Genomic DNA, 86,649 nt, shown 5'->3' with positions numbered 1-86,649 from the left:
GCGGCGGACGCCTGCGCGGAGAGAGTGACCGAATCCTTACGGCCGCGCGCGGGAGCCACCAAGCCGGCCGAGGCGTCCCTACGCTGCGCCCATGCGAGTACTCGTCACCGGAGGCGCGGGCTTCATCGGCGCCCACATCGTCACGGCGCTCACGGCGCGTGGCCACGAACCAGTGGTCCTGGACGCGCTGCTGCCCGCCGCCCACCCGGGGCCGCCGCCCGACCTGCCGGACGCGGAGTTCGTCCGGGCCGACGTGCGCGACGCCGAAGCCGTACGGCAGGCGCTGCGCGGCGTGGACGCCGTGTGCCATCAGGCCGCGATGGTCGGCCTCGGCAAGGACTTCGCCGACGCGCCCGCGTACGTCGACTGCAACGACCACGGCACCGCCGTGCTGCTCGCGGCCGCCGCCGAGGCGGGGGTGCGCAAGCTGGTGCTCGCCGGATCGATGGTGGTGTACGGCGAAGGGCGCTACACCTGCCCGGTCCACGGGCTCGTACGGCCGGGTCCGCGCCGCGCCGAGGACCTCGCGGCAGGGATGTTCGAGCCGCGCTGCCCGCGCTGCGGGGCGGCGCTGGAACCCGGTCTCGTCACCGAGGACGCGCCCGCCGACCCGCGGAACGTGTACGCCACGACGAAGCTGGCGCAGGAGCACCTCACCGCCGCCTGGGCGAGGGCGGTCGGCGGCACGGCGGTGTCGCTGCGCTACCACAACGTGTACGGCCCGGGTATGCCGCGGGACACCCCGTACGCCGGCGTCGCGTCCTTCTTCCGCTCGGCCCTGGCGCGCGGGGAGGCGCCGCGGGTCTTCGAGGACGGCGGCCAGCGGCGGGACTTCGTCCACGTACGGGACGTGGCCACGGCGAACGTCACCGCCCTGGAGGCCGTGGTGACCGCCTCGCCCGGCGCGCCCGGAACGCTCACCGCGTACAACACCGGCAGCGGCGAGCCGCACACCGTCGCCGAGATGGCCTCGGCCCTCTCGACGGCCCACGGCGGGCCCGAGCCCCTGGTGACGGGCGAGTTCCGGCTCGGCGACGTCCGCCACATCACGGCCGACTCGGCCCGTCTGCGCCACGACCTCGGCTGGCGCCCCAGCGTGCCGTTCACGGCCGGCATGACGGAATTCGCCCACGCGGCGCAACGGGCGTCGGCGGTGGGGGTGTGACGGCGGGCGGGACCGTCCGGAGCGGTGTCCGCGATTCGTAAGGAGTCGATGTCCGCAATGTCCGGCTGGGATTCCTACGGTGGGAACGTGACCGTAGATGTCGTACTCCCCTGTCTTGACGAGGCCGAGGCCCTGCCGTGGGTACTGGCCCGAATCCCGGCCGACTGGCGCGCCCTGGTCGTCGACAACGGCTCCACCGACGGATCCGCCGACGTCGCCCGCGCGTGCGGCGCCACGGTGGTGCACGAACCCCGCCGGGGCTTCGGCGCCGCCTGCCACGCCGGACTCCTCGCCGCCGAGGCTGACATCGTCTGCTTCTGCGACTGCGACGCCTCCCTCGATCCGGGGCTGCTGACCGGCTTCGTGACGGCGGTGTCGGAGGGCCGGGCGGACCTGGTCCTCGGGCGCCGCCGCCCCCAGGGCCGCGGCGCCTGGCCGGCCCACGCCCGTGCCGGAAACCTGGCACTCGCCCAGATGCTGCGCCGCCGCACCGGCCTGCGACTGCACGACCTCGGCCCACTACGGGCCGCGCGCCGCGCGGACTTGCTCAGCCTCGGCCTGACGGACCGCCGCAGCGGCTACCCCCTGCAGATGGTGGTGCGCGCGGCCGACGCGGGATGGCGGGTGAGCGAGGTGGACGTGCCGTACCTGCCCCGTACGGGCCGCTCGAAGGTGACGGGGACGTGGCGCGGAACGTGGCAGGCAGTCCGCGACATGAGCCGCGTCCTGGCCGAACCGGCGGCATCCGCCCCCTCGGAGCCCGCGGTGCCTGCCGAGGCCACGGGGCCGGCCTCACCCGTCGAGGGCGCCGGCCGCTCGGAGTCGGCCGGGCCGGCGGAGACGGCCGTGCCGGCCACGACCGGCGGGACCACCGCGCCAGCCGGGCCCGCCGAGCCTGCGGCATCCGCCGCGCTTTCGGAGCCATCCCCACCCGGCGAGGCCACGGGGCCGGCCTCACCCGTCGAGGGCGCCGGCCGCTCGGAGTCGGCCGGGCCGGCGGCATCCGCCGTGCTTTCGGAGCCTGACGCGCCGTCCAAGGCAGCCGTGCCGGCCAAGACCAGCGAGACCACCGCGTCCACCGGACCCGCCGAGCCTGCGGCATCCGCCGCCCCCTCGGAGCCCGCGGTGCCTGGCGAGGGCGCCGGACGCTCCGAGCCGGCCGCCGCGCCAGGGACGGCCGTGCCCGCCAAGACCAGCGAGACCACCGCGTCCACCGGACCCGCCGTACCGGCGGCATCCGCCGCATCCGATGAGCCGACCGTGCATACCGCTCCGCCGGAGACCGCCGAGGGCGCCGAGGGCGCCGGACGCTCCGAGCCGGCCGCCCCGCCGGGGACGGCCGCACCCGGCCGGGCGGCGACATCCGCCGCGGCCTCGCAGGCCGGCGGGTCCGCGGCGCCCGCCGCTTCGGAGGTCGGCCCGTGACGACCCTCCTCGTCATCGCCAAGGAGCCGTTGCCGGGGCGGGTCAAGACTCGGCTGACACCGCCCTTCAGCGCGGCGCAGGCCGCCGGGCTGGCGCGGGCCGCGCTCGGGGACACGCTGGATGCCGTCGGCGCCTGCCCCGCCCGGCGGCGGGTACTCGTCCTGGACGGCCGGCCGGGCCCGTGGCTGCCCGCCGGCTTCACGGTGGTGCCGCAGTGCGCCGGAACCCTCGACGAACGCCTCGCCGCCGCCTTCGCCGCCGTCGCCGGGCCGGCCCTCCTGATCGGCATGGACACGCCGCAGGTGACACCGGAGCTGCTCGCCCCGGCCCTCGCCCCGGGGGCGTGGGAAGCGTACGACGCCTGGTTCGGCCCGGCGACGGACGGCGGCTTCTGGGCGCTCGGGCTGGCCGCCCCGGACCCCGCGCTGCTGCGGGGCGTACCCATGTCCGTGCCGGAGACCGGCGCGGTCCAGTACGAGCGGCTACGGGCGGCCGGGCTGCGGGTGGGCCTGCTGCCCGAGCTGCGGGACGTGGACACCGCCGAGGACGCCCGGCTGGTCGCCGCCGAGGCCCCGACGGGGCGGTTCGCCGCGCTGCACGGGGAGCTGACCGCTCGGCCCGGAGCGGCGGTGGGCGGGTGAGCGCGGCGGCCGGGTGGACGGCCGATCCGTACACGGACGCGCTGCGGGCGGGCCGCGGCCCGCTCTATCTGCGGCGCGGGGACGGCTGGGCGCTGCCGCTGGAGGTCGAGCGCTGGTGCGAGGAGCCAGACGCGGCCGACCGGACCGTCCTCGCCCGGTGCCGTGGCGCGGTCCTCGACATCGGCTGCGGCCCCGGACGGCTGGTCGCCGAGCTGGCGGCCCGGGGCCACCGCGTCCTCGGCATCGATGTGAGCCCGGCGGCGGTGGCCCGTACACGGAGCACCGGGGGTGCGGCACTGTGCCGGTCGGTGTTCGAGCCGCTGCCGGGCCTGGGCCGCTGGGAGACGGCGCTGCTGGTCGACGGCAACATCGGCATCGGGGGCGACCCGGCCGGTCTGCTGCGGCGGCTGACGGAGGTGCTCGCCCCGGCCGGCCGGGCCGTCGTCGAGTGCGCGGCCGTGGAGGTCGACGAGCGCTGCGAGGTCAGGGTGGACAACGGCCGGGGCGGCCTCGGGGCGCCGTTCCCCTGGGCCCGGCTCGGCACGTCGGCGCTCGGCGCGTACGCCACCGCGGCCGGTTGGGCCGTGACGTACCGATGGACGGCGGCGGGGCGGACCTTCGCGGAGCTGGCGCGCCCCGCGCCCGGCCCGCTCCCGTCGCCGCGCTCCTGAGCGGACGGCGGCGGGGGCGGCGGCGCCGCGGCTTCACCCCCCGTCGTCCTCGCCGCGCTCGCCGCCCTCGTCCCCCTCGTCCCCCTCATCGCGCTTGTCGCGCTCGCCGCCCCCGTCGTCGCCCTTGCCGCGCTCCTGCCGCTCCTCGCCGCGCTCCCGGGCCCTTCGCCGCCACGCCCCCACGGCGGTCAGGAGCAGAGCTGCAAGGGCCACCGCCGCGAGGACCAGCAGCAGGTTGCGGACGTACGGCAGGGGCAGCGCGGACGGGTTGGGCGGGGCGCCGGGGCGTACCAGCAGCGGCAGCGTGATCAGTACGAGCGCACCGCCGGTCACCAGCGCCCCGCGCAGCACCCCTCGCGCCGGGGCCGCCGCGACGAGCAGCCCGGCGGCGAGGACGAGCGGCGCGATCACCGCGTCGTGCAGGACGAGCGCGCCGGCGAGCCACAGGGCCACGGCCCCCGCTTCGGGTACGAGGGCCAGCTGCCCGGCGCCGACGCCGATGAGCACCAGACCGAGCGCACCGAGCGCGTACCGCAGGACCGTCGTGCCGTTCACAGCACCTCCAGCCGCGCGACCCACTTCGTCTGCAGGACTCCGGGCCGGTTGGGCGCGATGATGCGCGCCGGAAAGCCGTGGTCGAGGGAGAGCGTCTGCCCGTTGAGAGCGAGCGCGAGCAGCGTGAGCGGATCCTTCGCGTACTCCTGTCCCATGTCCATCACCCGGTACGCGCCGCTCACTTCGAGCGAGACCACCCGCGCACCCGCCTCCGGTGCCGCCCCCGCCCGGTCCAGCAGGTCCCGTACCCGTACGCCCCGCCACTCGGCGTCCATGCTCCACCCCTCCACGCAGGCGATGGGCAGCCGTGCGGTCGTCTGCGGCAGCGCGCGGAGCTGATCGAGGGTCAGCGCGTACGGGCGGGGGCCCAGGACCTCCAGCCGCCACTCGCGCAGGGCGGCCCTGGTCACCCCCGCGGCGGCCGCGGTGCGGTTGACCGGGAGGCCTTGGGGGCCGTGGTCGGGGTGGCGGGGTGCCAGCAGGTCGAGCGGTGCGAGCGGGGTGAGGGCCTGACCGACCGTGGTCACCGTGACCGCTCCGACGGCGGCGCCCACACCGAGCAGCAGCGAACGGCGGTCGGGGCCGTCCTCGGCGGGCAGTTGAAGGGTGCCGGGCGACCGAAGGCTCCAGTGGCCCCTGATCTCGGGCGCCTTGACCGCCACATGGAGGAGGATGGACCCGGCGACGATCCAGGCGACGGCGTAGTGGGTGGGTACGAACGCGAACGGCCAGGGGTACCACTCGACGATGTTCAGCAGCCCGGTGAAGACCTGGAAGACGGCCGTGGCCACCAGCACGGCCACGGACAGCCGCTCCAGGGCGTGCCGTACGCCGCGTACCGCCGGCCACACGAACAGCCGCGGGTAGACGGCCCAGAGTTTGACGAGCAGCAGCACGATCGCCGCGAGTCCGGTGGCGACGTGCAGTCCCTGGGTGAGGCGGTAGCCCCAGACGGGCCGGCTGGGCAGGTAGCCGGCCAGCCAGTCGGGCGGACGCTGGAGGTAATGGCTGATCAGACCGGTGACGAAGCACACCGCGAACGCGAGACCGAGCCAGCGGCCGACGGCGGTGGCGGTGCGGGCGTCGTGCAACGGTCGGGTGAAGGAGGGCGGCCGGAGGGGCGGAAGGGAGGGGCGCCATCGGGTGTGCGGGGTCATGGCTCCATCACACCGCCGCGGCGGGCCGGGTGGCGGGTCCGACACCTTACGAAACGCGGACGCCGTGGGGCGGGCGCGGCCCGTCCGGGCCGGGCGGGCACCGTGGCGCGGGCGGGCGCCGCATGCCCGGGGCCGGGCGGGGCCGGTGGCGCGGGCGCGGCACGCCCCGAGGACGGGCGAGGACCGGCGAGGCCTCTGCCACGTGACGGGCGCCGGGGCGCATGCACGGCGCGCCTGGGGGCCGGGCGAGGCCGCCGTGCGCGGGCGCGGTCCACGCGAGGGCGAGGCCTCCGGCACCTAACGGGCGCCGTGGCGTAGGCGCGGCACGCCCGAGGGGCCAGGCGGGGCCGCCGTAGCGCAGGCGCGGCACGCCCCAGGACGGGCGAAGCCGCCGGCACGTGACGGACACCGGGGGCGCCGCGGCCGGGACGGGCGCGGCGTTCGACTCGCGGTGATCTTACGAAACGCGGACGCCGTGGCGCGGACGCCGCCACGCGGCGCCTCGCGCTGCCACTCTGGCCGCATGAACCGCCCCCGTACCGCCGTCGCCACCTGGGCAGTCGTGGCCGTCGCCTTCCTCGTCACCGCGCTGGTCGCCGCGCTCGCGCTCGCGACGCGCGAGGACGGCCCCGCCGACGGCCCGGCGGCGCTGACCGGGTGGTACGCGCTCTGCTGGGTGCTCTTCGCGGGCTGTGTCCTCGCACTCCGGTACGTGCCGGCGCGCCGGGTCGTACCGCTCGTACTGGCCGGCTCGCTGGCCGTCGCCGCCACCGGACTGGTCGCGCCGCCGCGCACGAGCACCGACTCCTTCCGCTACGCCTGGGACGGGCGGGTGCAGGCGGCGGGCGTCTCGCCGTACGACCACGCCCCGGCGGACGAGGCGCTCGCCGCGCTGCGCGACGGATGGCTCTTCCCGCGCGGCGCCGACTGCGCCGGGCCCGATCTCGCCCCGGTCGGCGACGGGGAGTGCACCCGGATCAACCGCCCGCAGGTGCACACGATCTACCCGCCCGCCGCCGAGGGCTACTTCCTCGCCGTCCACGCGCTGTCGCCGCCCGGCGTCCGGCACAAGGCCCTCCAGGTCGGCGGGGCGCTGCTGTCCGTGGCGGTGACCGCGGCGCTGCTGGCCGTCCTGCGGCGGCGGGGGGACCCGCGAACGGCCGCGTACTGGGCCTTCTGCCCGGCCGTTCCGGTCGAGGCGGTGAACAACGCCCACGCCGATGTCCTCGGCGTCCTGCTCGCCGTCACCGCACTCGCCGCGGTGGGCCGGCGCCGGGCGCTCGGCGGCGCGCTCTTCGGGCTGGCCATCGCGGTGAAGCTGCTGCCGGCGGTCCTCCTGCCGGGCGCGCTGGCCGGGGTACGTCGGGTGCGCGACGCGGCCGCCGTCCTGCTGCCGACCGCCGCGGTCGTCGCCCTGCTCTACCTGCCGTACGTCCTCACCTCCAGCACCTCGGTCCTCGGCTACCTCGGCGGGTACGCGCGGGAGGAGGGGTACGAGGACCCGTCGGCGGGCGGCCGCTACGCCCTGCTGAGGCTCGCGCTCCCGGATGCCTGGGCGCTGCCCGCCGTCGTCCTCGCCATGACGGCGGTCGCCGTCCATGTCCTGCGCCACGGCAACCCCGAACGCCCGTGGAGCGGTGCTCTGTTGGTGACCGGGGCGGCGTTCCTCCTGATGACCCCCGGCTATTCCTGGTACGCGTTGCTTCTGGTGTCGCTGGTCGCCCTCGACGGCCGCTGGGAATGGCTTGCGGTGGCCGCAGCGGGCGCGGTGACGTACGCCGGGGCGGGCACGTTCGGCGCCGCGACGGGCACGGTGGCCTACGGCCTGGCGGCCGCGGCGGTGACGGCGGGCGCGCTGCTACGGCGCCGTACCGTCCGGCCGAGCGAGCGTGTGCCCGTCTCGGCCGGCGGCGGATCGCGCTGAACGGCCTGAGCATCCTGAACGTACGGTCGTCATCCGTTCAGCCGGGCCCTGGCGGCGTTGCGGACGCGGCGGGTCCGCCCGTGCTCGGCGAGGGTCCGCAAGGCCTGCGGGGAGGCCGAGTGCTCACTGACCTTCCGCTGAAGCCAGTCGGTCGCGGCGATCAGCGCGCCAGGCTCCCAGTGCCCGCCCGTCGCCGAGACGGCTCTGAACAGCGACCACTCGGCCAGGCGGCGGGTCAGGAAGGGAAAACGGGCGACGGTGTCCCCCATGCTCGCCGTCCAGACCGGGAATTCCGGATCGGCGAGCAGCTCGGTGGCCCGCCGGTCCAGGTGGCGGGTCACCGCCGATTCCGCCATGGCGCGGTCGGGATCGGCGAGTACGTCGGCGATCAGAGCGGTTTCGCGCGCGGGCGGGACCTGCGCGAGGGCGTCGATGTACCGCGCGAAGCGCATGTGTTCGGCGGGTTCCACGGTCTCGTTGTTCTCGTCACTGTGCATGAGGCTCACGTCAGGGGACGGTCGGCGACCGAGTCGCGGGTGAGGGCCAAGGTATTCTCCAGCGCCACCAGGTAACCGGCGCGCATGCGCTCGGCCTGCTCCTCGCCCTCCTCACTCTCGTCGAGGTCCGGCTCGGAGAGCAGACGGATTTCGTACGGCGCCGCCGCAGCGACACCGACGGCCGCGCGGTCGTCGTCGAACCCACCCCCGCCGCCCAGGCGCTACGGGAGCAGGTCGTCGAGGCGTGGCAGCAGCTGGAGGATCTCACCTCGCGCGGTCTCAGCGCGTCGGAACGGGGCGCGGTCGCCGGCTTCTGGCGAGGATCGAGGACAACCTCGGCCGCCCTGGGCCTGGGGCCTAGGCTCCACCCCCGCGTCGCAGTTGGGCGAAGAGGTGGTGCTGCAGTGACTGACCGACCGCCGCGAGGTCGTGGATGAATTCGAGCCCGCCGTCGCCGCTCCAGGTGTACCGGCGGCGGGTGGCGTTGACCTCCTTGGCGGTGGGGGTGAGAGCCACCTGATGGGTCGTGAGGTCGACCCTGCCGTCAGCGGCGTGGCCGACCAGGATCTCCGCGATGCCGGTGGGCTGGGTGATCAAGGCCTCGACCCTCCCCTCGGGCTGCAGCCGCCACCAGCCGCTCTCCCGAGCCGACGGCCGCAGCGGGTCGCCCTCGGCGTCGATGAGCCAGGCGCGCGCCTCGTAGTGGAGAAAGGGCCGCCCGTCATGGCTGAAGGTGACCTCCTGCGCGTACGCGAACGCCTCGTCGAGGGTCGGGTACTCCCCCCGGCCCCGCCCGACCCAGGCGCCCAGAAGCCCGGTCACCGGCGCGAGCAGTGGGTGCGGCACCGGTGCTTGATCCGGCCCGAGGGCGTCGGGGTACGGGGGCTGCTGAGTGGGGTCGAACATGCTGCGCACTCCTGGGTCGAGACCGATGCCGGCCGGGCGAGCCTAGAACGCTACGGCCTGCGGAAGGCGACTTCCGGGTACCGCGCCGCCAGTCCGTTGTCTCCCAAGGCTCGTGCCATGCCTGCGCCCTCGGTGCTCGGGCCACCTCCGTCGGCCACGTCACCATGCCGGGACGGTCATCGGGATGCCGCCGGAAAAGCCTGAAAGCGCCTTGAATCGCCGGTCGGTGACGCTCAGGGTGTGGCGTGCGGACGGGCGCGGGGAGGGTGGGGGGCGTGATGGGCACGTGCTTCGGGATCCTGGGGAGCATCGAGGTTCGGCGCGACGGGACCCCGGTCGACATCGGGCATGCGATGCAGCAGCGCGTGCTGGCGGCGCTGCTCGTCGACGCGGACCGCGCCGTGTCGCTCGACGCGCTGGTCGACAGGGTGTGGGGGGACGTCGAGCCGGCGCACGGCCGCCGGAATCTGTACGGCTACGTCTCCCGGCTGCGCACCGTGCTGGCCGAGGACGGCACGACCATCGCACGCGAGCGGGGCGGTGGGTACCGGCTCACGGTCGATCTCTCGCTGGTGGACGCGCACCGCTTCCGGGAGCTGGCGGACCGCGCCCGACGGGCGGCTGCGGACGAGCAGGCGGAGGCGCTGGGGCGGGAGGCGCTGGGGCGGGAGGCGCTGGGGCTGTGGCGGGGCAGCGCGTTCGCCGGAGTGGACACCCCGTGGTTCAACGCGCAGCGCCAGCTCCTCGACAGCGAGCGGCTGGCCGCCCAGCTCGAGCTGGTCGACGTCCGATTACGCCTGGCCCACCACGATCGGATGGTCAGCGAACTGACAGCCCGGGCCGAGGCGCATCCGCTCGATGAGCGGGTGATCGGGCAACTCGTCCTCGCGCTGTGCCGGTGCGGGCGGCAGGCGGAGGCGCTGGAGGAGTACGAGCGCGCCCGGCGGCGACTCGCCGACGAGCTGGGGGTCGACCCCGGCGTGGCCCTGCAGCGTCTGTACGCACGGATCCTGGCCGGGGATCCGGACCTGTTCGGGGCTCGCGATCCCGGCGCCACCGGCGCCGCTGCCCACGGCCCCGCCCAGCTCGCCCGCCTCGACGCGCCCTACGCCGACGAGGGAGCGGAAGACGACAGTGGCGCCGCCGTGAACCCCATGACGGGTCGCCAGCTCGTCCCCCGGCTCCTGCCGGCGGACCTCACGCTGTTCGTCGGCCGCGACGCGGAACTGGACGAGGCCTGCCGGCTCCTCGCCGCAGACGGCCGGGGGTCGCCGACCCTGCTGGTCACCGGTCCCGCCGGGGTGGGAAAGACGGCCTTCGCCGTACATGTGGGCCACCGGCTCGCCGCCCGCTTCCCGGACGGTCAGCTGCACGCGGACCTGCGCGGCTTCGGCGACGAGCCGGCCGATCCGTACACGGTCCTGGGCGCTTTCCTCCGCGCGCTCGGCGTCCGTGGCGGGACCGTACCCGCGGAGCTGACCGGACGCGTCCATCTCTACCGCTCCCTGCTGGCCCAGCGGCAGGTTCTCGTCGTCCTGGACAACGCGGCCGGGGCCGAGCAGGTGCGCGACCTGCTGCCGAGCGGCGTGCGGTGCGCCGCTGTCGTCACCAGCCGTACGACGATGGCGGAGCTGGGCTGCCGCCGGCTCCCCCTGGACGTGCTGGACCCGGCGACCGGGCTCGCCCTGCTGCGCGAGATGCTGGGCCCGGACCGGACCGACGCGGAGCCCGACTCGGCCCGCTCCATCGTGGAGACCTGCGGCGGCCTGCCGCTCGCGGTGTGGGTGGCCGGCGCGCGACTGGCCGCCCGACCGCACTGGCCCCTGGCCCACGTGGCCCGCGCCCTCGCCGACGAGGAGCGCAAGCTCGACGAGCTGGCCGTCGGCAACATCGCCGTACGGGCCAGCCTCGAACTCACGTACCAGGGGATGGCCGCGCCGGCCCGGCACGCGCTGCGGATGCTCGCCCTGCTGCCCGGCCCCGACTTCGCCGCCTGGACGCCGGCCGCGCTGCTGGACGTCGACGTGCCTGCGGCGGAGGCCGTCCTCGACGATCTGGTCGAGGTGCACCTGGTGCAGATCGGATCGGTGACAGCCACCGGCATTCGCTACCAACTGCACGACCTGGTACGGCTCTTCGGCCGCGAACGCGTGGACCGTGCGGTCCACCGCCACGACCGTACGGCCGCCCTCAGCCGGCTCCTCGGAGCCAGCCTCCACCTCGCCGACCTCGCCGCGCACACGCTCAGCGTCGACTTCCAGGGCATCTCGCAGTCGGAACTGGCCTCCTGGCGGGTCTCCTCCGCGGACGCCGGCCATCTGCTCGCCGACCCGCTGGCCTGGTTCACCGACGAGCGTCAGTTCCTCATCGACGTGGCGGAGCAGGCGCTGGAGTGGACGCAAGCCGCACCCGCCGCGGCGCTGGCGACCGCCCTGACGACGCTGTTCCAGGTCGGCGGCCACTTCGACGACTGGGAGCGGCTGCAGAACCGGGCGCTCAAGGCGGCGTTGAGCAGCGGCGACCGGCACAGCGCCGCGAAACTCCACCGCTGCCTCGGCGAACTCACCACCATCCTCGACCGGTATCCGGAGGCGCTGAACCATTTCGACCAGGCACTGCTGCTCGCCGACGGGCAGGGGCCCGCGTACTTGGCGGGGGCGACGGCCGGGTTGGCGTACGTGCACCGGCTCCTCGGCCAGTACTCCTCGGCCGTGGTCCACTTCGAGGAGGCCGCGGAGCTGGCTCGGCAGGCGGGCAACGTCAACTGTCTCGTCTACGCCACCAACGGTCTCGGCGTCATCGACCTCGAGCAAGGTCACGTCGAGGCCGCCGTGGAGCGGTTCACGGAGTGCCTGCGGGTCAGCCGGGTCGCGGGCTACCGGCCGGGTGAGGCTCAGGCCCTGCGCTGTCTCGGTCAGAGCCACCGCGCGCTCGGCGCCCACCCGGCCGCCGCCGACGCCTACCGGCAGGCACTCGCCATCAGTGCGGACCTCGGCGATCGCCTCACCGCCACGCACGCCGCCTGCTGGCTCGGGGACGTCCTGGTCCGTCAGGGCGAGCACCGGGAAGGGCGCCGTCTGCTCGCGCAGAGCCTGTGGACGTACCGGGAGTTCGGCAACCTCTGGGGCGAGGCGGCCACGCTGTACGCCCTCGCGGAGGCACGACTCGCGGCCGGCCGCCCCGCGCTGGCCCTCCGGCGCGCCGAAGCCGCGGTCCGGCTCTGGCGTCAGGTCGGGTCCCACACCTGGCTCGCCGTCGCCCTCGACACACTGGCCGCCGCGCACACCCGGGCCGGGGACGACGCGGCCGCGACCCGGGCCCGCGACGAGGCCGAGAAGCTGCGGAAGGCCTGAGCGAGCCGCGCGGCGAATCCCTACGGGGCGGTGGTCTGCTGGTAGCCGCTGGCCTGGAGGGTGAAGAGGCGGGCGTACGCGCCGTTTCGGGCGAGGAGTTCGCTGTGGTCGCCTTCCTCCGTGATGCGGCCGTCGGTGAGCACGACAATTCTGTCGGCGTCGCGGACGGCGCCCAGGCGGTGGGAGATCAGCAGACTGGTACGGCCCTGACGATGCTTCAGGAGACGCAGATGGACGTCGTGTTCGGCCTCGGCGTCGAGACCGGAGTTCGGCTCGTCCAGGATCAGCAGCTGAGGATCGTCGCGGAGGAAGGCGCGGGCCAGGGCCAGGCGCTGCCATTGACCGCCGGACAGCAGCGCGCCCGGTTCGGCGTCCTCGTGGGTGGTGTAGATCCTGCTCAGCATGGTGTCGTAGCCCTGCGGCAGGCGCGAGAGCTCCCGGTCGATGCCCGCCGCGCGCGCGGCGGCGACCAGCCTCGGCCGGTCGTCGAGCGCGCGGACGTCGCCGAGGGCGATGTTCTCCGCGGCGGTCAGGTCGTAGTGCATGTAGTCCTGGAACACCGCGCCGAGCCGGCTGCGCAACTCGGCGGCGGGGACCTGCCGGATGTCGACGCCGTCCCAGAGCACGGCGCCACGGGTCGGCTCGTAGAACCGGCACAGCAGTTTGACCAAGGTGCTCTTGCCCGCCCCGTTGGCTCCCACCAGAGCCACGGCTCGGCCGTGCGGCAGGAACAGGTTCACGCCGCGCAGTACCCAGGGGTGCTCCTCGTCGTAGCGGAACCATACGTCCCGGAACTCGACGCCGCGGCGCAAGGGCGGGAGCGGAAGCGTGCCTGCCGAGGAGTCGGCCGAGCCGTCGCCGGCCCCGACGACGGCGAGGAAGTGCCGCATCATCAGCAGCAGGTGGTGCATGTCGGCGAGGGACTTCACCAGCCCGGACAGCGCGGTCTGCACCCCGGCGACGGCGGCGACGAACATCGACACGTCCCCGACGGTCAGCTCCCCGCGCCTGGCCCCGAGCGCCGCCCAGACCAGCCCTGCCCCGCCGACCAGCGCGGCGAGGAGCGCCAGTCCGCCTTGGGTGGCCAGCTGGCGCCGGTCCATCGTGGCCTGCTCGGTGTCGGCGGCGCGCCGTTCGGTGAGCATACGGTCGCGCAGATGGTCCCCGGCGGCGAACAGCCGGACCTCCTTGGCGGCGTCGAGGCTGGAGAGCAGCGTCTGGTAGAACATCTCCCTCCGCCGCGCCAAGCCGATCCGCCAGTCGCTCAGCGCCCGGTGCCGCGAGAGGCGGAGTTGCGCCGTGAGGACCGGCGCCGTGCAGGCGACGACGAGAGCGGTCATCGCAGGGCTCACCGTGTAGAGCGCGCCGACGAACCCGACGGCGGTCAGCGCTCCGCCGCCGATGCGCAGCGCGCTGAGCACGATCCCACCGATGGCCTGGCTGCCCGCCGACTGGGCCATGCGCAGCCGGTCCTGGAAGCGCGGATTCTCGAGCGTGGCCAGACCGGTGAAGGAATGGACGACCGTGTAGAGGCGGCCGACGGCGCGGTAGCTGGTGCGGCGCCCGAGGCGGTTGCCCGTGTACGTGGTGAGGGGCGGTAGCGACGCGGCCGTCAGACCGACGGCCGCGAGACCGAGGGCGATCCCGAGCAGTGCGACATCGCCGGCACCGGTCAGTCCGTCGAGAACCAGCCGGGTCAGCCACGCCGCGGCGACCGGCGCCCCGGCCGCCGCGACGGTGAGCAGCAGCAGGGTGACCGTACTGCCGGGCGCCGCGCGCCAGGCGAGCTCGACGGCCGCGCGGGTGGAGGTCAGCGCCTCCTTCGGCGTGAGCCTCTCCTTGGCGGCGGGCTCGCCCTGCTGGGCTCGAGGTCCGTTCATCCGGCGGCACCGGCCCGGTCCGTACGACGGGGAAGGGTCCGGCCGCTGTCCGCGACCCGGCCGTCGGCTCCCACCTCCACGTACGCCGGCATGCCCTTGACGGCGAACGCCCGGGTCACCTCGTCGCCGAACTCCGTCACGACCACCCGGGCCACGGGCGACAGCCGCTTCAGGTAGTCCCCGAGCAGGGCCTCCTTCTCCTCGTCGCGCGTGACGACCGCCAGCACGCGGTCCCGGCCGTACTCCCCGGCCCGTTCCGCCACCAGCGGCAGGAGGTCTTCGCAGGCCGGGCAGCCCGGAGACATGAAGAGGACCAACGAGCCGTCGTCCAGAACGTCCTGGTCGACGACGGAGCCCTCCGTGTCGACCGCCGAGAACGTTCCGATGAGGGCCCCGGGGCCCGCGACGAGCGCCGGGACGGTCATCTCACCGCCCGTCGCGTCCGCCGGCCGCTCCCGCAGCCGGCGGACGACGCCGAAGGTCAGGGTCAGATTGAGCAGGCCGAGCACTCCGAGGAGTACGACGGACGCGGTCAGGTACGCCATGACGTTCTCTCTGGTTCGTGACGGCGTCGTGCGCTGTCGCATCACCCGCACGTGGGGTGCTGTGTACGACGCTTCACGTCGCCGTGTCGTACACGTCGCAGTTGTCGTTGAAGGCGCGTGATTCATGAGTTCTCCGGAAGCCTCCGGCCCTTTCGTGTGGTCATGCCGTCGGGGCAGCGGTACTGGACCGTGTTGGACGAGGACCGCCTGGAGCCCGTACCGGCGGCGGATGAGTTCTTGCGGCACGTACGGTTCGGTCGTGATCAGGCGGAGTCGACGACGCGGACGTACGCCGGGGCGGTCGCGCTCTACCTGACCTGGTGCCGGCTCACCGGACGGGACTGGACGACGGCTGCGGGCCGTCTGGGCAGCTTCATGTTCTGGCTGCGGCACTCGCTGGGTGACGGCGGCGAGGTGGTGGCCGGGCCGGGCAGCGAGCCGGTACGCGGGCCGCGCCGGATCAACACGGTGCTCGCCGGGGTTCGCGAATTCCTCGCGCACGGCACGACGTTGGGCACGGTGCCGATGTTCGTGCTGTCCCAGCTCTACGAGATCGCCGACACCCGGGACCTGCCGCCCGAGGCCCGCGGCGAGGGCAGCGGCCTGCGCTACTTCGCCAAGGCACGGCACCGGGCCGCCGAGCCGGACGAGCCGGTCGGCCGCGCCACGGACGAGGAGGTCCTGGCCCTGCTGCGGGCCTGCCGCAACGCCCGGGACCGGTTCATCGTGCTGCTGCTGGCCAGGGCCGGGCTGCGCCGCAGCGAGGCCGTGGGCCTGCGCCGGGAGGACATCCACTTCGTCCTGGACGCCAGCGGGCTGGGCTGCCGGATTCCCGGCTCCCACCTGCACGTGGTGCGCCGCGACAACGACAACGGCGCCTGGGCGAAGTCGAAGCGTTCGCGCGCGATCCCCGTCGACTTCCTGCTCGTGCAGGCTTACGACCAGTACGCCGTCGAACGGGACGCCTGCCGCGAGGCCCGCGACAGCGACTTCGTCCTGGTGAACCTGTTCCGGCAGCCGCTCGGGGCGCCGATGCCGCCCGCTGCCTTGAATGACCTGTTCGACCGGCTGTCGCGCCGGGCGGGGCTGCCCGAAGGCGTCCATCCCCACGCTCTGCGGCACGGGTTCGCCAGCAACGCCGCAGACGCCGGCGCCGTCCTGGACGAGATCGCCGACCTGCTCGGCCATGCCAGCCCAGCCAGTTCGCAGGTCTACCTGCATCCCGACCCGCAGCGGCTGCGGGCCGCCGTCGAGCGGGTGGGTGCACTCGCCCCGAGGAGGAACGGATGACCTCGCCCCTGCAACTGGTGCCCGCCCCGGGATCGGATCTGCTGCCCGCCCGCGCCCAGCGGCTGCGCGAGCTGATCCGCCCCGAGACGCTGGAGATGCTGAACTGGGACGAGACGTCCCAGGTCCTGCGGCCATCACCGGACCACCCCTTCCTCGGCATGAACATCTGCGCCCGCCAAGGCTGTTGGGCCGCCGCCCGCAAGACGGAACTGGGTCTGTGCTCGGGCTGCCGCAGCAGCTGGAAGCGGAGCGGCAAGACGCCGGAGGAGTACCTGGCCACCGAGCCGAAGCAGGTCAGCAACACCTCGGGCGGCTGCGGCGTCCCCAAGTGCCAGCGCCCTTGGACGTCGTCGAGGACGCAGATGTGCATGCGGCACCGCGAGCTGTTCGTGAAGCTGGGGCGCCCGCCGCTGGCGGAGTTCCTCGCGCATCCGCGTGTCCGGCCGCTCCCGGGGCACGGCCTGTGCTCGGTGGATGCCTGCCACCGGCACCGGGCGAACGGCTCGAACCTGTGCTGCCCACCGCACTGGGTGCGGTGGAAGGAGGCACAGCCCCGCGGCGCCGACTTCGAGCAGTGGTGCCGCACCGAGCCAGGCTCTTCCGAGACCACCGCGGTGAGCCTTCGCGGACTGCCGGCCCTGGTGACCGCCGAGGTCCTCTACGGGCTCCAGGCCCGCACGGACGCCGAGATCAAGAGCCCGCCCATCCTTCTGCGGGCCCTGGTCCAGCGCCTGCGCGAACAGCAGGTGCCGCAGTTCGACGACGTCGAGATCACTCCGAACACCCACATCGCCGGCATGGCCAACGGCATGCGCCGCATGCTCGCCGCGGCCGTCTCCACCCCGGAGCTGGAGCAGATCAAGGACGTCTGGAACATGGGCGTCTTCGGCTTGGGCCAGTGGCGGAAGCTGGACTTCACGCCGCTGCACCAGGAGTGGATGCGCCGGGCCTGCAAGACCTGGGTGCTGGACGAGATCCCCCGCCGCTACGGCAAGAACATCCCCAACAGCCTCTCCGAGATGATCCTCTGCGTTCGCTTCCTCTCGAAGAGCCTGGTCCGCTCCCGCGAGGACCGCGGGGAGAACATGGCCGCGCTCGGCCGCCGCGACATCGAGGCGTTCACCCAGTACGTCGCGCAGCTGAAGCACACCGGCGAGATCAGCACCTTCCGGCACACGACGGTCTGCCGCTTCACCGGCCGGTTCTTGCGCGAGATCCGCGACATGGGCCTGACCCGCCCCGGCGAGATCCTCGCCGAACTGCCCGACGACTTCGCCCTGCGCAGGCACGACATGCCGCCGGTCATCACACAGGAGGGACCAGGCCGGGCCCTGCCGCGGGAGATCCTCACCCAGCTCTGCGAACGCCTGCCCGCCCTCGACCAGGTCCGCGACGACACCGCGGACATGCGCCATGCCATCGAGGTCCTCATCGACACCGGGCGACGCCCGGACGAGATCGGGTGCCTGCCCTGGGACTGCCTGGAGACCGACGAGCACGGCAAGTCCGTACTCGTCTACACCGACTTCAAGAACAACCGCACCGGCTGTCGCCTGCCGATCCCGGACTCCACCGCCCAGATCATCGTCGAGCAGAAGAAGGCCATGCGAGCCCGCTTCCCCGACACCGAGCTGACCGAGCTCGTCCTCTTCCCTCGGCCCCGACAGAACTCCGGCGGCACCCAGTCCTACCGGATCAGCCACATCGGCAACGTCCACCGCCGATGGGTCAACGCCATGCCGCCGCTGCTGCTGGCCGACGGCACCGAATTCCCCAAGCTCGACGTCGCCCCATACTCCTACCGGCACTCCTACGCCCAGCGTCACGCGGACGCCGGCACCTTGCCCGACGTGCTCCGCGAGCTGATGGGGCACAGATCGTTGCAAACTACACAAACCTACTATCGGGTGACGGAGAAGCGGACCCGGGCCGCGGTCGACAAGCTCGTCTCGCACCAGTTCGACCGGCACGGAAACCGAATCTGGACCGAGGCCCGCCAGCTCCTGGAGCACGAACACGCCCGCGTGCGGATCGGCCAGGTATCCGTCCCCTATGGCATCTGCGTCGAGCCGACGAACGTCAAGGCCGGCGGCCACGGCTGCCCGTTCCGGTTCCGCTGCGTCGGCTGCGATCACTTCCGCACCGACCCGTCGTACTTGCCTGAGCTTCGGGCCTACCTCGACACGCTGCTGAGAGACCGTGAACGACTCACAGCCGCGACCGAGTTGGACGACTGGGCCCGCACCGAATCGACCCCGTCCGAAGAGGAGATCAAGCGCATCCGCACCCTGATCCGCCGCGTCGAGACCGACCTCGAAAGGCTCACCGACGACGAACGCGAACAGATCAAGGAGGCCACCCGGACCCTGCGCAAGACCCGCACGGTATCCCTCGGCATGCCCGGCATCCGGGCCCCGGAGCCGAACCTGCGACTGGAGCGCGACGCATGACGACATCACCGGACCACCTGGCCAAGGCACGGGCCGCGGACTCCGAACGCCGCAAGTCCCGCGTCCTGAAAGCCCTGGACCAGCTCGCCGCCGACGGCGAGGAGATCAGCGTCTCCGCGGTCGCCCGCGCGGCCGGCGTTCACCGCAGCCTGATCCACCGCCACAACGACCTGCACACGGCCGTTCTCGCCCGCGCGGCCGAGCCCCCGCCCGGCACAACGGCCGGCACGCAGGTCAGCCGCCAGTCACTGCTGGCCGACGTCGCGAACCTCACGGCCCGCAACAGCCGCCTGTCCGCACACATCACCCGGCTCGAACGACGCCTCTCCGAGGCCCTGGGGCAGGCGGCCTGGGAAGCCTCCGGCCTCGGCGCCCCGGCAGACGTCGAAACGCTCACCCGCCGGGTCACCGAGTTGGAACAGCAGAGCCTCGACCTCCGCACGGAACTTGCCGAACGCGACGAGGACCTCACCGCGGCACGGGCGGCCAACCGCGAACTAATGAACCAGATCAACCGCTGATTCCCTAAACTGACGAAGCGTGTGCACGTGATTTCGGTCAGAGCCGCCGTTCGCTCTGCCTCTGTAGGCACCACACGTAGTACCACTTGTTGTCTTTCACCGGGCCCTTTGACTTGTCAGCAAGCATTGCCTGCGCCCAGCCCACGGCACCTCCACCAGCCCCACCCACAAGCCCAGTCACATACTCTTTGAAGACGGCCCCGTACACCGCGGCCAGGACCACCGTCACACCTGCCACCACGGCCCCCGTTGTAGCAAAGGCGCGTTGTCGACTCAACACGCGCATGGTGGATTCCAGCTCGCGGACCCCCTCCTCAATCTCAAAACCCACATCCCGCATAGCACGGTCCATCTGCTCCGCATCCACAGCCTCATCCAGCGCATTGAACTCGCGACGCAGAAACGTACGAAACCCGCGAAATGAGTTGAACTCACCCTCCGTAATCTTGCTAAATTCCCCCAGAGAAACCCCTTCAATGAAGGGGATGTCCATGGCGACAATTGGGCGGACCATCCGGTTCATCTCTGGCCGTGTCTGTGAAACCTCGACCAGTCTGCCATCCCGCAAAAGGTAATCGGCAGCCGACGACTGCGCGTGTGGAGGCTCTATCCGCTCACCGTTGACGATCGAAAGAGTGGAAATTGTAGGTAGGTACGCCGTAAGGCCCATGCGAAGCAGCCCCTCCGCGTCAAGAATCCACCTTCCCAGGGACGCGAGATCCGGGCAGTGCATCCCGTACGTAATGGAGCGATAGTTCTCATCGCTGTCAACATCACTCATAGCCACTAAGTTCCTTGTTCCGATCTCATGAAGACCAGCACCGGGGCTATGAGACATGAGCAACGTGTCGGATATCAGCGTCACTCGCTTAGTAACGGCAGCAAGGTCTTCTCCTTGCCGGGAGGAGACGTGTACGGAATACCGCTCCCCTCCGCCTGGTGGCTGCCATGGCCCCCATAGACCGTCTCCCCGCGTAAAGAACATCCCGTACTTGCGGGCTACGCTCTCAGGATCAAGGCGAGTGATACCGCGTTTCCTGAAGAACTTCCTCATCCGCTTCGCGACTTCAGGGTTCTGAACCCTTACATCCCTCTGACGTCTCCACATTCACGCAGGATCCATCACTGCACACAGGCCGTCTAGCCTCGATCCGGGCTATCCGAGAAACGAGAATCGAACCTGGCGCTCCGGGTTGTCCTTGTTCGTGTCCGCCGACCTCCGCCAGGACAACCCTCAGCGTACGCCGTACCGTCCGGCGGGCAGGCGAGACTGTGCCTGGCGGCGTCACTCTGTGCGGGGTCAGGTGTCGTGGTGCAGCGCCCCGAAGTGCTGTGCGCGGAGGATCAGGACGACATCGTCGCGATAGTCCTCCTGATACCAGACCATCACGGCCCCCTCGGCGAACGTCCTGACGCCGGATGCTGACTCGGTGATGTCGAAGGGTTTGCCGATGCGGCGGACTCCCACGGCATCGGCGATCCGCTGCGCGATCGCCTCGACCGCCAGCCGCTGAGCCATGTCCAGGCCGCCGACAACGTTCTCGGCGTCCGGTTCGTACTCCCAGGTCCAGTCGCTCACGCGGCGACAGCCTCGGCGAGAATAGACGCCAGCTCGGTCGCGGCGGCGCGGCGCTCGGCGCGGTCGTCCGACTCGCTGACGATGCGCTCGCACTCACGGAATCGGGCCAGGCGCTGCGGGTAGCGTGCGACCCCGACCCATGACCACCAGTGCTCGACAAATGCACGGGGCGGCGTGAGGGTGTACTCATCGCGGGCCTGGCGCATCGCCGTATCCCACTGCTGGTCGAACACGGCGAGGGCACCCGGGTCCAGGCGTCCGACGGCGACGCGGAGCGCGGCCGGGGTCTTCTCGGGCATGGGGATGAGGGGGCCGGTGGGCTCTGCGGCACGCTCGGTCATGGCGGACTCCGTACGGTCTCAGGCGGCAGAGTGGAACAGGGACGCAGTGTCGACGCCCGCGGCTTCCTCACGAGCTTCGGTCTGCTGCCGAGCGCGTGGCGCGGCGTCGAGTCCGGCCGAAACGCGTCCGGCCACGGTCTCACGCAGCAGCAGCTCGCACAGGACGCTCATGGACTGGATTCCCTCCCGTTCCCGGCGCTCGTCGGCGCGGGCCCATGCGACGTCTCCGATGGCGGCGAGGTGACCGCTGCGCCCGCCCGCGCGAACCTCCTCCTTCGGAAGGGGAACATCGACGACGCCGGCGGCATACCGGTCCAGGAGGACGGTGAGCAGGTGGCCGACGGTCAGGGCATCGCTTGCGGCGATGTCGTCGGCGCTGTCCCACGTGACGTCATCCACGTAGGGGCGGCGAGTAGACCGGGCGATCGTGGCCCGCTTCCTGCGAGGTGGCATAGCCCCGACCTCCGTACGTGTCGTTCATCGGGTCGTGGATCACTCTAGCGCGACCATGGCTGTTTCTCCGACCCGATCAACAATTGAGACAATGTCTGAACATGAGACCTAAGCGTGCAGAGACGGTCCCCTCAGGTCGGACAACAAGAGGTCCAGCTCTCGCTCCTCCTCGACCCGTATGCCTGCTTCCGCGAGGGCCTCGGCGAGGTCCGGGTCCCACGGCGTCCGGGTCGGCACGCCTGTGAGAGGTCGCGGCGGGAACTCCGGGTCACTCACAGCCAGGGCCCTGCGATAGTCGGTAGCGGTGTACCGCCAGGGACGCCACGGGACGCGGCGCAGCAGGGCGCCGGCGATCCGGAGCCCGCCCCAGTCGAAGTCGCCGTGATACCGGAAGGCCGAGCCGTTGCCGTGCAGGTGGCGCAGAAGAGCGAGTGCGGCGGCCGAGGGCTGGCCCTGGAGACAGATCAGGGGCGGGCAAGCGGGGCCGAGGGCGTCCGCCGCCGCGGCGAGGACGGTCGGATTCTCACAGATCCATACCACGGGAGCGGCGACGGAGGGTGGCCGACGGATGAGCTGGCGAAGCGTCAGGACGGTCGGTTCGCCCTCGTCGGCCAACCAGTCGAGGGCGGGGGTCCCTCGCAGGTTCAGGGAGAGCACCGTCGAGGACAGTTCGTCCCTCAGCAGACCTCCCGATGCCCAGGCGTCCCGCCGCCACTCGGCGCCGCTTCCGTCGGCGAACCCGGTCAGCGCGCGGATCCCGGAGAGTGTGAGGGTGGCCTCGGGGGTGCCGTCGTCCAGAGCGTGGGCCGAGCCGAGGACGCGGGCGGCGAACGCGGACAGCGAGACGGCGGGGTCGGCCGGAAGTTCACGAAGCGCGGCGGAGACTGCCGTGAGCAGGGTGTGTACGGAGTGGGGGGTACGGCCCAGGCGCCGGGCGAGGCCGTCGGCCCGCACCCTGGCGGCCCAGGCGGCCAACTCGGGCCGTTCCCGTACGAGTGAGTCGAGGGGTGTGTACGCCCGATCCCAGGCAGCTTCCTCCTCTGCTTTAGCCTGGGCGAGCGGGGTGACGGGGCCGATGAGCGCCGTGACAGCGGCGGCGAGGCCGTCGGGGCTGATGCCCGACCGGCGCAGTACGGCGTCGACCGCTTCCAGCCGTACGGTGAGGGAACGGCCACCACCGGGGGCTCTGGCCAGCAGCCGTTCGACCGCGGATCGCTGGCCCGGGGTGGGCGTGGCCAGGGAGACGGCACCCGTCAGGGGCTGCCCGGCCACGAGTCGGCCGCGTACCCGCTCGACGAGCCACTCGAGTTCCGGCACACCCAGCAGGCGGCGCAGTCGGGGGAGGTCGACCTTCGCGCGTGCGCCCCGCTCCGGTGCGGCGCCAGGCGCCGCGTGCCCGTGCGTCAGGTCCACTGCGGTTCCCGTTCCGACCCGCCCGCCGCGTCCGGTACCGGATGCCGCACGGGGTCGTCGCGGCGCTGCCGTCTCGTACCGTCCCACTCCCAGCGGGTGACGAGGACCGCTGCCACGTCGTCGATCCGGGACAGCTGGGCGATGGCGACGCCGGGGACCTGCGGGTAGCAGGCCCATTCCCGTTCACTGGTCATCACCACGTCGAGGTCGAAGGCGCTCAGCAGGCCGAGGCACTTGGCGCGCGAGTCGTCGTCCACACCCGCGAACGCCTCGTCCAGTGTGACCAGGCGGGGGGCGTGCGGGCTGCCCGCGCTGGCGTAGTGCGAGGAGGCGGCGGCGAACAGGGGCACGGAGACGGCGAGGACGCGTTCGCCGCCGGAGGCGGGGCCGGTGGCCGAGACCCACCGCCCGTGCTGGTGCCGTTCGACGCCGAACTCGTGCCAGGAGCGGTAGTCGAGGGCGGCCGTGAGGTGTTCGAGCCAGCTGCCCGTGCCGTCGCCGGAATGCTGGCGGGCGATCTGGACCTGGAGGAACTCGCCGACCGCCGTGCGGTCCTCGGCGCTCCACGCGTCGGCGGACTGCCGCAACCGCTCGCGGGCCTGGGCGAGCCCGGGCGGGGCCTTGCGCGAGGGCCGCCACACCAGCCGGAGTCTCATACCGGTGGAGGTGGGGCGGTCCTCCAGCTCGGTGTTCATGTCCCGCACCTGACGTTCGGCGGCGGCGATCAGTTCCTGGAGGGTGCCCGCGACCTCGGTGATCAGGTGGGTTTCGAGGATCTCCCGTTCGTGCGCGGACAGGATGCGGGTCAGCTCACCGACCTCCTCGGCGAGCGCTGCGGCGAGTTCGGGTACGGCACGGTCGCGGCCCTGGTAGACGATGTCGACGACCATGCCGTCTTCGACCATGCGGGCGGAGGCGCTGTGCCCGTGCCGGGACAGGGTGTCCTGCAGGGTCTTGAGCTCTTCGCTGAGCCGGCGTTGGACGCGTTCCCAGGCCGCGTCGGTGTCGTCGACCGACGAGAGACCGGTCTCGATGGCACGGGCGAGCGCGATGGCCGGGGTGGCGGCCCAAGGGCCGGCGTCCACGGCGGGGATCGCGAGTTCGGGCAGCGCGACCGCGGCCAGGCCGGTGGCGGTGAAGCGCTGGAGTGCGGTGACGGCATCCGCCCGGGCGGCCACGGCCTCCGTGAGGTCCTGCTCCAACTGCTCGATCCGCCCCTCGGCCCGGCCGGCCTCCCGGTCCGCCTCCGCGTGACGCCGTCGGGCGGTCTTCTGGTCCGCCTCGCAGATCCGCTGTGCCTCGACGGTCTCGGCGAGTCGCCGTTCGAGTTCGGCGACGGCCGCCCCGACGGTGGAGCGCAGGGTCAGGTGGCGCTCGTCCGCCGCCGCCGCTTCACGCTCCGCGTCTTCGGCGCGCTGGGCGAGCTCGCCGGCCCGCCGCTGCGCGTCCGCCGCCTCGGCGTGCTCGTCGTCCACCTGGCGCGCGGCCTCGCCCTGTTCGCGTACCGCGGGCCACAGTGCTGCCAGCGTTGCGGCGAGGGAGCCGAGGGCGTGGTGTACGCCGGTGAGTCCGGCCCGGTCGGCGGGCAGCCCCAGATCGGTGGCGGTCTCGGTGAGGTCGGTGGCGGCGTGCTCGGCTCGCCCGGCCGCCTCGGTCACGTCGGCGGCTCGCTTCTCGCACCGCAGGCGGGCCTTCCGTACGGTGTCAGCGGCGGCGCTCACGAGCGCGTGTGCCCGAGTGAGCGGCGACTCGTCGGGTACGGAGGCGAGTTCGGCGTCGACCGTGCGACGGCGGGCCGCGATCGCTTCGGATCGGGCCGCAGCGGCTTCCGACTCCTCGCGCAGAGAACCGAGTTCGATGCCGAGCGCGGCGATCCTGGCCCTCCGCGCCGCCTCGCGCGCGCCTTCGCCGATGTACGCGGCGGCGGGCTTGGCCCAGGTGCCGGCGAGCGCGCCGACACGGAAGCGGCCGTCCGCCGCCACCCAGGTCCCGGCTCCTCCCCCGCTGCCCAGGCCGATGGCGGCGAGCATACGGGTCACCGTCGCTTCGTCCGGCGAGGCGGCTCGTCCGTCGCCGTGGTCCACGTCCGGGCGCATCACGTCGGCCAGCGAGGGGCCGCTCACCGGTCCGTGCGACGGGGAGAGCAGGACGTCGTGCCCGTCGACGGCGAGGGCGGAGCCGTCGGGTAGCACCCAGGCGTCGAGGAGGCCGGATGCCTCCAGCGCCGCTTCGAGCCCCGCACGCTCGGGTTCGGGCAGGTCGTCACGGAAGTCGACCAGGCGCCACAGCGGGGCGCCCGGAAGCTGTTCGCGAAGGCCTGGGGTGCGGGTGGCGGGGGGCTGCGGTTCCCGTCCGCCACCGGCCTCCAACGCGGCGAGTTCCCGCCGCGCCTCGTCGGTGCGCTCCGCCAGCGCCGAGGCCCGGCGAGCGGTTTCGGCCGCCCGGTCGGCGAGGTCCGCAGAGCGGACGGTGTGCGCCCTGGCCGCGTGGACGCGTGCCGGGTAGGGGCCGTCGAGGTGGCGGGTCCATTCCTGAAGTTCGTCAAGGAGGCCGGTCTCGTCGGGGAAGGCCAGTTCCGTCCAGTCCCGGGAGCATTCGCGTACGTCGTCCAGGAGGACCTGTCCGGCCCGCGCGACGCCCTCCTCCGCCGCACCGTACGATGCGGTGGCCGAGGCAAGGTCGGTCTCCGCCTCGTCGAGACGGCCCGACGCCCGGCGGTGCGCGGCGGTGGCCATCTCAGCTGCTTCGAGGAGGCCGTCGACGTGGGCGAGGGAGCGCTTGGCGCGGTCCGCGGCGTCCTCGGCGGCGCGCCGCAGTTCTGGCTCGGGCAGCCGGTCGTTCCTGGGCAGCGCCACGTGCGCGGCGGTGGCATGCTCCCATGCCTGAGCGAAGGTCTCCTGGACCCTGAGCCGCGCGGCACGGAGCCGGTTCTCGGCGGCGCCGAGCCGCCCGAGCGCCTTGGTGTGGAGGGCGGTGGCCTGCTCCCGGTCCTCCCGGGCCCGGTCCGCGGCCTGCGCCGTTCGTGTCACGGCCAGCGCGGCGTGTTCCAGTTCGCGCGCATCGCGCATCTCGGGCGCCTCGCGCAGGGCCTTCTCCTGGGCCCGCAGGCGTTCCGCGGTCTCCGCCAGGGAGCCGATCTCCTCCCCGGCCGCCTCCCGCTTCTCCTCGGCGCGCCTGCGCCGCTCCTGTGCCTCGGCCAGATCCCGTTGCACGCGCTCGTAACGGGAGTGCTCCGCACGCGGAAGCCGTGCCCGGCGGCGGGTGGCGATGCGGGCATAGCGCCGGTAGTGCTCCAGGAAGGCGGAGGCGGCCCGCTCGGCGGCGGAGGCGGCGGCCAGCTCATCCTTCTCCTCGTCGAGAGAGCGGAACGCCTCGGCCATGTCGGCGATGACGGCCTGGTCCATGGGCGGCAGGGCCTCGGTGAGAGCGCGGGAGAGGGCCGCTTCGTTGGGCCGCTTGGAGAGCTGGGGCTGACGCAGCTGGATGAGCAGGTCGACCAAGGCGGCGTACCGCTGGTCTCCGAGGCCGAAGAGTGCTTCGTCGACGGCTCGGCGGTACGCCTTGGCCTGGTCGTACACCATGCCGTGGGCGGCTACCGCTTCGGCGAGCCGGTCTCGGGACAGGGCCGTGCCGGTGCCGTCCAGCAGCCGGAAGGTGTCGTCCTTGCGCTCGGTGGAGCCGTGGTCGACGCGTTGGCTGGTGACGGCGTACCAGTGGCGGGCGATACCCCTCCCGCTGACGGCCTTGAGCCCGCACAGCAGGGTACGGAAGTGCTGCTCGCCGGTCGTGTCGTCGAGCCTGCCGAACTCGATCCACGTATAGCCGAGCCGTTCGGAGTGCGGGTGCTCGCCGCCGAGGAGCAGGTTCCACTCCATCCGCTTGCCGGGGTCGCCGTCGGGTTCGACGCGGCGCGGGCTGAGGTCGCCGTCGAGCAGGAACGGCAGCGTCAGGGCAAGCACCTTGGACTTGCCGGTGCCGTTGTTGCCGCGCAGCAGCAGGCGCCCGTCCCGGAAGTGGAACTCCTCCACATCGTAGTGGAACAGGTCGACGAGCCCGACGCGCAGGGGCTGCCAGCGGGAACGCCGCGGGGTGGGGAGGCGGGTCACTGGGTGGCCTTTCGCTGCGGGGGCACGGAGGCGGAACCGGGCTCGCGGATGACGGTCTTGCCGACCGCGTACCGGGCGAGGGCGGGGCGGGCCAGAACCGCGTCCGGGGTACGGGAGACCAGGCCGAGCGCGGTGAGCCGGGCGACGGCCTGTTCGACGAGCTCCGTCTCCATGCCCGGCTCCCGGGCGGACTTCGACCAGAAGCCCCCGTGCTCGGCCGCGAGTTCGCGGACGCGGAGGGCCAGTGCGCCGAGGGCGACCGGCCCGTCGGCACCGGCGAGATGCTCGGCCAGGAGCAGGGTGATGTGGCCGTGGGTGCCCTGTTCGGGCATGCGGAGGTCGGTCAGGTCGTCGTCGGGGTCGACCATGGCGATCCCCTCGGCCCGCACCTCGGCGACGAGTCCCGTCAGCTCGGTGATCCGGGCGGTGAGAAAGCCGCGCTGCCGGGTGAGGTAGCCGAGCTCGGCGTCGGTCAGGTCGTCGTAGTAGAGCACCGGATCGTCGAGCAGCCTGCGGGTGAGCGAGCGGCGCATGGCGCGGAAGCGCAGCTCGTCGCTGTCCAGGGCCGTTTCCGCGACGAGCTCGTCGAGCCGGTCCTCAAGGTCGTCCGCCCGCACGGTGGAGGGGCCACGCCGAGTGGCGAGAAGGCCGGCCAGGACCCGCCTTTCCACGTCATACAGGACGTCGCCCACCCCGCTGACGTACGCCTCCTCCTCGCCCGCGACGCGCCGCAGCACTCCGAGGTCGAGCAGAAGCCGTACGACGGCGGCGAGGTCGAGACGCTCGTCCCGGCGCTCCAGGGCGAACTCGAGACCCGCTGCGGCGAGTCGGGGATCAGCGGCGTCGAGGACGATCTGGTTGGCGAGCCGCCCGAGTGCGATCTGGGCCTCGCCGCGTTCGAGAGCGGCGAGTGCGAGGCAGAACAGGACGTAACGGCGGCGGGTGAACGGGGCGGCGCCCCGGCTCGCGTCCCTGGCCGGGTGCGTGGGGTCGGTGAGGACGCCGGGGATCTTGCGCAGCCGCGCCGTCTCGGCGTCCGCCTGGAGGGACCAGCCCGTGTTGCGGTCGAACCACTCCCTGAGCTCGGTCGCGTGCCGGCGGACGAGACGGAACTCGTCCGCGTGCTGGCCGCGTGCGAGGAGGAGGGGGTGCTTCAGCAGGGCGCGCGCTGCCTTGCGCAGGTCGGCGGCGTGCTGACCGTCCAGCACCTCAGCGAGCGGTCCGGTCATCGGTGGGGGTCTCCGTCCATCGGCTCGTCTCCGTCCGTCAGGTCCACGATCTCGACGAGGTGGTCCGGACCGCTGAAGACCCCGCCGGGCGTGCGGATCTCGGCGGTGGTGCCGTCGGTGAGCGCGGTGAGCCTGATCTCCATGGAGCCGTCGTTGCTGGTGGCCACGGTGTGCCTCATCCCGGGTCGCCAAGTGGCCAGCGCGTCCCCGAGTAGCTGGAGGAACAGACCGAAGGAGGCCGAGTCGAGCTCGCCGAGTTCGGACAGGCGTGTGACGCCGTCGGTGACGAGCCGGGCGCGGGCGGCCGCAGTCTCCGCGGCCTGCTTGGCGGCCGTCTCGGCGAGAGCACGCCGCCGCTCCTCCCGGTCCTCGACCTTACGGGGCTTCCCGCGCCGCTCGTAACTCCCGGTGCGGCGCAGCTGGGGGCTGATGCGTAGCGGCTCCGCCTCGGCCCACGGAGTGGCAGCCGGGACGGACCGCGCCGCGCGGGCGGTGAGTGTGTCGGCGTCGACGGTGAGATGCCGGGCCGAATAGAGGCCGAAGGCCGCCCGCCACAGTCGGTGCCGGGCGTCGTCGTCGGCCGCCTCGGCGAACCAGAGGGCCAGCGTCCGGAAGTCGGCGGACCGGTCCGAGCGCCCCGACCGGCGCTCGTTCAGCGCCCGTACGACGGCCAGGAGCTGCGGGATCGCACCGAGCGCCCGGCCACGCAGAAGCCGGGCCTGCGACTCGCGCCCGTCCCTGCTGATGAACCACGCGCCGAGCCCCGCCCAGCGTGCGGCCCACCGCTCGTACACCGCACGCTCCGCACTCTCGGCCTCCTCCGGCGAAGCGTCGGCGGCCTCCCGCCCGGCGGCCGCCCGCAGCAGGGACTCCGCCCTTCCATCCTCCTCCAGCTCCAGGATCAACCGGGCGATCCGCCCGCCCAACGTGATCAGGTCCTGGATGAACCGCTCCAGGTACTGGATGAGCCGGTCCTTGTACGCGAGGAAGACCTCTTCCTCGACGTCGTGCAGGTCCATGGTCCGCTGGAGCGATCCCATGAAGGCCCGGGCGTTGTCGGCGAGCGCGGCGAAGCGGTTGGCCAGGGTGTCGAGCGCCAGGTGTGTCTTGGCCGGGTCGGGCTCGTCCTCGGCGGCCAGCACGAGGAGTGCGCGCAGCTGGGTGACGATGTCGTGCAGCGCGACGGCCTGCAGAGCGCCACGACGGCCGAGCGCCTCGTGGTAGGCGGACAGCGCCGCCTCGGCCGCCTCCCCCTCGCGTGTGAGCTGGTAGATGAACCGCTTCCGGTAGAAGTCCTCGACGGCGGTGACCCGCGCGGTGTCCGGATCGGCCCGCAGGTTGCCCCAGCCGACGAGCTTGTCGAGCGCGGCGACGACCGCCTCCAGCTCAGCGGGGCGAATGGCCGCCGGCAGCGTGGCGTGCACTTCCTCAGGACGCAGATGGACCGCGAACCGCTCTTTCGCCACCAGGAACACCCGCATCACCCCGCGATAGAGCGGGGTGTTCGGCACGGTGAGGTGAGCGAAGGGGCCGAATCCGTCCGACTCGGGATCCGGAAGGGCGGCCGAACCGGTGGAAATGGTGACGGTCATCGCCGACCATTCTCCCCCATGGGCCGCCCCCACCGGCAGGGACCGAATCACCTGGCTGATTCACTCCGCCCCGCGATCCGCGCGCGAGGCCGGCACAGGACCGTCACATGGTACGGCCGGACGTCGCGCCTACAGTCCGAGTCCGCAGTAACCGCTACCCGAGGAACGACAAGCGAACCTGACGCTCCGGGTTGTCCTTGTTCGTGTCCGCCAACCTCCGTTAGGACAACCCCAGCGTAGCTGCGCGTGATCTCGGCTCATTCTCCACCGGGGTCACCACCATCCCCTGACTCCCGGGACTCGACGGTGCGAGGGGAACCTCCGGTTCGCAAGGAGCGCCCCGATCAGGATCAGCTTTCTCGTACCGGCCAGTTGGGGCCTAAGCGCGGTCCCGGCCGGCTGACGCGTCGTGCTCCTCCTCGGCGGCCGGTTCCTCATCGGTGTCCGGCACTCCGGAGGAAGGGAGCAGTTGCGGAATGCCGTCGACGATCGGATAGCGGCGGCGCAGGCGCGGGTTGTAGAGGGCGCCCCCGATCTCGTCGAGGATCAGCGGCCCCTTGTCGAGCGGGCAGGCGAGGATCTTCAGCAGCGGGTTGTCAGGCTTCATGGCCGGGTTCCTTCGGAAGTGGGGGTGTCCGCGTCGTGTCGTGGCAGGGTGAGCAGGACCGTCAGTGCGAGCACGGTGCCGCCGAGACGCAGTAACAGCCGCAACGAGTCCTCGGGCAGCGGCTCGGCGAACGCGATCGTGCCGCTCACGATGGTGAACACGCAGGCCACCGTCGAGCACACTGGGACGATCAGTGAGGCCCGGCAACGCTGGAGCGCGGTCTGCGACAGCACCAGTCCGCTGACCCCGGTCAGCAGGAGGAGGTACGGGTACGGGGAGGCGAGCAGGGCGGGCACGGAGCCCAGGAGGTCCGAGGTGTCCAGATGGCCGGAGACGCCCTTGATGGCGAGCGAGCTGACGCCGTAGATCAGACCGACCGCGACCGCGTAGGCCACTCCTGTGGTCGGCTGCCGATGGCGCCGGCGGGCGCGCCGCTCCGCGGCCGAGTAGAGCAGCAGCCCGGCCGCGAGGGTCGGCACGCACAGTGCCAGCAGGATGCCCGTGGGCGCGCTGCGGCTGATCTCCTCGCTGGTCCCGTACAGCGAAGCCACCACCATCACCAGCGCCAGGCCGATGACGGCCACCGCGCGTCGCTCACGGCCGGAGGGGCGCTCACCGAGCACCACCGACGAGAGCACCAGCAGGAGGACAAGCCCGGACAGGAACAGGCCTTGGGCGGCGGCGATCGGCAGGGTGCGGTAGACGGCCAGCTGCGCGGCGAACCCCAGGGCCAGCGCCATGGCCCCACAGATCCACAAGGGCCTGCGGGCCAGCAGGATCAGGGCCCGGCCCGGCTGTGCGGCGCTCAGCGGCGGCATGCTGGCCAGCGCCCGCTTCTCCAGGACGAAGCCGGTGCTGTACAGGACGTTCGCCACCAGCGCGGCGGTCACACCCCACACCACGGGCTACACCTTTCTCGCATGCACGAGGAGGATGGAGGCGAGGGACGGCACCCCGCAGGCCAGGCGGTCCAGCGGGCGGAGCGGACGCGGCACTCCGTGGTACGGCGCACCGGCGACCGCCACCACCTCGAACCCGGACGCCGCCACGAACTCGCGCAGCGCGCGGGCCGTGTACAGCCTCAGATGGCCCACCACCTCCCTGCCCGGTCTGCCGTGGATGCGGCGCAGACTCACCTCGGAGAACACCGGCTGGACTCCGGCGAGCAGCAGAGCGCGGTTGTACCAGGCGGCGAGGTTCGGCGTCGAGAGCATCAGATGCCCACCGCGGCGCAGCACCCTGCGCAGTTCGTCGAGGGCACTGTCGGGGTCGACGAGGTGCTCGACGACCTCGCTGAACAGCACGGCGTCGGCACTGCCGGAGGCGAACGGCAGCCCACTGCCGGTCAGTTCGCCGCGGACGACCTGGTTCAGGCGCGGCGCCGCCCGGCGCAGCGCGTCCTGCGACCAGTCGATCCCCACGACGTGGTGCCCGGCCAGGACGCGGGCGGCGGTCGCGCCCGCCGAGCCGTCCCCGCAGCCGACGTCGAGCACGGTCGCGGCCGGGCGGCCGGGCCCGACGGGGCCGAGCGCATCGGCCAGCATCCGGGCCTGGCGCAGCGTACGGGCTTCCCCGGAGGCGACGGGAACGGTGGGGTTCTCGTAGAAGTCCCGCAGCCCGGGAACCGGCCGGCTCGGCGAAGTCACCGCCGCCTCGGGCGACTTCCCGGTTCCTGTGGAGCCGCTGGCGGAGAGGGTCATGACGGCCTCTTGTGGTTGTCCTGGGTGGAACGGGCTCCACCCGGTGTCGGGTCCGGACGCGGTGTGTCGCGGTGGTACGGCCCGCCCGGGCCCCGTGCGTGATCCCGGGCCGAAGACGCCTCGGCGTCCGTGGCGGTGGCGTCCACCTTCCGGATTCCGGCTCCCGGCCCCGCCCCTGGAGCATGCGCCCCGGTCGAGGTGAGAGACGTAGTCGAGAGCGACTCCTCGAACAAACCCACCAGGTCCGCACCGGCCGCCTCACCGAGCAGCGCCCGCGACCAGCGCAGCGTCACATGCAGTCGCCCGCCGGTGGAAGCCGCCGCCAGGCTCAGCCCGCGCGGCATCCGCGCCGGTGCGGAGAACCACACGGCCGTCGCCCGGCCGGCGTCGCCGAAGTCCAGCGCGTACGGCACGCGTCCGATGTTGGTGACCAGTGCCGTCGACGTCCAGGGCCCCGCCGCCCGCCGTGCGCCACGGGTGAGCACGCCCCGGATGCCGACCGGGAGCAGCGGTGCAGTCAGCAGACTCGCCCCGGCTCCCATGGGGGCGCCCTGGGCCGACTTCAGCGCGCGGGTGCGCCGAGCAGTGGTGCGCAGCAACCGGGCCACGGCCGCCGGGTCCGGCCGCTCACCGAGCAGGAGGTCCTTGTCGCGCGGGTCCTCGGAGGTCATGGCCACCTCGACGAGCCGGGTTCCGTTGCCCATCGGCATCTCCGTGCCGCGCGGCCGGTCGTCGACGGGCATCGTGATCCGTACCGGACCGGCCGGCCGGCCCTGCGAGACGTTCCAGCGGCCCACCATCAGTGACGCGGCGACCAGGAGTTGGTCGTTGACGGTCCAGGGCGGGAGGCCTCCGGTCCGCGCCACACGCCGCGGAACGGGCAGGTCCGCCTGCAGCATGCCGTTGCCCACGGCGCGGGCACGTACCGCCTCGGGGCGGGAGTCCGGTGCGACGCGTACGGGGCGCGCACGTACGGCGCGGCCGGTCCCGCTCGGAGCCGGACCCGAGCTCCCCGGCCGGACCCGCCCGGTGACCGGGAGGGCGTCCACGCCACCGTACTGTTCGGCGGTCGTGGCGAGCACTCGCAGCCCCGACGGCGCGTCGAGAGCCGTGTGATGCATCGTCAGCAGCAGCACGGTCCCGGTCTCGGTCGCGGTCCCGGAAGCCACGCTCGAAGACTCCGGGGCGACCTTCCCGCCGTCCACCTCGACGACTTCCAGGCGCATCGGCGGCGACAGGGTGAGCGGCGGGCAAGCGCTCAGCGCGCGGGCCCGGACCCTGGCCAACGCGTCGGCTCCCCGGCCCGCGAAGCTCACCGGGTCACTGTCCGGTTCGCCGGTCACCTCCCACGCGAAGGACCGCCGGTGCCGACGGCCGGGCACCTCCCGCATCAACACCCTGGGGTGCGTCAGCAGAGCCCGCCGGAACGCGGCCCGCAGCCGTGCGGGGTCCACCCGTCCGGGCAGGTGGACCTCGATGTGCACGCTCTCCGGTTCGTCGTCGCTGAGGCAGTGCCGCGACACCTCGTCGACGGTCGGAAAGGGGATCAGGACCCTGCCGACGGCGGTCCCCGGCGCGATCACGCGGGTCCACCGCCTTCCGGCCGACGGGGCCGCTCGGGCCAGTCGCCGGCGCTGGTGCCGCGCGGCTTGGCCGTGACCACCCGTCCGGCTTCCGCCCCGTCCGCGTCGCCGCCTTCGTCCGGGTCGACACGCCCACGCCCGGCGGCCACAGCCGCCGGCCTGGCCGCCGTCACCAGCGCGGCGGACAGGGCCACCAGCGCGAGCACCTGCGCCAAGCCGCTGAACGCGCCCGCCCCAGTGGCGACCGGCTCTCCGGCGCCGAAGGCCGCGACAAGGCCCGCTCCGGCCATCCCCGCCGCCGCGGTCGGCACCAGCACGGCCGGCCGGAACCGTGCCGCCACGGCGAGTGCGGGCACGATCAGGGCCAGTGGCCCCGCCGCCACCGCGACGACCGCGGTCAGCGCCAGCGTTCCGAGCAGCATCCCCGGGGGCGACGGTTCGGACAGCTCCTCGTCGGTCCCACCGTCGTGGCGTCGACGGCCCACGAAGGCCAGGGCGAGCAGGGCGACGAGCGCGAACGCACCGCCGATCAGGGCTGTCCGGTACGGCCCGGAGGGCTCGAACTCCATGGTCACCGTGCCGGACGCCCCGTCCGGGATCACCCACGCCTGCTGCCAGCCGTCGAGGCGTACCGGCTCCAGCTCCGTGCCGTTCAGGGTGGCCTTCCAGCCGTCGTTGGCGTTCTCGTACGTCCGCAGGTACGTGGCCTCCCCGGAGCCGGCCGTCACCGAGACGGTCCGGCTGTCGTCGGTCCACCGGGTGACGGTGGCCTCGCGACCCGCCGCTCCGGCCAGTTCCCGCGGAGTGCCCCGGGTCAGCGTGACGTCGGTGACCGCCAGCGGGCCCGCGTCACCCGCCTCCACCTCGTGGTCGCCGGACGGAAGTTCCAGGGTGCCGTCCTTCTCCTCCCCCGCGCAGAGGGCGACGGTGACGGGGCGCCGCTCGGTGAGGTCCCGGACGAGTCCGGAGGCCTTCGTCTTGTGCAGGACACCGCCCACTGCGAGGTCCGGGCCCTGACCGCACGGCAGCGAGAAGCGCGCGGACGGCTTCGGGCGCGGCACCCGCAGGTCGGCGAGTGCCGGAACGTGCACCTCGCTCAGCCCGACCGGCAGCTGCAACTGCGCGTTCGCCACCGGGTTGTGGACGGTGAGCGGGGCGACCCTGCTGATGGTGATGTCCAGCCGGTTCGTCTCGATCGCCGGGAAGCGGACCCGTCCGTTCTCGTCGACGTCGGCCACCGCGGCGCCGTGCGGCGAGCTGATCATCACCTGCTCGGGCCGGGTGGACACACCGCCCGCCGGCGCGAGGATGACCTCGTCGATCTTCCTCTTCTTGGGCCAGCTCAAGTGGACGACGGGCCGGTCGCCCGCGATCCACGCGGTCGTCAGATCACCGTCGACCAGGTTGCGGGCGCTGAGTTGTGTGCCGTTGGGGCTGATGGAGTCCACCTTGGCCGTCACCCGGTTCTTCGATCCGGGGGCGGAGCGGTCGAGCAGTTCGTCCAGCGCCGCTCCGGGCACGGCGACGGCTCGCGCCGACACCTCGTACTCGCCCGGTTCCCCGGTGCTGAACCGCCGGTGCAGTCCCACCTCGGCCGATACGGGCGACAGGCCGCCGGCGTCGGTGCCGCGGTGGAGGGAGTACACGCTCGCCGCCGCGTCGGTGCGCTCGGCGTCGGCAGGCAGCGCCAGCATGCGCGTCACCTGCACGTCCGGGATCGACACCTCGGAGAACCCGGCCCCGGAGAGGCCCGGGCGCGCCTGCTGCGCGGCGACGATGGTGATCTTCATCCAGGAGGCCTCGCCGGCAGGAGCCTTGACGGTCTGCGGCAGGCCGTTCGTCTGGAGGGGGCTGTCGGCCGAACCACGGTCGGTCTCGATCCGTACCCGGGTGGGCGCCGCGCGCATCGAGTCGCCCGGCAGGGGCGTGAGTTGGATGGAGGCCGGGACGGCGGTCGGCCGGGAGAACTCCACCCTGAGCCACTGTCCGGCCGGCTCGCCCGGGCTGCCCTCGGCCCACGCGGTGTCCGGGTTGCCGTCGAAGGCGTTCACCGGGTCGTACTGCGGCAGGTGGAACAGCCAGTTCCCACTGCTGGAGGCCGTCACGGCCTCGGCGCCCCGCAGCACCGCCGTCGTCTGATGATCGATGCCCTCCGACGGCAGGATCTGCTTGGGCTTCTCACCTGGGTTCTGCAGGCTGCCGGAGTGATTGCGCTCGTTCGCGGTGTACGTGTACGAGGTGTTGTTGTTGACCAGGCCGAACCGGGTGTCGGCTCGACGCAGCCCGTCCGCGACCGCCTTCACCGGTGCGACGAGGCCCTCGGGAAGCCTGTCGCCGGCCAGTACGGCCGGCCGCTCGGTCATCGAGGGATCGGCGGACAGCTGGAGCAGCGCCTCGGGTCCGCCACTGATCACGGCCGTGTCGGCCACGGCCGAGAGACCGACCCTGTCGGGCCGCGCGTCGCGGTCCTGCGGCTCGTAGATCTCCACGGCCTGGAGCCGCGGGTAGAGCCCCTGCACCTGGAGCGGGGTGTCGGCGGCGATGCGACCGCCGGTCACCAGCGGACCGAACCCGGTGACCTTGCGGTAGCCGGACGACTCCAGGGTCCGCTTCACCGTCTGCGGCGGGACATAGCCGATCTGGTCGGGGTCGAGGTCGTTGCGGACGACCACCTCGTGCATACCGGCCCGTGCCAGGTACGGCTGAAGGCCCGGAACCTCGGAGCCCGACAGCAGCGCCTGCTCCACGGCGTCCGTCATACGACGTGCGCCGGGAGTACCGAAGGGGACGAAGTCACGCTGCGCCCAGGGGGTCTCGGCCAGTACGTCGAAGGGCTGGTCGATGGGGGATCCCCAGGTGTAGATGCCGTGCGCCGTCGCCGGTACGACCAGTGCCCGGCTGTTCGGGGCGTTGGCCTTGAGCCAGTCGGCGGCCTCGTCCCAGTGGGTGGGAAGTCTGGTGAACGCCCCGGGCTGCAGGATCGAGCCGTTGACGTACGGCAGCGCCAGACCCGGCAGGACCAGCACGGCCACGGTCGCGGGTACCCAGCGGCGACCGCGTAGTGCGCGAGACCCCCGGCTCTCGGACAGCACGGCTGTCAGATGGGCCAGTCCGAGGGCGAGCGCGAGGGCGAGGCCCGGCTGGAACTTGTAGATGTTGCGGAACGGCTTCAGCGGCCCGTCCAGCCAGTCCTGGACGACACCATGAAGCGGACCGCCGAAGGCTCCGCCGTACCCGGCGAGCGCGACCAGGACGACGGCCAGGACGGTCAGCATCAGCCAGCGGCGCTCCGGCAGGTCCCGCCGGGCCAGGCCCGCAAGCCCAAGCGCCGCGGCGAACGCCGAACCGAGAACGGTGACGACGGAGGTCGCGACGGTCCAGCCGGCCGGCAGCCACGCCTCACCGAAGTTCAGATACGCCACCCAGTTGCCGGCGCCGCGCAGCAGCTCGGTCGCGGACATGGTGGCGGTGGTGGTGTCGGCCTGCTCCACGTACGGCATGAAGTTCTCGCCGTACATGCCGAGCAGGAGCAGCGGCACCACCCACCACACGGTGGCCAGGACGACGCCCGGTATCCACCAGCCGAGCAGCGCCCGCCAGCGCCGGCCGGGCGGGCGGCTGAGCAGGTACAGGCCCACGGGCAGCAGCGCCGCCAGTGTCGAGGCGGCGTTCACGCCGCCCATGAGGGGGATCAGCAGGGCCGAGCGCGCGGCGGCCGTACGGGGGCTCGACTTCGCGGATGTCAGCGGCAGCAGCACCCAGGGCAGCAGGGCACCGGGCAGCGCGGCGGCGGAGGTCGATCCGATGACGATCGTGAAGGTGGGCCACAGCGCGTAGACGACGGCACCGAGGACACGGGACGCGGGCGTCCCCACGCTCAGCCGTTCGGCGAGCCTGAGCGCGCCCCAGAAGGCGGCGGTCACGATGATCGACAGCCAGAGCCGTTCGGCCAGCCACACCGGCACCTGGAGCAGGTCCATGAGCGCGTAGTAGGGCAGCGCCGGAAAGGCGTAGCCGACGTACTGGTTGGCTATGCCGCCGAGGCCCACGTTGCCGTTCCACAGCGAACCGAGGTCGCCGATGAAACGCCAGGGGTCGAGGGCGACGCCGAGTTTGGTCTCGAACGTCATCTTCCCCGGTGACACCGCGAGGAACGACACCAGCACGACGGCCCAGAAGCCGAACAGCAGGCGTCGTCCGCGCGGTTCGCCGGACGCCTGCGACGGCGTCGGGCCGGGCTGCGGCACCCAGGTGGGCGCCTGGACCGTGGTGGTCATGACCGTTCCTCGCTTCGCATGCTCATGGGCTTCGCCTGAGAATCAGCAGCAGATTCCAGGTGGCGATCTCGCGGAGTCCCGGCACCCGGGTGATCGTGCTCGCGAGGAACGGCCAGTAACGGGAGCGCGCCGTGACGACCTGCACGTCGTCGCGGCCGCGGACGTGCCGAAGGGTGGGGCCGATGTGGACGGGGAAGAGGTTCTCGCCGAGCGTGTGCTTGGCCTGGCGGCCGGTGCGCCGTTCGTAGCGTTCGCGGGCCCGGTCGGCCCCGAGGTAGTGCCACGGCGCGGTCTCGTGGCCTCCCCAGGGGGAGAGCCAGTTGGTGAACGACAGGTAGATCAGCCCGCCGGGGCGGGTGACCCGTGCCATCTCGCTGATGAAGGTCTGCGGGTCCGCCACGTGCTCCAGCACGTTGGACGAGAAACAGACGTCCGCCGCCCCGTCGGCGAGCGGCAGCAGATATCCGTCGGCGAGCACCGCGTCCTCGGTGACCGGGCCGCGGGCGCTCAGCTCCCGCAGGTCGGGCTCGAAGAGGTAGCTCTGCGCGCCACGGCGGCGGAACTCCTCGGTGAAGTGGCCGCTGCCGCCGCCGACGTCGACGACGATCTTGCCGGCCAGGTCGACATGGCGTGCCACCTGTGCGACCGAGTCGCGGGCCAGCAGGGTGTAGCACCGCTCGGGGTCGCTGAGCTCGCGCATGAACGCCCGGAAGAGGGCGGCCGACCGTCTCAGCGACGGATCCCTGAATCCACGTTCGGCGATCTCAGCCATGGCCGCTCCTGCCGCGTCCCTGGAGGGCGGCGCGGGCCGCGGCCTCGGCGGCGACCTCCTGGAACTGACGGACCGTCGCGCTCCAGCGGAAGCGTGTGGCGCGCTGCGCGGCGGCACGTCCCATGGCCGCGCGCCGTTCGGTACTGAGGGACAGGGCGCACCACGCGGCGGCGAACGAACTCTCGCCCCGGGCGAGCACCCCGGTCTCCCCGTCCTCGATGGAGTCGCACAGGCCGGGGATGTCGAAACCGATCGCGGGGGTGCCCCGAGCGGCCGCCTCGGTGACGACCAGGCCCCAGCCCTCGACGAGGGAGGGGTGCAGCAGGAGCCACGCCTCGCACATCAGCCGGTGCTTCTCGGCCTCCGACACCCGTCCGGCGAACGTCACGGCGGGGCCGGCCATGGCTTCGAGCCGCTCCCGTTCGGGGCCGTCGCCCACGATGACGAGTCGGCCGCCGGTGACGGGGCGGACCCGCTCCCACAGCCTGAGGAGCAGGTCGATGCGCTTGTACTCGACCAGTCGGCCGACTGCCAGGAACAGCGGCTCCTTCGCCTCGGGGAGCGGCGGGCCGGGGTCCTCGACACCGTTGTGGACGATCCGGATGCGGTCCGCGGCCACGCCGATGCCGCGCAGCTCGGAGGCGGTCGACTCGGAGACGGCCACCATCAGGTTGTCGCGGTGCGTGCCTGCCAGTGCCCAGTGCTCCAGCCTGCGTCCGAGCCGTGCCGCCGGACCCGGGTAGCGCATCTGCCAAAGATCGGTGTGCACGTGGTTGACCAGGCACAACGTCGGTCCGCGGTGCCACAGCGGCGCCAGGTACGGCATGCCGTTGCACACCTCGACCAGCAGGTCGCAGTCGCCGACCTCGCGGGCGAAGGTCCCCCTGGCGCGCAGGAAGTGACCTGCGTCACCCCCCGCGGAGACCACCCGGTAGTCGCGTGCGGCGGCAGGGCCGCCGCATACGAGCGTGACCTCGTGGCCGCCGGCGGTCAGACCGTCGGCGATCCGGTCGATGAGCAGTTCCGAGCCGCCGGCGGCACGGTTGGCCACGTCGCGGCGGGCGAGGAAGGTGATCCGGCGCGGCAGAGGCGCCTGGGGGGATGCGAGGTGCGGGTCGGCGGCGGGCGAGTCGGCGACCGGGCTGCCGGTGAGGGCTTGAGCGGGAAGGGCTTGAGCGGGAAGGGAGAGGGAGTCCTTCTGGCCGGAGGCCAAGGCGGACGCGCGCTGGGGCATAGAGGTGCTCCAACTCGGGGGCTGCGGGACGCAGGCGGGTGGGGGGACGGCCGGGCTTCCGGGGATGAAGCGCTGGGCTGGCTCGGTGTGCGCGTACAGCGGGGTGCGAGGTACAGCGGGGTGCGAGGTACAGCGGGGTGCGAGGTACAGCGGGGTGCGAGGTACAGCGGGTTGCGGGGTACAGCGGGTTGCGGGTGCTGCGGTGCCGGACCTGGACGTGAGGGTGTCCTGTCCGACACCAGTACGGCGGGAGACCCTGAGGTCAGAGCCGGTTCCACCGGGAAACACTGGTCTTACTGAGGGGTAACGTCAGTGTTCGTTCAAGCGATTCGTCCGGCTACTCACGCCGGTGACAAGTTCGAGCCGTTCGACGAACCCTGTTTCATCACTCTTCTGAGTGTTGCGGCTGTCGGCGGCCCCGCATCAGCAGCACCGCGCCTGCGGCGACCAGCAGACCTCCCGCGATCCCGCCCGCCAGGGGCGCGGTCTCGCCGAGCAGCTCCAGCCGGCCACTGTCCTCGGAGGCCAGCTTCACCTGCTCACGCCGGGTCGCCTCGGTGAACTCCAGCCGCTCGCTGGACAGCAGGGTGACCGCGTCCTTCTTCGAGCCAGGGGCCCGCAGTGTCTTCGTCGGCGCGATCAGCGCGTTCATGATCCGCCCCGTTCGGGGGTCCACGGTCAGCTCGATCCTCGCGTTGGAGTACCACTCCTCGGCCAGCACCTGTCCCGGCTTCTTGCTGCCCACCAGCACGCCGGGCACCAGCCGGGTGCCCGTCGCGGTGGCCTCGACGGCACCGACGAAGCGGTAGCCCTCGTGCCCGTCGATCCTGGTGACCTTGTCGAACGCCAGCGGCACCGTGGCACCCAGACTGCTGTCCCACCAGGCGTACGTGCGCTTCTCGACATCGAACGGAAACTTCAGGTACGCCTCACCCTCGAACCCTGGCTTCTCCTCGCAGCAGTGCACCGGGAGGTTCGTCCGGCGGTCGGTCACCCAGCGTTCGGTGGTCCACTGCAGGGATTTCCGCGGGTCGGCCAGCGGCAGCGTCTTCGGCGTGTCGATCTGGGTCGACACGTCCCAGATCGCGTTTCCGCTGCGCTCACCGGCGGCGACATCTCCGAGCACCCGGCGGGTGATCGTGATCGTCTGGTCGTCCACCGTGGAAACGGACCCGGTGTCGAAGTAGCTGCCCCGGCCTTCGAAGACCGTCGTGGAGACCGTATCGGTCGGCGTGCGTTTGGCGCGCGGCTCCACGTACCAGGCGAGCAGTTGGGTGAGCACCAGCAGAAAGACACCGGCACCCAGCAGAATCAGGGACAAAGGTGATATTGAACGACGCATTCTGGTACTCCGATACGGACGCGAGATGCGGGAGTTCAGGGCGGTGCGGGACGGGCCGCGCGCACGGATCACAGCCTGTCCGGGGCGACGAGCGACTTACCCGGTAGTAACACTGCTGTGAACGGCGAAGCTAGGTGGAGCTTGACCACCTGTCAATGCGCCTCTCATACTGACCGCGCCGGACCGGGCCGGCGCGCTGGGTGACAGACCTCATCGACTGAGAGGCCGATCATCCTCATGTCCAGACTGCTCGCCGCCCTCCTGACCTGCGTCGCCGCCGCCGCTCTGGCCACAGGCGCCGCCTTCGGAATCGTCGCCGCTCTCGACGCCGCACCCGAGCAGCAGAACGTGCCGCTCGTCACATTCCCCGACCCGCCCGCCCAAGGGTCCTCCAGCACACCTGACCCCGGCGCGGGCTAGTTTGTGACTGTGAAGGCCCGGCTGACCGAGCTCATGAAGACGGACATCCAGGAGCGGTGGTTTGGAAGCCTCGTCAGCGTGGCGCGACGTGCCACAAGAACGGATTCAGCAGTTCGCCGACCGGGCCCTGGAGCAGGTCCCCGAGCTGGCACAGGACATCCTCGCCGCGATCCGGCGGGAGTACCCGGGCCTCGTGTTCAGGGTCGACGAGTCCGGAGAGCCGAAGGCCCTGGTGGCGATCCGGCACGCGCTGGAGCTCTTCGTCGAGCAGATGACCACGGGCTCGGACCGGCCGAGCGAACTTCCCGAGATGTTCCGGGACTTCGGGCGCGGCGAGGTCGCTCACGGGCGCAGCCTGGACTCCCTGCAGGGGATCTACCGGCTGGGCGTGCGCCTTTCCTGGCGGCGCATGGCGGAGATCGGCCAGCAGGCCGAGATTCCGTCCTCGGCCATGTACGAGCTCGCCGAGTCCGCTTTCGAGTACCTCGACGTGATGGTGGCCCAGTCGGTACGCGGCTACGCCGAAGCCATCGCCCGCCAGGCCGGCGAGCGGCTGCGTCTGCAACGTCTGCTCGTCGATCTCCTGCTCGCCGAGCGCCGCTCGGATCCGTCCGCCTTCCTCGCCGACCGCGCGGCCGACGTGGGCTGGCAGCTGCCCGAGAAGGTGGCGGTGGCCGTGCTGCTTCGCCCCGCCGCGGAGGCTGTCGCCCCTGCCGTGGGAGAGGAGGTGCTGGTCGACATGGAGGGCGAGCGGCCACGCCTCGTCGTGCCGGACCCGGACACCCCCGGACGCGCGGAGTTGCTGGACCGGGCGGTCGCCGGCTGGTCCGGCGCGATCGGCCCGTCGGTTCCCGTGGCGGAGGCCACCACGTCGCTGCGGTGGGCCGAGGCCGCCGTGGGGATGATCGAGCAGGGCCTGCTGCCGCGAGGGCGGCTGCTGCACTGCGGCGAGCACGTCGAAGCCCTGGTACTGCTGCCCGCGAGCGAGTTGATCGACGATCTTGCCCGGCGGAGACTGGCGCAGCTGGACGAGTCCGGTGGCCCGGCGCACGCCCACCGCCTCGCCGAGACGCTGCTGGCCTGGCTGGAAACGCGCGGGGGTGCCCCGGAGGTGGCCGCCCGGCTGGGGGTCCACCCACAGACCGTGCGCTACCGGCTGCGACAGCTCCGTGAGCTGTGGGGCGACGACCTGGACGACCCGGACCGCCGCTTCGAGCTGGAGCTGGTGCTCCGTACCCGGCGGCTGCGCGGAGATCTCGTCCCGCCGCCCGACTGACCTCGGGGGCGAGGCAGACGTACCGCCCGACACCCCGAACCCGGCGTACCGCCTCGTGCCTGACGTTCGGCGCGCCGTCGTGTCCGGCCGCCTCACCCGGTCCTGCCGCGCGAATCCGCGCGGCAGGACCACACGCGGGTCAGGACAGCGGCGTCGGCTCCTCCGGTGCCAGCGAGTTGCCTGCGGGGATGCGGCCGCAGTCGGACGGAGCCGTCCGACCCGCGAAGCGGTCGTCGAGCCAGTCCATCGCGAGAGGGGCCCAGACGACGGGCACGCCCACGTGGCTGAGCAGCTCGTACTGCCGGTACGTGATGGCGGAGTTGCCGGTGGCGCAGTACTGCCGCGCGAGCGCGCGCACGTCCCCGGCGACCATGACACCGTCGCCCGTGCCGATCCCCCGGTGGTTGCTGAAGGTGCCCTCCAGGACGCCCCCGTCGCCCTGGGCGATGAACCCCGGGACCGTCGGCGTGGCGGCGGAGCCGAGGTTGATCCGGTTCACCGCCGTGACGAGGTCGGGAACCGAGTTGATGTTCTCGTACCCGGGTTTCGCCATCTTCTTCCAGGTCAGACCCGGATAGTGGCCGAGGGCATCGATGATGGAGCCCTTCTCCAGCTCCGCGTACACCTTCAGGCCGTAGCTGTTCAGGTAGGGCTTGACGTCGATGTCGAAAGAGCGGGAGACGCCGATGATCGCCATCGGAATGACGCCCGACCACGAGAGGGAGCCGTCCACGTACTTCAGGTTGTGCGCCGGGGTCACGAGCAGACCGCCCTCGGCGAAGCCGACCAGCTTCCGGTTCACGTCGGGCGCGTACGACGGTGCCAGCGCGGCCGCCCAGTTCGTGGCGATGGCGCCGCCCGAGTAGCCCATGAGACCGAACCTGGTGTTGTCGCTGAGCCCCGTCTCCGCAGACCTGGTCGCGGCACGGATCGAGTCCAGGGTGTTGGTCCCGTACTCGGGTCCCGCGGCGAAGGCGGCGCGCTGTCCCTGGGTGTCCGGGATGACGAGGGTGTAGCCCTTCGCCAGCAGCGGCGCCATGAAGACGGCCTCGACGTTGGGGATCACGCCGCCGAGGGTGAGGTTGCCGGCGATGGCGCGGGACGGCCCGTCCTCCGGGGTCAGCGAGTCGTAGAACGACTGGTAGGACACGGCCTTGCTGCCGTCACCCGTGAGACTGCGCACCACCGTGGTCACGTTGGCGGCCGGGCGTCCCTGGGCATCGGTGCTGCGGTGGAGCAGCTGGATCGCCTTCAGCGGCGTGGGAATGCCGACGAGGTGGTACTGGAGCGTCCGCGTCTTCAGCACGGCGCCCGGGGCGAACGACGACAGCGGCTCGCTGCCGTCGTAGGTGTAGAACGGGTCGCTCGCGGCGGGTGTAGCCGTGGCCGTGGTCGCAGCCGGCGTGGACGCGGCGGCGGTGGCCGCCGGAGCGACGGTCATGGCCGCCGCGGTGACGACAGCGACGGGGATCAGACGAACGGCTGTCCTGGACAAGGCGTCCTCGATTCGTGAGTGGGGGGCGACGCGCCGGTGGGCGGCACCTGGCAATTCACCGGCCTGACGTGTTACCAACCAGTAGGAGATGTCCCGGAAACATGATGACGGCGGTGCGCCGTCGCGCGCCCAGGGCGGGCAACAGAGATTTGCGAGGTGGATTGTGACCGTGTCCAACGCCGCGGCTCGCGACTCGGCGCCGCGCTTCGGCGGCGTTCCGGTATACGAGCGGCTCCAGGCCGCCGCCGGTGCACTGGAGCGCGCGGTCATGGTCCGGCTCGTCGAACGGCTGCCCGTCTACGGAAGGTTGCCGCCGGAACAGCTCGGCAGCGACATCGCCAAGCAGGTGACCCGCGGCATCCGATGCTTCGCCGAAATGGTGCGCACCGGGGATTTGCCGGATCAGGCGGAGCAGACGGCGATCCGCGAGTCGTCGGCCCGGCGTGCCGACGAGGGAGTGCCGCTGGAGGCCGTGGTGGGCGCCTATCACATCGGTGCGGAGGAGTGCGCAGCCCACGTCTTTCCGGCCGCCGAACCGGGCGACCTGAGCGACCTGTTGCTGGTCCAGCGTCACATGCTCACGTATCTCAGACTGGTGAGCTGCGAAGTCGCCGCCGGGTACGTGCAGGAGCGGCAGACGGCTCTGAGCGACGAGCAGGTCGCCCTGCAGTCGCTGCTGTCCAGACTCCTCGAAGGCGGCAGCCCCCAGGCCGCGGCCGACCGCGCCGGCGTCCGGCTGCCGCCCTGCTACCTGGTGCTGAGCATCTCCGTGGGACGGCATCCGGACGAGCTGGTGCCCGGCGTGGACCACGCGGTCGCATCACGCCGCAAACTCCGGCGGCTGCGCAACGAACTGCAGCGCCAGACGGTGGGAGTGCCGCTGTCCGTGCTGTCAGGTGGCGGAGGGCTGATCCTCATCCCGCACAAGGCGCCGGCCGCCGACTTCGGCCCTGCCGACCGGGACCGGCTGTCCCAACTGGTCGTGGAACTGGGCCGGATGTGCGGCGCGGAGGTGCTTGCCGCGGCGGCCGCCGCGCCACCGGAGGGCGTCGCGGACGCCGCCCGGCTTGCGGGCGAGATACGTGAGGTGGCCGAGGCTTCCGGCCACGAGCCGGGGCTGTACCTGCTCGACGACGTGCTGCTCGAATACCAGCTGAGCCGTCCGAGCCCTGCCAGGGAAGGGCTCGCCGCGCTGCTCGACCCGCTGGACACACGCCCGGAACTGCTCACCACCCTGCGCACCTTCCTCGCCTGCAGTCTCGACCGGCGCCGGGCCGCGGCTCGGCTCCAGGTCCACCCGAACACGGTGGACTACCGCCTGCGCAAGGCGACGGATCTCACCGGCCTTGACGCGTCCCGCGGCGCCGACCTGGTCACGCTGCACGCCGCGCTCGCCGCCCATGACGCGGTACGGCGCGGCGACCCCGGCGTAGCCCCCTCGCGCCAGGCCTGAACGCCCCTGCCTTCGACCCGGCTCACCGCTTCCCACGCGGGACCGCGAGGTCGGTCAGAAGCGCGGTGCCGGGCGCGAAGTCGGCCCATGCGCCGCGCCGTGTCAGCACGGCGATGGCCGAGGTGGGGAACTTGGCCTCCACGCGCTGCAGTGTGTCGTCGAGCGTCTCGCCGACCAGCAGCAGGACCAGCTCCTGCAGGCCCGGGTTGTGCCCGATCAACAGCAACGTCCCCACATCGTCCGGCACTTCGCGTACGAGGTCGAGAAGGCTCTGACTGTCCGCCGCATAGACGCGCCGGTCGTGGCGTGCGGGCGGCGTGCCGGGCATCTCGGCGGCGGCCAGCTCCCAGGTCGAGCGCGCTCTGCGGGCGGTGGAGCACAGAACGAGTTCGGGCAGGCAGTCGGCATCCCTCAGCCAGCGGCCGGCCGCCGGGGCGTCGCGCAGACCTCGCGGACCGAGGGGGCGGTCATGGTCGGGCACACCCTCGGGCCATGCGCTCTTGGCGTGCCGCAGAACGACCAGCCGCCGCAGCGGAAGGGCGGTTTCGCGGGCGGTTTCCACCTTCTCGACAGTACGCGGCACAGCCGAGCCGCGGCCCGGCATCGCGCGTACAGCGCCGCTATCCAAGGAACGACAACCGCACCCGGCGCTCCGGGTTGTCCTTGTTCGTGTCCGCCAACCTCCGCAAGGACAACCTTCAGCGTACGTCGAGGAGCGGACCGGGTCCTGTCCGACGCCTGCGGTCCGAACCGAGTTGCCGACCAGCTCGGACAGCTCTCACTGAGCCTGCCCTGACCAGCCAGATAGCTGTGCACCCCCGCACCCGGCTGGATGAACAGCGGCTCGGGCAGGCCGTCGGCCGTCAGCTCCGGGGCGGCCGCCCCCCGGCCCTCGGGCGTGATGCCGAAGCTGAGCTTGCCCATCGAGCCAGTCCGCAATTCCACCCCTGCCGGGCGGACCGTCACCACCCGGTCCGCGAAGTTGAGCAGGCAGGCCGAGGCATGGCGACGGGGACGCAGCCGCACCGGGTGGTTCGGGGCCAGCGCACCAGTGGCGTCGGTCAGGGTCACGTCGACCAGGTACTGGGTGAGCTCGTAGGAGGCCACATCCGGAACCCGCACATCAGTCGAGCGCCACACTCCGGTCACCGGGTCCTGGGCGTCCATCCGCAGGCCGCGATGGCCGCCGACCCAGCAGAACAGCATCGGCATGTCGGCCGGCTCGGCGCTGGTGGCGAGCCGGTGACATGTCGGTACGCCACCAGGTCGGCGTACGCCCGGCTCGCTCGACCGCGCGCGAGTTCCGGACCGAGCCACCGCGGCCCACCGGTACGTCGCGGCCCACGGGCGGCATCTCGCTCCGTTCGTATGAACCACGAGCGCGTCCGGGTGTCACGGCCGGTGCCTGCCCCCCTGCGCCCTCATCGTGGGTCCGGGCCGCCGACCAGGGCCTCTGCCGCTCCGATCCGCTGTCCGGTGCCTGAGCCCACGACGAAGGGGTACACCGTGAATCCCGGCCGACGACAACTACTGCGCTCCGGAGCGGCCGTCGCGGCCGCCGGAAGCCTGATCGGGCTGGGCTCCGGCGCCCGCTGGGCCACCGCCCGCCCCCGCTCGCAGGCGCCCGCCGCCCGGCCACCCTTCACGAGAGAGGACGTCGAGCCGGGCGCGTGGCGCGAACTGAGGCGCAGCCTGAGCCCCGCCGCCGCTCTGTACCGCCCGGGCGCCCCGGAGTACGCGACACGGGCGGCACCCGACAACCAGCGTTACGCGTCCGTCCGCCCGGCAGGTGTCCTCGCCTGCGCGACCGAGGAGGACGTCGCCACCGCGATGCGGTGGTGCGCCAAACACCATGTGCCCTTCGTACCTCGCTCCGGCGGCCACAACTATGCGGGCTACTCCACCGGCCCTGGCCTCGTGATCGGCCTGCGCGCACTGAAGGAGGTGGTCCCGCAGGGGCGGCGGCTGCGCCTGGGCGGCGGCGCCACGAACTCGGACGTGTACGCGGCCCGTGAGTTCGACCTGTACTTCCCCGGCGGGCGCTGCCCGGGAGTGGGCGTCGCCGGGCTCACCCTGGGCGGCGGGCTCGGTTTCAACGACCGTAAGTGGGGCCTGACCTGCGACCGGCTCACCGAGACCCGTGTCGTCCTCGCCGATGGCACGGTGGTTCGCGCGGCCGACGACGAGAACGCCGACCTGTTCTGGGCCTGCCGGGGCGGGGCGGGCGGCAATTTCGGCATCAACACCGGCTTCGTCTTCGACGCCGTGCGTGTCGGCCGGCTGCGCGCCACCGTCTTCGACGTGACCTTCGGCCTGGACGCGGGCGTCAAGGTGATGGAGGAGCTGCGGTACGTCCTCGACGGGGACCGCCATCACGACTTCGACGTACGGATCGGCTTCAAGCACGCCGGCGACGGCACGACGTCGCTCTGGCTCCTCGGGCAGCGGCTCGGCGACGCGGACAGCCTGCGACGCCTGCTCGGGCCCCTTCTGCACCTGCGTCCGACGCGGACCGTCATCGAGGAACACGGATTCTGGTCCGCGCAGAACCGCCTGATGGAAACACCTGGAGCCAAGGACGCCTACGCCTCCAAGTCCCTCGTCCCCGACCGGTGGCCCGGTCCGGACACCGTGGCAGCGGTCGGTGACTGGGTACGCGGCTGGCAGCCCGGACCCGGCCGGGCCACCGGTTACATCACCCTCTTCGCCATGGGGGGCGAGAGCGCCGCGCCCCACCCGTACGAGACGGCCTACCCGCACCGCCGAGCGACGTTCGTCATCGACATCGGCACCCACTGGAAGCCCGGCACCCCGCATTCCGAGGTGCGCGCGCTCCTGGAACAGACCCGCGCCGCCCACCACATGCTCGGCCGCCGTCTGTCCACCCGCGCTGCCTACGTCAACTTCCCCGACCCGGACCTGCACGACTGGCAGCACGCCTACTACGGCCCGAACTACGACCGCCTGGTCGCCGTCAAACGCCGGTACGACCCCGAGGGCCTGTTCCGCTATCAGCAGGCCGTGGGCTGGGACGGCGCCATTCCGCGGGTGTGAGCGACAGCACGGCAGAGGTCAGAATTGTTCGTTGTACCTGGGACGAATGTTGAGGGCCCGCTGGATGTCATCCCGGACCTGTTCGTCGAACTCGACGTGGAACCGGTTGATCGGGTTGTTGTCCTGCCACCACTTGTCGGGGATGCCCTTCTGCTCGAAACTTCCATGCTCCGTCCTCACGGTCGAAGCCCTCGATCCTTCCCTCGCCGGTTTCCGGGTCGTACTGGTCGATGTATTCGATGTTCATGGAACTCCTCCTGTAGGCGAGCGGGCTAGTGAGTGATCTTGGAGACGCGGCCGTACGCGACCGTCCTGCCGCTCTCGCGGATGGCGAAACGCTGCGAGCGCTCCAGGGCGATCGGGACAATCAGCTCGACCTTGGTGCTGACCCTGTCGCCCGGCATGACCATCTCCTCGTCGAAGGCCATGGTGCCGGTGACATCCGCCGTGTTGACGTAGAACTGCGGGCGGTAGCCCTTGAAGACGGGGGTGTGCCGCCCGCCCTCGTCCTTCGACAGGAAGTAGACCTCGGCCTCGAACGCAAGGTGGGGCGTGACGGAACCGGTCGCGGCGAGGACTTGGCCGTGCTGGACCTCACCCGACGGTACGTCTCGGAGCAGCAGCCCGACCTCCTCGCCGGCACGTCCCTCGCTCGCCGCCTTGCGGAAGATCTCGATGCTGCTCACGGCAGCCGTCCGGGTGGGCAGGATGCCGACCAGGGAGACGGTGTCGTTGACCTTCAGCGTGCCCCGCTCGATCCTCCCGGTGACGATCGTTCCCTTGCCGTCCAGTGCGTGGGCGCGTTCCACCGGCATGAAGAACGGCTTCTCCGGTGCGCGCTTGGGGATGGGACATCTCGCCTCGACGTCCTTCAGGAGGGCGAGCACGTTCTCGCACTGCTGCTCGTTCCCCTGCAGGGCGCCGAGAGCCGACAGGCGTACCACGGGGACGGAGTCCCCTGGGTACCCACTGTCGTTCAGCAGGCTGCGGACTTCGACTTCGGTCAGGTCCAGAACCTCGCTGCCGTCCACGAGATCGACCTTGCTGAGGGCGACCACGATGGAGGGCACGCCGACCCGGCTCGCCAGGAGCACGTGCTCCTTGGTCTGTGGCATGACGCCGTCGGGTGCGGAGACCACGAGGATGGCCGCGTCCATCTGCACCGTGCCGGTGATCATGTTCTTGATGAACTGACTGTGCCCGGGGCAGTCCAGGTGTGCGTAGTGGCGCTTGTCGGTCTGGTACTCGATGTGGGCCAGGTTGACGCTGCCGCCCCGGGTCCGCTCCTCCGGGGCCTTGTCGATCTCCTCCATCGTGTACGCGTGATTGACCGCCGGGTTTCGGTCGTGCAGCACCTTGGTGATCGCTGCGGCCAGCGTGGACTTGCCGTGCTGGTTGTGGCCGATGGTGCCGATGTTGAAGTGCGGCTTGGTCCGCTGATAGGTCTCGCTCGCCAATGGAGACTCCTCCACTCGGTAACGTTGAGTGATCACTCCAGGACTTTCTGCGACTCAAGGTAACCAAGCATGCAGGCTGCGGCCTGTCGGTTGCGCCGTTCGGGTTTGCCGATGCGGCGGTCTCCCACGGCATCGGCGATCCGCTGGGCGATCGCCTCGACCTCCAGCCGCTGGGCCCTGCCCAGGCCGCCGACGACGTTCTCGGCGTCCGGTTCGTACTCCCAGGTCCAGTCGCTCACGCGGCGACAGTCTCGGCGAGGAGAGACGCCGGCTCGGCCGCAGTGGCGCGGCGCTCGGCACGGTCGTCCGACTCACTGACGATGCGCTCGCACTCCCGGAATCAGGCCAGGCACCGCGGGTAACGGGCGACTCCGACCCATGACCACCAGTGCTCGACGAAAGCGCGGGGCGGCGTGAGGGTGTACTCGTCGCGGGCCTGCCGCATCGCCTCGTCCCACTGCTGATCAAACGCATGGAGAACACCCGAGTCGAGGCGTGCGACGGCGACGCGGAGCGCGGCCGGGGTCTTCTCCGGCATGGGGATGAGGGGGCCGGTGGGCTCTGCGGCACGCTCGGTCACGGCGGACTCCGTAAGGTCTCAGGCGGCGGAGTGGAGCAGGGACGGGGTGACGGCGCCCGCGGCTTCCTCGCGAGGCTGGGTCGGCTGCTGGACGCGCGGCGCGGCGTCGAGACCGGCCGAGACACGTCCGGCGACGGTCTCACGCAGCAGCAGTTCGCACAGGACGCTCATGGACTGGACGCCCTCCCTCTCTCTGCGCTCGTCGGCGCGGGCCCATGCGGCGTCCCCGATGGCGGCGAGGTGACCGCTGCGCCCGCCCGCGCGGACGTCCCCCTCCGGAAGGGGCACGTCGACGACGCCGATGGCATACCGGTCCAGAAGGACGGTGAGCAGGTGACCGACGGTCAGGGCATCGCCGACGGTGATGTCGTCGGCTCTGTCCCACGTGGCGTCATCCACATAGGGGCGGCGAGTGGTGCGGGCGGGGCGGGCTGGAGCAGGCCCGGCTGGACCTGCACGCCACACTCGGCGAGCCCGACGCCGAGAGCACGCCGAAGGCAACATCGAGACCTGTACGACGCCGGAGTCCGGGCCGGCGAACTGACGGAGCCCACGGAAGAGCCCCTCCTGCCGTGGCACCTGGAGAAGGCCGACGCCCTCGCGCGGATCGCAGCGGAGGTGCGGCACCTGTCCCGATTGCCCGATTCCGGTGACGTCTGCTGGCTCACCGTGCCGTGACGCACCCGAGCACGCCCGGACTGTCAGTTGGTGCGGCCGCAGACCCGGCCTACAGCGCTGTAGTACCGAGGAACGACGGCCGCACCTGCCGCTGCGGGTTGTCCCTGTTCGTATCCGCCAACCTCATTCAGAAGTTGTCTCACGTGGCAAGTTTCGCGAGCTTCTTGTAGCAGGTCAGGGCGGCGGCCATGGACAGGCCTCGGCTCTGCCGGTCGTTGCGGACCACGTACGGGATCTTGAGACCACGAGCAGGCCATGACAGGCTCATGCCGCATGATCGATGAATTCGCGAAAGACAACCTGCACGGGAGACTGCGGCGGGACCGCAAGGCGCTGCTCTGGAAACTCGACGGCTTGTCCGAATACGACGCCCGCCGACCTTTGACAGCGACCGGGACCAACCTCCTCGGCCTGGTCAAACACGTGGCCACCGTCGAGGCCAGGTACTTCGGCGAGGTCTTCGACCGCCCTTCCCCGGAACCGCTGCCCCGGTGGCAGGACTCCAACGGCAGCGATCTGTGGGCGGCCGAGGACGAGACCCGCGACCAGATCATCGGGTTCTACCGGCGCACGTGGGAACACTCGGACGCGACGATCAACGAGCTTCCCCTCGACGCCCCCGGCCACGTGCCGTGGTGGCCGGAGCCTTATTCCAACACGAACCTGTTCGCCATCCTGGTCCATGTTCTCGGCGAGTCCAACCGGCATGCCGGACACGCCGACATCCTGCGCGAGGGCCTCGACGGCCGCACCGGGATGCGCCCCGAACACGAGAAGCGGATCGACGAGGAAGCCCGTGCGGCCTACTGCGCGAAGATCGAACAGGCCGCCAGGTCTGCCGCACCAATCAAGGCTTAGTACTCCAGCAGGATTTCTGTATTTCTCCTGGTCAACGGCCTGGCGGTGGGGAGTGTAGCGAGGCGGGACTACATCCGCGGGCTGCTCGGCCCTCCCGCCTTCGGGGAGACGGTGTCCTACCGCATGCTGTGGCGTCGGCCAAATGCCCGCCCCTCCCCTCGATGTCCTCCAGGACACGGGCGATGCGCTCCTCGCCGACCTCGTTATGTGCCACATCCTGCACAGTTGCGTCCTCTCGCGATCGTTCGCGATCGATCCACCGGACAAGGCACGCTGTCCGCGGGCTCTGACATCGGCCGCAACCGCCCCCGGGGCCCGGCCGTAGTGCACGGCCGGGCCCCGGGGGCGGTTGGCGCGACGCCGACTCAACGGCCCTCTGTCAGCCGTGACATGTAGTCCTGCCGCAGCGCGTCGAGGATCTGCGCTGCCTCCGAGAGGCCGGCCTTCCGGCAGCGTGCCGCCGCCGTCGTCAGCCGGGCGATGGCCTCCTTGAACCGGCGCAGCGCGTTGCCCTCGATCAGCGCGGCGATCCGGACCGCCTCGGCACGCGCCGACTCGCCCTCCTCGCCGCCCTGTTCGTGGGCGGCGACGGCGGCCTCCGTCTCGGCCAGGGCCTCCTCGAACCGCTCCGCCTCCGCCAGGACGCGGCCCCGGCGGTAGTGCACGGTGCCCCGCTCGAACCAGGGCACGAAGCCCTCCGTACCCTCCGGCACGGATGCCGCCAGCGCGTCCGCCTCGGCGAGATGCTTCAGCGCCGTCTCCAGGCCCTCCGAGCCCTGCGCGTCCATGACCAGACGCGCGAACTCGCACATCATGTGCATGAGCAGGGACGGGTTCGGCGCCTGCGCGTGCGCCGCCAAGGCCCGCTCGTACGCCGTGCCCGCCGCTCCTCGTCGTGCTCTACCGGCTCTTCATCGCCCCTCGCCGCGTCGGAGAGGACTTCGTGGCGTCACCTGATGCACATCGGTGACGTCGATCGCCTGCTGCGCGCGGCAAACGGGCTTCACAAGCTGGGCGACGGCGTCGTGGTCAACAGCCCCGCGACCGAGGTGGAGATTGAGATCGCCCGCGACAAGGACGGCTCGCTGGTCGTGTTCCCCGCGCTGCCCATGCAGGCGTGGACGTAGGCGCGCTCGCACTCTCACTCGATGAGTGGTGCGGGGTGTGTTCGGTGGGCGTCACATCCGATCTTCCTCGGTTCGTGATCGATCGTTCGTGGTACTGACCGCAGTACGGGCACCTGCTAGGCATGTCCACGCTGACGCGCGGGGCGTGAAAAGCGCAACGGCTTCTTGCAGTGACGGATCGCAGCCGCAACAGCAAGCAGGTGATCACGATTGGCATGAACGGGGTAGGGGCGGTGCAATCGCGCGGCACATGCAGCCCGACGGTCGGGTTGCAAGCGCCCCTGTGAAGGCTGACACCACGCTCGTAGGGGCGAATCCCGCACGGGAGGCTCCGCCACTCCACCCGAGCATGCCCGGACGAGCTGTAGGTGCGGCCGCAGATCCCGCCTACAGTCCGGCGCTACCCGAGAAACGTCAGCCGGACCTGCCGCTCCGGGTTGTCCTTGTTCGTGTCCGCCAACCTCCGCAAGGACAACCCTCGGCGTACGTGGCTTCCTCTCGTGGACCGTAGAGCAGTGCCCGCTCACGGGGTCTCCGCAGCCTCGGGCACGGTCCCGCAGAGCGCTCAGCCTTACAGGCTGAGCGCCGGGCGAAAGTCGACTCTCCCGTCCCAGGTCGGGTTGGTCTCGTCTCCCGGGGAGAGACTGAGCGGATCGGCCTACGCCTGCGGAGGGGACGGGCTCGTCGCCTTCCTGACGCCCTGGCAGACCCAGGCGTTCTGCGTGGCCGGAATCGCGGCCATGCTGCTGGAGCACGCCATGCAAGGCGGCCCCCTCGGCGTCCTGCTCTACGAGGAGGACGCCGAACCGGCGGGTGGCTGCTGCCCCACCTGGCCGGCATCGCGCTGATCGTCGGCGGGGTGTTCGCCCTCACCCGCAGCGGCGTCAGTTCGGCTTGAGCCGGCCCGTGCCCGGTTCGACCGGTGCCGGCGGGTGGCCGTCGGCCGGATCCGTGTCCGGCCCGAGACCGGGAGCGACCACCTGCTGGTGGCGGCCCGGGGCACGCCGCACTGACCGGCCCCGGCTCCCGCCCCGTCAGGCGCGTCTTCATACCGCCGTCCGGCTTACGGGCCGTCAGACGCCGTGCCCGCCGATGCCCGCGAGGATGAGGCGCAGACCGAGGTCGAAGCCACGGGTGTCCAGGCCCGCGAGGGCGCCGGGGGCCGCGTCGGCGGCGGTGAGCGCGTCGGCCAGGGTGGGGAACTCCGGGCGGTAGGCGGCGGGCGGGCGGTGGAAGCCTGCGGTGAAGGTCTCCAGGGCAGAGCCGAGTACCAGGTTGTCGATCGCGGCGGCGGCCTCGGCGGCTCCGGCCGGTGTGCAGCCGGCCTTCACCAGGGCGTCGAGGAGCGCGTCGTAGCCGCGAAGTGCCTTGGCCGAGGTGACGCGGTGCCGGGCCACCAGCGGGATCATGTGCGGATAGCGCAGGTAGACGCGGCGGTAGCCGTGGGCGTACGCGGTGATACCGGCCGGGCCGCCCGGGTCGGTCAGCGGCCCGAGGGCGATCTCGTCGTTGATGAGCTCCGAGGCGGCGTCGAGCAGGTCGTCCTTCGACCGGACGTGGTGATAGAGGGACGCGCCCTTGACCCCGAGCCGTTCGGCGAGGGTCCGCATCTTGAGCGCCTCGACCCCGTGCTCCTCGAGTAGTTCCAGGGCCGCGCGGGCGATGATCGCACGGCTCAGGAGGGTCTGTCTGGGCCGGGGCATGGACGCACTCCTTCCTTCTCAGGCCCCGAACATTACCTGTCAGGAACGCTTCACAAGCCCAGGCGGCGGCCGCTACATTCCAGCCACCCATTTACCGAACGCGGTTAGATTTAAGTTGGAGCGATCATGAGTGACGTCACGGACGAGGTGGCCGCCGGGCGGACCTCCCCCGACTCCGGGGAGGACACCGAGGCCTCGCGCCTGCGGGCGCTCGGCTACCGCCAGGAGCTGCGGCGCAGCCTCGGCGTCCTCGGGAACATCTCGATGGGCTTCGCCGTCGTGTCGCCGGTCGTCGCCCTCTACGCCGTCTCGATGGTCGGCACCATGGTCGCGGGCCCCATGTGGGTCTGGGCACTGCCCCTGGTACTCGTCGGCCAGTGCCTGGTGGTGAGCGTGTACGGCGAGCTGACCGCGCAGTGGCCGCTGGCCGGCGGCCCGTACCAGTGGGGCCGCCGGCTGCTCGGGCCGTCCTTCGGCTGGCTGGGCGGCTGGGTCTGGCAGTTCGCGGTGATGTTCGGCAACACCACCGTGGCGTATCTCGCCGCTCCCTGGGTGTACGCCCTGTTCGGCGCGACCCCGACGCCCGGGGGCCTGGTCGCCGTGGCGGTGGGCATCCTGCTGGCCGGCCTGCTGGTGAACGCGTACGGGATCACCCTGCTGCGCCGCTTCGTCTCGCTGGGCATCGCCGCCGAGGCCGTCGCCTCGGTCCTGGTGGGGTTCGCCCTGCTGCTGTTCTTCCGGGAGCACGGCTTCGCGCTGTTCACCCGGACGCTGGGCGCGGAGTCGCTGTCCGACGACTCCACGGTGCTCGGGTTCCTGGCGGCGGTCGCGGTGGCCGGCTGGGCGTTCATCGGCTTCGACGCGTGCGTGTCGACGGCCGAGGAGACCAAGGACGCGGGGCGCCAGGTGCCGCGTGCCATGTGGTGGGCACTGCTGAGCGTGGGCGCGGTGGTGATCCTCAACGCCATGGCCGTGGCACTGGCGCACCCGCGGCCCGAGGACGTGGTGGCGGGCGCGGACGTGGACCCGGTGACGACCGCCGTGGTGCACGCCTTCGGCGGCTGGACGGACAAGCCGTTCGTGGTGGTCGTCCTGGTCGGCTTCCTGGCCTGTGCGGTCGCCTCCCAGGGCGGTTCGGCCCGCGGCCTGTACTCACTGTCGAGGGACGGGGTGTTCCCGATCTCCCGGCAAGTCCGCCGGGTCAACAGGCGGCAGGCGCCGCTCGGCGGGCTCATCGCGTCGACCCTGATCAGTGGCGGGGCGCTCGTCCTCGGCCTCAACGCCACCGCGATCGGCGCGCTGATCACCTTCGGCACCGCGGCTACCTACCTGCCCTTCTTCCTGGTGTCGCTGGCCGCGCTGATCGCCCGGCTGCGCGGGACGTGGGTGCCGTCGGGACACATCAGGCTGGGCCGCACGGGCACGGTGCTGAACGCGCTCGCGGTGCTGTGGACCGCGTTCCAGCTGGTCAACGTCTGCTGGCCGCGCGCGGTCCTCGCGCCGCCCGGCGCGCCCTGGTACCAGGTGTGGGCCGCGCCGCTCGGCACCGCGGTGGTGCTGGGCAGCGGTGTGCTCTACCTGCTCGTCAAGCGCCCGCACGAGCGCCTGCGCGATCCGGCCGCGCCCTCCGACTCCCCGGCCGAATCCCCCACCGCCTCCCCGTCCACTTCCGCCTGAGTCCGACGGGCCCGGGCCCCGGCGGCACCGTGCCCCACCCCGTACTCCCTCGGCCCGAGTCCTCGGGTCCGAGTCCCCCGTATGCGAAAGGACACCGCCATGGACCGACCCCGTACCTCCCGACGCGCCTTCTGCACGGCCGCGCTGGCCACGGCCGCCGGCACCGCGCTCGGCACCGCCCCCGCCAGCCCGGCCGCGGCCGTCACGCCCGCGGCCGCGGCCCCGGCCGAGTGGGAGGCGCACTCCCGCTGCGTCATGGCCTGGCCGTGGGACCGCAATGTCGGCTGGGGCAACCTCCTGAAGGCCGTCCAGTCGGAGGTCGCCGCCGTCGCGCGGGCCGTCGCCCGCTTCGAGCCCGTCCTGATGGTCGCCGAACCGGGCACCGCGGCGGACGCCCGACAGCAGTGCGGACCGGCCATCACCGTGATCGAGTACCCGATCAACGACTGCTGGACCCGGGACACCGGCCCCGTATTCACCCGCAACGCCGACCGCACCCGGCTCACCGGCCTGGACTTCCGGTTCAACGGCTGGGGCAACAAGTACCCGTACGACAAGGACGACTTCCTGCCGGTCGGCGTCTGCGACCACCTGGCGGTGCCGCGCCAGGCCGTGGACCTCGTCCTGGAGGGCGGCGCGGTCCTCACCGACGGCCAGGGCACGCTCATCACCACCGAGGAGTGCCTGCTCAACTCGAACCGCAACCCCGGCCTGACCCGCGCCCAGATCGAGTCGGCGCTGCTCGCCGCGTACGGGGCGACCAAGGTGATCTGGCTGCCGTACGGGCTCCACAACGACACGGTCACCGACGGGCACGTCGACCTGATCGCCGCCTACCTCGGACCGGCCCGAATCCTGCTGCACACCCAGCCGGATCCCGCCGACCCCAACCACGCCCGAATGGCCGCCAACAAGGCGGTGCTGCAGGGCGCCACGGACGCGTGCGGCCGCCCCTTCCAGATCGTGGAGCTGCACCAGCAGCCCCACTTCCGGGTCAACGGCGCGCTGGTGGAGACCTTCAGCTACACCAACTACTACCTGACGCGCGGCAGCGTGGTCGTGCCGACGGCGGATGTCGCGGCCGACGACGCGGCCGCCCTCGCGCAGTTCGCGACGCTCTTCCCGGGCCGGGAGGTCACCGGCATCCCGTGCCGGACGCTGGCCTGGGGCGGCGGCGGCATCCACTGCATCACCCAGCACGTGCCCGTGCTCGGCTGACCGCCCAAGCCGCCCCGCGAAGGCCGACCCCGCCACCCCGGGCAAGGATTCCGTTGTTGGATGGGTCGGTCGCCTTCGTTTCCCTCGTTACCGAGGGGGCCGACGGCCCTTGATGAGCGCTGCGACCTCACGCCCCTGGTCACCCCTCGCCATCCGATCCGCGCCCGAACGCCCGAGCACAACGCTCCGTGGTCGTCATCATCAGCCCAGGAAGCTCAGCCGCACCTGGCGCTGCGGGTTGTCCTTGTTCGTGTCGACCAGGCAGATGGACTGCCAGGTGCCCAGTTCCAGGCGGCCGCCGACGACCGGGATCGTCGCGTGCGGGGGGACCAGGGCCGGGAGGACGTGGTCGCGGCCGTGGCCGGGGGTGCCGTGGCGGTGTTGCCAGCGGTCGTCGGCCGGGAGGAGGTGGTGGAGGGCCGTGATGAGGTCGTCGTCGCTGCCCGCGCCGGTCTCGATGATGGCGATTCCGGCGGTGGCGTGGGGGACGAAGAGGTTGAGGAGGCCGTCGCGGCCGTCCGCGGTTTCGGCGAGGAACTGTTCGCAGATGTGGGTCAGGTCGGTCACCGTCTCCTTCCGGCCCGTCGTGACGTCGAGGATCCTGGTGCTGAAGTGAGGGGACATGGGCCCCATCCTGCCGCCCGCCCGCACTGGAGCGCCTGTCCCCCGCCCCGGACACGACGATCGCGGAAAGATCCGCGGGAAGATCCCGGCCCCTCCCCCGGTTGGTAGAACCGTGAACGGTTTCGGGGTACACGAGCTGGACGTGGTGGTCGTCGGCGCCGGGCAGGCGGGGCTGTCCGCCGCGTACCACCTGCGGCGTACAGGGCTTGAGCCGGACCGGGACTTCGTCGTCCTGGACCATGCGCCGCGGGCCGGCGGCGCCTGGCAGTTCCGCTGGCCTTCGCTGACGTACGGCAAGGTCCACGGCATGCACGCGCTGCCCGGCATGGAGCTCACCGGTGCCGACGGCAGCCGGCCGTCCTCCAAGGTGATCGGCGCGTACTTCACGGCGTACGAGGAGCGGTTCGGGCTGCGCGTCCACCGGCCCGTGACCGTGCGGGCGGTCCGGGAGGGCGAGGGCGGGCGGCTGCTGGTCGAGTCGTCGGAGGGGACGTACGCGGCCCGGGCGCTGATCAACGCCACCGGCACCTGGGACCGGCCGTTCTGGCCCCGCTACCCGGGTCAGGAGACCTTCCGGGGCCGCCAGCTGCACACCGTGAACTATCCGGGGCCTGAGGAGTTCGCCGGGCAGCGGGTCCTGGTGGTGGGTGGCGGCGCGTCCGGGACGCAGCATCTGATGGAGATCGCGGATACCGCGGCGGAGACCACCTGGGTGACGCGGCGGGAGCCGGTGTACCGCGAGGGGCCGTTCGGCGAGGTGGAGGGGCGCGCCGCGGTCGCCCTGGTCGAGGAGCGCGTACGGCAGGGGCTGCCGCCGCAGAGCGTGGTCTCGGTGACCGGGCTGCCCCTCAACGACGCCATCCGGGCGGCGCGCGACCGGGGCGTCCTCGACCGGCAGCCGATGTTCGACCGGATCACTCCGACCGGCGTGGCCTGGGACGACGGCCGGACCCTGGAGGTGGACGTGATCCTCTGGGCGACCGGATTCCGGGCGGCCATCGACCATCTGGCGCCGCTGCGGCTGCGCGAGCCGGGTGGCGGGATACGGGTCGACGGCACCCAGGCGGTCCGCGACGAGCGGGTGCATCTGGTGGGGTACGGGCCGTCGGCCTCGACCATCGGGGCCAACCGGGCGGGGCGGGCCGCGGTGGCCGCGATCCGGCGCCTGCTGGAGCGGAACCCCGAGCCTGAGGGCGTCGTCGTACCCGCCGGGGAGTGACCCGAGGCAGCTATCCCGAACGTACGAACGTGGGAGCGGTTGTTCCCTTGAACGGGTGGTCGTCGCGGGATTCGTTGCCCAGCTCCCCTGCGACGCATGATGCTTACGGTGCGCAAGCGACGGGCTGCAGACCGCGACTGCGTCGTCCCACATATGCATCGCACAAGGAGAACGCACCACATGAACCTCATCACCAACCTGCTCGCCGGCGTCGTCCACTTCGTGGGTTGGCTCGTCTGACGGTTGATCTCTCCGGCGCCGTCGCTCCCCCGTCCCAGGGGTGCGGCGGCGCCGTCGCATGCATGCGCTCGGCTCAGGGTGCGACGGTCGGCGTCAGCTCCGCGTCCCTGCGCACCAGGGCGGCGTACCGCCCGTCCCGGGCGAGCAGTTCGGCGTGGGTGCCCCGCTCGGCGATTCGGCCGGACTCCAGGACCACGATCTGGTCGGCGTCGCGGACGGTGGAGAGCCGGTGGGCGATCGTGATGGTCGTGCGGCCCGCGGAGAGCGCGTCGATGGCCTGCTGCACGGCGTGTTCCGTGCGGGTGTCGAGGGCGCTGGTGGCCTCGTCGAGGATGAGGACGGGCGGGTCCCGGAGGATGGTACGGGCTATCGCGAGGCGCTGCTTCTCACCTCCGGAGAAGCGGTACCCCCGCTCGCCCACGAGGGTGTCGTACCCGTCGGGCAGGGAGGCGATGTGGTCGTGGATCTGTGCGGCGCGCGCGGCGGCCTCGATCTCCTCGTCCGTGGCGTCGGGTTTGGCGAAGCGCAGATTGTCGGCGACGGAGGCGTGGAAGAGGTACGTCTCCTGGGAGACGACGCCGACCCCGCGGGCCAGGGTTTCGAAGTCGAGGTCGCGTACGTCGACGCCGTCGAGGGTGACCCGGCCTCCGGTCACGTCGTACAGCCGGGGCACCAGATAGCTCAGCGTCGACTTTCCCGAGCCGGTCGGCCCGACGACCGCGAGCGAGCCGCCGGCGGGCACGGTCAGCTCGACACCGTCGAGGGTGGGGCCGTTCTTGGCGTCGTAGTGGAAGTCGACGCCCTCGAAGCGGATCTCGCCGCGGATCTTCTCCAGCCGGGTGGGCTCGGCCGGTTCGGTGATGTCCACCGGAAGGTCCAGGTACTCGAAGATCCGCTGGAACAGCGCGAGCGAGGTCTGGATCTGCACGCCGGTGGAGAGCAGGCTGACGGCCGGGCGGAACAGGCCCTGCTGGAGCGAGACGAAGGCGACCAGGGTGCCCAGGGAGATCGAGGGCCCACCGGTCTGGAGCGCGAGGCCGGCGGCCCAGTAGATCAGGGCGGGCATGGCTGCCATGACGATGCCGATGGTCGACATCCGCCACCGCCCGGCCATCGAGGCGCGCACTTCGAGGTCGACGAGGCGCTCGGACTCGTCGGCGAAGGATTTCGTGAGCGAGTCGGCACGGCCCATCGTGCGGCCGAGCAGGATGCCGCTGACGGAGAGGGACTCGGTGACGGTGGCCGCCATGGCGGCCATCTGCTTCTGCCGCTGGGTGGTGATCCTCTTGCGTTCGCGGCCGACGCGGCGGCTGATCCACACGAAGACGGGCAGCAGGATCAGGGAGACGATCGTGAGCCGCCAGTCGAGCGCGAGCATGGCGACGACGGTGGCGATGACGGCCGTGAGGTTGGAGACGAGCGAGGTGGCCGTGGACGTCACGGTCGCCTGCATCCCGCCGATGTCGTTGGCGATCCGGGACTGGACCTCGCCGGTGCGCGTACGGGTGAAGAAGGCGAGCGGCATCCGCTGCAGCTGGGCGTAGACGGCCGTGCGCAGGTCGTGCATGACGCGCTGGCCGACGGTGGTGGAGATCAGGGTCTGCAGCACACCGAAGACGCTGGTCACGACCGCCGTGGCGATCATGCCGAGGGCGAGCAGGGTGAGCAGTCCCGTACGCCCCTGGGGGATGGCCGTGTCGAGAATTTCCTTGAGCAGGAACGGCGAGGCGACCGAGACCAGCGAGGAGGCCCCGACGAGCAGGCCGACGACGGTCAGCCGGCCACGGTAGGGGCGGAAGAGCCGGACGATGCGCCGCAGCTGGGGCGGCGGCTGGTCGTGCTGCCGGGGTGGCGGCGTCCAGGTGGACTCGGCATGGATGCGCATGGGCTCCTTCGTAACGCTAGGGGCGTGGACGTGCGACCGCAGGCCCGCACCGAACGGCGGACCCCGGATCGACAATGAGAGGCTAGCTCACTGTTACCTATATGCACAATGAGTTTGGTCCTGGTAATGTTCCCGCATGAGCACCCCCGACGCCGACGGCCTGCTGGCCGAGCAGCTCCTGCGGCTGACCCGACGGCTCCACCGCATCCAGAAGCGGCATCTGGAGCCGGTCGGGATCACCCCCGCCCAGTCCCGGCTGCTGCGCACGGTCGCGCACTACGACGAGCCGCCGCGGATGGCCGATCTCGCGGCGCGGCTGGAGGTCGTCCCCCGTGCCGTGACCAGCCTGGTCGACGCGCTGGAGGCCGGCGGGCGGGTCCGCCGGGCCCCCGACCCGACCAACCGCCGGGTGATCCGGATCGAGCTCACGGACGAGGGACGCGCCACGCTGCGACAGCTGCGGAGCGCGCGTCGGGCGGCCGCAGAGGACATCCTTGCTCCATTGACCGTCGATCAGCGCGAGGAGCTCGGCGGTCTGTTGTCCGCTCTGGTCGACGCCGGGCCCGAGCGGGGCTGCTGAGCCGCCCCGGCGTGGGCGGCCGGCGGCGGAGCCGTCCAGGGACGCCGCAGAGGGGACCGTGCCATGCCACTGCTCGAGCCGAATCCGCAGGCGCTCCGCCCGGGCGGGGACCGCACACCCTCCGCCGACCGGGTGCCGGACCTCCAGGCCAAGGGCACGCCCACTCCCCTGCGCGCCGAACTGGCCGCGCTGCTCGGCCCCGAGAAGGTGCTCGGCAGGATCTCCGACCTGGTGCGGTACGCCTCCGACGCGAGCCCCTACCGCTTCGTGCCCAAGGTCGTGGTGGTGGCGGAGGACCTCGACGACATCTCCACGGTGCTGTCGTACGCGCACGGCAAGGGCCGCGCGGTCGTCTTCCGGGCCGCCGGGACCAGTCTCAGCGGCCAGGCCCAGGGCGAGGACATCCTGGTGGACGTGCGCCGCCACTGGGCGGGCGTGGAGGTCATGGACGGCGGCGCCCGGGCGCGGGTCCGTCCCGGCACCACGATCCTGCGGGCCAACGCGGCGCTCGCCCCCTACGGCCGCGTCCTCGGCCCCGATCCGGCCAGCGCCGTCGCGTGTACGGTCGGCGGGGTCGTCGCCAACAACGCCTCGGGGATGACCGCGGGCACCACCCGTGACTCGTACCGCACCGTCTCCTCGCTCACCTTCGTGCTGCCGAGCGGCACGGTGGTCGACACCGGCGACCCGGCCGCGGACGAGGAGCTCGCGCGCGCCGAGCCCGCGCTCTGCGCGGGGCTGATGGCGCTGAAGGCGGAGATCGAGGCCGATGCCGCGCTCACGGCCCGGCTCCGCGCCAAGTACACGATCAAGAACACCAACGGCTACCGCCTGGACGCCTTCCTCGACGGCGGCACGCCCGTCGAGATCCTGCGCGGGCTGATGGTGGGCTCCGAGGGCACCTTCGGTTTCATCGCGGAGGTCGTCTTCGACACCCTTCCGCTGGAGCGCGCGGTCTCCTCTGCGCTGCTCTTCTTCCCCTCCCTGTCGGCGGCCGCGGCGGCCGTGCCGCTCTTCACCGAGGCCGGGGCGATCGCCGTGGAGCTGATGGACGGCAACACCCTGCGCGCCTCGGTGACGGTGGCGGGTGTCCCCGCCGACTGGGCGCGGCTGCCCGGACCGACGACGGCGCTGCTCGTCGAGTTCCGGGCGGCGGACGAGGCGGCGCTGCGCGCCCGTGAGGAGAAGGCCGAGGCGATCCTGGCGGGCCTGGAACTGGTCGCCCCGGTCGCCTCCGTGTCGAACGCCTTCACCCGCGATCCGCGGACGATCGGGGGCTACTGGAAGGCCCGCAAGGCGTTCGTCGCCGCCGTCGGCGGTGCCCGCCCGGCCGGTACGACCCTGATCACGGAGGATTTCGCGGTACCGCCCGGGCGGCTCGCCGAGGCCTGCGAGGCGCTGCCCGCGCTCCAGGCCCGCCATGGTTTCGACGCGGCCGTCGCGGGTCACGCCGCCCACGGCAATCTGCACTTCCTGCTCACCTTCGACGCGGCCGAGCCGTCCGACGTGGCGCGGTACGCCGCCTTCATGGGGGACTTCTGCCGGCTGATCGTGGAGCGGTTCGACGGATCGCTCAAGGCCGAGCACGGCACCGGCCGCAGTATCGCCCCGTTCCTGGAGCTGGAGTGGGGTGAGCGCGTCACGGAGCTGATGTGGCGGCTCAAGCAGCTCATCGACCCCGACGGGGTGCTCGCGCCACGGATCGTCCTCGACCGTGATCCTCAGGCGCATCTCCGCGGCCTGAAGACGATCCCGCGGATCGAGGCCGCCGCCGACCCGTGCATCGAGTGCGGGTTCTGCGAGCCGGTCTGCCCCAGCAGGGATCTGACGACGACTCCGCGCCAGCGGATCGCGCTGCGCCGGGAGATGATGCGGCAGGCCGAGGGTTCTCGGGTGGAGGTCGGCCTCCTCGCCTCGTACGGCCACGACGCGGTGGACACCTGCGCGGGCGACTCGATGTGCCGGCTGGCCTGTCCTGTCGGGATCGACACGGGTGTCCTGATGAAGGAGTTCCGCCATCGGCGGCACTCCGCGCGCGAGGAGCGGATCGCGGCGCTCGCCGCGCGGCGCTTCCGTGCGGTGGAGGCGGCGGCCCGGCTGACTGTGGCCATGGGCGGCGCGGCCGGGGACCGGCTGACCGGGGCCGTGACGACGGTCGCCCGCCGGGCCGTGCGCCCCGACCTCGTGCCGCACTGGCTCCCCGAACTTCCCGGCGCGGCCCGGGCCCTGCCCCGCACGGGCCGGTCCCGGGCGGTCGCCGTCTACTACCCGGCCTGTGTCAACCGGATCTTCGGCGACCCCGGGAGTGAGGGAACCGACGGGTACGGGGCCGACGGCCGCCGGGCCCCCTCGCTTCCCGAGGCAGTCGTGGCACTCTCGCACCGCGCGGGGAGGCCGGTATGGATCCCGAGGAATGTGACCGGGACGTGCTGCGCCACGATCTGGCACTCCAAGGGGTACGAGGCGGGCGCGGAGGTGATGGCCAACAGGATCGTGGAGGCCGCCTGGGGCTGGACGGCCGGCGGACGGCTTCCCCTGGTCGTCGACGCCTCCTCCTGCGCCCTCGGTCTCGCCGAGGACGTCGTACCCTATCTCACCGACGAGAACCGCGAGCTGCACGGCGCTCTGAAGGTCCTCGACTCCCTCGTCTGGGCGGCCGACGAGCTGCTCCCCCGCCTCACGGTCGTACGTACGGTCGGTTCGGCGGTCGTCCACCCGACCTGCTCGATGCGGCGGCTCGGCGACGACGACCGGCTCACGGCGCTGGCCGAGGCCTGCGCCGACGAGGTCGTCGTCCCCATCGACGCGGGCTGCTGCGCCTTCGCGGGCGACCGGGGCATGCTGCACACGGAGCTGACCGCCGCCGCGACGGCCCCTGAGGCCGCCGAGGTGACCGCCCGCTCCTTCGACGCGTACCTGTCCGCGAACCGGATGTGCGAGATCGGCATGGACCGGGCCACCGGCCACACGTACAGGTCGGCGCTGCTCGCCTTGGAGCGGGCGACGCGCATCTGACGAACCCCTGAACCAGAGCCGAAAGCGGAGGGCCCGGTCGCGAAGGTCGCGACCGGGCCCTTCGTCGTGCGACAAGTCCAACTGCTCATCTCAAGAGTCCAATTGGCGCCCTTGCGCATCAGCAGTCCCAACGACCAGGGTCCTTACCGGAATTCATGGACCAGCGCATGGACAGCTCACCAGCTCCTGGAGGTTCGATGAACGACGAAGTACCCGGCAGCGGTCCCAGCCGCCGTTCCGTGCTCAGGACCACGGCCGGCGCGGCGGGTGCAGGTCTGGGTCTGGGCGCCCTGGGCGCGGGCCCGGCAATCGCCGCGGCGCCCGGGACGGCTCCCACGGTGGACGAGGCCGCCGCCCCCGCACGCCAGGGCCGCACGATGGCCGGCGTCCCCTTCGAGGGGCGTTCGACCGTACGGGTCGGCATCATCGGCCTCGGCAACCGCGGCGGCTCCATGATCGACCTCTTTCTCGCCCTGCCCGGCGTCCGGGTCGTCGCGGTCTGCGACCCGGTCCGGGAGAAGACGGAGCGGGCCGCGGCGAAGGTGACCGCGGCCGGACAGGCCGCGCCCGCGGTCTACGCCAACGGCCCGGACGACTACGCCAACCTCTGCGGCCGCGGGGACGTCGACTTCGTCTATGTGGCCACCCCCTGGGAGACCCACTTCGAGATGGCGAAAGCGGCGATGCTGGGCGGCAAGCACGTCGGGGTGGAGTGTCCCGTCGCGATGCGCCTGGACGAGCTGTGGGCGCTGGTCGACCTCTCCGAGCGGACCCGCCGCCACTGCATGCAGCTGGAGAACTGCTGTTACGGCAGGAACGAGATGCGGGTCCTGCGCATGGCGCACGCGGGCAAATTCGGTGAACTGCTGCACGGCGCGGGGGCGTACAACCACGATCTGCGGGAGCTGATGTTCTCGCCGACCTATTACGAGGGGCCCTGGCGGCGGCTGTGGCACACCCGGCTGCGGGGCGACCTCTACCCCAACCACGGCTTCGGACCGGTCGCCAACTACATGGACCTCAACCGCGGCGACCGGGTGGTGTCCATCAGCAGCTTCGGTACGCCCGCGCTCGGCCTCGCCGAGTACCGCGCCGCCCATATGCCGCCCGGCGACCCGAGCTGGAAGGAGTCGTACATCGGCGCCGACCGGACCATCAGTCTGGTGCAGACGGCCAAGGGGCGGGTGATCCGCCTGGAGCACGACGTGTCCACCCCGCATCCGTACAGCAGGATCAACACCCTCGGTGGTACGAAGGGCGTCTTCGAGGACTACCCGGCACGGATCTATCTGGAGCCGGACCACAAGGGCCACCAGTGGGGCGACTTCGCGAAGTACGCCGACTTCGACCACTGGCTGTGGAAGGAGCACGCCAACCCGCCCGGCGGCCACGGCGGGATGGACTACATCATGCTGTTCCGGCTGATGCAGTGCATGCGGCTGGGGCTGGTGCCGGACTTCGACGTGTACGACGCGGCGACCTGGACGGCGCCGGTGCCGCTCAGCCATGCCTCCATCAAGGCGAAGGGCGCGCCGCAGGCGATCCCGGACTTCACCCGGGGTGAGTGGAGGAAGGCCCGCTCCGGGGTGGATTCGGTGAGACCGGCCTGACCTACGCGCGCGTGGCCCGGCCGTGATCCGCCGGGCCACGCGCGTGTGCCAGGTCGCTCAGCAGCGTCGGCGGTCCTCGGTCACGGTCCCCTGCACGGTGCGTACGGTCCGGTCGTAGCAGCCCCCGGAGCCGTACAGCCGGTAGCGTTCGGAGGTGGTGCCGACGGCGTGGCGCTGGTCGCGCGGGACGTTGGCGGTGTACGTGGCGTCGCCGGTGTAGGTGTCGTCGAGGCGCGACCAGGACAGCCGCTCACCGCCGCGTACGGTCACGGTGTCGGCGCGGTCGCCGAGGGTCAGGACCGTGCGCAGCCGGTCCCCCGCACCGAGGGTGGTCTCGCCGTCCATGGTGTACGTGCGGTCGGTGCGGGTGGTGGTGCGGCCGGTGGTGACGCTCTCCCGGTCGGTCCAGGTGGCGGTGAGCGCGTCCCGGCTCTCGCCGTCCGTCCAGCGGTGGGCCGAGGTGTGGCTCAGGGCGCGGCTGACGGTGGTGGTGATCCGGCCGTGCGAGGTGTCGAGGTGTCCGGCGACGGTGAGGCGGTGGGCGCCGGTCGTGTCCAGGCGGTGTTCGCTTCCGGCCGTGTACACGGAGGAGTTGGCGGGCTCGCTCTCCCGGTGGCGTGTGAGGGCGCCGGTGACGACGGCACGTCCTTCGTCCTGCCAGAGCAGGATGTTGGTGGGGGTACTCCAGCCGGTCCGGCCTTCGGGCACTCCGGCGACGGAGACGTCGACGCGGTGGGCGCGGCCGTCGTTGAGGAGCGCGGCGAACGGCGTCAGGTCGTAGACGACCGGCTGGACGTCGAAGGCGCGGGGGCCGGGGGTCACGTACCAGAGGAAGGGGTTGGACCAGCCGCCTGTCCAGACGGTCGGGAAGGGGGCGGCGATCCCGGCGAGCCGTCCGTCGACGGAGATGCGCACCTCGCGGTACGGGCCGTCGGTGGCCTTGCAGGTGTAGGGCGCCGCGTCCGGGGTGGTGAGGTACCAGTACTCCTCGCAGCCGCCGCCGGAGCCGGTCGCGTAGACCTCGGCGAGGATCCGCTCGGTGTTGCGCGGGGTGGTGAGGGTCGCCGAGTCGAGCGGCACGACCCGGTCGGGGACGGTCGGGGGCGTCTTCGCGGGGCCGGTGGCCGGGTAGAAGGTCAGCGTCACCTTGACGTCGATGACGCCCGTGTAGGTGTCGTTGACGACGTTTCCGATCAGCATCTCCACCGGCTGCGGGCGGCGCAGGGTGTCGCTGTAGCGGGTGACGTCCTTCTCGACCGCCCAGGCGATGCCGTCGGGCGAGGGCTGCGGGGTGGAGGTGCGGAGGACTTCCACGCCGCCGACGGCGAGATGGCCGAGGCGGTCGTACTGACGTCCCTTGACGGTGCCGTCGAGCCGGAGCACGACCTTGCTCCAGGGGGTGGCGCACGCCTTGGGGGGTGTGTAGGTGCCGCGGTAGGGGGTGAAGTCGCGGAACTGGGCCTCGGCGACGGTCACTTCGCAGGAGCGGGTGTGGGGGCGGGTGACGGGCGGGGCGGCGGTGAGCGGGTCGTGCCAGTCGGTGCCGAATTCCTTCGGTGGTGTCTCGGTCGCGGCGGCGGGGGTAGCGCCGAGCAGCGTGGCGGCGGCGAGGGCCAGACCGCTGATCATGCCCATGATCCTGGAAGGTCTCATGGGCCCGGAGTGAAGCGCGGGACGGGCGGTGGGCACCAGACCGCCGGAGGGGATCTTGGCGCGTTCTGTGCGGTGGCGCCGGAAAATCGATTGCCGAAGGACGGTCCCCGACGCGAACCTTGCACCGTTTCAGCCACCCTCGAAGACCTGGGGCGTCATGCAGATTCGCGATCTTCCGTATGCCGACCCAGGCGTGCCCGACGTCCGCTCGGGCACGCGCTTCCTGATCTGGCTCGGCCGGGGCCAGCTCCGCGGACAGATCCTGTCCCTGCTCTGGGGGATGGTGCACCACCTCGGCATCGCCGGGCTGCCGCTCGGCGTCGGCTTCGCCGTCCAGGCGGTGGTGGACCGCGACGGAGGGCGGCTCGCGCTCGCCGGTGGCCTGATCGCCCTGCTGGGCGCGGCGCTGGCGCTCGGCGACACGATGCTGCACCGCACGGCCGTCACCAACTGGATCACCGCCGCCGCGCGCGTGCAGCAGCTCCTCGCCCGCAAGACCGCCGAGCTGGGGTCCGTGCTGACCCGGCGGGTCGCCGCGGGCGAGATCGTCGCCGTGTCGACGGGTGACGTGGAGAAGATCGGCTGGTTCGTGGAGGCGCTCTCCCGGTTCGCCGCGGCCGCCCTCACGCTGATCCTTGTCTGCGTGGGACTCGTGGTCTACGAGCCCGCCCTCGGGGTGGTGGTCGCCGTCGGCGTACCCGTCCTCGCGCTCGCGGTACTGCCGCTGCTCCCGCGGGCCACCCGCCGCGCCGACGTCCAGCGGGAGAAGGCAGGGCGGGCGACCGAGCTGGCCTCCGACACGGTGGCCGGGCTGCGGGTGCTGCGCGGCATCGGCGGCGAGGAGCTGTTCCTCGGCCGCTACCGCGCCGCCTCCCAGGAGGTGCGCCGGGCCGCCGTGCGCAGCGCCCGGATGTGGGCGCTGATCTCGGCGATCCAGGTGCTCCTGCCCGGCGTGCTCCTGATCGTGGTCGTGGTGTACGGCGCCCGGCTCGCGCTGGACGGCCGGATCTCGGTCGGTGAACTGGTCACCGTCTACAGCGCGGTGGCCCTCACCCGCTATCCGTTGAGGCACTTCGAGGAGATCGCGATGGCCTTCTCCTTCTCCCGGCCCTCTGCGAGGCGCGCCGCGCGGGTGCTGTCGCTGGAGCGTACGTCGACGGCGCGCGGGACCGCGGTCCCCGACGGCGGCGATCTGTACGACCCGGTCACGGGCGTGCTCGCCCCGGCCGGGCGGCTCACCGCCGTCGTCTGCGGCGACCCGGACGCGGCCGGGCGGCTCGCCGAGCGGCTCGGCGGCCATCCGGCGGAGCCGGCCGAGGGGCACACGTCCGTCCTGCTCGGCGGGGTGCCGCTGGACGAACTGGAGCTGGACGCGGCCCGCGCCGCCGTCCTCGTCCAGGACAAGGATCCGGTGCTGCTCTCCGGCACCCTCGCCGAGCTGCTCGACGTGCCGTCGTCCGGTGCGGTGCGCGCCGAGGAGGCCCTCGCGGCGGCGCAGTGCGCGGACGTCCTGGACGCGCTGGCGCAGGCGTCCGTGGACACGGACGGCGACCCGATGCGGACCCGGATCACCGAGCGCGGCCGCTCCTTGTCCGGCGGGCAGCGCCAGCGTCTGGCGCTCGCCCGCTCGCTGGTGACCGATCCGGGGGTGCTCGTCCTGGACGAGCCGACGTCGGCCGTGGACGCGCACACCGAGTCGCGGGTCGCGGCGGGTGTGGCACGGCTGCGTGAGGGGCGGACGACGGTCGTCCTCGCCTCCTCGCCGCTGCTGCTCGACCTCGCGGACCGGGTGGTCCTGGTCCACGAGGGGCAGGCCGTGGCGGTGGGCACACACCGCGAACTGCTGCGCACCGAGCCCCGCTACCGGGCGGTGGTCACCCGCGAGCCCGACGACGACCCCCTGCCCCTGGGGCGGGAAGCGATCCCGGCGGTACGGGAAGAGATCGAGGAGACGGCATGATCGGCGTCGCACCCCCGGAGTACGATCCGGCGGCCCCCACCTCCGCCACGACCCTGCCGGTCGGCACGCCGGCGACCGTACGGGCGTACGTGGCGGAGCTGCTGCGCCGCCACCGCCGGGCGTTCACCGTGCTCGTCACGGTCAACGCGATCGCGGTGATCGCCTCGATGGCCGGGCCGTACCTGCTCGGTTCGCTGGTCGAGCGGCTGGCGGACGGGGCGCGTGAGCTCCATCTGGAGTGGACGGTGGGCCTGTTCGTGGCCGCGCTGGCGGTGGAGGCCGTCTTCGTACGGCTGATGCGGCTGCGCGGGGCGATGCTCGGCGAGGAGATGCTCGCCGACCTCCGGGAGGACTTCCTGGTCCGCTCGGTGAGTCTGCCGCCGGGCGTGCTGGAGCGGGCCGGGACCGGCGATCTGCTCTCCCGGATCACCACCGACATCGACCGGCTCGCCAACGCGATGCGGGAGGCGGTGCCGCAGCTGGCGATCGGCGTGGTCTGGGCCGGGCTGCTCATCGGCGGACTCACGGTGACCGCACCGCCGTTGGCGCTGGCGATCCTGGTGGCGGCGCCGCTGCTGATCGTGGGCTGCCGCTGGTACTTCCGGCGGGCCGGGGCCGCCTACCGCTCGGAGACCGCGGGGTACGCGGCGGTCGCCGCCGCGCTCGCCGAGACGGTGGACGCGGGCCGCACGGTCGAAGCGCACCGCCTGGGCGCGCGCCGGATCGCCCTGTCGGAGCGGCGCATCAAGGAGTGGACGGCATGGGAGCGTTACACGCTCTTCCTGAGGTCCGTGCTCTTCCCGATCGTCAGCGTCACCCATGTGCTGGTGCTCGCCTCCGCGCTGATGATCGGCGGGGTGTTCGTCCTGAACGGCTGGCTCGACGTGGGCCAGCTGACGACCGGCGCGCTGCTCGCCCAGATGCTGGTCGACCCGATCGGGCTCATCCTGCGCTGGTACGACGAGCTGCAGGTGGCGCAGGTGTCGCTGGCCCGGCTGGTGGGCGTACGGGACATCGAGCCGGACGCGGGGGACGCGGAAGTGCGCCCCGACGGACGGCAGGTACGGGCGCGGGACGTGCGCTTCGGCTACCGCGAAGGGGTCGACGTGCTGCACCAGGTGTCGATGAGTGTCGCCCCGGGCACCCGTCTCGCGCTGGTCGGCCCCTCCGGCGCGGGCAAGTCGACCCTGGGCCGGCTGCTCGCGGGAATCTACGCGCCGCGGACCGGCCGGGTCACGCTCGGCTCGGCGGAGCTGGCGAAGATGCCGGCCGAGCGGGTACGCGAGCACGTGGCCCTGGTCAACCAGGAACATCACGTGTTCGTGGGGTCCCTGCGGGACAATCTGCTGCTGGCCCGGACGTCGGCCACGGACGCCGAGCTGTGGGCGGCCCTGGGCGCGGTCGACGCGAGCGACTGGGCGGGGGCGCTGGAGGACGGTCTCGACACCGAGGTCGGCTCGGGCGGACTGTCCCTGACCCCGGCGCAGGCACAGCAGATCGCGCTGGCCCGACTGGTGCTCGCCGATCCGCACACGCTCGTCCTGGACGAGGCGACCTCGCTGCTGGATCCGCGCGCGGCCCGCCATCTGGAGCGGTCGCTGGGGCGGGTGCTGGACGGCCGTACGGTGGTGGCGATCGCGCACCGGCTGCACACCGCCCACGACGCGGATGTGATCGCGGTGGTCGAGGACGGCCGGATCAGTGAACTGGGCAGCCATGACGAGCTGGTGGCGGCGGACGGCGCGTACGCGGCGCTGTGGCGGTCCTGGCACGGCTGAATCGGGCAGTTGACGGTGGATCAGACGATCCGCCGGAACAGCCCATGACGTCCGCTGGGGTGCGGCCGCACCAGGCGGCGCCCGCCCGCCGGCCGGCGCCGCTAGATGAAGCCCAGCGCCGAGGCACCGCCGACGCCGCCGAGGAGCATGAAGGCCGGCATGAGCACCTTCAGCTCCACCCAGCTGCCCGCGCGGAACCGCAGGCCCTTCGGCGGCCCGACCGGGTACCAGCGCTTACGGCCGACCGGGATGGGCCACAGGATCGGGCAGCCGGAGACGGTCAGCGCGTCGCCGATGTCGTGGACGAGGGCGCCGAGCACGATGGGCAGGCCCAGCCAGAGGTACTCCTGCCCGGGGCCGGTGAAGAGCCAGTCCGAGCCGTTGCCGGGCTGGTCGAGCACGCCCGCGAGGATCCAGGCGCTGGTGGCGCCGAGCAGCCACACGAGGATGTCGCTGGACATCCGGGCGGCGCGCCACAGCAGGCCCTCGACGGCGAGGACCAGATGTACGAAGAGGATCCCGAGCACCGCCCAGCGCCCGCCGGTGATCGCCAGGACGGAGGCGCCGGCGCCGATCAGGACGGCCCAGACCCAGGTGTGGGTGAGGGTGCGGTGGCCGCCGGACCTGCGGGGGTCCGCGGAGCTGCGGGTGGCCTTGTAGACGGCGTACGACAGCTTGTCGACGATCTCGCACAGGCCCTTGGAGACGGGCCCGAAGGCGCGCGAGATGGTCGCCGACTTGTGGTCGAGGTCGGGGGCGAGGGCCGCGCCGGCACAGATCAGTGCGCCGACGACGAGTACGGGCCACGGCATCGGGTGGCCCGCGGCGGCCGCGGCCGCCCCTACGCCCAGCCAGGCCGCCGCCCCGGACAGCGAGTGCGCCGGTCCCATCATGGTCGTTCCCGCCCCATTCCTCCCGCGCCGGCGCCCAGTTGACGGCCGGTCGACGGGACAGGGTATCTGTCGTGATCTTCGACCGGGACGGCCGGTTCCCTCCTCCGGAGGGAATCCAGGCAAGATGGGGGCGTGACCCTTATCGATCAGCTGCCGCCGGATGCCGACCCCGATGCCCTCTTCGAGGCTTTCTCCTCATGGGCCGAGGAGCGCGGCATCACGCTCTACCCCGCCCAGGAGGAGGCGCTGATCGAGGTGGTCTCCGGGGCGAACGTGATCTTGTCCACACCCACCGGATCGGGAAAGAGCCTGGTCGCGGCGGGTGCGCACTTCACCGCGCTCGCCAATGACCAGGTGACCTTCTACACCGCGCCGATCAAGGCGCTGGTGTCGGAGAAGTTCTTCGACCTGTGCAAGCTCTTCGGCACGGAGAACGTCGGCATGCTGACCGGCGACGCGTCCGTGAACGCGGACGCGCCGGTGATCTGCTGCACCGCCGAGGTCCTCGCCTCCATCGCGCTGCGCGACGGCAAGCACGCCGACATCGGCCAGGTCGTGATGGACGAGTTCCACTTCTACGCCGAGCCGGACCGCGGCTGGGCCTGGCAGATCCCGCTGCTGGAACTGCCGCAGGCGCAGTTCGTGCTGATGTCGGCGACGCTCGGTGACGTCTCCATGTTCGAAAAGGACCTGACCCGGCGCACGGGCCGGCCCACCTCGGTGGTCCGCTCGGCGACCCGGCCGGTGCCGCTCTCGTACGAGTACGAGATGACGCCGATCACCGAGACCCTGACCGAGCTCCTGGAGACCAAGCAGGCGCCGGTCTACATCGTCCACTTCACGCAGGCGCAGGCGGTCGAGCGGGCGCAGTCGCTGATGAGCATCAACATGTGCTCGCGCGAGGAGAAGGACAAGATCGCCGAGCTGATCGGCAATTTCCGCTTCACCACCAAGTTCGGGCAGAACCTCTCGCGGTTCGTGCGGCACGGCATCGGCGTGCACCACGCGGGCATGCTGCCCAAGTACCGGCGGCTGGTCGAGAAGCTCGCCCAGGCGGGTCTGCTGAAGGTGATCTGCGGCACCGACACCCTCGGAGTCGGGGTGAACGTCCCGATTCGCACGGTCCTGTTCACCGCGCTCACCAAGTACGACGGCAACCGCGTCCGTACGCTTCGTGCCCGTGAGTTCCACCAGATCGCCGGGCGCGCGGGGCGGGCGGGCTTCGACACGGCCGGTCTGGTGGTCGCCCAGGCGCCCGAGCACGTCATCGAGAACGAGAAGGCGCTCGCCAAGGCCGGGGACGACCCCAAGAAGCGCCGCAAGGTGGTCCGCAAGAAGGCGCCGGAGGGATTCGTCGCCTGGAGCGATTCGACCTTCGAGAAGCTGATCGGCTCCGAGCCCGAGCCGCTGACCTCGCGGTTCAAGGTCACCAACATCATGCTGCTGTCGGTGATCGCCCGGCCGGGCAACGCCTTCGAGGCGATGCGCAAGCTCCTGGAGGACAACCACGAGCCGCGCAGGCAGCAGCTGCGGCACATCCGCCGGGCCATCGCCATCTACCGCTCACTCCTCGCGGGCGGGGTGGTCGAGCAGCTGGACACCCCGGACGCCGAGGGCCGCACCATCCGGCTCACCGTCGACCTCCAGCAGGACTTCGCGCTCAACCAGCCGCTGTCGACCTTCGCGCTGGCCGCCTTCGACCTGCTCGACCCCGAATCGCCCTCGTACGCGCTCGACATGGTCTCCGTGGTCGAGTCGACCCTCGACGACCCGCGTCAGATCCTCGCCGCCCAGCAGAACAAGGCGCGCGGCGAGGCGGTCGGGCAGATGAAGGCCGACGGCATCGAGTACGAGGAGCGGATGGAGCGGCTCCAGGACATCTCGTATCCCAAGCCGCTCGAAGAGCTGCTGTGGCACGCGTACAACACCTACCGCACCTCCCATCCGTGGGTCGGCGACCACCCGGTCTCGCCGAAGTCCGTGATCCGTGACATGTACGAACGGGCGCTGTCGTTCACGGAGTTCACCTCCTGGTACGAGCTGGCCCGCACCGAGGGCATCGTGCTGCGCTATCTCGCCAGCGCCTACAAGGCCCTCGACCACACGATCCCGGACGATCTGAAGACCGAGGACCTGGAGGACCTGATCGCCTGGCTGGGCGAGATGGTCCGCCAGGTCGACTCCTCCCTGCTCGACGAGTGGGAGCAGCTGGCCAATCCGGAGCTGGAGACCGCCGAGGAGGCTCAGGAGAAGGCCGACCAGGTCAAGCCGGTCACCGCGAACGCGCGCGCGTTCCGGGTGCTGGTGCGCAACGCCATGTTCCGCCGGGTCGAGCTCGCCGCCCTCGACCAGGTCGCCCAGCTCGGCGAGCTGGACGCCGAGTCCGGCTGGGACGAGGAAGCGTGGGGCGAGGCGATGGACGCCTACTGGGACGAGTACGACGACCTCGGCACCGGTCCGGACGCGCGCGGTCCCAAGCTGCTGTCGATCGAGGAGGACCCGGCGCACGGTCTGTGGCGCGTCCGGCAGACGTTCGCCGACCCGAACGGCGACCATGACTGGGGCATCAGCGCGGAGGTGGATCTCGCTGCCTCCGACGAGGAGGGGCGGGCCGTGGTCCGCGTGACCTCCGTCGGCCAGCTCTGAGGAGTACGTGTGACCAGTCCCGCCGAACGACTCGTCGATCTGCTCGATCTGGAGCAGATCGAGGTGAACATCTTCCGTGGCGCCAGCCCGCAGGAGTCGCTCCAGCGGGTCTTCGGCGGGCAGGTGGCCGGTCAGGCCCTGGTCGCGGCCGGCCGCACCACCGAGGGCGACCGGCCGGTGCACTCGCTGCACGCCTACTTCCTGCGGCCGGGGCGCCCCGGTGTCCCGATCGTCTACCAGGTCGAGCGGGTCAGGGACGGCCGGTCCTTCACCACCCGCCGGGTCACCGCCGTCCAGCAGGGCCGGACGATCTTCAACCTGACCGCCTCCTTCCACCTGCCGGAGGAGGCCGGGTTCGAGCACCAGCTGCCGCCTCGCCACATGACGGATCCGGAGACCCTGCCGAAGCTCGCGGACGAGATCCGCGACCACCTCGGCGCGCTGCCCGAGGCGCTGGAGCGGATGGCCCGGCGCCAGCCGTTCGACATCCGCTACGTGGACCGGCTGCGCTGGACGAAGGACGAGGTCAAGGACGCGGACCCGCGCAGCGCGGTGTGGATGCGGGCGGTGGGTCCGCTCGGCGACGATCCGCTGGTGCACACCTGCGCGCTGACGTACGCCTCCGACATGACCCTGCTCGACGCGGTACGGATCCCGGTCGAGCCGCTGTGGGGCCCGCGGGGCTTCGACATGGCGTCGCTGGACCACGCGATGTGGTTCCACCGGCCCTTCCGCGCGGACGAATGGTTCCTGTACGACCAGGAGTCGCCGATCGCGACGGGCGGCCGGGGGCTCGCCCGGGGCAGGATCTACGACCGCGAGGGGCGGCTGCTGGTCTCGGTGGTCCAGGAGGGCCTGTTCCGCGGCCTGGCCTAGGCTGCTGACCAGGTTGCCGACCCAGACTGCTGATCGACCCTGACTGCTGATCGCCTTATCGACGAGGAGACCCGATGACCCTGTACGACATCCCGCTGCGCACCCTGACCGGCGAGCCGACCACCCTGGCCGACTACAAGGACAAGGCGGTCCTACTGGTCAACGTCGCCTCCAAGTGCGGCCTCACTCCGCAGTACGCGGGCCTGGAGCGGCTGCAGCAGAGTTACGGGGAGCGTGGCTTCACCGTGCTCGGGGTGCCGTGCAACCAGTTCGCCGGGCAGGAGCCGGGCAGTGCGGACGAGATCCAGACGTTCTGCTCGGCGACGTACGGAGTGACGTTCCCGCTCCTGGAGAAGACCGAGGTGAACGGCGCGGACCGGCACCCGCTCTACCAGGAGCTGACGCGGGTCGCCGACGCCGACGGCGAGGCCGGTGACGTGCAGTGGAACTTCGAGAAGTTCCTCATCTCGCCCTCCGGTGAGGTGACCCGCTTCCGGCCGCGTACGGAGCCCGAGGCGCCGGAGGTCGTCGCGGCGATCGAGGCCCTCCTGGGCGCCTGATCCCCCTCGCCCCGGTCGTCGCGCGACGCGGACGGCGATTGTCAGAGGCGTCTGGGACGCTCGCCCCATGGAGACGACACTTCAGCTGACCATCGACTGTGCCGACCCGCGCAGGCTCGTGGAGTTCTGGGCGCCGGCGCTGGGCTATGTGCCCGAGCCGGCGCCCGGTGGCCATGCCACCTGGCGGGCGTACTGGTCCGCCATGGGCGTGCCCGAGGGGGAGCTGCCCGAGGGGGTGGGCGAGACACCGGAGTCGATCGTGGACCCGGCGGGGACGGGCCCGCGGATCTGGTTCCAGCAGGTTCCCGAGCTCAAGTCCGTGAAGAACCGGGTGCATCTGGACCTGAAAGTCAGCGGCGGGCGGGAGGTGCCGCTCGCCACGCGCCGGGAGCGGGTCGACCACAAGGTGGCGCTGCTCACCGACGCGGGCGCGAGCGTGCTGCGGGTGATGGCCCCGGCGGACATGGACTACTACGGGGTGGTGCTCCAGGACCCGGAGGGCAACGAGTTCTGCGTGGCGTAGGGCCCTGCGCGCCGGGAGGGGCGTCATGCCCCGCCCGGCGGCCAGGCGTCGTCAACTGCCCTGGCCCCTACGGCGCGTCAGCGGATCGGCAGGCCCGAGAGCGTGCGGGCGATGACCAGTCGCTGGATCTCGCTGGTGCCTTCGAAGATGGTGTAGATAGCCGCATCTCGGTGCATGCGCTCGACCGGGTACTCGCGCGTGTAGCCGTTGCCGCCCAGGATCTGGATCGCCTGCGCCGTGACCTTCTTGGCGACCTCGCTGGCGTACAGCTTGGACATCGAGCCCTCGGCCGAGGTGAACGGCTTGCCCGTGGTCGCCATCCAGGAGGCGCGCCAGACGAGCAGGCGGGCGGCGTCGATCTGGGTGCGCATGTCGGCGAGCTGGAAGGCGACGCCCTGGTTGTCGATGATCGGGCGGCCGAACTGCTCGCGGGTCCTGGCGTAGTCGAGGGCCACCTCGTACGCGGCGCGGGCGGTGCCGACGGCCATCGCGCCGACGGCCGGGCGGGAGGCCTCGAAGGTGGCCATCGCGGCGTTCTTCACCCGGTCGCCGCCCGCCTTCGCCTTCTCACGGGCGCGGGCGAGGCGCTCGTCGAGCTTCTCCTTGCCGCCGAGGAGGCAGTGGCCGGGGACGCGGACGTCTTCGAGGACGACCTCGGCGGTGTGCGAGGCCCTGATGCCGTGCTTCTTGAACTTCTGGCCCTGGGACAGGCCCGGGGTCCCCGGAGGGACGATGAAGGAGGCGTGGCCCTTGGAGCCGAGTTCGGCGTCGACGGCGGCGACGACGACATGGACGTTGGCGATACCGCCGTTGGTGGCCCAGGTCTTGGTGCCGTTGAGGACCCATTCGTCCTTGGCCTCGTCGTAGACGGCGCGGGTCCGCATCGAGGCGACGTCGGAACCGGCGTCGGGCTCGGAGGAGCAGAACGCCGCGACCTTGACGTCGTCGGCGTCGCCGTACATCTGCGGGATCCAGGTGCCGATCTGCTCCTCGGTGCCGTTGGCGAGGACGCCCACGGCCGCGAGGCCGGTGCCGACGATGGACAGGGCGATGCCCGCGTCACCCCAGAAGAGTTCCTCCATCGCCATCGGGATGCCGAGGCCCGTGGGGTCGAAGAACTGCTGGGCGTAGAAGTCGAGGGAGTAGATGCCGACCTTGGCGGCTTCCTGGATCACCGGCCAGGGGGTCTCCTCACGCTCGTCCCACTCCGCGGCGGCGGGGCGGATCACGTCCTCGGCGAATCCGTGCAACCAGTCACGGACCTGCTTCTGGTCGTCGTTGAGTTCGAGCGTGAACTCGGCCATAGTCCCCTCCAGCAGTGCGTTACTTGCGGTAACCGCAGTGTGTTACCGGTAAGTAGCAGATGTCAACCGGCATCGTCCCGCCCGGCACCGGGTGCGGCCTTGGTGTTACGTTGCGCAGGCCTCAGGAATTCGCACGGGCGGGGAGAGACGCTATGGACACCACACACCGGACCGACCAGCAGAAATCGGCGCAGGAACGGCGCCGCGAACTGCTCGAAGCGGCCGACCGCGTGGTGCTCAGGGACGGCCCCCAGGCGTCGATGAACGCGATCGCGGCGGAGGCGGGCATCACCAAGCCGATCCTCTACCGTCACTTCGGCGACAAGGGCGGCCTGTACCGCGCGCTCGCCCAGCGCCACACCGACGCCCTGCTCGCCGCGCTGCGCTCCGCGCTGGACGCGCCCGCGGACCGGCGCGAACGCGTCGAGGCGACGCTCGACACGTACCTCGCCGCGATCGAGGCCCGCCCGCAGGTGTACCGCTTCCTGATGCACCCTGCGGAGGAGACCCAGCAGGACGGTCCCGGCTTCGACGTGGGCCGCCACTCGGCGCCGCTGCTGCGGCGCATGGGCGAGGAGCTGGGCGTGGTCATCGCCGAGCGCATCGACCTCGGCCCCGGCAGCGAGGCGCTGGCGCGGGTGTGGGGCCACGGCATCGTCGGCATGATGCACGCGGCCGGCGACTGGTGGCTGGGCGAACGCCCCTGCTCCCGCCCGGAGTTGGTCCGCGGCCTTGCGGACCTCCTGTGGGGCCGCCTCGCCGAGGCCGCCGACCGCGTGGACGGCCCGGGCTTCTGACGACCCGGAGCCGGCCCGCCCGAAGTCCTGAGGGATGCGGGCCGCGTCTCCGGAACGGGGGGCGGGTCCAGCCCGCTGCCGGCTACTCGGCCGGTGGCCGGGCGAGGCGCGCGCCGCCCGGCAAGCCGGTCATGAACTCCGGACCGGAGGGCGAGGACGTGCAGGAGCCGCCCCCCTCGACGAGGCACACCCCCGCCCCGCCCCGGCGAGCGGGAGCCGCCGTCCCGGCCCACGAACCGCCCCAAAGGCCGGCGCCCGGCCCCCGGAGGCGGCCCGGCGCCCTCACACTCCGCCGACCGCCTCCCGCCCCCTCGCCCACGGCGCCTTCCGCGCCGCCCGCATCGCCTTCGCGTGGCGCCAGCCCGTGAGGTGGTCGACGTAGACCGTGCCCTCCAGGTGGTCGCATTCGTGCTGGAGGCAGCGGGCGAAGAAGCCGGTGCCCTCGATGCGGACCGGGGCGCCGTCCGTCGTGACGCCCTCGACGACCGCGCGGTCGAAGCGCGGGGTGCCCGCCTCGATGCCCGGCAGGGACAGGCAGCCCTCGGGGCCGCGGACCACGACATCGTCGGTCTCGACCAGGCGCGGGTTCACCACATGACCCAGATGCCGTACGTCCTCGTCGTCCGGGCAGTCGAAGACGAAGACCCGCAGGCCGACACCCACCTGGTTGGCGGCGAGGCCGACGCCGTTCGCCGCGTACATCGTCGCGAACATGTCCTCGACCAGGCGTTTGAGCGACGGGCCGAAATCGGTGACGGTCTCGCAGGGGGCGTGCAGCACCGGGTCGCCGAGCAGACTCATGGCTCGAACAAGGCCGGAACTGCCGGGGATCGGGCGGTTTCGCATGGCGGCAAGCGTACGGTCCGCCGTGACCTGGTTGTTTCCTGGTGGTGCCGCGATTCGGGGCGCTGGCCTGATCTCGATAGGCTGAGCCCGGACCGACGCAAGGAGGAACAAGGACGATGGCTGGACACCCCGGCAATTCAGAGCCGCTGTCGCCACGCGCCAAGCTGGCCGTGACGGCGGGCAAGGCCGCGGCGGCGGTGTCGCGCGCCGCGGGACGCGGCAGCGGATCCGTGATCGGTGGCCGGGTGGCGCTCAAGCTCGACCCCGACCTGCTGGGGCGGCTGGCCCAGCATCTGGACGTCGTCCTGGTGTCGGCGACCAACGGCAAGACCACCACCACCCGGCTGATCGCCGAGGCGCTGCGCGCCAGCGGCCCGGTCGTCTCGAACGCGCTCGGCGCCAACATGCCCGCCGGCATCACCTCGGCGCTCGCCGGCGGCTCGGACGCCAAGTTCGGTGTCATCGAGGTCGACGAGAAGTACCTCGCCGGGGTCGCCCGGGACGTCACCCCGAAGGCGATCGCGCTGCTCAATCTCTCCCGCGACCAGCTCGACCGCGCCGCCGAGACCCGGATGCTCGCCGAGAAGTGGCGCGAGGGTCTCAACGGCACCAAGGCCGTCGTGATCGCCAACGCCGACGACCCGCTGATCGTGTGGGCCGCCTCCTCATCGCCGAACGTGGTGTGGGTGGCCGCCGGCCAGGAGTGGAAGGACGACGCCTGGTCGTGCCCCTCCTGCGGTGGTGTGATGCAGCGCCCCGGCGACGACTGGTTCTGCGGCGAGTGCGGTTTCCGCCGCCCCTCCCCCAGCTGGGTGCTCAGCGGCGACCACGTCCTGGACCCGCACGGGTCGGCCTGGCCGATCCACCTCCAGCTGCCGGGCCGCGCCAACAAGGCCAACGCCGCGACCTCCGCCGCGGTCGCCGCGGTCTTCGGGGTGCCGCCGCAGGTCGCCCTCGAGCGCATGTACCAGGTGCAGGCCGTGGCCGGGCGCTACGACGTCGTCTCCTTCCAGGGCCGTGAGCTGCGGCTTCTGCTCGCCAAGAACCCCGCGGGCTGGCTCGAAACGTTTTCGCTGATCGACCCGCCGCCGACGCCGGTGATCCTCTCGGTCAACGCCCGAGGCGCCGACGGCACGGACACCTCCTGGCTCTGGGACGTCGACTACACCCGGCTCGCCGGCCACCCGATCTACGTCATCGGTGACCGCAAGCTGGACCTGGCGGTCCGCCTGGAGGTCGCGGGCCTGGACTTCCAGGTCGTCGACTCCATCGACGAGGCCGTGCAGTCCGCACCGCCCGGCCAGATCGAGCTGATCGCCAACTACACCGCCTTCCAGGACGTCCGCCGCCGCGTCGGCAACTGACCCGAAGAGGACTTGCAGCATGAGTGAGAGCAGCCTGCGTCTGGTCTGGGTCTACCCCGACCTGCTGAGCACCTACGGCGACCAGGGCAACGCCCTCGTCGTCGAGCGCCGGGCCCGTCAGCGCGGCCTCGACGTCCAGCGCGTCGACGTCCGCAGCGACCAGCCGGTGCCCACCTCCGGCGACATCTATCTGATCGGTGGCGGTGAGGACCGGCCGCAGCGGCTGGCGGCCGAGCGGCTGCGCCGTGACGGGGGTCTGAGCCGGGCGGCGGAGAACGGCGCGATCATCTTCTCTGTCTGTGCCGGGTACCAGATCCTCGGCCACGAGTTCATCAACGACCTCGGCGAGCGCGAGCCGGGCCTCGGACTGATCGACGTGATCTCCACCCGCGGCGAGGGCGAGCGGTGCGTCGGCGACGTCCTCGCCGACATCGACCCGCGCCTGGGCCTGCCCCAGCTGACCGGGTTCGAGAACCACCAGGGCATCACCCACCTCGGCCCGACCGCCCGCCCGTTCGCCCGTACGGTGATCGGCAAGGGCAACGGCACCGGCGACGGCACCGAGGGCGCGTACAACGACACCGTGTTCGGCACGTACATGCACGGCCCGGTCATGGCCCGCAACCCGCAGATCGCGGACCTGCTGCTCAAGCTGGCCCTCGATGTGAACGCGCTGCCGCCGACCGACGACCGGTGGTACGAGGCGCTGCGCAACGAGCGGATCAACACCGCGCTCACCCCTGCCTGACCCGGCGGCGACCCGGCTCGTACGGACGTCCTGTTCGTTCCTACGAAGGTCGTCCAGTAGTCGGACAGACGGTTCGGCCCCGCCATCCGGCACCGATAGGGTGGCGGGGATCCAACCGGACGACGTGGTCCGGGAGTCGGCCCACGTTGCAAAGGTATTTCGGGCTATGCGCATTGGTGTGCTCACTTCCGGCGGCGACTGCCCCGGTCTGAACGCCGTCATCCGTTCCGTCGTGCACCGCGCGGTCGTCGACCACGGCGACGAGGTCGTGGGCTTCCACGACGGCTGGAAGGGTCTGCTTGAGGGCGACTACCGCAAGCTCGACCTGGACGCGGTGGCCGGCATCCTCGCCCGTGGCGGCACCATCCTCGGCTCCTCCCGGGTCCAGCCCGCGCATCTGCGCGACGGTGTCGAGCGGGCCAGGGGCCATGTCGCCGACCTCGGCCTGGACGCGATCATCCCGATCGGCGGCGAGGGCACCCTCAAGGCCGCCCATCTGCTCTCCGAGGCCGGTTTGCCGATCGTCGGCGTGCCGAAGACCATCGACAACGACATCGCCTCGACCGATGTGACCTTCGGTTTCGACACCGCCGTCGGCGTCGCCACCGAGGCCCTGGACCGGCTGAAGACCACTGCCGAGTCCCACCAGCGGGTGCTGATCGTCGAGGTCATGGGCCGCCACACCGGCTGGATCGCGCTGCACTCCGGCATGGCCGCCGGCGCCCACGCCATCGTCGTGCCCGAGCGGCCCTTCGACATCGACGAGTTGACCGCCCGGGTCGGCGCGCGGTTCGAGGCCGGCAAGCGGTTCGCGATCGTCGTGGTCGCCGAGGGCGCCAAGCCGCGCGCGGGGTCGATGGAGTTCGACGAGGGCGGCAAGGACATCTACGGCCACGAGCGCTTCGCCGGCGTCGCCCGGCAGCTGTCGATCGAGCTGGAGCAGCGCCTCGGCAAGGAGGCCCGGCCCGTCATCCTCGGCCATGTGCAGCGCGGCGGCACCCCGACCGCGTACGACCGTGTCCTCGCTACCCGGTTCGGCTGGCACGCCGTCGAGGCGGCGCACAACGGCGCCTTCGGCATGATGACCGCGCTGCGCGGCACGGACATCACGCTGGTGCCGCTCGCCGAAGCCGTCGAGACCCTGAAGACCGTGCCGTCCGAGCGGTACGCCGAGGCCGAGTGCGTCCTGTGACACCCGTTGCATCGTGAACGAACCGCCCCCGGCCGCAGCGACGGCCGGGGGCGGTTCTAGTCTGGTGCGGACAACTGGCACGAATCAGGACGCCCCCGGGAGTACACAGATGGATCACAGCGGGCACGGCATGAACATGGACCTGCCGCCGTTCACGCTGGGGCGGGGGCTCGAGTTCTCACCGGACCTGTTCTTCCTGGTCGCCTGTCTCGTGGGGCTCGGCCTCTACGGCTGGGGCGTGGCGCGGCTGCGGCGGCGCGGGGACGCCTGGCCGCTGGGCCGGGCGGTCTCCTTCACGATCGGTGTGCTGAGCATCGCGCTGGTGATGTGCACCAAGCTCAACGACTACGGCATGGTCATGTTTAGCGTGCACATGGTGCAGCACATGGTGATCAGCATGGTGTCGCCGATCCTGCTGCTGCTCGGCGCGCCGGTGACGCTGGCGCTGCGCGCGCTGCCGGTGGCGCGCCGGGGTACCAAGGGGCCGCGTGAGCTGCTGCTGATGCTGCTGCACAGCTGCTACCTGCGGATCATCACGCATCCGGCGTTCACCATCCCGATGTTCATCGCGAGCCTGTACGCGCTCTACTTCACGCCGCTCTTCGACTTCCTGATGGGGTCGACGACGGGACACATCGCGATGATGGTGCACTTCCTCATGGTCGGTCTGATCTTCTTCTGGCCGATCATGGGCGTCGACCCGGGCCCGCACCGGCCCGGCTATGTGATGCGGATGCTGGAGCTCTTCGCCGGGATGCCGTTCCACGCCTTCTTCGGTATCGCGCTGATGATGGCCACCGAGCCGATGATCAAGGCGTACGAGAATCCGCCGGCCTCGCTCGGCATCGACGCGCTCTCCGACCAGAACGCGGCGGGCGGTATCGCCTGGGCGTTCAGTGAGATCCCGTCGGTGCTGGTGCTGATCGCGCTGGTCTACCAGTGGTACCGCTCCGAGCAGCGGGTCGCCAAGCGGGCGGACCGGGCAGCCGACCGGGACGGCGACAAGGAGCTGGAGGCGTACAACGCCTACCTCGCGTCGCTCCAGGCGCGCGGCCGGTGATGTCCCGGCAGTAGCGCGCGCCCCCGTCGCGGAGTCACCATGGGCTGAACGGCCGCGTCCGGAGGAGGACAGTGATGTCCGGTTCCACGAAGATCATGGCTGTGATCACCGTCTGTGTACTGGTGATCACCACCGCGTACACGGTGGCGCTCGGCAGCAACGGCTGGCTCTGGTTCGGCCTGGTGGTGCTCACGCTGGTCACGATCGGTGTGGCGGCGACGAATACGGGTACAGGACCGGGCGCCGGTGGCCGTCCTGGGCGGACCTGACCGGCCCGGCCGAGTCAGGGGGCGCCCGTGTTCTACCAGCTGCTCAAGTATGTCCTGCTGGGGCCGCTGCTGCGGCTGCTGTTCCGGCCCCGGATCGAGGGGCTGGAGCACGTCCCGGAGCAGGGCGCGGCGATCGTCGCGGGGAACCATCTGTCCTTCTCGGACCACTTCCTGATGCCGGTGGTGCTCAAGCGGAGGATCACGTTCCTGGCCAAGCAGGAGTACTTCACCGGCCCGGGGCTCAAGGGCCGGCTGACGGCCGCATTCTTCCGCAGCGCGGGCCAGATCCCGGTGGACCGCTCCGGCAAGGAGGCGGGCCGGGCGGCGATCCGGGAGGGGCTCGGGGTGCTCGCCCGGGGTGAGCTGCTCGGCATCTACCCGGAGGGCACCCGCTCGCACGACGGCCGGCTCTACAAGGGCAAGGTCGGGGTCGCGGTGATGGCGCTGACCGCAGGTGTGCCGGTGATTCCGTGCGCGATGGTGGGGACGTTCGAGATCCAGCCGCCGGGCAAGGTGGTGCCGAAGGTCAAGCGGGTCACGATCCGGTTCGGCGCACCGCTGGACTTCTCCCGGTTCGCCGGGATGGAGCAGGAGAAGACCGTGGTCCGGGCGGTGACCGACGAGATCATGTACGAGATCCTGGCGCTGTCCGGGCAGGACTACGTGGACGACTACGCGGCGAAGGTGAAGGCCGCCGAGACCGAACAGGCAGGTCACGGCGGAAAGTTCCCCTGGCGGCGACGCTGACGGCGGATCCGCGCTCGGCTGAACGGTCTGGGCGCGGGGCGGGGGCGGGCGTAGCG

72 protein-coding genes and 1 pseudogene are annotated in these 86,649 nt (G+C 71.9%); 35 read left to right on the top strand and 38 right to left on the bottom strand.

Annotation, left to right across the window (positions count from 1 at the left end):
- Positions 1-91 precede the first annotated feature (91 nt).
- The 4 genes and pseudogenes from IEZ01_RS20330 (at position 92) to IEZ01_RS20315 (ending at position 3,902) form a co-directional block, all read left to right on the top strand.
- Positions 92-1,165 carry an NAD-dependent epimerase/dehydratase family protein gene (locus IEZ01_RS20330; protein ID WP_189202976.1) on the top strand — a complete coding sequence of 358 codons (1,074 nt, stop codon included), beginning with the start codon at positions 92-94 and terminating at the stop codon, positions 1,163-1,165.
- Positions 1,166-1,222: 57 nt separating this feature from the next.
- Positions 1,223-1,927 (top strand): annotated as a pseudogene (locus tag IEZ01_RS20325) (glycosyltransferase family 2 protein); the annotation flags it as partial.
- Between the two features lie 659 nt (positions 1,928-2,586).
- Complete coding sequence (locus IEZ01_RS20320) at positions 2,587-3,231, top strand: TIGR04282 family arsenosugar biosynthesis glycosyltransferase (RefSeq protein WP_019884376.1); 645 nt, start codon at positions 2,587-2,589, stop codon at positions 3,229-3,231.
- Entirely contained in the window at positions 3,228-3,902 is a 675-nt protein-coding gene (locus IEZ01_RS20315) for a class I SAM-dependent methyltransferase (RefSeq protein WP_019884377.1), read from the top strand. The genes IEZ01_RS20320 and IEZ01_RS20315 overlap by 4 nt, the downstream gene beginning before the upstream one ends.
- Before the next feature lie 33 nt (positions 3,903-3,935).
- On the opposite strand, the gene IEZ01_RS20310 is transcribed toward IEZ01_RS20315, so the two are convergent.
- Both IEZ01_RS20310 and IEZ01_RS20305 read right to left on the bottom strand, forming a co-directional pair.
- The gene (locus IEZ01_RS20310) at positions 3,936-4,457 is read right to left on the bottom strand and encodes a hypothetical protein (RefSeq protein ID WP_189202974.1); all 522 of its coding nucleotides are present in this window, start codon (positions 4,455-4,457) and stop codon (positions 3,936-3,938) included.
- Positions 4,454-5,614, bottom strand: coding sequence for a molybdopterin-dependent oxidoreductase (locus IEZ01_RS20305; RefSeq protein ID WP_019884382.1), 1,161 nt, complete (start codon positions 5,612-5,614; stop codon positions 4,454-4,456). The genes IEZ01_RS20310 and IEZ01_RS20305 overlap by 4 nt, the downstream gene beginning before the upstream one ends.
- A gap of 523 nt (positions 5,615-6,137) precedes the next feature.
- Here IEZ01_RS20305 and IEZ01_RS20300 point away from each other — a divergent pair.
- Positions 6,138-7,538: a glycosyltransferase family 87 protein gene (locus IEZ01_RS20300; RefSeq protein ID WP_229833090.1), complete on the top strand. Its 1,401-nt coding sequence runs from the start codon at positions 6,138-6,140 to the stop codon at positions 7,536-7,538.
- A 29-nt stretch (positions 7,539-7,567) separates the two neighbouring features.
- Here IEZ01_RS20300 and IEZ01_RS20295 read toward each other — a convergent pair whose 3' ends face one another.
- Both IEZ01_RS20295 and IEZ01_RS20290 read right to left on the bottom strand, forming a co-directional pair.
- A complete protein-coding gene (locus IEZ01_RS20295) occupies positions 7,568-8,035 on the bottom strand; it encodes a hypothetical protein (protein WP_189202972.1) in 468 nt (155 codons plus the stop codon).
- A gap of 357 nt (positions 8,036-8,392) precedes the next feature.
- The gene (locus IEZ01_RS20290) at positions 8,393-8,941 is read right to left on the bottom strand and encodes a nitrobindin family protein (RefSeq protein ID WP_019884385.1); all 549 of its coding nucleotides are present in this window, start codon (positions 8,939-8,941) and stop codon (positions 8,393-8,395) included.
- A 278-nt stretch (positions 8,942-9,219) separates the two neighbouring features.
- Here IEZ01_RS20290 and IEZ01_RS20285 point away from each other — a divergent pair, with 278 nt between their 5' ends.
- Positions 9,220-12,294 carry an AfsR/SARP family transcriptional regulator gene (locus IEZ01_RS20285; RefSeq protein ID WP_189202997.1) on the top strand — a complete coding sequence of 1,025 codons (3,075 nt, stop codon included), beginning with the start codon at positions 9,220-9,222 and terminating at the stop codon, positions 12,292-12,294.
- Positions 12,295-12,314: 20 nt separating this feature from the next.
- On the opposite strand, the gene IEZ01_RS20280 is transcribed toward IEZ01_RS20285, so the two are convergent.
- Entirely contained in the window at positions 12,315-14,174 is a 1,860-nt protein-coding gene (locus tag IEZ01_RS20280; RefSeq protein ID WP_019884388.1) for an ABC transporter ATP-binding protein, read from the bottom strand.
- Positions 14,171-14,719 (bottom strand): TlpA family protein disulfide reductase, encoded by a 549-nt coding sequence (locus tag IEZ01_RS20275; protein ID WP_019884389.1) that lies wholly within the window; start codon positions 14,717-14,719, stop codon positions 14,171-14,173. Before IEZ01_RS20275 ends, IEZ01_RS20280 begins: the two co-directional genes overlap by 4 nt.
- A 162-nt stretch (positions 14,720-14,881) precedes the next feature.
- Here IEZ01_RS20275 and IEZ01_RS20270 point away from each other — a divergent pair, with 162 nt between their 5' ends.
- From IEZ01_RS20270 to IEZ01_RS20260, 3 genes are read left to right on the top strand one after another with little or no spacing between them, the layout of a single operon-like run.
- Positions 14,882-16,009 carry a tyrosine-type recombinase/integrase gene (locus IEZ01_RS20270; RefSeq protein WP_189202970.1) on the top strand — a complete coding sequence of 376 codons (1,128 nt, stop codon included), beginning with the start codon at positions 14,882-14,884 and terminating at the stop codon, positions 16,007-16,009.
- Positions 16,006-18,459, top strand: coding sequence for a site-specific integrase (locus IEZ01_RS20265; protein WP_189202968.1), 2,454 nt, complete (start codon positions 16,006-16,008; stop codon positions 18,457-18,459). The genes IEZ01_RS20270 and IEZ01_RS20265 overlap by 4 nt, the downstream gene beginning before the upstream one ends.
- Positions 18,456-18,980: a DUF6262 family protein gene (locus IEZ01_RS20260; protein ID WP_189202966.1), complete on the top strand. Its 525-nt coding sequence runs from the start codon at positions 18,456-18,458 to the stop codon at positions 18,978-18,980. Before IEZ01_RS20265 ends, IEZ01_RS20260 begins: the two co-directional genes overlap by 4 nt.
- 37 nt (positions 18,981-19,017) lie before the next feature.
- Here IEZ01_RS20260 and IEZ01_RS20255 read toward each other — a convergent pair whose 3' ends face one another.
- The 16 genes from IEZ01_RS20255 to pgfA form a co-directional block, all read right to left on the bottom strand.
- Entirely contained in the window at positions 19,018-20,088 is a 1,071-nt protein-coding gene (locus IEZ01_RS20255; RefSeq protein ID WP_189202964.1) for a hypothetical protein, read from the bottom strand.
- A gap of 192 nt (positions 20,089-20,280) precedes the next feature.
- Positions 20,281-20,559 (bottom strand): hypothetical protein, encoded by a 279-nt coding sequence (locus IEZ01_RS20250; RefSeq protein ID WP_019884397.1) that lies wholly within the window; start codon positions 20,557-20,559, stop codon positions 20,281-20,283.
- Complete coding sequence (locus IEZ01_RS20245) at positions 20,556-20,900, bottom strand: DUF6247 family protein (RefSeq protein ID WP_019884399.1); 345 nt, start codon at positions 20,898-20,900, stop codon at positions 20,556-20,558. Before IEZ01_RS20245 ends, IEZ01_RS20250 begins: the two co-directional genes overlap by 4 nt.
- 18 nt (positions 20,901-20,918) lie before the next feature.
- Complete coding sequence (locus tag IEZ01_RS20240) at positions 20,919-21,353, bottom strand: hypothetical protein (RefSeq protein ID WP_229833088.1); 435 nt, start codon at positions 21,351-21,353, stop codon at positions 20,919-20,921.
- A 108-nt stretch (positions 21,354-21,461) separates the two neighbouring features.
- Positions 21,462-22,766 (bottom strand): TIGR02679 family protein, encoded by a 1,305-nt coding sequence (locus IEZ01_RS20235; protein ID WP_189202962.1) that lies wholly within the window; start codon positions 22,764-22,766, stop codon positions 21,462-21,464.
- The gene (locus IEZ01_RS20230) at positions 22,757-26,872 is read right to left on the bottom strand and encodes a TIGR02680 family protein (RefSeq protein ID WP_189202960.1); all 4,116 of its coding nucleotides are present in this window, start codon (positions 26,870-26,872) and stop codon (positions 22,757-22,759) included. The genes IEZ01_RS20235 and IEZ01_RS20230 overlap by 10 nt, the downstream gene beginning before the upstream one ends.
- Positions 26,869-28,101, bottom strand: a complete 1,233-nt coding sequence (locus tag IEZ01_RS20225) for a TIGR02678 family protein (protein ID WP_019884403.1) — start codon at positions 28,099-28,101, stop codon at positions 26,869-26,871. The genes IEZ01_RS20230 and IEZ01_RS20225 overlap by 4 nt, the downstream gene beginning before the upstream one ends.
- Positions 28,098-29,693: a TIGR02677 family protein gene (locus IEZ01_RS20220; RefSeq protein WP_189202958.1), complete on the bottom strand. Its 1,596-nt coding sequence runs from the start codon at positions 29,691-29,693 to the stop codon at positions 28,098-28,100. Before IEZ01_RS20220 ends, IEZ01_RS20225 begins: the two co-directional genes overlap by 4 nt.
- Before the next feature lie 379 nt (positions 29,694-30,072).
- Positions 30,073-30,300 carry a Trm112 family protein gene (locus IEZ01_RS20215; RefSeq protein WP_019884409.1) on the bottom strand — a complete coding sequence of 76 codons (228 nt, stop codon included), beginning with the start codon at positions 30,298-30,300 and terminating at the stop codon, positions 30,073-30,075.
- Entirely contained in the window at positions 30,297-31,202 is a 906-nt protein-coding gene (locus IEZ01_RS20210; RefSeq protein ID WP_229833087.1) for a DMT family transporter, read from the bottom strand. Before IEZ01_RS20210 ends, IEZ01_RS20215 begins: the two co-directional genes overlap by 4 nt.
- A 3-nt stretch (positions 31,203-31,205) precedes the next feature.
- Entirely contained in the window at positions 31,206-32,000 is a 795-nt protein-coding gene (locus tag IEZ01_RS20205; protein ID WP_229833085.1) for a class I SAM-dependent methyltransferase, read from the bottom strand.
- Positions 31,997-33,583, bottom strand: a complete 1,587-nt coding sequence (locus IEZ01_RS20200; RefSeq protein WP_189202956.1) for a condensation protein — start codon at positions 33,581-33,583, stop codon at positions 31,997-31,999. Before IEZ01_RS20200 ends, IEZ01_RS20205 begins: the two co-directional genes overlap by 4 nt.
- Complete coding sequence (locus IEZ01_RS20195; RefSeq protein ID WP_189202954.1) at positions 33,580-37,860, bottom strand: alpha-(1->3)-arabinofuranosyltransferase domain-containing protein; 4,281 nt, start codon at positions 37,858-37,860, stop codon at positions 33,580-33,582. Before IEZ01_RS20195 ends, IEZ01_RS20200 begins: the two co-directional genes overlap by 4 nt.
- A gap of 22 nt (positions 37,861-37,882) precedes the next feature.
- Complete coding sequence (locus IEZ01_RS20190) at positions 37,883-38,632, bottom strand: class I SAM-dependent methyltransferase (RefSeq protein ID WP_189202952.1); 750 nt, start codon at positions 38,630-38,632, stop codon at positions 37,883-37,885.
- Complete coding sequence (locus tag IEZ01_RS20185; RefSeq protein ID WP_189202950.1) at positions 38,625-39,866, bottom strand: glycosyltransferase family 4 protein; 1,242 nt, start codon at positions 39,864-39,866, stop codon at positions 38,625-38,627. The genes IEZ01_RS20190 and IEZ01_RS20185 overlap by 8 nt, the downstream gene beginning before the upstream one ends.
- Before the next feature lie 385 nt (positions 39,867-40,251).
- Entirely contained in the window at positions 40,252-41,208 is a 957-nt protein-coding gene (gene pgfA, locus IEZ01_RS20180; protein WP_028797250.1) for a cell envelope lipid trafficking protein PgfA, read from the bottom strand.
- 237 nt (positions 41,209-41,445) lie between these two features.
- On the opposite strand from pgfA, the gene IEZ01_RS20175 reads away from it, so the two are divergent.
- Together IEZ01_RS20175 and IEZ01_RS20170 are read left to right on the top strand one after the other, a co-directional pair.
- A complete protein-coding gene (locus tag IEZ01_RS20175; protein ID WP_019884419.1) occupies positions 41,446-41,628 on the top strand; it encodes a hypothetical protein in 183 nt (60 codons plus the stop codon).
- An 88-nt stretch (positions 41,629-41,716) separates the two neighbouring features.
- Entirely contained in the window at positions 41,717-42,904 is a 1,188-nt protein-coding gene (locus tag IEZ01_RS20170) for a PucR family transcriptional regulator (RefSeq protein WP_189202948.1), read from the top strand.
- A 139-nt stretch (positions 42,905-43,043) separates the two neighbouring features.
- Here the strand turns inward: IEZ01_RS20170 and IEZ01_RS20165 are convergent, their stop codons facing one another.
- Positions 43,044-44,399, bottom strand: a complete 1,356-nt coding sequence (locus tag IEZ01_RS20165) for a lipase family protein (protein WP_189202946.1) — start codon at positions 44,397-44,399, stop codon at positions 43,044-43,046.
- A gap of 169 nt (positions 44,400-44,568) precedes the next feature.
- Between IEZ01_RS20165 and IEZ01_RS20160 the strand changes: the two genes are divergently transcribed.
- Complete coding sequence (locus IEZ01_RS20160) at positions 44,569-45,852, top strand: PucR family transcriptional regulator (RefSeq protein WP_189202944.1); 1,284 nt, start codon at positions 44,569-44,571, stop codon at positions 45,850-45,852.
- A 22-nt stretch (positions 45,853-45,874) separates the two neighbouring features.
- On the opposite strand, the gene IEZ01_RS20155 is transcribed toward IEZ01_RS20160, so the two are convergent.
- A complete protein-coding gene (locus IEZ01_RS20155) occupies positions 45,875-46,456 on the bottom strand; it encodes a SixA phosphatase family protein (protein ID WP_189202991.1) in 582 nt (193 codons plus the stop codon).
- Positions 46,457-47,358: 902 nt separating this feature from the next.
- Between IEZ01_RS20155 and IEZ01_RS20150 the strand changes: the two genes are divergently transcribed.
- Entirely contained in the window at positions 47,359-48,906 is a 1,548-nt protein-coding gene (locus IEZ01_RS20150; protein ID WP_158685646.1) for an FAD-binding oxidoreductase, read from the top strand.
- 18 nt (positions 48,907-48,924) lie between these two features.
- Here the strand turns inward: IEZ01_RS20150 and IEZ01_RS20145 are convergent, their stop codons facing one another.
- The 6 genes from IEZ01_RS20145 to IEZ01_RS35700 all read right to left on the bottom strand — a co-directional run bounded on the left by IEZ01_RS20145 (position 48,925) and on the right by IEZ01_RS35700 (position 51,889).
- On the bottom strand, positions 48,925-49,086 hold the full coding sequence (locus tag IEZ01_RS20145; RefSeq protein WP_019884425.1) for a hypothetical protein: 162 nt from the start codon (positions 49,084-49,086) through the stop codon (positions 48,925-48,927).
- A 92-nt stretch (positions 49,087-49,178) separates the two neighbouring features.
- Positions 49,179-50,363: an elongation factor Tu gene (tuf, locus tag IEZ01_RS20140; RefSeq protein WP_019884426.1), complete on the bottom strand. Its 1,185-nt coding sequence runs from the start codon at positions 50,361-50,363 to the stop codon at positions 49,179-49,181.
- A 32-nt stretch (positions 50,364-50,395) separates the two neighbouring features.
- Complete coding sequence (locus IEZ01_RS20135; RefSeq protein ID WP_019884428.1) at positions 50,396-50,602, bottom strand: hypothetical protein; 207 nt, start codon at positions 50,600-50,602, stop codon at positions 50,396-50,398.
- Between the two features lie 101 nt (positions 50,603-50,703).
- On the bottom strand, positions 50,704-50,943 hold the full coding sequence (locus IEZ01_RS20130) for a DUF6247 family protein (protein WP_229833084.1): 240 nt from the start codon (positions 50,941-50,943) through the stop codon (positions 50,704-50,706).
- A gap of 18 nt (positions 50,944-50,961) precedes the next feature.
- Positions 50,962-51,342, bottom strand: a complete 381-nt coding sequence (locus tag IEZ01_RS20125) for a hypothetical protein (RefSeq protein ID WP_019884430.1) — start codon at positions 51,340-51,342, stop codon at positions 50,962-50,964.
- Between the two features lie 418 nt (positions 51,343-51,760).
- Positions 51,761-51,889, bottom strand: a complete 129-nt coding sequence (locus IEZ01_RS35700) for a hypothetical protein (protein ID WP_267907275.1) — start codon at positions 51,887-51,889, stop codon at positions 51,761-51,763.
- Positions 51,890-51,894: 5 nt separating this feature from the next.
- Between IEZ01_RS35700 and IEZ01_RS20120 the strand changes: the two genes are divergently transcribed.
- Complete coding sequence (locus tag IEZ01_RS20120; protein ID WP_189202942.1) at positions 51,895-52,479, top strand: DinB family protein; 585 nt, start codon at positions 51,895-51,897, stop codon at positions 52,477-52,479.
- A gap of 365 nt (positions 52,480-52,844) precedes the next feature.
- Here IEZ01_RS20120 and IEZ01_RS20115 read toward each other — a convergent pair whose 3' ends face one another.
- Entirely contained in the window at positions 52,845-53,339 is a 495-nt protein-coding gene (locus IEZ01_RS20115) for a hypothetical protein (protein ID WP_189202940.1), read from the bottom strand.
- A 96-nt stretch (positions 53,340-53,435) separates the two neighbouring features.
- On the opposite strand from IEZ01_RS20115, the gene IEZ01_RS20110 reads away from it, so the two are divergent.
- Positions 53,436-53,606, top strand: coding sequence for a hypothetical protein (locus IEZ01_RS20110; RefSeq protein WP_019884433.1), 171 nt, complete (start codon positions 53,436-53,438; stop codon positions 53,604-53,606).
- 722 nt (positions 53,607-54,328) lie between these two features.
- Positions 54,329-54,454 (top strand): hypothetical protein, encoded by a 126-nt coding sequence (locus IEZ01_RS35900; protein WP_308427228.1) that lies wholly within the window; start codon positions 54,329-54,331, stop codon positions 54,452-54,454.
- A gap of 225 nt (positions 54,455-54,679) precedes the next feature.
- Here IEZ01_RS35900 and IEZ01_RS20105 read toward each other — a convergent pair whose 3' ends face one another.
- Positions 54,680-55,309 (bottom strand): TetR/AcrR family transcriptional regulator, encoded by a 630-nt coding sequence (locus IEZ01_RS20105; RefSeq protein ID WP_019884434.1) that lies wholly within the window; start codon positions 55,307-55,309, stop codon positions 54,680-54,682.
- 126 nt (positions 55,310-55,435) lie between these two features.
- On the opposite strand from IEZ01_RS20105, the gene IEZ01_RS20100 reads away from it, so the two are divergent.
- Both IEZ01_RS20100 and IEZ01_RS20095 read left to right on the top strand, forming a co-directional pair.
- A complete protein-coding gene (locus IEZ01_RS20100) occupies positions 55,436-56,986 on the top strand; it encodes an APC family permease (protein WP_189202937.1) in 1,551 nt (516 codons plus the stop codon).
- Positions 56,987-57,085: 99 nt separating this feature from the next.
- Positions 57,086-58,204 (top strand): agmatine deiminase family protein, encoded by a 1,119-nt coding sequence (locus IEZ01_RS20095; protein WP_019884436.1) that lies wholly within the window; start codon positions 57,086-57,088, stop codon positions 58,202-58,204.
- A gap of 201 nt (positions 58,205-58,405) precedes the next feature.
- Here the strand turns inward: IEZ01_RS20095 and IEZ01_RS20090 are convergent, their stop codons facing one another.
- On the bottom strand, positions 58,406-58,828 hold the full coding sequence (locus IEZ01_RS20090) for a secondary thiamine-phosphate synthase enzyme YjbQ (protein WP_189202935.1): 423 nt from the start codon (positions 58,826-58,828) through the stop codon (positions 58,406-58,408).
- Between the two features lie 112 nt (positions 58,829-58,940).
- Here IEZ01_RS20090 and IEZ01_RS20085 point away from each other — a divergent pair, with 112 nt between their 5' ends.
- Positions 58,941-60,047 (top strand): NAD(P)-binding domain-containing protein, encoded by a 1,107-nt coding sequence (locus IEZ01_RS20085; RefSeq protein WP_189202916.1) that lies wholly within the window; start codon positions 58,941-58,943, stop codon positions 60,045-60,047.
- A 313-nt stretch (positions 60,048-60,360) separates the two neighbouring features.
- On the opposite strand, the gene IEZ01_RS20080 is transcribed toward IEZ01_RS20085, so the two are convergent.
- A complete protein-coding gene (locus tag IEZ01_RS20080; protein WP_189202914.1) occupies positions 60,361-62,172 on the bottom strand; it encodes an ABC transporter ATP-binding protein in 1,812 nt (603 codons plus the stop codon).
- Positions 62,173-62,308: 136 nt separating this feature from the next.
- Between IEZ01_RS20080 and IEZ01_RS20075 the strand changes: the two genes are divergently transcribed.
- The 3 genes from IEZ01_RS20075 to IEZ01_RS20065 all read left to right on the top strand — a co-directional run bounded on the left by IEZ01_RS20075 (position 62,309) and on the right by IEZ01_RS20065 (position 67,377).
- The gene (locus tag IEZ01_RS20075) at positions 62,309-62,752 is read left to right on the top strand and encodes a MarR family winged helix-turn-helix transcriptional regulator (protein ID WP_019884443.1); all 444 of its coding nucleotides are present in this window, start codon (positions 62,309-62,311) and stop codon (positions 62,750-62,752) included.
- Between the two features lie 63 nt (positions 62,753-62,815).
- Positions 62,816-65,767 (top strand): FAD-binding and (Fe-S)-binding domain-containing protein, encoded by a 2,952-nt coding sequence (locus IEZ01_RS20070; RefSeq protein WP_189202911.1) that lies wholly within the window; start codon positions 62,816-62,818, stop codon positions 65,765-65,767.
- Positions 65,768-65,934: 167 nt separating this feature from the next.
- Positions 65,935-67,377, top strand: coding sequence for a Gfo/Idh/MocA family protein (locus tag IEZ01_RS20065; protein ID WP_373287641.1), 1,443 nt, complete (start codon positions 65,935-65,937; stop codon positions 67,375-67,377).
- Positions 67,378-67,434: 57 nt separating this feature from the next.
- Here the strand turns inward: IEZ01_RS20065 and IEZ01_RS20060 are convergent, their stop codons facing one another.
- Entirely contained in the window at positions 67,435-69,030 is a 1,596-nt protein-coding gene (locus tag IEZ01_RS20060) for a peptide-N4-asparagine amidase (RefSeq protein WP_189202907.1), read from the bottom strand.
- 157 nt (positions 69,031-69,187) lie between these two features.
- Between IEZ01_RS20060 and IEZ01_RS20055 the strand changes: the two genes are divergently transcribed.
- Positions 69,188-70,990 (top strand): ABC transporter transmembrane domain-containing protein, encoded by a 1,803-nt coding sequence (locus IEZ01_RS20055; protein ID WP_189202905.1) that lies wholly within the window; start codon positions 69,188-69,190, stop codon positions 70,988-70,990.
- Positions 70,987-72,768, top strand: a complete 1,782-nt coding sequence (locus tag IEZ01_RS20050) for an ABC transporter ATP-binding protein (protein WP_189202903.1) — start codon at positions 70,987-70,989, stop codon at positions 72,766-72,768. Before IEZ01_RS20055 ends, IEZ01_RS20050 begins: the two co-directional genes overlap by 4 nt.
- A gap of 101 nt (positions 72,769-72,869) precedes the next feature.
- Here the strand turns inward: IEZ01_RS20050 and IEZ01_RS20045 are convergent, their stop codons facing one another.
- Positions 72,870-73,661, bottom strand: a complete 792-nt coding sequence (locus IEZ01_RS20045) for a metal-dependent hydrolase (protein WP_019884451.1) — start codon at positions 73,659-73,661, stop codon at positions 72,870-72,872.
- Positions 73,662-73,793: 132 nt separating this feature from the next.
- On the opposite strand from IEZ01_RS20045, the gene IEZ01_RS20040 reads away from it, so the two are divergent.
- The 4 genes from IEZ01_RS20040 (at position 73,794) to IEZ01_RS20025 (ending at position 78,266) form a co-directional block, all read left to right on the top strand.
- A complete protein-coding gene (locus IEZ01_RS20040; RefSeq protein ID WP_019884452.1) occupies positions 73,794-76,307 on the top strand; it encodes a DEAD/DEAH box helicase in 2,514 nt (837 codons plus the stop codon).
- 9 nt (positions 76,308-76,316) lie between these two features.
- Positions 76,317-77,183, top strand: a complete 867-nt coding sequence (locus tag IEZ01_RS20035) for an acyl-CoA thioesterase (protein WP_019884453.1) — start codon at positions 76,317-76,319, stop codon at positions 77,181-77,183.
- A gap of 74 nt (positions 77,184-77,257) precedes the next feature.
- Positions 77,258-77,743 (top strand): glutathione peroxidase, encoded by a 486-nt coding sequence (locus tag IEZ01_RS20030; protein ID WP_019884454.1) that lies wholly within the window; start codon positions 77,258-77,260, stop codon positions 77,741-77,743.
- A 67-nt stretch (positions 77,744-77,810) separates the two neighbouring features.
- Positions 77,811-78,266 (top strand): VOC family protein, encoded by a 456-nt coding sequence (locus tag IEZ01_RS20025; protein WP_189202901.1) that lies wholly within the window; start codon positions 77,811-77,813, stop codon positions 78,264-78,266.
- A gap of 77 nt (positions 78,267-78,343) precedes the next feature.
- Here IEZ01_RS20025 and IEZ01_RS20020 read toward each other — a convergent pair whose 3' ends face one another.
- A complete protein-coding gene (locus IEZ01_RS20020; RefSeq protein ID WP_189202899.1) occupies positions 78,344-79,570 on the bottom strand; it encodes an acyl-CoA dehydrogenase family protein in 1,227 nt (408 codons plus the stop codon).
- 152 nt (positions 79,571-79,722) lie between these two features.
- On the opposite strand from IEZ01_RS20020, the gene IEZ01_RS20015 reads away from it, so the two are divergent.
- Positions 79,723-80,367: a TetR/AcrR family transcriptional regulator gene (locus IEZ01_RS20015; RefSeq protein WP_019884457.1), complete on the top strand. Its 645-nt coding sequence runs from the start codon at positions 79,723-79,725 to the stop codon at positions 80,365-80,367.
- A gap of 282 nt (positions 80,368-80,649) precedes the next feature.
- Here IEZ01_RS20015 and def read toward each other — a convergent pair whose 3' ends face one another.
- Positions 80,650-81,213 (bottom strand): peptide deformylase, encoded by a 564-nt coding sequence (gene def, locus IEZ01_RS20010; protein ID WP_028797257.1) that lies wholly within the window; start codon positions 81,211-81,213, stop codon positions 80,650-80,652.
- A gap of 116 nt (positions 81,214-81,329) precedes the next feature.
- On the opposite strand from def, the gene IEZ01_RS20005 reads away from it, so the two are divergent.
- The 6 genes from IEZ01_RS20005 to IEZ01_RS19980 all read left to right on the top strand — a co-directional run bounded on the left by IEZ01_RS20005 (position 81,330) and on the right by IEZ01_RS19980 (position 86,593).
- Positions 81,330-82,577: a Mur ligase family protein gene (locus IEZ01_RS20005; RefSeq protein ID WP_019884459.1), complete on the top strand. Its 1,248-nt coding sequence runs from the start codon at positions 81,330-81,332 to the stop codon at positions 82,575-82,577.
- Between the two features lie 19 nt (positions 82,578-82,596).
- Positions 82,597-83,325, top strand: a complete 729-nt coding sequence (locus IEZ01_RS20000; protein WP_019884460.1) for a type 1 glutamine amidotransferase — start codon at positions 82,597-82,599, stop codon at positions 83,323-83,325.
- A gap of 166 nt (positions 83,326-83,491) precedes the next feature.
- A complete protein-coding gene (locus IEZ01_RS19995) occupies positions 83,492-84,517 on the top strand; it encodes a 6-phosphofructokinase (protein WP_019884461.1) in 1,026 nt (341 codons plus the stop codon).
- Between the two features lie 109 nt (positions 84,518-84,626).
- Positions 84,627-85,577: a cytochrome c oxidase assembly protein gene (locus tag IEZ01_RS19990; RefSeq protein ID WP_189202897.1), complete on the top strand. Its 951-nt coding sequence runs from the start codon at positions 84,627-84,629 to the stop codon at positions 85,575-85,577.
- Between the two features lie 74 nt (positions 85,578-85,651).
- Positions 85,652-85,846: a hypothetical protein gene (locus IEZ01_RS19985; RefSeq protein WP_019884469.1), complete on the top strand. Its 195-nt coding sequence runs from the start codon at positions 85,652-85,654 to the stop codon at positions 85,844-85,846.
- Between the two features lie 27 nt (positions 85,847-85,873).
- Positions 85,874-86,593 carry a lysophospholipid acyltransferase family protein gene (locus IEZ01_RS19980; protein WP_019884470.1) on the top strand — a complete coding sequence of 240 codons (720 nt, stop codon included), beginning with the start codon at positions 85,874-85,876 and terminating at the stop codon, positions 86,591-86,593.
- Positions 86,594-86,649: the final 56 nt, after the last annotated feature.

The organism is Streptomyces purpureus (assembly GCF_014648195.1).
GTDB lineage: Bacteria > Actinomycetota > Actinomycetes > Streptomycetales > Streptomycetaceae > Streptomyces > Streptomyces purpureus.
The sequence above is the reverse complement of the archived record's forward strand: the minus strand, read 5'-3'. Positions and strand labels throughout refer to the sequence as shown.

Bases quoted from the DNA above. Each gene is read 5' to 3' on its own strand.
- IEZ01_RS35700 (WP_267907275.1), bottom strand. From the start codon at position 51,889: ATGAGCCTGTCATGGCCTGCTCGTGGTCTCAAGATCCCGTACGTGGTC.
- IEZ01_RS20060 (WP_189202907.1), bottom strand. From the start codon at position 69,030: ATGAGACCTTCCAGGATCATGGGCATGATCAGCGGTCTGGCCCTCGCC.
- IEZ01_RS20020 (WP_189202899.1), bottom strand. From the start codon at position 79,570: ATGGCCGAGTTCACGCTCGAACTCAACGACGACCAGAAGCAGGTCCGT.
- IEZ01_RS20275 (WP_019884389.1), bottom strand. From the start codon at position 14,719: ATGGCGTACCTGACCGCGTCCGTCGTACTCCTCGGAGTGCTCGGCCTG.
- IEZ01_RS20175 (WP_019884419.1), top strand. From the start codon at position 41,446: ATGTCCAGACTGCTCGCCGCCCTCCTGACCTGCGTCGCCGCCGCCGCT.
- def (WP_028797257.1), bottom strand. From the start codon at position 81,213: ATGCGAAACCGCCCGATCCCCGGCAGTTCCGGCCTTGTTCGAGCCATG.
- IEZ01_RS20065 (WP_373287641.1), top strand. From the start codon at position 65,935: ATGGACAGCTCACCAGCTCCTGGAGGTTCGATGAACGACGAAGTACCC.
- IEZ01_RS20225 (WP_019884403.1), bottom strand. From the start codon at position 28,101: ATGACCGGACCGCTCGCTGAGGTGCTGGACGGTCAGCACGCCGCCGAC.
- IEZ01_RS20070 (WP_189202911.1), top strand. From the start codon at position 62,816: ATGCCACTGCTCGAGCCGAATCCGCAGGCGCTCCGCCCGGGCGGGGAC.
- IEZ01_RS20095 (WP_019884436.1), top strand. From the start codon at position 57,086: ATGGACCGACCCCGTACCTCCCGACGCGCCTTCTGCACGGCCGCGCTG.
- IEZ01_RS20120 (WP_189202942.1), top strand. From the start codon at position 51,895: ATGATCGATGAATTCGCGAAAGACAACCTGCACGGGAGACTGCGGCGG.
- IEZ01_RS19985 (WP_019884469.1), top strand. From the start codon at position 85,652: ATGTCCGGTTCCACGAAGATCATGGCTGTGATCACCGTCTGTGTACTG.
- IEZ01_RS20215 (WP_019884409.1), bottom strand. From the start codon at position 30,300: ATGAAGCCTGACAACCCGCTGCTGAAGATCCTCGCCTGCCCGCTCGAC.
- IEZ01_RS20045 (WP_019884451.1), bottom strand. From the start codon at position 73,661: ATGATGGGACCGGCGCACTCGCTGTCCGGGGCGGCGGCCTGGCTGGGC.
- IEZ01_RS20050 (WP_189202903.1), top strand. From the start codon at position 70,987: ATGATCGGCGTCGCACCCCCGGAGTACGATCCGGCGGCCCCCACCTCC.
- IEZ01_RS20305 (WP_019884382.1), bottom strand. From the start codon at position 5,614: ATGACCCCGCACACCCGATGGCGCCCCTCCCTTCCGCCCCTCCGGCCG.
- IEZ01_RS20270 (WP_189202970.1), top strand. From the start codon at position 14,882: ATGCCGTCGGGGCAGCGGTACTGGACCGTGTTGGACGAGGACCGCCTG.
- IEZ01_RS20080 (WP_189202914.1), bottom strand. From the start codon at position 62,172: ATGCGCATCCATGCCGAGTCCACCTGGACGCCGCCACCCCGGCAGCAC.
- IEZ01_RS20265 (WP_189202968.1), top strand. From the start codon at position 16,006: ATGACCTCGCCCCTGCAACTGGTGCCCGCCCCGGGATCGGATCTGCTG.
- IEZ01_RS20090 (WP_189202935.1), bottom strand. From the start codon at position 58,828: ATGTCCCCTCACTTCAGCACCAGGATCCTCGACGTCACGACGGGCCGG.
- IEZ01_RS20015 (WP_019884457.1), top strand. From the start codon at position 79,723: ATGGACACCACACACCGGACCGACCAGCAGAAATCGGCGCAGGAACGG.
- IEZ01_RS20110 (WP_019884433.1), top strand. From the start codon at position 53,436: ATGCACATCGGTGACGTCGATCGCCTGCTGCGCGCGGCAAACGGGCTT.
- IEZ01_RS20300 (WP_229833090.1), top strand. From the start codon at position 6,138: ATGAACCGCCCCCGTACCGCCGTCGCCACCTGGGCAGTCGTGGCCGTC.
- IEZ01_RS20190 (WP_189202952.1), bottom strand. From the start codon at position 38,632: ATGGCTGAGATCGCCGAACGTGGATTCAGGGATCCGTCGCTGAGACGG.
- IEZ01_RS20280 (WP_019884388.1), bottom strand. From the start codon at position 14,174: ATGAACGGACCTCGAGCCCAGCAGGGCGAGCCCGCCGCCAAGGAGAGG.
- IEZ01_RS20330 (WP_189202976.1), top strand. From the start codon at position 92: ATGCGAGTACTCGTCACCGGAGGCGCGGGCTTCATCGGCGCCCACATC.
- IEZ01_RS20105 (WP_019884434.1), bottom strand. From the start codon at position 55,309: ATGCCCCGGCCCAGACAGACCCTCCTGAGCCGTGCGATCATCGCCCGC.
- IEZ01_RS20055 (WP_189202905.1), top strand. From the start codon at position 69,188: ATGCAGATTCGCGATCTTCCGTATGCCGACCCAGGCGTGCCCGACGTC.
- IEZ01_RS20030 (WP_019884454.1), top strand. From the start codon at position 77,258: ATGACCCTGTACGACATCCCGCTGCGCACCCTGACCGGCGAGCCGACC.
- IEZ01_RS20005 (WP_019884459.1), top strand. From the start codon at position 81,330: ATGGCTGGACACCCCGGCAATTCAGAGCCGCTGTCGCCACGCGCCAAG.
- IEZ01_RS20245 (WP_019884399.1), bottom strand. From the start codon at position 20,900: ATGACCGAGCGTGCCGCAGAGCCCACCGGCCCCCTCATCCCCATGCCC.
- IEZ01_RS20185 (WP_189202950.1), bottom strand. From the start codon at position 39,866: ATGCCCCAGCGCGCGTCCGCCTTGGCCTCCGGCCAGAAGGACTCCCTC.
- IEZ01_RS19990 (WP_189202897.1), top strand. From the start codon at position 84,627: ATGGATCACAGCGGGCACGGCATGAACATGGACCTGCCGCCGTTCACG.
- IEZ01_RS20255 (WP_189202964.1), bottom strand. From the start codon at position 20,088: ATGTGGAGACGTCAGAGGGATGTAAGGGTTCAGAACCCTGAAGTCGCG.
- IEZ01_RS20290 (WP_019884385.1), bottom strand. From the start codon at position 8,941: ATGTTCGACCCCACTCAGCAGCCCCCGTACCCCGACGCCCTCGGGCCG.
- IEZ01_RS20025 (WP_189202901.1), top strand. From the start codon at position 77,811: ATGGAGACGACACTTCAGCTGACCATCGACTGTGCCGACCCGCGCAGG.
- IEZ01_RS20195 (WP_189202954.1), bottom strand. From the start codon at position 37,860: ATGACCACCACGGTCCAGGCGCCCACCTGGGTGCCGCAGCCCGGCCCG.
- IEZ01_RS20155 (WP_189202991.1), bottom strand. From the start codon at position 46,456: ATGCCGGGCCGCGGCTCGGCTGTGCCGCGTACTGTCGAGAAGGTGGAA.
- IEZ01_RS20240 (WP_229833088.1), bottom strand. From the start codon at position 21,353: ATGCCACCTCGCAGGAAGCGGGCCACGATCGCCCGGTCTACTCGCCGC.
- pgfA (WP_028797250.1), bottom strand. From the start codon at position 41,208: ATGCGTCGTTCAATATCACCTTTGTCCCTGATTCTGCTGGGTGCCGGT.
- IEZ01_RS20295 (WP_189202972.1), bottom strand. From the start codon at position 8,035: ATGCACAGTGACGAGAACAACGAGACCGTGGAACCCGCCGAACACATG.
- IEZ01_RS20100 (WP_189202937.1), top strand. From the start codon at position 55,436: ATGAGTGACGTCACGGACGAGGTGGCCGCCGGGCGGACCTCCCCCGAC.
- IEZ01_RS20260 (WP_189202966.1), top strand. From the start codon at position 18,456: ATGACGACATCACCGGACCACCTGGCCAAGGCACGGGCCGCGGACTCC.
- IEZ01_RS20000 (WP_019884460.1), top strand. From the start codon at position 82,597: ATGAGTGAGAGCAGCCTGCGTCTGGTCTGGGTCTACCCCGACCTGCTG.
- IEZ01_RS20220 (WP_189202958.1), bottom strand. From the start codon at position 29,693: ATGACCGTCACCATTTCCACCGGTTCGGCCGCCCTTCCGGATCCCGAG.
- IEZ01_RS20075 (WP_019884443.1), top strand. From the start codon at position 62,309: ATGAGCACCCCCGACGCCGACGGCCTGCTGGCCGAGCAGCTCCTGCGG.
- IEZ01_RS20205 (WP_229833085.1), bottom strand. From the start codon at position 32,000: ATGACCCTCTCCGCCAGCGGCTCCACAGGAACCGGGAAGTCGCCCGAG.
- IEZ01_RS20285 (WP_189202997.1), top strand. From the start codon at position 9,220: ATGGGCACGTGCTTCGGGATCCTGGGGAGCATCGAGGTTCGGCGCGAC.
- IEZ01_RS19995 (WP_019884461.1), top strand. From the start codon at position 83,492: ATGCGCATTGGTGTGCTCACTTCCGGCGGCGACTGCCCCGGTCTGAAC.